Source organism: Sinomonas sp. T428B (assembly GCF_056780155.1).
The window spans coordinates 1,004,807-1,115,923 of the sequence record NZ_JBRAZR010000001.1 but is presented as its reverse complement, the minus strand read 5'-3'; the positions used below and the strand labels follow the sequence as shown (position 1 = coordinate 1,115,923).

Genomic DNA, 111,117 nt, shown 5'->3' with positions numbered 1-111,117 from the left:
CTCGAGAAGGCCCGGGAGTTCGCCCACGCCGAGACGGTCAACTTCGCCGAGCACGGAGACGTCGTGCTCGAGCTCAAGAAGCAGACCGACTACCTCGGGGCGGACGTGGTGATCGACGCCGTCGGGGCCGAGGCGGACGGCAAGGTGCTCCAGCACGTCCTCTCGGCCAAGTTCAAGCTCCAGGGCGGCTCCCCCGTGGCCCTGAACTGGGCCATCGACGCCGTCCGCAAGGGCGGGACGGTCTCGGTGCTCGGGGCGTACGGGCCGATGTACAGCGCGATCCGCTTCGGCGACGCGATGAACAAGGGGCTCACGATCCGCGCCAACCAGTGCCCCGTGAAGCCGCAGTGGCCGCGCCTGTTCGAGCACATCCGCAACGGGTATCTCAAGCCCAGCGAGATCGTCACGCACCGCATCCCGCTCGAGCACATCGCGGAGGGGTACCACGTCTTCTCGGCCAAGCTCGACAACATCATCAAGCCGCTCGTCCTCCCCGACGCGGTCTGAGAGGAGCCCGCGATGCCGTACACGGCCGACATGCACCGCAAGCCGCCGTCGCGCGAGGAGCTGCGGGCGCGCATCCCGGGATGGGGCGCCGACCTGGACCCGAAGGACCGCCCGTCCGTGCCCCGCGAGCGCTACGCCCCCGAGGCGACGGGCGCGCACTGGGACTTCCCCGAGCGGCAGGAGGAGCGGTGGCCGCGCGAGCGGTCCCTCGAGCACAAGTTCCTCACCCCGGTCTTCGGGACCTCCGTTCCCCCGCGGGGGCTCTCGGGGGCGGTGCGCCGGCTCGCCTACCGCCGGTACAGCGAGGGCCAGACCGCGCACTGGCTCCTGCTCATCGCGGCGGACCGCGTCGACGCCTGGGGGTCCCACCTCCGCTCGTTCGCGAGCAGGCGCCCCGACAACCCGGTGACGGAGACGGGCATCCTCGGCGAGGCGGGGCACCACCCGGTGGCCTCCCGCGTCGGGCGGAAACGGGCGGACCTCAGGCACCAGTGGCTCGACCCGATCATCGTCGCCGGCCCCTGGGTCGCGGCCCCGGCGGCCGCCGTCCTCGGCGTCCGGATGCTCCTGCGGGCGTTCCGCAGGGCCTAGGCGATCCATCCACTCCAGCGAATTGAGAGGTCACCTCATGGGATTCACGCTCAGCCACGCCGTCCTGCGCCTCGCGACGGGGGCCTACATCCTCAATTCGGGGGTGTCCAAGCTCCACCTCGACACGGAGGGCGCCACGGCACTCCAGAACATGACCGCCAACGCCATCCCGCAGGCCAAGCAGCTCCCGCCCGAGACCTTCGGCAAGGCGGTCGCGGCGGCGGAGATCGGCCTCGGCGCCGCCCTCCTGGCACCCTTCATCCCCACGAAGCTCGCGGCCTTCGCGCTCACGGCCTTCTCCGGCGGCCTCCTCGCGGTGTACGCCAAGACGCCGGGATTCACGCAGGCCGATGGCGTCCGGCCCACGTCCGCGGGGACCACGATGGCCAAGGACGTCTGGCTCGGCGCGATCGGCCTCGCGCTCCTGCTCGACCGCAAGCACAGGAAGGCCAGGCCCGCGAAGGCGCGCTGAGCCCCCGAAACGGGGGGCGGGAGGGGACTAGAGTCTTTGGCATGAGCACCTCGACCGCGCTGCCCACGGGCGACGCCATCGTGCAGAACCTCCCCTGGCGCTGGGGCGTCCAGGGCCGGATCTTCCTGATCGGCGGGCTCGGGTTCATGTTCGACGCGTGGGACGTGACGCTCAACGGTGTGCTCATCCCGCTGCTCTCGGCGCACTGGGGGCTCGAGCCGGCGCAGGCCGCGTGGATCGGCACGTCGAACCTCATCGGCATGGCCGTGGGCGCGTTCATGTGGGGCACGATCGCGGACCGGATCGGCCGCAAGGTCGCCTTCACGGCGACCCTGCTCGTTTTCTCCATCTTCACCGTCGCCGGCGCCGTGAGCCCGGACATCGTGTGGTTCTGCCTGTTCCGCTTCCTCGCCGGGTTCGGGCTCGGCGGCTGCGTGCCCGTGGACTACGCGCTCGTCGGGGAGTTCACGCCGCGCAGGCAGCGCGGGCGCGTGCTCACCGCGATGGACGGCTGGTGGCCCGTCGGCGCCGCGCTCTGCGGCTTCGTCTCGGCGTGGCTCGTCGGGGCCTTCTCCGACTGGCGGCTCCCGCTGCTCGTCATGGTTCTCCCCGCGCTGCTCGTGTTCTGGGTGCGCCGGGGCGTGCCCGAGTCCCCGCTCTTCCTCATCCACCAGGGCCGCTCGGAGCAGGCCCGGGCCGTGATCGACGAGCTGGTACGCCGCACGGGCGCGGACCCCGTCCCCTACCGCCTGCCCGCCCCGCACGACGCGCCGCGGCTCTCTGCCGGCAGCTGGGGCGGCCAGCTCGCGAGCGTGTGGCGCTTCAACTGGCGGATCACGGGGGCCGCGTGGGCGCTGTTCTTCAGCATCCTCATGGTCTACTACCTCGCCCTGACGTGGATGCCGCGGATCCTCATCGGCGCCGGCTTCGCCGAGTACCGCGCCTTCCTCACGACGGCGGGCATGGCCGCCGTGGGCCTGCTCGGGGTCGTCGTGGCGGCCCTGCTCGTCGAGCGGCTCGGGCGCAAGGCCGTCCTCGCCGTGTCCGCCCCGCTCTCCGCCCTCAGCCTCGTCGTCGTGTCCTGGGTCGTGGACGTCCCGGAGGCGGCCGTGGGGTGGCTGCTCGTGTACGGCTTCCTCGTCCAGGTCGCGATCCCGGTCCTGTACGCCTATGTCTCGGAGCTCTACCCCACGGAGCTGCGCGGCTCGGGGTTCGGCTGGGCCTCGACGTTCTCGCGGATCGGCGCCGGCTTCGGCCCGCTCGTCTTCGCGGCCTGGCTGTGGCCTGGCCTCGGCCTCGCGGCCTCCTTCGCCCTCGCCGCCGGGCTCGTGGTCCTCGCCGTCCTCTGGATGGGCGCCTCGGCGCCCGAGACGCGGCAGCGCTCGCTCGGCTAGCGGCTGTGGTTTGGCCAGTGGGACCCGGGGTAGTCCCACAGCGTCGGTCCAGAAGGGGGCCGCCGGCAGGGCGACGCCCACGAGCGGACGCCGCCTCCACTGCCGATGCAGGCGACAAACTTGAGGAGCAAGCATGGCTAGTGTGCAGGAATCAATCGATGTTTCTGTCCCCGTGACCACGGCCTACAACCAGTGGACCCAGTTCGAGTCTTTCCCGGAGTTCATGGGCGGTGTCGAGTCCGTGGTCCAGCAGGACGATACGCACCTGCACTGGACCACGAAGGTCGGGGGCCAGACACGGGAGTTCGACACCGTGATCACCGAGCAGCACCCCGACGAGCGGATTGCGTGGAAGAGCCTCGAGGGCCCGGAGCACGCCGGCGTCGTGACCTTCCACCGGCTCTCCGACACGGAGTCCCGCGTGTCCGTGGACTTCCAGTGGGACCCGGACACTGCGGCCGAGAAGGTCGGCGCCTTCTTCGGCGCGGACACCGTCCAGGTGAAGGCAGACCTGAAGAAGTTCAAGGAGTTCGTCGAGAAGCACGGCGCGACCGGCGCGTGGCGCGGGGAGGTCAACCCGCCGCCGCAGACCGGCTCGACGTTCTAGAGGTTCCCGCCGCCGGTGCCCGGCGGGACGACGCACGACGGCGCGTGCCCACCCGGGTGCGCGCCGTCGTCGTGCGCGGTCCAGCCGAAGCGACGGACCCTGGCACCCGGAGGGTCAGAGGGCGGCGGGGGCCGCGATCTGTCCGGCCGCGAGGCGGCGCAGGACGTCGATGAGCAGCCGCCGCTCGACGACCTTGATCCGCTCGTGGAGGGACTCCTCGTCCTCGCCGTCGGCGATCGCGAGCGCCTCCTGGGCGATGATGGGGCCGGTGTCGACGCCGGCGTCCGCCCAGTGCACGGTGCAGCCGGTGACCTTGACGCCGTAGGCGAGGGCGTCACGGACGCCGTGCGCGCCCGGGAATGCCGGCAGCAGGGCCGGGTGCGTGTTGAGGTACCTCCCGCCGAAGCGCTCGATGAAGCCCGCGCTGACGATCCGCATGAAGCCCGAGGACAGCACCAGGTCCGGCGAGTACTCCGCGATGCGGTCCGCGAGCGCGGCGTCCCACTCCGCCCGGGTCTCGAAGGAGTTGAAGTTCACGACGAAGGTCTCGAACCCGGCCTCGGCCGCGCGCTCGATCCCGTAGGTCCCCTCGCGGTCCGCGCCCACGGCGGCGATCTCCACCCCGGCCAGCTCCCCCGACGTGACGGCGTCGATGACCGCCTGGAGGTTGGAGCCGGTGCCGGAGACGAGGACCACGATGCGCATGGACCAACCTTACCGGGGGCCGGATGCCGCCCCGCGTGTGCTCGGGTGCGGCCCGGGTGCCCGCGTAGGCTGGGGCTCATGACCCCCGAGGACGCCGCCCTGGACCGCACCAAGCTCTACTTCCGCGTCTCCGCGGTGGGGCTCGTGCTCGCGTGGCTCGTGGCGTCCCGCGGCGTCGCGTGGGCGTGGGCGGCCGGGCTGCTCGCGCTCCTGGGGCTCGTGCTCGGCGTCATCGTCGTCGTGCGGGTGGCCCGGTTCCGGCAGCCGCGCCTGCTCTCCATCGGGGCCGTCTCGGGCATGGCCGTGGGGGTCCTCCTCGTGCTGTACGCGGCGGCCGCGCTCGTCTTCGCCCCGCAGGTGGCGGCGTTCGAGGAGTGCGCGCGGCACGCCATCACCGAGACGGCCAAGGCCAAGTGCCAGGCCGAGCTCCAGGACGCGCTCCTGGGCGGGTAGGGGCGTACCCCGTGCCCGCCGCAGTTCCCCAGCTTTAGGCCTCAAGTCCTACAGGCAGCGAGCCCGCGACGCGTCATTCCGGGGCACCGTCTCGAATCATGGGGAGGTTGGGCGGAAAGGCTGGGGAGGTTCGGCGCCGGATGGTTCACGTCTCCTAGGACACTCGTGCCGGAGCCTGCTCGGCACGCTCCGTCCGCCGGTGCTCGATCCACGGGCCGAGCGCGTAGCCGATGCAGGCCCCGACGGCGGCCTCGGCGCCTACCCACACGAGCATCCAGAGCGGGTCCACGCCGAGCTGTGTGAAGCGGCCGAGCGCCGCGGAGCCGCCCGTGACCCACGCGAGCCCGGCGGCGAGCGCCCCCGCGACGGCGCCGACGAGCGAGCCGAGGAAGAGGGCCGAGACGGGCGCGGTGAACCAGCGGGCCCGGACCTTGATAGAGAGCCACTCGTCGAAGTGGTCCTCGCCCTCCCGCACGAACCACCAGCCGCCCATCGTGCCCGCGATGACGGGCAGCGCGAGCGCGGCCGGCCCCAGGAGCAGCTCGCCCGCGGGGACGGCGGAGAGCACAGGGATCGGCGGGAGCGGGCCCACCGCGGTGACGAGGGATCCCGCCGTCGAGCCCGCACCGAGCGTGACGCCGGCCCCGGACGCCCAGCCGAGCGTCCACACGAGGAGGTTCGGCGCGTAGCCCAGCTGCGCGACCGTGAGGGCGGCCCCGCCGACGGCGCCGGCCTCGAGAGCCTCGTACACCGTCACGATCTCGGCCCAGTGCACGGCGAGGTCGGCGACGAGGAGCGCGCCCGAGAGCGCGAGCGCGCACAGGAGAGCGACGAAGCCCGCGCGGAGCACGGCCCACAGATAGCTCCCCGTCCAGCGCGAGTACTGGCCCGTCCGCGCGATCCAGTCGACGGCGTCCACACCGATGAGCCGCGTCCACGCCCCGGCCTCGCGCCGCGCCCCGACCACGAGGCCGAGGCCCACGGGGACGAGCGGGATGAGCGAGCCGGCCGCGACGCCGACGGCCACCTCGGCCGTGCGGCAGACGAAGGCGGTGGCGAGGCCGAAGGCGGCGTACGCGGCGCCCGCCCCCAGCAGGGCCTGCCACAGGTTGTCGGCGTAGGAGGCGCGGGCGAGCCGCCGGCCCGCCCGCCACGCGAGCAGGAAGGGGATGAGCGTGAGGCCGAGCGGGATGAACGAGAGCACCCCCGTCGAGGCGGCGCCGCCCGCTGCGCCGGCGCCCCCGGCCGTCGTCGTCAGCGTCAGCGGCACGCCGTGGACAAGGAGCCACGCCTGCCCGCCAAGCCGCGCGACCGCCTCCGGCTCCCAGGGCCCGAGCCCGCCCGTGGCCCACACGGCGACGATCGGGACGAGGGCGAGGGCCGCGGAGATGAGGACGGCCTGGACGGACTCGACCGCGCCCTGGAGCCACAGCGGCATGGGCAGGCCGCGGAGGCCAGACTGGTCGGCGCGCAGTTTCATCGCCCTCCACTGTGCCACGGAGGGACCGACGGGTGGCTCAGGCGCACCGGGGCCCGGGCGCGCGGGAAGCAGGCACACGACGGCGACCACTCGCCGTCGTGCGCCCGGGCTCACCCCCGCGCCCCTCAGCTCAGCCGGAGCCGGTCCTCGGCGCTGAACGGGCGGATCTCGTCCGTGCGGCCGTCGCGGAGCTTCGCGACCCAGGCCGGGTCGCTCAGAAGCACGCGGCCGGCGGCGACGAGGTCGAACTCCCCGCGGCCGAACTGCTCGAGCAGCGTCTCGAGCCCGCGCACGTTTGAACGGCCGCCCTCCTGCCAGGTCACCTCGAAGGCGTTGTCGAGGCCGACCGAGCCGACCGTGATGACGGGCAGGCCCGTGAGCTTCTTGGTCCAGCCGGCCAGGCCCAGACGCGAATCCGCCGTTCCTCCTGCTCCCCCGGCCTCGGGGAAGGCCGGGTCCCAGTGGCGGCGCGTGGACGGGTGGAAGGCGCTCACCCCGGCGGCCGCGAGCGCGCCGAGGATCGTGCCGAGCTCCTCGGGGGTCTCGGCAATGCGGGCGCCGTAGTCGCCGGACTTCCACTGGGAGAAGCGGAAGATCACCGGGAAGTCGGGGCCGACGGCGGCGCGCACCGCCTCGACGACCTCGACGGGGAAGCGCAGCCGCGCCTCGAGCGAGCCGCCGTAGGCGTCCTCGCGCCGGTTGGTGCCCGCCCAGAGGAACTGGTCGAGGAGGTAGCCGTGCGCGCCGTGGAGCTCGACGGCGTCGAACCCGACCTCCTTGGCGGCGGCCGCGGCGCGGGCGAAGTCGTCGCGGATGCGCGCGAGCTCGTCGCGCGTGGCGGCGCGGCCCACGGGCTTGCCCGACGGGGAGATGCCGGACGGGCTCAGCGTGGGCAGGCCCGGGTTGAGCTCGGGGTGGTCCCCGCGGGCGGCGCCGAGGTGCCACAGCTGCGGGGCGATCTTCCCGCCGGCCGCGTGCACGGCCTCGACGAGCGTCTTCCAGGCGGCGAGCGGCTCGTCGCCGAAGAGGCGGGGCACGCGGGTGCTCGGGCCGGAGTCCTCCGAGACGTAGACGCCCTCGGTGATGAGGAGGCCGACGCCGGCGGCGCCGCGCCGCGCGTAGTAGGAGACGACGTCGTCCGTCACCACCCCGCCGGGAGAGAACTCGCGCGTCATGGGGGCCATCACGAACCGGCTCGCGAGCCGGACGGGGCCGAGGTCGAAGGGCGTGAAGAGCTCGGAGAGGGCCGCGGCGGGGGCGGCCTGCGCGGGGGCGTTCTCGATCGTCATGGTCACGGCAACCAGCCCGCAGCCGCCCGGATTCCCGCACCACTCCCACAGTGACGCACCTCACTACCGGACGTAGAATACAGGTGTTGATGCTGCGGCCTCCACCGGCCCCACGCCATCGAGCCACGGGCCGGCGCGCATGCGACACCAGCGCCCGCGCGGCGCCTGCCGCGCGGGCAGTTGCGAGGGTCGGAGGAGACATGACCACTGCCGCTGGGCATGCACACGGCGTCCACTTCGGGCGCAGGGATGTCCAGAATGTCGCCATGGGTGCGGGTGCCATCTTGATGCTCGTCGGCGTCCTCGGGTTCATCCCCGGGATCACGATGAACTATGGAGACCTGAGGTTCCTCGGGCCCGATTCGCACGCCATGTTCCTGGCCCTGTTCCAGGTCTCCATGCTGCTGAACATCGTGCAGCTGGTCATCGGCGCCGTGGGCCTGACGATGGCGCGCACGTTCTCGGGCGCCCGCAGCTTCCTGCTGTGGTTCGGCGTCCTGTACGTCGTCTTCGCCATCTACGGGTTCGCCGTCGGCACCGCCAGCCCGGCGAACATCCTCTCCTTCAACATGCCCGACAACTGGGCGCACGCCATCCTCGGCCTCGTCATGATGGCCTGCAGCTGGCTGTTCACCCGGCACGTGGCCGCTGACGAAACAGGAGGCACGGAAGGGATGCGACGCGGCTGACCAAGCCGCACAGGACGACGGCGCGGGCCGACTCGGCGGGGCCCGCGCCGCCCCATGTCCGGGCCCGGCAGCCCTCCCGCCGAACCCCTGCCCGTTCACCTAGGCTTCCCCGACACGTCACGCCCGCTCTGCCAGCCGGTCAGGCGGCGGCGGGACCGTGGACAGCGTGAGGATCGCGATTGTCGCAGAGTCATTCCTGCCGCAGATGAACGGGGTCACCCACTCGATCCTGCGGGTCCTGGACCACCTGCAGGAGCGCGGCGACGACGTCCTCGTCCTGGCCCCCTCCGGCGAGGGCGCGAGCGCCGTCTTCCCGCTCCCCGAGACCGTCTCCGGCGCCCGGGTCGTGCGGATGCCCGCGCTTCCCGTCGCCGGGTACCCGAACGTCCGCGTCGCCTTCGGCATGGTCCCGAAGGTCAAGCGCATGCTCCGGGCGTTCGCGCCCGACGTCGTGCATCTCGCCTCCCCGTTCGAGCTCGGCTGGCGCGGGGTCCGCGCCGCGCACCAGCTCGGCCTGCCGACCGTCGCCGTCTACCAGACCGAGGTGCCCGGGTACGCCGCCCGGTACGGGGTGCCGTTCCTCGAGAACTGGGCGTGGCAGCGCGTCGAGGCGATCCACCTGCTCGCGGACCGCACGCTCGCGCCGTCGACCTTCGCCCTGAACCAGCTGCGCGGCCGCGGCATCCTCGACGCCGAGCTCTGGCGCCGCGGCGTGGACACCGTCCGCTTCCACCCGGCGAAGCGCGACGCCGCGTGGCGGGCGGCCGTCGGCGGACAGCGCGAGGACGGCCGGGCCGTGAAGATCATCGGCTACGTGGGCCGGCTCGCGGCGGAGAAGCAGGTCGAGGACCTGCGCGCGCTTGCCGACCTGCCCGGGACCCGGCTCGTCGTCGTCGGCGACGGGCCCCTGCGCCCGCAGCTCGAGGCGCAGCTGCCCCGGGCGCACTTCACGGGGTTCCAGGGCGGGGAGGACCTCGCGCGCATCGTGGCGAGCTTCGACCTGTTCGTCCACCCGGGCGAGTTCGAGACGTTCTGCCAGACGATCCAGGAGGCCATGGCCTCCGGCGTGCCCGTCGTCGCGACCGGCCGCGGCGGGCCGCTCGACCTCGTCGAGAACTCCAAGACCGGCTGGCTGTACACGCCCGGGGACCTGGAGCAGATGCGCTCCTACGCCAAGGACCTGCTCGGCGACGACGCCAAGCGGGCGGCGTTCGCCGAGGCCGCGCACCGCAGCGTGCAGGGGCGGTCGTGGCGCTCCATCAGCGCCCAGCTCGTCACGCACTACGAGGACGTCATCGCCCGGCGGCCCGCGGCGGTCGCCAGCTCATGAACGCGAAAGGAACCCTATGAAGATCTCCGTCATCGGCTGCGGCTACCTCGGCGCGGTTCACGCCGCCACGCTCGCCTCGATGGGCCACGACGTCGTGGGCATCGATACCGATGCGGACAAGGTGGGGCACCTCGCGCGCGGCTTCGCGCCGTTCTTCGAGCCGGGGCTCGAGGAGCTGCTGGCCGAGGGCCGCGAGACGGGACGTCTCGTCTTCGGCACGGACATGGACCTCGTGGCGGACGCCGACGTGCACTTCCTCTGCGTCGGGACCCCGCAGGCCAAGACGAGCGATCTGGCCGACCTGAGCTACCTCGAGTCCGCGACGCGGGCGGTGGCGGCGCGCGCGAAGGCGGGCTCCGCCGTCGTCGGCAAGTCCACGGTGCCGGTGGGCACTGTGGCACGAGTGCGCGAGTGGCTCGGCGGAGCCGACGTCGCGCTCGCGTGGAACCCCGAGTTCCTGCGGCAGGGCACGGCGGTGAAGGACTCGCTCGTGCCGGACCGGCTCGTCTACGGGGTCGAGGGCGCCGACGGCGGCGGGCCGGCCGCCGGCCACGGCACCGTGCGCACGCTCGACGAGGTCTACGCGCCGCTGCTGCACGCGGGGGTGCCGCGGATCGTGTGCAGCTTCGCGACGGCGGAGCTGATCAAGTCGGCGGCGAACGCGTACCTGGCCACGAAGCTCTCCTACATCAACGCGATGGCGGAGCTGTGCGACGCCGCGGGGGCCGACGTCACGCAGCTCGCGGCCGCTATGGGCCTGGACCCGCGGATCGGGCAGCGCTACCTCGCGGCCGGGCTCGGGTTCGGCGGCGGGTGCCTGCCCAAGGACATCCGCTCGTTCCGGGCGCAGGCGCGCGAGCTGGCCGTGGACTCCGTGGACGCGTGGATGGGGCTCGTGGACTCGATCAACGTGGGCCAGCGCGGGCGGGTCGCGGCGATGGCGGCGGAGCTGTGCGGCGGGGACGTGGCGGGGCGCCGCGTCACCGTGCTCGGCGCGGCCTTCAAGCCGGACACCGACGACATCCGTGACTCCCCCGCGCTCGACGTGGCCGTGCGGCTCGCGGGGGCTGGCGCGCATGTCACCGTGACCGACCCGAAGGCGATCAACCACGCCTGGATGCGGTTCCCGCAGGTGCAGTTCGAATCCTCGGTGACCGCCGCCGCAGACGGTGCCGAGCTGGTCCTGCTGCTGACCGAGTGGCCCCAGTTCCGGGCCCTCGACCCGCACGAGTTCGCGCGCCTGGTGCAGCGGCCGGTGATCGTGGACGCGCGGAACGTGCTCGACGCCGAGGCCTGGCGGGCGGCCGGGTGGACGGTGTGGGGCCTCGGCACGGGCGACGCCGCGCGGGCCAGCAGGGCAGCGAGCCCGTCGGAGTCGCGCCGCGTCTGACCCTCCCAGGATGCGGGGTCACCTCCCAACGTTGCGGGGTCACCTCCCAACGTTGCGGGGTCACCTCCCTGTGTTGCGGGGTCACCTCCCAACGTTGCGGGGTCATCTCCCTGGTTGCGGGGTCACCTCCCACCGTTGCGCGGTCACTTCCCAGCGTTGCGCGGTCACCTCCCTGTTGCGGGGTCACTCGCCGCGCCCAGGAGCGTCCAACTGTAACCTGTGGATAACTCCCGACAGGGCTCGTCACACCCTTGTAGACTGCTGAAAGCTCAGGTCGCCGGGCTGGCGGCACACCAACGACCTCGGGGGATGTCAATGGCGCCTCGTCGCTCGCTCCTGTCCGTTCTCGCGCTGGCATCCGCGCTCGCCCTCTCCGCATGCGGCGGGAGCGCTCAGCCAAACGCCTCTGGGACCCCAAGTGCCACAGAAACTGCTAGCCCGACTCCGACGGTCGACACACGCCCCACTCCTGCTAGCTCTACTGGGCCCGGCCGGAACATTCCTAAGCCGGAGCTTCCGGAGGCGGCGAAGCAAAACACGGGGGAGGGCTTCGAGGCATTCACGCAGTACTGGTTCGATACCATTACCTATGCACTGGAAACGGGCGATACAGCGCCGCTGAAGGCGTCCTCCACCGAGGAGTGCAAAATGTGCAATTCCTTCATGGACGAAGCCAACAGGGACTTTAGCAAGGGCTCGTGGAACGTGGGACCGAAATGGAAGGTCGTTTCATTCCGGCCGCACATGACGCTTGATCCGCTCGGACAGGTCGTCGGCTATTTCCAGCTGGAGGAGTCCCCTTCGGCGAAATACACCAAGGACGGCACCGCAGTTCTTAATGGCGAGGGAAGGCCCGCCCAGGGCGCCGAGGCCATCTATGCCAAGTTCGAGAGAGGGCAGTGGTTGGTGTCGGAGGCCGGAGGGGCATGAGACGAGCCACGCTCAGTCTGAGTCTTGCGCTTGTTACCGTCGGCCTTACGGCAAGTCCAGCATTCGCTACAGTTTCGCGTTGGGACGATGAAAAAGTAGAAGTACATGCCGGCACGAGTGGTAAAGCCGTGTTTGAGTTCCCAGCTGTCGAAGGTGTTGCCGAAGTCTTCATTTACTCCTACAAACTCGCCTGCGCGCCGGGCGATCCGGAGCATCTCGATGAAGGCCTCTGTGGCCGGATGAACGGCTCGTGCAGAGCAGAACCAGGCGGCAGGCTCGTGCACTGGGAGCGGCAAGATACACGCACCCCTGGTGCGGCATGGGAGCGGGTCGGAACAAGCTGCATGTACGCCGGCAAGCCACCTGAACGTCCCGGCGACGTGGTCATCGCCGTGACCGAGAAGCAGCTGCGGGAGCTTCCCATAGCCGCTCCAGCACTGGGCTCCCAGCCGGGGCGTCACACCCTGAAGGGTGCGGAGACGAACATCTACGCCGAACCAGCCGACCAGTCGTTCACCATCGACATCCTCGGCAGGCGGGTTGACGTGAGAGTCAAGCCGAGCGAATACCGCTGGGACTATGGGGACGGAACCACGCTTGTGACTGCCGCTCCTGGAGGTCCGATCCCCGAGAGCCGCTGGGGCGAGAAGACGGTCACAAGCCACGTCTACCGGCAGACGGGCGATTTCGCCGTGAACCTCACTACGGTCTTCACCGGCGAGTTCTCGGTCGACGGCGGGCCCTACCAGCCGATCGCTGGCAACGCACCCATCCCCAGCACTCCGCGGACACTCAGCGTCTGGCGATCCGAGGTCAAGCTCTACGCCGACGACTGCGACGTCAACCCTCAAGGCGCCGGCTGCCAGTAGCCTCTACTGCCGGCCCCGGGCGAGGACTGTCGGACCCCCATGGGACGATGAATCCATGACAACCTTCCCCCTCCCCCGCGGGGCCGGCTTCGGAGAGCACTCCGAGCTGCCCATCGTGGACACGACGGGGATGGTCACCAGGATCGGCCCGGCAGCCATGGCCAGGGCGCACAACTACGCCCGCGGCGGCCACGTCCTGTCGTTCACCTACGACCCGGGGGCCGCGGAGATCGTCGGTTTCGTCCAGGGCGGCGACGCCGAGCCCTACGAGGCGTGCGCCTACCTCAAGCGCACGCGGACAGGCTTCACCTACGCCGGCAGCTGGTGCACGTGCCCCATCGGCGCCGACTGCAAGCACGTAGGCGCCCTCGTCATTGCCTCCAACACCGCGAGCCTGCGGGGCATGGCTGCAGCGTCCACGCCGGAGGCGCCCCCGGCCCCCGAGCCCGCCTGGAAGTCCGAGCTCCGCCGCATCATCGACCCCGGGAGTCGGCAGGCCCGCTCTGGCCGGGCCCAGCGGCTTGGCCTGCAGTTCGAGCTCCGGGACCTCGACGCGGACCTCGGCAAGCGGTTCGGCAGGCCCCTCGCCGAGCGGTACCGGCAGGGCAGCAAGCTCGGCATGCGGCCCGTCGTGCACAACCCCACCACGGACAACTGGATCAAGAGCAACCTCACCTGGAGCACGTTCGGGCGCCAGGACCTCTATGGCGACTACCTCGAGTCCCACTTCGCATGCTTCCGCGAGATCCAGGCCCTGCGCCTCGGCACGGAATCCGGGTACTGGAACGGCAACGACCCGTGGATGTACCTCGATGACTTCGCCAGCCCACTCCTCTGGACCCTCCTCGATGCCGCCGGCCACCTCGGCGTCGAGTTCGTCGGCACCCGCAAGGGCATGGTCGTGGGCTTTGGCGACGGCCCCGCGAGCGTGACGCTCGAGGCGCTCCCCACGGACGACGGCGGGCTCCGCCTCAAACCGGTCCTCGCCATGGGCGGATCTCCGGTCGCGGCCACAGCGGCGGGCACGATCGGCGACCACGGCGCCTACGCCGTCGTGCGCGGCGGAAGCGAAGACCACATCTTCCTCGCCCCGAGCGAGTCCCGGCTCGGCGACCGCGAGCGCGCCCTGCTCGCAACGCCGCAGGGGATCGAGATCCCGGCCGCGGACCGAGACGCCTTCATCGCCGAGTTCTACCCGGACCTGGCCCGCTCGGTCGTCCTCACCGCGGGCGACGACGCCGTGGACCTCCCGCCCATCGATCCGCCGCTGCTCGTGCTCACCGCGAGCTTCGAGCCCGACGACGTGCTGCGCCTCGCCTGGCACTGGGAGTACCGGACGGGCGACGCCGTGCGGCGGCTCGCGCTCGTGGCGTCGCCGGACGACGGCGCCCGCCGCGACGAGCCCGCGGAGGAGGCGGCGATCGGGAGGGTGCAGGGCGTCCTCGCCGACAGCCCGCTGCGCGGGAAGCCGCTCGGACCGGCGCGGCTCGAGGACCTCGACACCGCGGACTTCGCCGAGCGCGTCCTCCCCGCCCTGCGCGGGCTCGAGGGCGTCGACGTCCGCATCGAGGGCAACCAACCGGACTACCGCCGCCTCGAGGGGTCGCCGCAGCTCGTCGTCAGCACGGTCGAGAGCGAGAAACGCGATTGGTTCGACCTCGGCCTCATGGTCACGATCGCCGGCCGGTCGATCCCCTTCCAGGACATCTTCACCGCTCTGGCCCGGGGCCGGGACAAGGTCTTGATGCCGGACAAGACATGGTTCCGCATCGACACCCCGGAGATCCAGCGCCTGCGCCGGCTCATCGACGAGTCCCACGAGCTGCGCGAATGGCGTGCCGAGAGCACCTCGAAGAAGCCGCCGCGGCTGAGCCTCTACCAGGCCGGGCTCTGGGACGAGATCGCCGAGCTCGCCGGCGAGACCGCCGAGACGCCCCGCTGGAAGCAGGCCGTCCAGGGGCTCCTCGACCCGCACGCCCTCGACCCCGTCGCCCTCCCCGCTGGCCTCAACGCCGAGCTGCGCCCCTACCAGGACGAGGGCTTCCAGTGGCTCGCCTTCCTGCACCGCCACGGGCTCGGCGGCGTGCTCGCCGACGACATGGGCCTCGGCAAGACGCTGCAGACGCTCGCGCTGATCCTGCACGCCCGCGAGGCCGCGCCGGCCCCCGGAACGCCCACGGCCCCGTTCCTCGTCGTCGCCCCGACCTCCGTCGTGCCCAACTGGGCGGCGGAGACCGCTCGGTTCGCGCCGGGGCTGACGGCGATCGCTCTCACGGACACGCAGGGCAAGTCCGGCACACCGCTCGCGGAGGCCGCGGCGGGGGCGGACATCGTCATCACGAGCTACGCCCTCTTCCGCCTCGACTACGAGGCCTACGCCGACCTTGACTGGGCCGGCCTCATCATGGACGAGGCCCAGTTCCTCAAGAACCGGGCCACGAAGGCGCACCAGTGCGCCCGCGACCTCGCTGCGCCCTTCAAGCTCGCCCTCACCGGCACGCCCCTCGAGAACAACCTCATGGAGCTCTGGAGCCTCTTCGCGATCGTCGCCCCCGGGCTCTTCCCCGCCGCGCACCACTTCGCCCAGGACTTCGCCAAGCCGATCGAGAAGAACGGCGACGCCAAGCGCCTCGCGCGGCTGCGCCGCCGCGTCCGGCCGCTCATGCTGCGCCGCACCAAGGAGGCCGTCGCGACCGAGCTCCCCGAGAAGCTCGAGCAGCGCCTCGACGTCGACCTCGACCCGCGGCACCGCAAGCTCTACCAGCAGTACCTCCAGCGCGAGCGGGAGAAGGTCCTCGGCCTCGTCGAGGACCTCGACCGGAACCGCTTCATCGTCTTCCGCTCGCTCACGCTCCTGCGGCTCATGGCCCTTGACCCCGCCCTCGTCGACGAGGCGCACGACGGCGTGTCCCCGGCGAAGCTCGACGCGCTCCTCGAGCAGCTCGACGACGTCGTCGCCGAGGGGCACCGGGCGCTCGTGTTCAGCCAGTTCACGTCCTTCCTCAAGAAGGCCGCGGCCCGGCTCGACGCCGAGGGGATCGCCTACGAGTACCTCGACGGCACGACCCGCCGCCGCGGAGAGACCGTGGCCCGGTTCAAGGAGGGCGAGGCCCCGGTCTTCCTCATCTCGCTCAAGGCGGGCGGTTTCGGCCTCAACCTGACCGAGGCGGACTACTGCTTCCTCCTCGACCCATGGTGGAACCCTGCCGCTGAGGCCCAGGCCGTGGACCGGGTCCACCGCATCGGCCAGACCCGCCGGGTGATGACCTACCGGCTCGTGGCCAAGGGCACGATCGAAGAGAAGGTCATGGACCTCAAGGAGAAGAAGGCGGCCCTGTTCTCCTCGGTCATGGACGACGACGCGATGTTCGCCTCGAGCCTCACGGCCGACGACGTGCGCGGCCTGCTCGCGTAGGCCGGCACGCGGGCCCCCGTTCGGTTTGCGGCCTCGGCCGGGCTCCCCTAGCGTAGGTCAAGGTTTGGTAACGAACCGCCCTGCCCCGGGCCCGAGCCCGGGGGTGTGACAACAGCTGCCGCGGCCACGCGCCGTCGGCCGTATATGCCGGGTGCTGCCGTCCACCGTTCGCCGCCGTCTGAGCAGACACCATGACCTGACCTCGAGACGTCAGGGGCCGGCGGCGCACGAGGACCTCTGGGGACAGACGAGTGCCGGTGGAGCCCCGAGCATGAGACACACACCATGACGAAGAACTCCATCAGCACCGCCGCAGGCCGTTCGCTCGCCCTCGCCGCCGCCTCCGGGATGGCCATCGGGGCCGCCGCCCTCGGAGCGCCCGCGGCCAACGCCGCCGACGGCTCCACGTGGGACGCCCTGGCCCAGTGCGAGTCCGGCGGGAACTGGTCCACCAACACGGGCAACGGCTACTACGGCGGCCTCCAGTTCTCGGCGAGCACCTGGTCCGCCTACGGCGGCACCGGCCTCGCCTCGGACGCCTCCCGCGAGCAGCAGATCGCCGTCGCCGAGAAGGTCCTCGCGGGCCAGGGCTGGGGCGCCTGGCCGTCCTGCGCCTCGCAGCTGGGCCTCTCGGGCACCGCCGGCGCCGCGAGCGCCGGCACGCAGGTCCAGACCGCGCCGGTCCAGCCGCAGGCCGCCCCCGTCCGGGAGATCCCGGTGCAGCCGGCGCCGGTCCAGCAGGCGCCGGTCCAGCAGGCCCCGGCACAGGGACGCCACGCCGCGCACGTCCCGCTCAGCGGCGAGACGTACACGGTCGAGGCCGGGGACACCCTGAGCACGATCGTCGAGAAGCTCGGCATCGCCGGCGGGTGGGAGACCCTCGCCGACGCCAACGCGGGCGCCGTGACCGACCCCGACCTGATCTTCGAGGGCCAGGTCCTCCAGCTCCCGGCCCAGTAGCCCGGACCCAGGACCAGGGACCATGACGGCAAGCCCCCGGCCCCACCGGCCGGGGGCTTGCCGTGCGCTGGGTAGGGAACCCGCAGCCAGTCGCTCAAGCCCGCGCCCAAGGACTGCCCGAAGCTTCCCCAAGACTTCCACGTAGCGGAAACAAATTTCCCTATTGCAGATGGGATGCGCGGCAGGTACATTTGGGATACCAGAACGCGAGATCCGGGTCACACCGCTCCGAGACTCGCACCACAGCGGCTCCCCCGGCCGCGCTGCTGAGCCTCACAGCGACAACAGGCAAACAGGCACAGCGGATCACCCGAGAATGGCCCAGTGGGCCACGTCCCCCGATCCGAGAGAGAACCCATGAACAGCACCAAGGACACCGTCGTCCCGCCGCTGGACAGCGCCGGCATCATCGCCGGCGAGCACGCGCCGTCGTCCCTCCCCGACAGCGTGAGCGCCCGCCTCTACAACAAGGACCTCGCCCCCACGCAGCGAGCCGGCCGCAAGTGGACCGCCTACAGCATCTTCACCCTCTGGGCCAACGACGTGCACAGCCTCGGCAACTACGCCTTCGCGATCGGCCTCTTCGCCCTCGGCCTCGGCGGCTGGCAGGTCCTCGCGGCGCTCGGCGTCGGCGCGGCCCTCCTGTTCGCCCTCCTGAACCTCTCCGGCTTCATGGGCCAGAAGACGGGCGTCCCGTTCCCGGTCATGAGCCGCATCGCCTTCGGCATCCACGGCGCGCAGATCGCCGCGGTGCTGCGCGGCGGCGTCGCGATCGCGTGGTTCGGCATCCAGACCTACCTGGCCTCCGTGGTCCTGCGCGTCCTCATCCTCGCCGTCGCCCCGGGCCTCGCCCCGCTCGACGAGGGCTCGATCCTCGGCCTCTCCCCGCTGGGCTGGGCGGCGTTCGTCGCCCTGTGGATCGTCCAGGTCGTCATCGTCTCCTACGGCATGGAGATGATCCGCAAGTACGAGGCCTTCGCCGGCCCCGTCATCCTCGTCACGATGCTCGCCCTCGCCGTCTGGATGTTCGCCCAGGCCGGCTTCGAGATCGCGTGGAGCACCGACAAGAGCCTCACCGGCGGGGACATGTGGCTCCAGATCCTCGGCGGCGGCGCCCTCTGGGTCTCGATCTACGGCACCTTCGTCCTGAACTTCTGCGACTTCACCCGCTCCGCCAAGTCCAAGGGCGCGATCGTCAAGGGCAACTTCTGGGGCATCCCGATCAACATGCTCCTCTTCGGCGCCATCACCGTGGTCCTCGCCGGCGCCCAGTTCAAGATCAACGGCCAGATCATCACGAGCCCCTCCGACATCGTCGCGGAGATCCCCAACACGCTCCTGCTCGCCGGCGCCTCCGCCGCGCTGCTGATCCTGACCATCGCCGTGAACCTCATGGCCAACTTCGTCGCCCCGACGTACGCGCTGACCAACCTGTTCCCGAGGCGCCTCGACTTCCGCAAGGCCGCGATCCTCTCGGCCGTGATCGGCCTCGTGATCCTGCCCTGGAACCTCTACAACAACCCGGTCGTGATCGTGTACTTCCTCGGGGGCCTCGGCGCCCTCCTCGGCCCGCTGTTCGGCGTCATCATGGCCGACTACTGGCTCATCCGCCGCGGCAAGGTCGACGTCCCGGCCCTCTACACCGAGGACCGCACGGGCCCCTACCACTACACGAAGGGCGTCAACCCGCGGGCCGTTGCGGCGCTCGTCCCCGCTGCGGCAGTCGCGATCGCGATCGCCTTCATCCCGGCCCTCGGCGCGCTGAGCTCCTTCTCGTGGTTCTTCGGCGCGGGCATCGCCGCCGTGAACTACTGGTTCATCGCCGACCGGAAGCGCACCTTCGCGGACGCCGACGGCGAGGCCATCGCCGTCCCGAGCGTCCACTAGACGCGCACGACGGCGGCCGGCCGGCTCACAGCCCCGGCCCGCCGCCGTCGTCCGCACCACTCCCCGCACCGGCCGCCCGCCGCGCCCGAGCCCGAGCCCGAAGCAAGGAACACCCATGCGCATCCTCGTCGCCAACGTCAACACGACCCAGTCCATGACCGACTCCATCGCCGAGGCCGCCCGCGCCGCCGCCTCGCCCGGCACCGAGATCGTGGGCATCACGCCGCGCTTCGGGGCCGACTCGTGCGAGGGCAACTTCGAGTCCTACCTCGCCGCGATCGCCGTCATGGACGCCGTGACCCGCTACGAGGGCGAGTTCGACGCCGTCGTCCAGGCCGGCTACGGCGAGCACGGCCGCGAGGGGCTCCAGGAGCTCCTGGACGTTCCGGTCGTGGACATCACCGAGGCCGCCGCCTCGACCGCGATGTACCTCGGGCACAGGTACTCCGTCGTCACGACCCTCGACCGCGCCGTGCCGCTCATCGAGGACCGGCTCAAGCTCGCCGGGCTCGACGCGCGCTGCGCCTCGGTCCGCGCCTCGGGCCTCGGCGTGCTCGAGCTCGAGGAGGACCCGGAGCGGGCGGTCAAGGAGATCGTTGCCCAGGCCGAGCGGGCCGTCGGCGACGACAAGGCCGAGGTCATCGTGCTCGGCTGCGGCGGGATGAGCGGGCTCGACGCGCAGATCCGCGAGCGCTGCGGCGCCCCCGTGGTCGACGGCGTGGCCGCGGCTGTCGCGGTGGCTGAGGGGCTCGTGCGGCTCGGGCTCTCGACGTCCAAGGTGCGCACCTACGCCCGGCCGCGGGAGAAGAAGGTCATCGGCTGGCCGCTCTCGGCGCGGTAGGTTCGGCGGGGGCGCCCGGGACCGACTGGCGCCCTGGCGCCGGCCCTTCGAGCCGCCGTTTGGCACCGGTCTCGTTCCGAGACCGGTGCCTTTCTGCGAGACCGGGGACTTGCCGGCCTGTCTCGCAGGGCAGGACCGGTTTCGGATGAGCCAAGTCCGCGGCGCGGGGGCAGAACTGACCCCGCATCGTTGGAAGGTGACCCCGCATCGTTGGAAGGTGACCCCGCAACCTAGGCCGGCGGATCTCACCCGAGCCGGGCGCGCAGCCCCTCGACGAGCACCGTGAGCCCGAACTCGAACGCGTCCTCGGCGCGCTGGGCGCCGGGCCGGGCGTGGCCGAGTGCCCGCTCGAGCGTGGGGTAGCCCTCCCCCGGCGGCGCCCACACGACGTCGGGCGCCGCGAGGTCCAGCGCCGCCCCGATCGCGAACGAGTCGATGGTCGAGATGGCCGAGAGCACGTCCCGGCCCGTCAGCCCGGCGCGTTCAAGGGTCTGGGCGATCTCCTCGTACATGGCGATCACGAGGTCGTCCTGGACGGTCTGCTGGACGAGGAGCGGGGCGAGCCGCGGGTGCCGCGCGAAGCCGTCGCGGTAGGCGCGCACGAGGGTCCGCAGGGCATCGTCCCACGCGAGGCCCTCTGTAGGCCCACGCGGCGTGTCCTCGATGACGCGCCGGCGCATGAGCTCGATGATCTCCTCGCGCCCGGAGACGTGGTGGTAGATCGAGGACGCGCTCACCCCGAGGCGCTTGGCCAGGCGGGGAAGGCTGAAGTCGCCGTCGGCATCCACGAGCTCGAGGGCCGCGGAGGTGAGCGCCTCGACGGTGATGAGCGGCGCTGAGGGGCGGGCCACGGTGTCACTCCGATCTGTCGTTCTCCAGCACCCTATCCCGGCCAGAGCCGGCTGGATCCGAGAACCGGCTAGGGGGCAAAGCTCGATTCATCAGCCGCATAGCGTGCAGTGAAGAAGAAACCCAGAAGGCTCGATCCTCGGACGCCCACGGAGCGATTGGCATGATGGCCTGGTGATGACTCACGAGCTGACCAGAACTCTCCGCTGGCAAGGCCGCACCGTGTCCTGGGATCGCTTCGGACAGGGCCCGGCTCTCGTCCTCCTGCACGGCACGCCCTGGTCATCGGCACTGTGGCGCCCGGTCGCCGATGCCCTCGCCCACCGCTTCACCGTTTACCTCTGGGACATGCCAGGCTACGGCGCGTCGTCCAAGGATCCAGAACACGCCGTCGACCTCGGCGCTCAGGGCGAGCTGTTCGCGCACCTTCTCTGTGAATGGCAGCTCGAGCGGCCCCACGTCATCGCGCACGACTTCGGCGGCGCCGTCGCCCTCCGTGCTCGGCTGCTCCATGGGGCACGGTACTCCTCCCTTTGCCTCGTCGACGTCGTGGCCCTTGCCCCATGGGGCTCATCCTTCTTCACCCTCGTCAAGCAGCATGCAGACGTCTTCGCGCAGCTCCCATCGGCAATCCATCGCGGTTCCGTTGAGGCGTACATCCGCGGAGCGAGTCACCGCGGGCTGCGGGAGGACGACCTCGCGATGCTCGTCGAGCCCTGGACAGGAGACGAGGGGCAAGCCGCTTTTTACCGGCAGATCGCCCAGGCGGACGAGCGCTTCACCGATGAGGTCAAGCCCCTGTATGGAAAGATCGACGAGCCGACCCACATCGTGTGGGGCACCGACGACACCTGGATTCCCGTCGACCGCGCGCACCGCCTCCAAGCACTGATCCCCCACGCCACACTTGGACTCATTCCGGATGCGGGCCACCTCATTCACCTCGACGCTCCGGTCCAGCTCACCGCGGAGCTCGTGCGCTGGACCGAGTCCGTCCGTTAGACCGCGCGGAACACCCCTACGACACACCCCCCTTGTGCTCCGGGCCACACTCGCGCATACTAAACCGAAAGGCTTTCGATTTAGCCCTGAGACTCCTCACCCCCAAGGACCTCCCATGACAGACCTCCAGACGCCCCCAGCGGGACAGTCCGCCGCGCCGGCCGCCGGCTCGCCGTCCGGGCTCAAGCGCAACGCCGTCGGCACCTTCGGCATCACCTTCCTCGTCATCTCCGCAGCAGCGCCGCTGACGGTCATGGCGGGCGTCGCGCCGATCGCGATCGCAACCGGCGGCATCGGCGCCCCGGCCGCGTACCTCGGCGCCGGCGTCGTGCTCCTGCTCTTCGCCGTGGGCTTCATGGCGATGACCCGGCACGCCCGCGCCGCGGGCGGCTTCTACACCTACATCACGCTCTCGCTCGGGAAGACGGCAGGGCTCGCCGCAGCCGTGCTCGCCGTCGTCTCCTACAACTGCCTCCAGATCGGCGTCTACGGGCTCTTCGCCGTCCAGACGCAGGCCACGCTCGCGGTCCTGTTCGGCCTCGACGTGCCCTGGCCCGCGATCGCGCTCGCCGCCGTCGGGGCCGTGTGGGCCCTCGGCCACCGCGGGCTCGACGTCGGGGCGAAGGTGCTCGGCGTCCTGCTCATCGCCGAGACGGCGATCCTCGCCGTCATGGGCGCCGGCATCCTCTCGCGCGGCGGTGCGGCCGGGATCAGTGCAGCCAGCTTCGCCCCCGAGGCCGTCCTGAGCCCCGGCGTCCTCGCCATCCTCGGCATCTGCTTCGCCGCGTTCATGGGCTTCGAGTCCACGGTCCTCTACCGCGGCGAGGCCAAGGACGCCGACCGCTCGGTCCCGCGCGCCACGTTCATCGCCGTGGGCTTCATGGCCGTGTTCTACGCCTTCATCGTCTGGGCCGTCCTCCAGGCCTACTCCGACCCCGTGGCCTCCGCAGGCGAGCTGCGCGAGGCGATGTTCTTCGCCACGATCGCCGAGTACGTGGGCCCGTGGGCCGAGGTCGCGATGTACGTCCTCATCGTCACGAGCGTCTACGCCTCGCAGCTCGCGTTCCACAACGCGATCAACCGCTACACCTACATGCTCGCCCGCGACGGCGTGCTGCCCGGTTGGCTCGCCGCGACGCACCCGAAGCACCGCTCGCCGCACCGGGCCGGGGCCGTGCAGATGCTGCTCGCCGCGGCCGTCATCGGCGTGTGCGCGCTGCTCGGCGCGGACCCGTACGAGCAGCTGCTCATCTGGGTCAACACGCCCGGCATCTTCGGGATCGTGGGCCTGCAGGGCCTCGTGGCCGTCGCCGCGCTGCGGTACTTCCGCCGCCATCCCGAGGCCGTGCGCAGCCGGCTCACCGTCTCGGCGACCGCCGCCGGCGCCGTCCTGCTCTTCGCCGCCGTGATGCTCATCGGCGTCAACATCGAGCTGCTGACCTTCGCCGACCCCCTGACCAACGCCATCCTCATGGCCATTGGGCCCTGCGTCTTCGCCGCGGGCCTCGCCCTGGCCCTGTGGCTGCGCCGCGCCCGACCGTCCGCCTACGACCGCATTGGAAGCACCGAGACCCATGACGCCTGAGCTCATCCTTTCTGCCCGCACCATCCACACCCTCGACCCGGACGGCCCCGCCGAGGTCCAGGCCGTCGCCGTCGCGGGCGGGCGTATCGTCGCCGTCGGCACGCACGACGACGCGGCTTCCTGGGCGGGGCCCGGCACCGCGGCCGTGGACCTGGGCGAGGCGACGGTCGTGCCGGGCCTGGTCGACGCGCACGCGCACCCCGTGTTCGGGCTCGACATCACCGCCGGCGCGGACCTCAGCTCCGCGCGCACGCTCGGGGAGGTGCGCGCGGCCCTCGCCGCCGAGGCCGCGGCGACCGCTTCTTCCGGCGCGGGCGCCGAAGGCTGGGTCCGGGCCTGGGGCCTGGACCCCAACGCCCTCGGCGGGCAGCCGGCCGCGGCCGCGGCGTTCGAGGACGTCCTCGGCGGGCGGCCCGCGCTCGTGCGCCTCTTCGACGGGCACTCGGCGATCGCGAGCCACCGCGCCCTTGAGATGGCCGGCGTCGACGGGCCGCGCGAGTTCACCGGCGGCTCGGCGGTCGCGTGCGGGCCGGACGGGCGGCCCACCGGGCTCCTGCTCGAGTTCGAGGCCATCGAGCTCGTGGTCCGGCACCTGCCGCCCGAGGGGTTCGAGGAGCGGAAGGCGCGGCTCGGCGGCGTCCTGCGCGGCTTCGCCGAGGCCGGGCTCACTGGCGTGCACGTCATGGACCACGCCGAGGAGTCCGCGGCGCTGTACCGGGCCCTCGAGGACGAGGGCGAGCTGCCGGTGCGGCTGCGCTGCGCGCCGTGGTGCCAGCCCGGCACCGGGCCCGCCGAGTGGGCGGAGCTCGCGGCGCTGGTCGGGACCGGCGGCCGGCGCTGGGGCGTGGGCGGGATCAAGCTCTTCGTCGACGGCACGGTGGACAACGGCACGGCGTGGCTGCACGAGCCGGACCTCTTCGGCGAGTCCACGCGGCCGTACTGGCCGGACCCGGCCGAGTACGCGCGGGCTATCGCGTTCTTCGCCGAGCGCGGCATCCCGACCGCGACCCACGCGATCGGCGACGCCGGCGCGGGCCACGTCGTCGACGCGCTCCTGGCCCTCGACCCCGAGGTCCGCGGCCGCGCCGTGCACCGGATCGAGCACCTCGAGACGCTGCCGGACGACGTCGTCGCGCGCCTGGCCGCCTCCGGCGCTGCGGCGTCGATGCAGCCCACGCACTGCACGCACTACTCGCGCGCGGACCAGAGCGACAACTGGAGCACGCGGCTCGGCCCGGTCCGGGCCGGGCGGGCGTGGCGCTGCCGGGACGTCCGCGAGCGCGGCGTCGTGCTGGCACTCGGCTCCGACTGGCCGATCGCGCCCTACCCGCCGCTCGCCGTCATGGCGGACGCGCAGCTGCGCCGCACGGCTGGCACCGCGGAAGATCCAATCCTGCCCGGCCAGGCCCTCACGGCCCGGCAGGCGCTCGAGGGATACACGTCCCACGCGGCCCGGGCGGTCGGGGCCTTCGCCGGGCAGGGGTCGGTGACGGTCGGCAAGCTCGCGGACTTCACCGTCCTCGAGGCGGACCCGCTCGCCGCCGACCCGGATGAGCTAGCCGCCTCTGCCGTGCTCGGCACGGTCGTCGGCGGACAGCTGACAGGGCTGCTCGCGCGGGTCTGAGTGACCCCGCAACGCAGGAAGGTGACCCCGCAACGCAGGAAGGTGACCCCGCATCGCAGGAAGGTGACCCCGCATCTGGTCCAGATGCGGGGTCACCTCCCAAGGATGCGGGGTCACCTCCCAAGGATGCGGGGTCACCTCTCAAGGATGCGGGGTCACTCGCCAGGACCGTCGGGAGGGGCGCGCGGCTTAGGCTGGGCCCATGGCTGCACCTGAGCGGACGCGCGTGGCGGTGGTGGGCGGCGGGCCCGCGGGCATGGTCCTGGGGCTGCTGCTCGCGCGGGGCGGGATCGACGTCGTCGTGCTCGAGAAGCACGCCGACTTCCTCCGGGACTTCCGCGGCGACACCGTCCATGCCTCCACCCTCGCGCTGCTCGACGAGCTGGGCCTCGCAACGGCGTTCGGCCGGCTGCCGGCCAGGCTGCTCGACCGGGCCGAGATCCAGCTCGACGCCGGCACCGCCCGCCTGACGAACCTCGGCGCCTCCATCCCCGGGCGGCACCGCGGGATCGCGCTCGTGCCGCAGTGGGACTTCCTCGAGATGCTCGCCACTGCGGCCGAGGCGGAGCCGTGCTTCACGCTCGTCCGCTCGGCCGAGGCGGTGGGCCTGGCGCACGACGGCGGGAGGGTCGCCGGGGTGCGCTGGCGGGAGTACCCGTCAGCGGGACAGCGGCCGGCCGAGGTCCGCACCCTCGCCGCGGACCTCGTCGTCGCGTGCGACGGGCGCGGGTCCGTGCTGCGGGATCAGGCGGGCCTCGTGCCCCGGCGGTTCGGCGGGACGATGGACGTGTGGTGGTTCCGGCTCCCGCGCCGCGAGGGGGACCCGGCCGGCGGGATCGGGCGGCTGTCGAGCGGGTCGTTCCTCATCAGGATCGACCGGGGCGACTACTGGCAGTGCGGCTACGTCATCCCCAAGGGCGCCGACGCCGAGCTGCGGGCCGAGGGCATCGAGACCTTCCGCGAGCGCGTCGCCCGGCTCGCCCCGGAGCTCGAGGACCGGCTCGACGAGGGGCCCCGATCGATGGACGACGTCAAGCTCCTCGACGTGCGCATCGAGCGCCTCCCCCGCTGGCACCGGGACGGCCTCCTGTTCCTCGGCGACGCCGCGCACCCAATGTCCCCCGTGGGCGGCGTCGGGATCAACCTCGCGATCCAGGACGCCGTCGCGGCGGCGCGGATCGTCGGCGCGCGGATGCGCCGCGAGACGGGGCCGGTCCCGGAGGCGGTGCTCGCCGCGGTGCAGCGGCGGCGGTGGTGGCCCACGGCCCTCCTGCAGGGGTTCCAGCGCTCGGCCTACGGGCTCGTGATGCGCAGGGCGCTGAGGAAGGGCCCGGCCCGGCCAGGGGCTCGCCGGATGCCGCTCCCGCTGCGGCTCCTCACCCGGTTCCCGGCGCTGCAGCGCTTCCCCGCGTACTTCGTCGGGATCGGGCCCCGCCCGGAGCACGCGCCGGACTGGGCCCGGCGGCCCGAGCCCACCTGAGCCGCCCGATGAGGCCAGGCGGTGACGCACGACGGCGGCGCACCCGCGCGGGGTGCGCCGCCGCCGTCGTGCGCTGGGCGCTGCTTCAGGGCCCCGGGGCCCCCCAGCCGCCCCGGGCCCTACGCGACTCGCTGGCTCGATTCGTCGTCGACGAACCCAGGCAGGCGGGCGCTCAGGAAGTGCTCGAGCAGGGCGCGCGCGGGGTCCAGGGGATGGGCCGCCATCTTGCCCGAGAGGGCGTCCCGGGTGGCGTCGTCGAGGTTCTGGTCGTCGAGGACTTCACGCATGATGTCCCGGGCCTGCTCCCGCACGATCGCGGCGGAGAGTGCGCGGAACTGCCGGTCCTCATTCTGGGCGTTCAAGTCCATGGGCACGAAGCTAAAGGTAGACAGATGGGTCTGTCTACACGTCGAAGGAGATCCTTTCCGGTCCACGTGATACTGCTGGGGCTGATGGGGTAAGGATCGAATATGGTCTCGCGCGACGCAGCCGACGGAACAGCCCACGCCTCCGAATCCCCGCGCGCCCGCCGCCGACGGGATGGGCCGCGCGAGCGGATCCTCGACACGTCCTTCGAGCTCTTCTCCCGGCGTGGCATCCGAGATGTTGGGGTGGACGAGCTCATCGAGCGCTCGGGCGTGGCCCGGGCGACGTTCTACCGTCAGTTCCGCTCCAAGGACGAGCTCGCCCTCGCCTATCTCGAGCGCTGGTACCAGGCGCGCAGCGCCGCGATCGACGCCGCGATCGCCCGCCACGACGGCACGGGCGAGGAAGCGCTCCTGGCGATCTTCGACGTCTTCAACGACTGGTTCCAGCAGGGGGCGGCGGAGGTGAGCTCGTTCCTGCACGTCATGATCGAGATGGGCCCCGAGCATCCGCTCGGGAAGGCGAGCATCGAGTACCTGGCCCGCACTCGGGAGCAGATGGCGGATCTGGCCCGTTCGGCCGGGCTCCCGAACCCGGAGGACTTCGCGTGGTCCTGCCACATCCTCATCAAGGGCGCGATCGTCGCAGCCGCCGAGGGCGACGTGCGCGCTGGCGAGCGATCGCGCGAGATGGCCGCGATGCTCATCGAGCACCACCGGGCCGCCGCGCGCTGAGGCGCAGGGCCGGGCCTCGGCCTCTGGAGCGCGCCGGGCCGTGAGCACACAATGGGGGCAGGCGCTGCGGTCGGTCCGCGGCGGCGTGGGCCAGAGGAGGTCCGGCATGTACTGGAACGGCGAGATGTACGGCTGGTGGACCGTGCTCATGACCCTGGGCTTCGTGCTCTTCTGGGCGGCGGTGATCACGCTGATCGTCCTCCTCGCGCGCCACCTCCGCGCGAGCCGGCCGCCGGCCGGGCAGCGCTGGGCCGGCCCAGGGCAGCAGGGCTGGGGCCAGGCGCCGCAGCAGGGCTGGGCTCCCCCGCCGCCCTCGACGCCGCCGGGGCAGCACGCGCCGCACGCCGCCGTACGGGCCGAGGACGTCCTTGCCGAGCGGTTCGCCCGCGGAGAGATCGACGAGGCCGAGTACCGGGCCCGGCTCGACGTGCTGCGCGGGCACCGGGGAGGGCAGGGCGCCTGACGCCTCCCCTATGAGGCAGGTGACGCCGCGCGGGGCAGGCGTTCCCGCCTGCCCCGCGCGACCCACACGAAAATCAGAACCCGAAGGCCAGAACCCCACGGCTCAGAACGCCCAGGGCATCGCGTCGTGGTGGAAGTCCTGGAATTTGCCGAACTTCCCCGAGTTGAACGCAAGCGGGTCGCCGTCCCGGTACCGGCACCCGGTCACCTGGCCGAAGAAGACCTGGTGGTCGCCGATGTCGTAGTGGTGCACAACCTTGCACTCGGCCTGGGACAGCGCGCCGGCGACGACGGGCAGGCCGCCCTCGGTCTCGTCGAACTGCCCCTCGCCGAAGCGCGCTCCGCCGCGGACGGCGAACTGCCGGGCGACGGCCTCCTGCCGCTCCCCCAGGATCGAGATCGCGAACCGCCCGCTCGCGAGCAGCGCGTCCCCCGTCCGGGTGTTGAAGTTGAGCGAGACCATAAGGATCGGCGGCTTGAGGCTGATCGACGTGAGCGAGTTGATCGTCATGCCGTGCTGCTCGCCCTCGTGCTCGGTCGTGACGACGGCGACGCCAGTGAGGAAGCGGCCCATGGTGCGCCGCATCATCATCTCGTCCGGCTCGGTGAAGAGCTTGAGGGCAGTCATGACACTGGGCCTTCGTTCTGGTAGTAGCGGACCTCGAACATCTTCGCGCCCTCCTCGGAGATCCAGGGGCCGTGCTCCATGCCCGGCGGGCGGGTGGCCCAGTCCCCGGCCCGGAAGGTCTTCCCCAGGCGCTGGTCCACGAAGGAGCCCTCGAAGATGAAGACCTCCTCCCAGAAGTCGTGCTTGAGGGACCCGTTGGGGGACGTGTCCGTCCCGGGCTCGAACTTGAGGATGCGCGTGACGGCGTCGCTCGCGTCGTCGCGGGCGAGGATCGCCTCCGAGAGGCCCTCGATGTGCGGCGTGCACGGCGCGAAGGGCACGGAGGTGACGGGCGTGAACTCGACTTCGGGCTTGGCCATGGCTACTTCCCCTCGTCCTTGCTGCCGCCCACGCCGTAGCCGGCGAGGAACTCGTCGAGCTCGGCGACCTGGGCGTCGTAGTTGTAGTTGCGGTACGTGTAGGCCCCGCGGACCACGAAGGGCGCGCCGGCGTAGAAGAGCTCGTACTGCTGGTGCCGGCCGGCGAACTCCGAGCCGATGACGTCCCAGGCCAGCTTGAAGAGCTTGACGCGGTCCTCGCTGCTCACGCCGGGCGAGTGGATGTAGCGGTCGATGTCCGGGCGGGTGACCGGGCTCAGCATGTCCACCTCCCCCGAGGGCAGCTGGAGCACGCCGCCGCCGACGAGGTCGCGGAGGATGTTGATCACGCGCGGATAGGTCTCGGACTGCAGGCCCATCGCACCGTAGAGGGCGCGCTTGCCCGGGACCATCATCCCGGCACCGTCCTCCTCGGCCATGTACTCGGCGGCGAGCAGGGCGGACTCGACGGAGGAGACGATCGCGGCGAGCTCGCCGAGCTTCTCCTGGACGCCGGGGATCTTTTCGGTGCCGTTGACCTGGGTGACCTTGCGCGCGACGGCGGCGATGAACTGGAGCTTGACCGTGAAACGGGTCTGGGCCTGCCAGTTGCCGAGGGCGTGCGCGCCGGTGTCGAAGAACTGCCTCCGCAGCCGGTCGACGTCGCGGTCGATGAAGACGCGGTCCCACGGGACGAGCACGTCGTCGAACACGACGAGCGCGTCGGGCTCGTCGTAGCGCGTGGTGAGCGGGTAGTCGAACTCGCTCGTCGCCGCGGGGGCGAAGGGGCGGCGGCAGAGCAGCTTGAGGCCCTCGGTCGCGACCGGGAGGGCGAAGCTGATGGCGAAGTCGACGTCGTCCGGGCCGAGCGGCTTGATGCACGTGACGAAGACCTCGTCCGCGATCGCGCCGCCGGTGGCGAGCATCTGCGAGCCGCGCACGATCAGCCCCTCCTCGGTCTCGCGCACGACGCCGACCTGGAGGTAGTCGCCCTCCCAGCCGGACGCGGTGGTCGCCCGGGAGATCTGCGGCGGGATGATCGCGTAGGAGACGTAGAGGCTCTCGCGCAGGATGCGCTCGTAGTAGCGGCGCAGGTTGCCGGCGAAGTCGTGCTCCTCGTGCTCGAACACCTCCGGGTGCGCGGCGAAGGCGGCGAAGAAGGTGCCGACGTGGTCGGGGCTGCGGCCCACCCAGCCGTGCGTGTACTTGGCCCACTTCTCGACGGCGAGGCGGCGCAGGCGCAGCTCCTCGGCGTTGCGCGGGATGCTGAACACGCGGTTGGCGGTGCCGCCGATCTCGGGGGCCTCGTACTGCATGCCGTTGGCCGGGTCCGCGGCGATGTCGTAGAGCTCGGCGATGGTCTTGGCCACGTGGGCGAACGCCGGGTGCTCGAGGACGTTCTCGACGGCCTTCCCGTCGATCAGGACGGTGCGCCCGTCGTTGAGGGTCTTCAGGTACTCTTCTCCGGTCCTCATCACTTCTGTCCCTTCTTGATGCTGTAAGTGTGGTCGATGGTTGCCCCGCTGGGGAGCGTGAGCTGCACGCGCCAGTCGGCGCAGTCCCTGAACTCGCCGTCGAGCAGGGGAAGCGTCCCGCCGAGGCACACGAAGTCCTCGTCCTCACCGATACCCGTGCGCTCGGTCAGGAGACGCACGACGTCGGCCGGGGTGCGGAGGTTGTTCAGCGTCCCCTCCTGGTAGAGGGTCCCGTCCGCCCACGAGCGGGCGGTGCACTGGTCGAGGGAGAGCGTCGCGATGTCCTCGACCGCCACGACCGTGGCCGCGACCGGCTTGGGGCACGCGCGCTTGGAGGCGCCGATGTCCACGGTCTCGAGGTCCCGGTCCGTGTGGTCGGAGCCGACACCGAGGTAGTAGCGCCCCTTGTGGCGCACGTAGAGGGGCTCGACCTCGCCGCTCGTGAGGCCGCCCTCGACCTCGAGCACCGGGTCCGAGGTGAAGGAGGCCGGCTCAACGGGGTAGAACATCGGGACCTCGGGCGGGGGCGCGACGCCGATCGCGGCGAGCTCGTCGATGTGGTGCTGCACGGCCTTCGGGTCGCGGCCGGTGTAGCCGGCGACGATGGCGCGGAAGCCGGTGAGGGTGATGCTCTCGCCCGTGCCGCCGACGGCGAAGGTCAGGGCGGTGGTGGTTTTCGTGTCGGCTTCTTTCATGGTCACTCCTAGCGGGACAGGGTCGTGTAGTCGGCCAGCCGGTCGGCGATGACCGGGAATTCCTTGCGGACGCGCTGGACCTGGGAGGGATCGAGGGTGACGCGGAGGACCTCCTCGCCGTCGCCGGCCTCGGCGAGGACGGCGCCGGCCGGGTCCACGACGCGGCTGTGGCCGCCGAGCTCGACGCCCTCCTGCACGCCGACGGCGTTGCAGGCCAGGACGAAGATCTGGTGCTCGACGGCGCGGGCCTGGGTGAGCAGGCGCCAGTGCTCGCGGCGCACAGCGGGCCACGCGGCGGGGACGACGACGAACTCGACGCCGCGCGCGCTCAGCTCGGACCACAGGCCCGGGAAGCGCAGGTCGTAGCACGTGGTGCCCGCGACCTTGCCGAAGGCGGCCTCCGCGACCGGGAGGGAGTCGCCCGGGGTGAGCAGCTCGGCCTCGCGGGACTGGTAGCCGAAGACGTGCACCTTGCTGTAGCGGTGGATGACCCGGCCACGGCGGTCGAGGAGGATCGACGAGTTCCGCAGCCCGCCGTCGTCGTGCTTCTCGACGATGCTGCCCACGTGCACGTACGCGCCCAGGTCCGCGGCGACCCGCGAGCACATCTGCACGGTGGGGCCGTCGAGGGGCTCGGAGAGCTCGGCGTAGCGCTCGAAGTGGAAGTAGCCGGCGCTCCAGAGCTCGGGGAGGACGATCAGGTCCGCCCCCTCGATGCCGCGCAGCACCTCCTCGGCGCGGGCGATGCGGTCCTCGCGGGTCTCCCCGTCGGGGCTCGCGAGCTGGACGAGTGCAACTTCCATGGTGGGCAGTTCCTTGCTGTTTTTGGGTGTGGAAGGCCGCATCGGCGACCCGCGACGGGTCGGCGGCGTGAGGTTGGTGTGTGGTTCGGGTGGTCTAGCGGGCCGAGTTCGAGGGGCCGCTCAGGGCCTTGAGGGTCGAGCCGAGGTGGCCGCGCATGGCCTCGACGGCACGCTCCGGGTCGCGGGACCGGATGGCCTCGACGATCGCCCGGTGCTCGTCCACGACGTGGTCGCTGCGGCCCTGGCTGTCCATGATGGCCTTGACGCCCATGCGCAGCTGCTTGAAGCGCTGGGAGTCGTAGACGTCCTCGAGGGTGGGGTTCCCGGCGGCGGCGACGATGCACTTGTGGAAGAGGATGTCGCACTCGATGAAGGCCACCGGGTCGCCGAGGCTGTCCTGCTGGTTCTGCAGGAGCTCCTCGAGCTCCGGCCCGGGCTGGCTGCCCGCGGTGACCTTGCGGACGGCCCACTCCTCGATGACCTGGCGGACCTCCATCATGGCCTCGATGTCGCCCTTGCTCAGGGCCGGGACGAACGCGCCCTTGTGCGGGACCCTGCGGAGCAGGCCCGTGGCCTCGAGCCGCAGGAGGGCCTCCCGGACCGGGGTCCGGGAGATCCCGGAGGCCTCGGCGATGGTGTTCTCGCTGAGGAAGGCCTCCTGGTCCCACGGCAGGGAGGAGATCTCCTTGCGCAGCCACTGGTACGCCGCCTCGGGGGCGGTCTGCGCCGGCTTCTGGAAGATGCTCACGTCTGTCAGTCCCTCGTTCGTCCGCGTCACGTCTACTCATTGTCGGTGGCGCCCCTCGCCGTGTCAGGGTCGGGGCGCCACCCGAAGGCTACAGGCCCGGCGTGGCGTCCAGGTCGCTGAGACGGATGTGCTTGGTCTCCTTGGCGAAGGAGACGGACACGATCGAGATCACGCCCATCACCACGAGGTACACGGCGATCGCCATTCCCGTGCCGAAGGCCTGGTAGAGGGCCAGGGCGATGATCGGCGAGAGCGAGCCCGCGATGAGCGAGGCTGCGTTGTACGCCACCGAGGTGCCGCTGTAGCGCACGTCCGTCGGGAAGAGCTCCGAGAAGAACGCCCCGATGACCGAGCTGTAGGCGGCGAAGATCAGCAGGCCGCCCACGGCCGCGAGGATGATGGCCAACGGCTGCCGCGTGTCGAGGAGGGCGAAGAACCCGAAGCCCCAGACGACGGTGGCCACCGAGGCGCCGATCATCATCGGCTTGCGGCCGATCTTGTCCGCGTAGATCGCCAGGAGCGGGATCGCGACGACGGCGACCGCCTGGCCGATCATGACGGCGGTGAGGCCCGTCTGGCGGTCGAGCTTCAGGATCTCGGTCACGTACGTGATGATGAACAGCGAGTAGATGTAGAAGCCCGCGTTCTCGCCCATGCGGCTGCCCGCGGCGATGAGGATCTCGCGCCAGTTGCGGCGGAACAGCAGGCCGAGCGGGAGCTTGACCTCCTTGGCGTGCTCGGCCTCGAGCTTGGCCTGGGAGGCCTTGAACAGCGGGGTCTCCTGCACGTAGAGGCGCAGGATCAGGCCGATGATCACGAGCAGGGCCGAGAGCCCGAAGGCGATCCGCCAGCCCCAGTCGAGGAAGGCCTGCGCGGGCATGGTCGCCGAGAGCACGGCCAGGACGCCGGCGGCCATGAGGTTGCCGGCGGGCGGGCCGACGTTGGGCCACGAGGCCCAGAAGGCGCGCTTGTGGCTGTTGTCGCTGTACTCGGAGACGAGGAGGACGGCGCCGCCCCACTCGCCGCCGAGGGCGAAGCCCTGCACGAGGCGAAGGAAGAGCAGGAGCAGCGGCGCCGCGACGCCGATCACCGCGTACGGCGGGATGAAGGCGATGAGCGTCGTCGCGATGCCCATCAGGAGCAGGGACGCGACGAGCGTCGAGCGGCGGCCGTGCTTGTCGCCGAAGTGTCCGAGGACGACGGCGCCGAGCGGCCGGGCGACGAAGCCCGCCGCGAACGTGCCGAGGGCGAGCATCGTGCCCACGAGCGGATCGGTGGTCGGGAAGAAGAGCTTGTTGAAGACGAGGGCCGCGGCCGTGCCGTAGAGGAAGAAGTCGTACCACTCCACCGCCGTCCCGGCGAGGCTCGACGCCGCGACGGTGGGAAGCGTCGAGTGCTTCTGCACCCGAAGCTCAGCTTTCGTACGTGTCATCAGGATTCCTTGGTTGAAGGAGGGTCGGTGGGGCTTCGTCGCCCCGGTGGCCCCGCTCAGTTGCGCGCGGTTCGCGGGTCCGGCGAGCTCGTTGGCAAGGCGCCGCTGTGCTCTGGTTCACCATCTTAGACAGACTGTATACAACTTGTCTATAGACTGTCTTGAGCCCACTTCCGGCACCCGGCGCCGGACCTCGCCTCCGCCCCTACGAGGGCGTGGACATGTTCGACGGGAACCTCGCCGAGTACGGCGACAAGCCCGAGGAGCTGCGCGGCATCCTCGATCAGGCCGGCGTCTCCGTGGTCAGCGTCTACGCAAGGACCCGTTCGCGTTCCTGCCCCTCGGGCAGGGCGAGCTGGAAGTACATCGAGGAAGGCACCACCTTCATCCCCGAGAGGCCGCTGCACCCTACGGCGAGGGCCTGTGGCCCATCCCCGCCCTGGGCGTCGGCTACCGCGAGACGAAGATCATCGAGGCCTATGACTTCTCTATGCCATCGCCGAGGGAGGCAGCGTGAGCCCGAACTTCGCCGACGATCGGCGCTGGGGGACGCGGCCATTGGGGGCTGCGCCCCCTCCCTGAATCCTCAGGCGCCGCCGTCCCCGGCCCCGTCCCAGTGGCCGGCGGCGCTGTCCGCGAGGCCGGCGAGGGAGGGCCCGTCGTACATGTACTCGTCGAGGTCCTTCCCGTCGGTCAGGACGGTGCGGGCGGACACGTCGGCGTGGACGATGGGCCAGTCGTTCGCCGCCGTGTCGTCCCGCATGGCGTTCTGGCGGGCGTAGTCCTTCGACAGCACCACTCGGTCACCGTGGTTGATCTGCCCCACGCCTGGCGGCAGCGCAAGGTAGATGCGCACCGTGGCGTCCGGGACGTCCCTAACGTGGCGCAGTTGGCGCATCGTCTCGGCGTCGCACTCGCCGTGCCCGAATTCGGCGGGGTGCTCGTAGACGTCGTCGCCGAGGTGCGCGACGAGCTCGGTGAGCGGGAGGGTTTGAGCATGAGGCTCCGGATGGTGGGGGGCGACACCATTGTGCATCCCTCCACAGTACGCGCTGAATGGTAGCCCGAGAGGGCGGAATCCCTCTGACGGACGACGGCGCCCGGCTGCTGCCGCGTGCAGCACGCCGGGCGCCGTGAGTTCTAACAGGCCACCCCGACCGGGGAAGGGAGATCCTCCTACCCCCCACCGCCGGCGGGACGAGCTCAGCCTTCCTGCCCGGCTGCCCCCTGGCCCTGCCGGACCACCGCCCCGTTCTGGACCACGTAGTCCAGGCGCGTGTCGGCGAGCACCGAGAGGTCCAGAGTCGGGTCCTCGCTGGTGATGACGAAGTCGCCGTAGGCTCCCGGCGCGATCACCCCGAGCTGGCCCTCGCGCTGCAGGAGGGCTGCGGCCGTGGTGGTCGCGCTGCGGATGACGTCGATCGCCGGCTGGATCTTGCCTCGGATGGAGAACTCCTTGGCCTGGTGGACCTGCATCCCGCCGAGGAGGTCGGAGCCGAAAGCGAGGTTGATCCCTGCCTCGTGCGCCCTGCCCAGGGCGTCGTACCCGCCGTCGAGCACCGCGGCAACCTTCTCCCAGTTCTCCTGCGACAGGCCGAAGTCACGCCCCTCCCGCTCGAGCGCCCAATACGTCACGAGGTTCATGGTCAGGTAGGCGTCGTACTCCTTGAACAGCTCCAGCGACTCATCGTCCAGGAGATTGCCGTGCTCGATCCCGCGCACGCCGGCGCGCAGGGCGCGGTTGATCGCCCGGCCGGTGTAGGCGTGGGCTGTGACGTACCGGTTGGCAGCGGCGGCCTCCTCGACGACCGCCTCGATCTCGGAGATGGAGTACTGCGTGGAGTCGATGCGGTCGGTCGGGGAGGCGACGCCGCCGCCGGCCATGATCTTGATGTGGTGTGCGCCCTTGCGCAGCTCGTCGCGGGCGGCCTGCCGCACCTGGTCCACCCCGTCGGCGAGGCGGCCGATGTGCGGGCAGCAGTACCCGTCGTCGTGCGAGGCCCTGCCTCGGGACCGCGGGTCGGCGTGGCCACCGGTCTGGGACAGCGCCTTGCCGCCGAAGAACAGCCGGGGCCCGCGCAGCAGGCCCTCGGCCTGGGCGTCGTGCAGACCGAAGTCGGCGCCGGCGACGTCGCGCACGGTCGTGAAGCCGCGGTCCAGCATCTCGCCCATGAGCCTGGCCGTTTTCAGGGCGGCGTAGTTCGGCGACCACTCCCCCAGCTGGCCCAGGTCCGCGGTCGCCGCCGTGACGTGGACGTGGCAGTCGATCAGGCCCGGGAGCACGAACTTGCCGCTCGCGTCGACCACCTCGCCGGAGGCGGCGAGGCCGGCGCCGATCTCGGCGATCACGCCGTCGACGACCTTGATGTCGCCCTCCTTGTAGGCTGCGGCGTCCACGTCGAGGTAGCGGGCGTTCTTGATGAGCAGGTCGTTGGCCACGTGTTACTCCTTTGCTGCTGCCAGGATCGCGGGGGTGCCGCGCCTAGCGATGTCTTGGACGGCGTCGACGTCGTCGTCGCTGTAGGCGCCCTCGGCGTCGAGGACGTTGAGCACGGCGACGGTAGCCCCGTCGACGATCACGGGGGCGTTGATGATCGAGCCGCAGCCGAGGCTGGCGATCAGCTCGGCGTCCTGGAAGATGCGGTCGACGTCGGCCTTGCTCCTGCCGAAGAAGGGCATCTGCTCCACGAGGCTGGTCCGGAGCCAGTCGCCGGCAACCTCGCGGCCGACGTCCTTGCGGCCTCCCACCGGGTATTCCCTGGGGCGGGAGGAGTGGATCCGCTCCATCTCCCGGCCCTCGCGGCGGAAGACGAGGATGGTGAAGAGGCGGAAGCCCACCTCGCGGGCGACGGCTGCCTCGACGGATGGAAGGTCAGCGAGGGACTGGCTGTTCAAGGGATGCCTCCTTGCCGGTGATTTCCTTGGCGGTGATGTCCTCCAGCGAGCGCCCGGCCGTGCGGACGGCGAAGAGGAGGGTGCAGATGACGCCGATCGCCAGGACCGCCGTCGTCATGCCGAAGACTCCGGCGAATCCCCACTGCGTCGCGAAGACGCCGATGATCAGGGGCGCGCTGATCGAGCCGACGCGGCCGAAGGAGGAGCTCAGGCCCACGCCTGTCGCCCGGAGCCAGGTCGGGAAGACCTCGGGGGTGTAGGCGTAGACGCCTGCGTACGTGCCGTTGAGGAAGAACGAGAGGGCGATGCCGGCCATGGTGATCCAGAGCGGGTCGGTCATGGAGCTGAGCCAGAAGGCGCTGACCGCGGAGCCGACGAGGTAGATGGCGATCGTGAACTTCCGGTCCAGCTTCTCGTTCAGCCAGGCAGCGCTGAAGTAGCCGGGGATCTGGGCGAGGTAGATGTAGAGGGAGAAGGTGAAGCTGGTGGTGACGGTGAGCCCCTTGCTGACCAGCAGCGTCGGGATCCAGGAGAAGAAGCCGTAGTAGGAGAAGGTGATGACGAACCAGATCAGCCAGGTGACGGCGGTGATCCGCCACATCTTCGAGCTCCACAGGAACCTCAGCGCCTTGCCCAGGGTGAACTTCACCGGGGCGGGCTCCTCGGCGTGGTGGGGGTCGACGGCGGGCAGCGGCTGGCGGGTAGCGTCGAGGACGCGCTGCTCGAAACGGGCGACGACGTGCTCCGCCTCGGCGGTCTTCCCGATGTTGGCGAGGTAGCGCGGCGACTCCGGCAGCGAGCGCCGCCACCAGAGCAGCATCACGATGGGCAGGAAGGTGAGCACCTGCGCCCAGCGCCAGCCCTCGGGGAAGGCCGGGACGACGAACCGCCCGATCAGCGCCGCCATCACGAAGCCGAAGGAGAAGAAGCCGGCCAGCGCGCCGATGAACCAGCCGCGGCGGTGCCGGGGCACGAACTCGGAGAGGAACGGCGCGATGATCGCGCTCTCGGCGCCCGCCCCGGCTCCCGCGATGATGCGTGCCACGAGGAAGACCTCGAAGTTCCAGGACGCCGCCGCCACGAGGGACGCGACGGCGTAGAGGGCCAGCGCGTACATCATGACCTTCTTGCGGCCCAGCTTGTCGCCGAGGTAGCCGGCGAAGAAGGCCCCGAAGAGGAAGCCGAAGGGGGCGGCGGAGGCGACCATGCCGAGCTGACCCGAGGACAGGCCGAAGACCTCGCGCACGTCCGGCATGAGGAAGGCGACGACGGCGCTGTCCATGCCGTCGAACGTGTAGCCCAGGCCTCCGATGAGGAGGAGGGCGTAGTGCGGCTTGCTGAGCGGCAGCCGGTCTAGCCTCGCAGAAAGGGACACAACTTGCTCCTAGGGGGATACCGTGATCTGGCGGATCATCCGCTTGATGTGACAGCGTAGGCGCAAGAGTTTTTGCAGACAATGCCTACTTGCAAGAAACTTTTCGGGGAGGCGGGCGTGGCCAGTCACGAAACGGTGCCGGAGGCGACCGAGGTCGATTCAGTCGAGGAGTGGCTGCGCTCGCTCCTGCCGGACAAGGCCCTCGGCGGGAGCGCCAACCAGGTGTTCGCCCTCATCGCAAGCCAGCCGGCCAAGGCCGCCTTCGCCCCAGCCGCGGAGCTCGCCGCACTGGCCCAGGCCAGCATCTCGAGCGTCACGAGGATGGCCCAGCGGCTCGGCTACGCCGGATGGCCCGACCTGCAGCGGGACCTTCGGGCCCGCTATCTGGCGCACCTCTCCATGCTCGAGGTGTCGGAGAGCCACCGCACTGCGGACTCCCCCTTCCGCGCCTCGCTCCGCCAGGACGCCGACTCGCTCGCGAGCCTTCTGCGGGGCCTGGACGAGGAGCGCATCGGGCGGATCGCCGCCCTCCTGGCCCGCTCGGAGAACATCTACGTCACCGCCCAGGGGAGCTACGCCGCCGTCGGCCACGCCTTCGTCCACAACATGCAGATCGCCGGCTATCCGGCCAGGGCGCTCCTGGACAACCCGGCCACCCTTGCCAACACCGTCGCCCGGATGATGCCCGGGGACGCGCTCGTGGTCTGCTCCTACTGGCGGCTGTACGACGTCGCCGTCACCGCCGCCACGGAGGCCAAGTCCCGGGGGGCCACGGTCGTGGTGCTGGCCGACAATCTCTCCCTCGCCCTGGAGAAGTCGGCGGACGAGGTGGTCCTGACACCCGCCGAGAGCATCTCCTTCTTCCCGTCGCTCACCGGCGCCATGGCCGTCCAGCAGGGGATCGTGGCGACGCTGGCCACCGTTGATGCCGACCGCACCCGGGAGAGCCTGATGGCCGTGGAGCGCAGCTGGGAGACCTTCAAGCTGCTGCACCGCTCCGCGCCCCGGCACATGACGTAGAGGGTTCCCCCGTGAGGACTGTGGGGATCGACCTCGCGGCGGATCCGAAGAAGACCGCCGCGGCCGTGCTCGAGTGGTCGGCCGGGGAGGCGCGGCTCGCCGAGCTCTCGCTCGGGGTGGCGGACGACGACGTCGTGCGGCTCTTCGGGGAGGCGGACGCCGTGGGCGTCGACTCGCCGCTCGGCTGGCCGCGGCCGTTCCTCGAGTTCCTCGCCGGGCATTTCGGGGCCGACCCCGGGCCGGTGCTCGCGCACGACGGGATCGCCGGCCGGCGCCGGCTCGCGTACCGGGAGTCGGACAGGTTCGTGACCGCGCGGACGGGCCTCATCCCGCTGAGCGTCTCGGCGGACCGGCTCGCGCACCCGGCCATGCGCTTCGCCGTGATCCAGGCCCGGATCGCCCAGCGCTTCGGGGCGCAGCCGCGGGACGGGTCCGGGCGGCTGGTCGAGGTCTACCCCGCGGCATCGCTCAGGGTCTGGGGCCTGCACGCGCGGAAGTACAAGGGCGCGGGGGCCGAGCCGGCGGCCGTGCGGGCCGGGATCGTCGACGGGCTCACGACGGCGGCGCCCTGGCTCGCGCTCGAGGAGCACCGGGCGGCGCTGGCCGCCTCGGACGACCTCTTCGACGCCGTCATCGCGTCGCTCACGGCGAGGGCCGCGGCGGTCGGGGCGACGTGGCGGCCGGCGCCGGAGGTGGCGGAGCTGGCGCGCGAGGAGGGGTGGATCCACCTGCCGAGCGGGCCCCTCGCGGAGCTGGCACCGTGACGCCAGGGTGACCACGCGCCGTCGTGCGCTGGCCTCTGGTCGGCTTCCCGGAACACGCGGCCCCGCCCTCTGGCGACTTCCGCGATCCGGACTGTAGCGTCGCTCCTGCCAGTTCGGATTCGGACGAAGGGGAAGCCATGACCGAAGAGCCGCTGAAGGCGTACAACCTGTTCCTCAAGGTGGCCCGCGAGCGTCAGCCTGTGCCCCTGGGACGCTGCGAGGCCAAGGATCCCCTGGACGGTGAGCGTCTGAGCAATCGGACGATCGCGGGGTACCTGATGGACCATCCGCAAGCGGAGTTCGAGTGGGCCCAGCTGCGAGCGGCCGAGAGCGACAAGCCGGTCATCCACTGGAAGGACGCCCCGGAGCCGCAGCCGCTCCTGCCCTGACGGCGACAACCGGAGCTGGGGCGGTAACGCCCGGGCGACCACGCGCCGTCGTGCGCTAGTCCTCGACCCACTCGAGGAGGTCGCCCGGCTGGCAGCCCAGCACGCGGCACATGGCCTCGAGAGTGCTGAAGCGCACGGCCTTGGCGCGGCCGTTCTTGAGCACCGCGACGTTGGCCGGGGTGAGCCCGACGCGCTCGGCGAACTCCCCCACACTCATCTTGCGCTTGGCGAGCTCGACGTCAATGCGCACCACGATGGGCACTCAGATCACCCCTTCGAGGTCAGTGCGCAGCGCTGTGGCCTGCCTCAGGAGCGCCCGCAGCACGACCATCAGCAGGACCACGACGGCGCCCACGAGCACGATCGCGAACAGGACCATCGGCGTGCCGGGGTCCCGCAGCTCCGGCGTGAAGTAGATGAACGCCGTGACGGTCGCGGCCACGGCCGCGAGGAGCGCCCACGCGCCGGCGAAGGCCCAGACGATGGTGTCGACCCATCTGAGGGAGGCCTCGCTGAAGATGCGGTCCCGCTTGACCATCGTCAGGAGCCGCCACGTGCTCACGACGACGACCTGGAAGCACAGAAGCTCGACGCCCCAGAAGATCGTGAGGGGCCAGCGCAGGAAGGCGACCTCGGGGTTCTCCTCGGCCATGTGCGCGAACTGCCCGGGCAGGGACATGAACTGGAACACGAGCGAGAGCGCGAGGGCGAGGACGAGCAGGATCCTGAGGGCGGCGACCGCCAGACGGGTGAGCATGGATCGAGCCTCGCTTATTATCTATCGAAAATCAATCGAACAGTGAGCCAAAACCTTTCCATTTCGCTGGGATGGGACTACCATTTCTACACCTACCGCCGCAGCTGGGGGCTGTATGAAAGAAGCCCCTTGTGGTCGCCCCCCAGCCCCAGTCCATCAGAACCTCAGATGGCGGCACCCTGCGCGTCTACAGCTACGGCACCGGGCCGGGCGCCGTCCTGGCCGCGGGCAGCCTGACCAGGACTGTCCTGTACAGCAGGTTCGCCAGCAGGCTCTCGACGACGATCCCGGTGCACGTGTATGACCGGCGGGGCCGCGGCGGCTCGAGCCCGCAGCCGGCCAACTACTCCATGGAGACTGAGCTGGACGACCTGAAGGCCGTCCTCGACGCCACGGGAAGCTCGGTCGTCCTCGGCCACAGCTACGGCGGCGGGATAGCCTTGGAGGCTGCGCTGCGCCTGCCGGTGACCCGCGTCGGCGTCTACGATCCCGCCGTCAACATCGAGGGATGCCTGCCTACGCGCATGCTCCCCGAGCTCGTCGATGCGGCTGCCAGGGGCGACCACGTCCGGGCCGTCATGGTCTTCTCCCGGGAGATCGACCCGCGCGTGCAGAGGGTGCCGCTGCCCGACCCGGCCACCCGGCTGGTCCTGTGGGCCGCTTCCCGCCTGACGAGGGACGGACGCGCGTGGAAGGAGATGGTCCCCGCCCTTGCGCACGAGATCGCCCTGCTGGACAGCAGCCGGGCGGCCTCCGACCGGTACCGCGGGATCGCCGTCCCCGTCCTGCTCCTTGCCGGCGCCAACAGTCCCCGGTACTTCCACACGATCGCCTCCAACCTCGCCGCGTCGCTCTCGAGCGGCACCAGCCTGATCGTCCCGCGGGCGGATCACGGCGCCCTGCACCACCCGTCCGAGGTGATCCTGACGCTCTTCCGGCGGTTTCTGGGGCAGGGGGCGTAGGGTCCTGCAGGCTCAGGCCGCCCTCTCGAGGCTGGGTGGGTTCTGACCACATCCGCAAAATCGACGGAGGCATGAGCCGGAGTCTAGGGCTCAGTCCCGATAAACAGTGATCGGGTTCGGAAGTACGACTCCATGCAAGCCAAGAACAAGTAGTTATGGCGTGACCACAAGCAGCCTGGAGGCGCCGTCTTCCTGTCTGATGATTCGAACCCTCACCCCACCCAGGACAAGATCGTGACCGCGGAGGAAGGCGCCATAGCGCCTGAGCCTCTCGTGAGCGGGAAGCGTGCCGAAGTGAGAGGCCGCACCGTGGGAAAAGATGGCTGGCAAGGAGAGACCCGCGAGCATCTCTTCCCGCCGCGCGGCAAGCTTCCCGTCCACTTTGGCGAGCTGGTCGGGGGTGAGCAGCAGCACGAGCGCGAGCACCGCCGCCACTACGACACTGATGCTGTTCACCACCACGGCGAAGGCGAGCACGAGTCCGAGCACGACCAGGAGTGAGCGCCCGCCGACGTTGATGATCCTCGCCACGTTTCGCTGTGTGGTGATTCTGGCGAGCAGCAGACCGTCCTCCGCCATGGCCAGCAGCTGGCCGTCATCGAGCACCGATTCCTTCACGAGCCTGCTTCCATCAGGCAGAACACGGCCCACCTCGCCGAACTGTCGAATTCGCACGCCACACCATCCTTATTCGCGCCTATAGAGATGCTCCCAGAGGCGCTGAAGCCCGGACGCCTTTATCGGCGAATCCTCGGGGAATCCTTGGGGCTGTGCCAACGGCTCAGAGCCACGGGTGGCTGCCGGTTGCGAAACGTCTCGTGGTAGAAAGGCGACATATTTCATCAGCCGCCCGCTGCCAGCGCCGACCCATTGGGGGGACTCCATGATCGACCTCGCCAACGGCTTCAAGCTGCAGCTCTAGGTCGGGCGGTCATGGCACGCTCGCTACCCGAATCCCCCGACTTCGAGGCGGGGCACGAGGCCGAGCGGGCCGTCTGGGAGCGGCTCGTCGAGGCGCTGCCGGACGACGCCGTCGTCTGCCACTCCGTGCAGGTGCGCGACGGCGCCGCCAAGCACGAGATCGACGTACTCGTGCTGTGGCCGCCTGTCGGGATCGCGTGCATCGAGGTCAAGGGCGGTCTCGTGAGCGCCGAGGGCGGGCAGTGGTACCAGTCGGACCGGGGTGGGAAGCACCGGATCAAGAGCCCGGTTGCACAGACGCAGTCGGCGATGCACGGCTTCCGCGGACATGGTGGGCGACCACCTCGGCACCCCGCTCACGAGCCGCATGGTCTACCTCGCCGCCTTCCCCTACACCGACGTCCCGCGCAACTGGGCCATGGCGGGCGTGCCGCGGAGCCTCGTCGTCGACCGCCGGGACCTCGACAGCCCCCTCGATCTCGCCGAGGCCCTGCGAGGCGCCATTCACGCCGAGGCCTCCGGGCACGCCTCGCTGGCCCCCGCTTACGCCGCGCGCCTCGAGCGCTTCGTCGGCGGCTCGCTTGCGGAGGACGACGGCGGGCAGGGGCCGGCGGTGGAGTCCGAGGACGAGCAGGACACGCTCACCGTGCGGCAGTCCGTCCTGCTCAACGCGACCCGGTCCCTCCGGCACGTGCGATTCATCGGCGGCGCCGGCAGCGGGAAGACCTGGCTGGCCGTCGAGAAGGCCAAGCGCCTCTGCCGCCAGGGCCTGCGGGTCGGTCTGTTCTGCTACAACAAGGGGCTCGGCGAGCACCTCGCCCGTCAGACCAAGCGTTGGAAGCACCGGCAGCCGGTCTTCACGGGAGAGTTTCACGAGTATGCCCTGAGCCTCGGGGTGCCCCCGGGCTCCGGGCAGGAGTACTTCGACGTGGACATGCCGAGGCTGCTCGCCGGGATCGGATCCCGTCTGGACCCTTCGGAGAAGCTCGATGCGATCGTCGTCGACGAGGCGCAGGACTTCGCGCCGTCCTGGTGGGAGGCCCTCCTCTCCTGCGTCAGGGACCCGGACACGGCTACGGTGTACGTGTTCATGGACAGCCAGCAGGATGTCTACCGCCGCTGGGACGGCGCCGACGTCGCCCAGTCCGGGGACGCCGTCGTCCGCTTCGCGCCCCTCCACGTCGACGACAACCTCCGCAACACGCGGCGGATCGCCGAGACCTTCCGCAGCTTCGCCGGCGAGCACTTCACGCCGCGCACCGGAACCGGGCTGCCCGTTCGGTTCGTCCAGGCCGCGACCGAGGATGCTTTGGACAGGGCATCCGACTGCGTCGACGCGCTCCTCGAGGAGGGCTGGGCGAACAACCAGATTGCCCTGCTCACGACCCGCCACCGGCACCCGATCCACCAGGAGGCGTTCGACGCCGGCCCGGAGGCGGTCGCCGAGTACTGGCGCGCCTTCCACGACGGCGAAGGCGAGTTCTACGGACACGTCCTCGGCTTCAAGGGGCTCGAGCGGTCGGTCGTGATCCTGTGCGTCGACGGGTTCAAGGAGATGACCCGCGCCGCCGAGCAGCTCTACGTGGGGCTGTCGCGGGCGCGGAGCCTGCTTGTGGTCGTTGGGGACCCGGGGCTCATCCGCGAGGCGGGCGGGGCCGACGTCGCTCGGGCGCTTGCCGCGGCGGAGGTTTGGGAGCCATAGGCCGAAGGAAGCGTGGGCACTCACTGAATCCTCGAGCTGAGCCCGCTATGCAGGCCCGCCTTCGATCTCCCCCTCCGCCCCCTCGTGTACGGACTTCAGCGTCCTCCCCGAGGAGTTGGCCCAATCTGTCCAGCCGTTGCTCGCCCCACCGACGATCACGCCAGAAGCGCCCGACGGCGACGAGAAAACGTAGTCTCGGGTGAACTTCAAGAACTCCCCCTCCCACACGAGCACACCTTCATGGACCAACCGCTTCTGCAAGTCCGCCATTCGTCTTGTGTGCAGCTTGTCCTCAGAGGCCGGTCGCACGGTCGAATCCTTGAACACGGTCATGCCCTCCGCGGTCCACGTACCCATTGCACGGACACCGCCACGGGTTACGTAGTACCGCTCCTGCTGGGGAGTGTGGGTTACGTCCACTGGCTTCTCGAACAGCGAGTACCCGAGCGTGGCCAACAGCACGTCGATGGTCTCGAAGAATTCATCACAGTCGGCCCTGAGCCACTTCGTGATAGGCGTCGTGTGACCAGCCTGGGAGTTGTCGAAGGTGTATCGGCCTGCGGCCTTGGCCCGCTCAATCGCTTTGTGCTCCATGTACTGGATGTGAGTCGCAGTCCAGGTGTTCGTGAGGGAGACGGCGACTACCGCCCGATCCCAGAAGTCCTTATTCTGAGCGTGACTCGCCAGACGACTCCTGATCAGGTCCGACTGGCCGATATAGCAGGCATCTGAGCCCGTCTCATCTTGGCCGAATAGGAAGTACAACGCGGGCTGGCCGGACTCCTGAAACTCCTCTTTGAAGAGACTCAATTCCCTTCGTGGAATCTCAAACACTCGAACGGTGCGGCTCGTTATTTCAGCCTGACGTACGCTCTTCGGGTCTCCGAAGGGCAGGAAGATTTGGATCGTCTGTCCCCGGCTCATGACGCCAGCGTAATCCCCCGCGCCTCAAATCAATCGGCCATCACGCCCTCACAAACCGTTTACTGGCGTCCACACCCACCATCCCAATGTCAGGGAGATGAGTCCCGCGAAAACTGTCGGACCCCTCCCGCACACTCACCATCAGGAGCAGTGCAGCTCCAAGGGACGCAGGAGGGTCACCATGGCCGACGGCTACGAGGGTCTTCGACACGGGCCACAACCAGTGGCAGCCCGTGCGCCAGCACCTCAACCCCCGCCCAAACCGAGAAGGTCCTCAACGCCGTGCGCCGCTTGAAGCCTGCTTCCCTTGAGGAGGCCCGCCTCCTCCTCAGGCACGCGGCCGGGCACCGGATCGAGGCGATATCAGACCTCTACGACGTTGAGCTCCAGCCCGTCATCGAGAGGCTCGGGCGGATGGAGCAGGAGCAGACGAGGACGCACGACCGGGCGGGCAGGCACCGTGCCTGACACCGGCCGAGAACGCCCGGTGCAGACTGCCCTGCCGCCCGACCCTGACAGCGTGGTACAACAGCCTTCTAATTCGTGCATGGGGGAGACGATGATTGTCGAGTTCGGGTGGTTCCTCGACCGGGCGCCGTGGGCCTATTCGCGGCCCGGGCTCAACCGGGTCCGCGTCGGCCGGAAGAACTTCATCGGGCTGCTCCAGACCCGGCTCGGGCTGACGCGGCCGGATATGCCGAACGCCGAGCGCGTGAGCCAGTATCTGCGCCGGCTCGAGCGCCTCGATACGCCTGACGCGTGGTTCCACCGCTCCCTCCGGGCCGACCCGTGGTCCACGGCGCAGGAGCTCCTGGCCGCGCGTGATGACGCCGTCGCGAACGGCTGGGACGGCTCGCTCCCCGAGCCCGTGCAGGGGACGGTCGGCGCCGGGCCGTCGCCTCTACTCCGCACGCTCGCCGCCGCTGAGCGCGCCCCGGGCGAGCTCGCGCCGTCGCTCGCGGACGACGTCGTCGAGCTCCTTGCCGAGCTCGGCTCCTCTCCCCTGCCGCTCGGCATCGACGAGCTGGTCCTCCAGCATCCCGAGGCCACGTTCCCGGAGATCTGGCGGCGGATCATCGGTGCACTGCGCGACCGCGGCGTCCGCGTGAGCGAGGCGCCGCCCTCGGCCCGGAGCCCCGAGATCACCGTCCTCTCGGTGGAAACCGAGTGGGAAGCCGCCGAACATGCGGCCCGCTGGCTCGCCGCGGGGACCAACGATCGGACGGCGGTCGTGTGCTCAGAGCCAACATCCGTCCTCGACCAATACCTCACCCTCCACGGCCAGCCACGCCTCGGCGTCGGCGACCGGTCCCCGTGGCGGGCCCAGGACCAGCTCATTCCCCTGTTCTTCGAGCTCGTCTGGGCACCGGCCAACGTGCACCTGCTCGCAGAGTTCCTCACCCTTCCGGACACGCCCGTCCGCCGCGCGGCGGGCCGGCACCTCCTGCACGCGCTCGCCCAGGAGCCCGGAGTCCACGGCGCCGCATGGGCGGAAGCGACCTCTGCGATCGGCACCGACCCGTCGCTCGGCCCCGATCTAGCCGACGCGCTGGACCGCACCTTCCGCACCCGCCTCCTCAAGGAGGAGGAGCGCCCATCCGGCACCCAGCTCATCGAGGCTACCGCCTGGCTGGCCAGCACGCTCACGACCAGGGCCGCGGTCACGGAACGGCTCCAGCCCACCCTGGCCCAGCTCAAGCGGGTGCTCAACCTCCTGGCCCCCCTCCCCCACGTGTCACGCCGGGACCTGCGCCGCATCATCGCGTCGGTCATGACCCCGCATTCCGAGCCCGTCCTCCCGGCGGAGGCGGCCCCGTGGCTGCGGCTCAATCACCTCGTGGAACTCGGGGAGGACGTCGAGGACGCTCTCTGGTGGAGTTTCCCCTCTGCGTCCACCCCGTCAGTCCGCCGCTGGGACGCGCACGACGCTGCTTCCCTCGCCAAGGTGGGCGTGCACCTGCCCACCCCACAGGAACTCACCGCACTCTCCGTCCGGGAGACCATCGCCGCAGCCGGGCGTTGCAAGCGGCTCCTCGTGGTCCAGACCGCCCAGCGCAACGGCGAGCGCGTGGACGCGAACCCGCTCCTCGAAGCCCTCGTCGCGGCACAGGACCACTCAGTCGAGGAAGGCACGACGCTGGCCGCGCGGATCGCGGAGGCGACCCGCGCACCGTCGTCCCTCACCGGTGAATATGGCGTGTGGCGGCTCGCCGGGCGGGAGACGCGGCTCACCAGGGCCGCGGCCGTGCGGCCGGTACCCCCGGAGCCGGCACTCGAGGTCGGCGCGAACCCCGCGCTGGCTCCGGAGCGGCTCTCCTTCTCCCAGCTCGAGGTGCTGCTGGGCTGCTCGCTCCGCTGGGCGCTCGAGCGCAAGGGCCGGCTCATGGTGCCGGACGCGGCGGACATCCCGGAGGGCGCGCGAATGATCGGCACGTTCGCACACCGGGTGATCGAGCGACTCCACGAGGGCCTGCGTGCCGAACACCGGGCCGTTCCCACGGACGCGCAGATCAGTGCCGCGATCGACGGGCTCCTGCCCGCGACCGCGTCCGAGCTGCTCCTGCCCGGACAGACGGCGCGCCGGCTCACGGTCGTTGCGGCAATCGCCGAGGCCGCACGCGTCTTCTTCACCCGCCTGCAGAGCGGCGGGGTGGCGCTGCAGGAGATGGAGAAGCCGATCCTCAGGGAGCTCCGGCTCGTCACCGAGGACGGCGTCCTGGCCATCCCGGTGTCAGGCAGCGCGGACGCGGTGGGGATCGATTCCGAGGGCCACACCGTGGTCGTCGATCTCAAGTGGTCATCCGGCGGCGGGCATCTGCGCGAGAAGGTGCGCAAGGGCACGGCCCTGCAGCTGGCCCTGTACCAGTGGGCCCTCGGCGAGGGCGAGGCCCCCGCGGACCATCCGACCGCCTACTACTTGCTCAAGCAGCACGACTTCTCCTCCGCGCATCCCCACTTCGGCCCGCGCACCCCGCGGGCCTGGGGCCCTGATGAGCTCTGGCAGCGGGCCGTGCGCTCCGCCGAGCACACCGTGGCGCAGGTCCTTGCCGGGCGAGTCACAGCGGCGAAGCCGTACGCAGATTCGCTCGAGGAACAGGGCGGGGACGGGCCCGCGACGTTCGAGGAGATCGAGACGGCCGTGGGCCGGCTGTACGTCGAGCCGGGGTGCCGGTTCTGCCGGTTCGGCGCCCTGTGCGGCCTGAAGGGGGACTACTCATGAGCATCCACAAGCCCCAGACCGGGCGCGGAGGCGCGGGCGTCCTGGACCGGGACCTCCTGGCCAACGTCACGATGGTCTCGGCGAGCGCCGGGACGGGGAAGACCTACACGCTCACCGAGAAGATCGTGGGCCAGATCGCGGAGGGCGTGCCCCCGGACCAGATCATGGCCACCACGTTCACCACGAAGGCCGCCGGGGAGCTGCGGGAGCGCATCGCGGCGCGGCTGCTCGAATCGGCGTGGGCGTCGTCCGCGTCCCAGGAGCTCGGGGCGAGCCTCATCGGAACGGTGAACAGCGTGTGCGGGCAGCTCCTCGCGGAGTACGCGATCGATGCCGGGCTCTCCCCCGCCCTCGAGGTGATCGGCGAGGACCAGCTGGGCGCGATGTTCGCCCTCGCCACGGACGAGGTGCGCGCCGCATGTGCGGAGACGATGGCGCCGCTCGCGTGGCGCATGGGCACCCACCCGGACCAGGCGGGCGAGTACGGCGTGGAGCCGTGGGATGCGACCGTTCAGCGCGTGGTGACGTATGCCCGCACCAACCTCCTCGACGCCGACGCGGTGCGGCGTTGCGCTGAGGAGTCGTGGGCCGGATACCGGGAGGAGCTGCTCGACGAGCCCGGTGCTGACTGCCGGGAGGAGTGGCTGCGCGAGCTGCGGGCTGGGGCGGCCGAGTTGGAGCTGACCGTGGAGCGCGGCGAATACAGCGACGGCGCCAAAGCCAACCTGGGCACCAAGAAGTTCGAAGCGGAATACCCCAAGACATTGGTGAAGATCGCCAAAGCGCAGGAGATCGAGACAACCCCCTGGGAGGTGTGGCGCGGGTTTGTCGGCTCGCAGCCCGCAGCGCCCCTCAAGAAGATTTTTTGGGGACTTCGCGAGCGGGTCCACGAGGAGCTGCTCTCCAACCCCGCCTTCCACCGGGACGTGGAAGCGTACATCCGCGGGGTGTTCGCCTGCGCGGCGGAGTGCCTCGAGGCGTACGAGGGGTTCAAGCGGGACAACGCGCTCATGGACTTCGTGGAGCAGGAGGCGAAGGTCCTCGATCTGGCCCGGGGCAACGCGGCGTTCCGCGCCGCCTTCGCGGGCCGCATCCGGTTCCTCGTCGTCGACGAGTTCCAGGACACGAGCCCGCTCCAGCTGGCACTCTTCCTCGAGCTGAGCTCGCTCGTCGAACAGGCCGTGTGGGTGGGCGACCCGAAGCAGGCCATCTACGAGTTCCGGGGTACCGACCCGGAGCTCATGGAGGCCGTCATGGCCGCGGTGCCGGCGGAGCGGCACGAACAACTGTCGGAGACGTGGCGGTCGCGGCAGGCCCCGGTGGATCTCTCCAATGCCGTATTCGAGCGGGTCTTCACCAACGGCTCCGCCGGGCACCGCATGACCCGAGAGTCCGTGCACCTGGATCTGCCCGCCGCCAAGGCCGCCGAGTATGGCGAGGACCGCGGGGGCATCGAGGCCTGGACCCGGCCCCAAAGCAAGTCCGAGGACCGGCTCCGCGCGACGGCTGCCGGCGTGAAGGACCTCCTCGCCCGGCGGCCGGACCTGCGCCCGTGCGATGTGGCCGTGCTGGCCAGGACCAACGCCGAGGTCCGGGCCCTCTCGGCGGCCCTCGATGGCCTAGGTGTGCGCGCGAGCCTAGACCCCCGCGCCCTCGGCTCCGTCCGGGAGGTGCAGCTCGTGCGGGCCGGCATGGCCTATGTCGCAGACCGTCTGGACACGGTCGCGCTCGCCGAGCTCGTGGCCCTCCATCCCGGCCACCCCTCGCACAGGACCTGGCAGCGGGAGCTGCTGGCCGCCGTCGTACGCCCCGATCTGGAGAAGGACGCAGAAGGTGCCATAGTGTCTGGGCCGCGGCTCGTGCACGAGGCCTGGCGCAGCGCCCCGCTCGTCGCGGCCCTGGATGCGCTGAGGGAGCAGGCTGTGGCGGCGACGCCGACGGAGGTGCTCGAGGCGGTGAGCGGGGTGCTCGGGCTGCCGTGGCTCATCGCCGGGTGGTCGGCGCCGGAGCGGAGGCTGCGGAACCTGGACGCGTTCCGCGGCGCGGTCCAGCTGTACTACGAGCGGTGCCGGGCGCTGCGGTTCCCGGCGACGCTGCGCGGATTCCTGGGGTTCTTCGCCTCGGACGAGCACGAGTCAGCGGAGAACGCCGGGCCAGACGTGGTGAACGTGCTCACGTACCACAGGGCGAAGGGCCTCGAGTGGCCGGTGGTGGTCATGGAGAGCCTGGACAAGGAGACGAAGGCGCGCCCCTTCGGAACGGGGGTGGAGCAGACGCGGGAGCTCGACCTCGCGGATCCGCTCGCGGACCGGTGGATCCGGCTGTGGCCAAGCCCGTTCCCGTACGGCGGGTCGCCGCTGGACACGCGTGCGCAGGCGAGCGATGCGGCGGCGCGGTTCCTCGAGCGCGAGCAGCGGAACCAGGCGCGGCTCATGTACGTGGGCATGACGCGGGCCGCGGAGACCACCGTCCTGACATCGAAGACCGGCTCGCCGGGGCTCCTCAACGACCTCGGCGTGGAGGGGCTCGTGGCGTGGAAGGCGGGCTCCGGCGAGGTGGTCGTGGGGCGAGAGGATTCGCTGCCGGCGTTAGTCACGGAGCTCGAGCCGCTCGAGGCGACGGCGGACGACGGCGTGTGGGAGCCGAGGTTCGTCGACCCGCCCTTCGCTGGGGCCGCCGTCGAGCGGAAGCCGGCGCGGCTGAAGGCCAGCGCCGCGGACGGGGCGAACGGACTGGTTTCAGCGGAGATCCGCGCCGTCGCTGATCTCGGGAATCCGCTCGCGACCCACGGCTCAGACGATTGGGGCGCCGTGGGCAGCGCCGTGCACGCGTACCTGGGCACGGAGTTCCGCTTTCTCGACACTTCGGGGCGGTCGCGGCTGGCAGAGCGGCTCGTCGTGCGGTGGGGCGTGGGGCAGACGGTCGACGCCGGGCTGCTCACCGCCGCCGGGGAGCGCTTCGAGGCCTGGCTCGACGCCGAGTTTCCGGGCTGGACCCGGCACCGCGAGGCGGCCATCGGTTGGCGGCCCGAGGGCCAGACGATGGAGGGCTGGATCGACCTGCTCCTCGAGGGCCCGGAGGGGTTCGTGCTCGTGGACCACAAGACCTATCCGGGGAAGGACCCGGGGGGGCACATCCGTGCCAAGTACCTCGGCCAGATGGACGCCTACCGGCAGGCCGTCGAGGCCGCGACCGGCAAGCCGGTCCTGCGGGTGCTCATGCACTTGCCGGCGCTGGGACGAGTGTTCGAAGTGGACTCGGTCGCGTGAGGAATCAAGGAGTTCGACTACCCAGCTGTGGCGATACCCCGGCACCCCGACAGTAGGCGTTGGCCACCTAGCGCCCTAGCTCTGAAGAGCCTAGGGTCTTTCATGGAACATTTTGTTGTCGTCCTGAGGAAAGGCGCCTAAAGTGGCAAAATACAAAGTCACCCAGTCGGCCGTCGCACAACTTCTTGAGGATGTCCGACGGGAGCACATTGCGATTCCCGAACTCCAACGCCCTTTCGTCTGGGACAGCATCAAGGTACGGGATCTGATGGATTCCCTCTACAAAGGCTATCCAGTCGGCTATCTCATAACCTGGCAGTCTGTTGGTGCGCATCTCAAAGGCGGACAGGTCGCCGCACATGAGCAGATTCTGATTGACGGCCAGCAGCGCATCACTGCCCTCCGCGCGGCAGTTGCGGGACTCAAAGTCTTGAACAAGCGATACAAATTAATGCGTGTGACTATCGCATTCAATCCAGCCACTGAAGAGTTTGCCACCGTAACGCCCGTCATCGCCAAAAGTCGTATATGGATTCCCGACATTAGTGAACTATTCAATGCAACTTCATCGTTCCGGTTCGTAAAGAACTACCTCGAGGCCAATCCTGAGGCCGACCACGCGATTGTTGAAGACAATATCGCCAGACTTGAAGCGATTAAGAACGCACAGATTGGCATCATCTCACTGAACGACAACCTTGACTTGGAGACTGTAACGGAAATTTTCATCCGAATCAACTCCAAGGGCGTTCCATTGAGCAGCGCTGACTTCGCAATGAGCAAGATCGCGACCTACGGGAACCGTGGTCGGAATCTTCGCAAGTTGATCGACTATTTCTGCCACCTTGCTGTGGCGCCTCATGCATACGAAGACATCAGGGAGAACGACGCTGAATTCGCTCTCACACCGTACCTCAAGGAGATTGCCTGGCTAAGAAACGATGCAGAAGATTTGTACGATCCGACTTATGGGGACATTATCCGCATGGCGGGGCTGCTGGGGTTCAGCCGAGGCAAGGCTTCGTCTATCGTAAGTGAATTATCAGGCCGAGACCCGGATACTCGGAAGGTCGACGAGAGCCGGATACCCCTCGCTTTTGACAGGCTCGAGGCTGCGCTTCTGCAAATCGTGAAGAAGTATCACTTCGAGAACTTTCTTATGATTATCAAATCTGCCGGCTTCATCACGGCAGATATGATCGGCTCAAAAAACGTCCTCAATTTTGCCTATGCCCTCTACCTGAACCTCCGCGCGGACAGCGGCCTTTCCGAAGGGGAACGGAAGCGTATCGTCCGACGCTGGTTTGTCATGTCGATGCTAACAGGCCGACATTCGGGGAGCTTCGAGTCAACGTGGGAGCAAGACATGCGCCGCATCGGAAGCCTCGGGCCGGCGCCATACCTCAAGCAGATCGAGGAGTCCGAACTGACTGACGGCTTCTGGAACGTCGCCCTGCCTGCAGCCCTCGAGACTACAAGTACGGCGAGTCCCTTCTTCCAGTCGTTTCTTGCATCTCAGGTGAAAGAACTCTCTCGAGGATTTCTCTCTAAGAGCATCACGGTGGCTGCTATGCTCAGCAATCTGGCGACATCCACCACATCGTTCCCAAGGACTACCTGCAGAAGAACGGTTACCCCGATCGCGCCGACTATAATCAGGTGGCAAACTTTGCGCTGACGGAGACTTCGATCAACATCAGCATCGGCAATCAACCGCCCACGATATACATGTCGAAGATTCTGGAACAAATTCGCACAGGACATTTGACTATCGGCGAATTGGCCGATGAAACTGACCTGACGAGAAACCTTAACGAGAACGCAATTCCCTCCACTATCGGCGAGGTGACGTCCTATAACTACAGGGAATTCCTTGTTGAACGCAGGATTCTGATGGCCCAGTCGATCCGGCGGTACTTTGACAACCTGTAAGGACGGACCGATCGGAAGCTAGTTAGGATTGACGGCCTGCCTGGAAACAGTGGACTGTCCATCAACGGGGGTTGGCCTAGGTGCCGCATGCTTGCGCGTGCATGGATGGAGGCAACACACGTGTCTGCCCAGCAGCCGCCCGTAGTCCGAGGCCGTGATCTGCCACCGGACTGCAGCAATGTCTACTCGAGCACGACCCATACGACGTCACGACCCCGTAGAGCCCACGCCACAGCCTTAGCCGATGGCCCGGAAATGCCACAGTAGATGTCTGAGAATGCCATGCAAGTCTCCGAGGCTGCCTCTCAGACGCAGTGTTGGAATGCATGCGGCTAGCCCGCCTCAGCTTCGAGAGCCCGCCCTCAACATCGATGGATGCGCACCCATGCGCACGCTCTCCAGCTCGTCGATGCGGCGGTAGCGATTACGTCCGAGCTGTTAGGTCTTCTCCCAAGAGATTGACAGTCGTGCAGAACGTACCGCTTCCCGACCCGGCCACCCGGATGCTCCGGGGGCTGCTTCCCGCCTGACCTGAGCAAGGATGGACGCGCTTGGAAGAAAGTGATCCCCACCCTTAACCAGGAGATCGCCCCGCTGGACAGCAGCTGGCCCGACGCGCACCGCTGCTGCGGCATCGCCCTCCCCCTTCTGCTCTTCGCCGGCGCCACTAGCTTCGGATGCTTCCACACCGTCGCCAGCAAACTCCCGGTATCGCTCTCGAGCGGCACAAGCCTAGTGGTCCACCGAAGTGGCCGCGGCATCCTGCACCACCCGACTCAGACGATCCCCACCCTCTTCTGGCGATTTCTGGGCCAGAGGTGCGAGGTGAATCTGTTTGCGGTCACTGCTGGCGAAACCGGGGGGCTGAACGCAAGCCGTGTGGCCTACGGGACTAGCCGGACGTCAGGGTGGCTGAAACGACGGCACGGCGTTCGGGATGGCCACATGGCCGTCCCCTTGCCAATTAGTAGGTGAGGAGCAGCCTGTCTCGCACCACTTCAGTTTCGAGCGTCTCCCCACCAAGCTGAAAGCGGCGAAGCATAGAGCGTCCGACGGTGACCCCTACCTCAGTGACAAATAGCCCACTGGGGAAATCGTGGAGGATCTCCTTCAAGCCGGATTTCTTCGTTCCATCGATAGACAACGCCACTTGCGCGCCCTTGGCTTTGGCCTTATCAATGGCATCGATGAGGTCATGCAAGTTAAACGCCTGGGCCCCGTAAAGGATGGCTTGGGAGTCCGTATACGGGGGATCGCAGTAAACCATGTCACCTGACTTCACGTCTGTGAAGGAATCACGGAAGTCGAGGGTGCGGAAATGGGTTCCTTGCACCCGGGTAGACCACTCTTCCACGCGCTTCCTAAAGGAATCGGTGGGTACCGGCGTGTGAGCTCCGCAGGGGGTCGACATAGCTCCATCGTGGCGGCGGAAGCGCACCACTCCGCCGTAGCAGGCCCGAGTCAGAAAAACGAAGTCACGTCCATTCGGAGCCTGATTGAAGCTGCGAAGGGCCGACTTGTAGACGTCCTCTTTCGCTTCACCCGCGTCGATGCGGTCGCGATAGATGGCGTAATTGGCGACAAGTTGAGCAGGGTCATCTTCAAGAAGCTGCCAGATCTCCATCAGGGGACGGAGCACGTCGGAGGCGAAGGCCTTCTCAGGTGCTAGCGTGCCTAGCACCCCTCCTGACCCGAGGAATGGCTCGTGATAGGTGCCCCAGAAACTAGGGAAATTGGCAAGGATCTGGGGCGCAAGCCGTTGCTTGTTGCCAATCCACTTCAAGAGCTGCGTCTTGAAGGGAGTTCTGGCGATCCCAACGCCTTCCAGAGGAAGTGTCTCAGTCACGACACGAGACCGTATCCGATTTTCGGATAACACTCAAGTCGTCGCTACCCTCAAGGCGTGTCGCATAACGATGAGCCAGAGTCGCGGGCGCTTGGAGAGGCGGTGCGGCAACTGCGTCTCAGCCGAGGCGTGACCCAACAGGACCTTGCAGCGCGATTAGCAGTGCCTCAGTCATGGATAAGCAACATCGAGAGTGCTCGACGGCGGCTTGGAGTGCTTGAAGCGCTTGACCTTTGCGGGGCCCTGGGTTGCTCCTTTGATCAGCTCCTATCGGAGTACGAACGGAGATGTCGTGAAAGCAGATGACTATTGGCTTGATCAGGACGAGCAGTTCTGGGCCTATGTGCGTGTGTTATCCGAGAAGCGCGGTTACGCCAAGCGCGGTACTGATGCTATTGCCGCCTATTCACTGAGTCAGTGCAAGGAAACACTTCGGGAGCTCGGGCGTGATTCCGCCGTGCTTGAGCACGGCGATTTGGGAGCGCGGCTCGTTGACTACTTCCAGTACCGGGCCTATGAACTCAATGAAGTGGCGCGTCCCAATCTCATGACGGCCGAAATGGCTCAGGAACTCTTCGACTACGTGGTAGAAGAGAACTGTACAGAGGCTACAAACGTGTACGATCGTGCTGGAACGCTGGTTGCCGTCGAGTACGCGGTAAAAGGCGGCATGGCTGTGCGTGTTCCGATGAATAAGCAAACTGGGACAAAACGCGCTCCCGCATTCTTGACTGGACTCGTCAACATTCTCTTCTCACGAGAACTTCAAGGCCAGAGCTTTGAGGACGATCCACGCCGTCTTCCCGTTGTTGACCGCGGCGGAGCGCTGTTTGCTGCAATGTCGAGACGAATGGATGGCGCATATCCTTCGTCGGTGAATCCTCGGGCACTATGGGAAATCAAGGAATACTACTATACGACCACTTTCGGTTCAAAGATCTCAGACGCTGTCTACGTGAGTCAGCTGGATGGGCATGAGAGGCGAGAGATCGTTGAGGTCACTGGGCAACCGCTCGACCTCTACCTATTCGTTGACGCCTACGGCACTTGGTGGTCCAAGGGGAAGGCCTATTTGTGCCGCCTTGTTGACGCAGTCAATAAAGGAGTAGTCGACGAAATTATCGTCGGACAGGAGTGCGTTGATGCCATCCCTAGGCTTGTGGAATCTTGGGAGGCGACCCCTTGAGCGTCAAAAGCGAGCACTATATCGTCCCCTGATCCACCGTCGCGGCTGCCGTGACCTCCCCGATCCTTGCAGCATCAAAACCGAAGATATTCTCGCTCAGGACCACGAAGTACGCGAGCATGCCCTCGGCGAGCGTCCCGACCCCGCCCTCGCGCCCCACCGCGTAGTCGGAGCCGTGCGTGTAGGCGCGCACGGCCTCCCCGATGCCTGCGCTCGACCAGCGCGAACTCGCGCCCCGAAGCGGTCCGGCGGCTGACGAGGGCACGGATGCTGACGAATGGGTGGCGTCTGAGACGGGCGAATCGGTCGGACCGGGAATGGTCATGCCGGCGTTGAGAGCAGCCAGTGCATCCGGTACGTGCCCGCGGAGCGCTCCGGGCCGATGGCCTCGAGGATCCCGTCGCCGAATCGGAGATTGACACACCCTGCGGGACCGGCACGACGCCAAGCTCGGCGCAGCGCTGCACCTGGGCGTCCGTCGCGATCGCGAAGTGCTCGATCCCCGTGCCGCACCGTCCGCGGCGCGATGCGCTGCGCCTCCGCGATGGAGTCAAGGACGTGGTCGAACGCCCCCCCCGATCGCGTGCGTCGCCACAGCCCAGCCGGCGCGGTGGAACGCGATGATCTGCTCGCGCTGCTCCTCGGGCGAGAGCTGCAGGACGCTTAGGTTGTCCGGCTCGCCGCAGTAGCACTCGTGCATGGTCGCGGAGCGGCCGACAAGCGAGCCGTCGGAGATGACCTTGACCGGGCCGAGCCGGAGGCGTCGTCGCCGAGTCCGGCGGGGATGCCCATGTCGAAAGTTCTCACCCCTCGAGGCCGTCGAGGCCGTGCAGCGCGGTGTGGGACGGCATGGCGGGTCATCCGCGGCCGCACGCGCCCGGTCTCGACCGCCACCTGGTACGCGTGCACGTCGGCCCACCGGCGCGTCATCGTGCTGGAGGCGATGACGCCGCTCCATGATGCTCGCGAGGCCGTAAGAGAGCCCGGTCCGAGGCCAGCTCGATCGCCGCGACCGCGCCCTCGACGGTGAGTGAGATTGGCGGACACCTCCCGGGCCGGTTCCATGGTCCGCTCCTGCAGGAGCCCCTCGGCGCGGCCGGCGGCGTCGCGGAACACGCGCCCACCGTCGATGTCCGGGAACCGGCGGTCCGGGAAGCCAGCCAGCTCGGAGGCCCGCGTGTTGGCCACTAACATGTGCGCCGAGACGTGCTCGACGATCGACGGTCGCCCGCCAACGGCCCAGTCGACCCGCCTTGGCGGGCGGGTGCTGCCCGCCCAGGAGGTTCTGGTCGTAGCCGGTGGCCTTGACCCACTCTTCCGCCGGAAGCTTGACGGCGCGCCCCGCGAACCTCGCGTAGACGGGCCCGACCGAGGTCACCCCTCGCAGGTCGACCATCGCGAGCCGGTGGCCCTTGAAGGACAAGTGGTGGTGGGCGTCGTGCAGGCCCGGGATGACGCGTGCGCCGCCGCCGAGATCATGGACCTCGCGCGACTCGATGCCGTCGACGTCGTCGACCGAGAGGATCCGGCCGCAGCCCGCCGTTCGCTGACGGGCAGCTCCCATCACCCCTCCTCAGGAAGGAACGCTTGTGAAGATCGACGCCACCCTGTTCACCAATGGCCGTCTCTGGACGGGCGACGTCGGGCACCCCGAGGCAACGACCCTCGCCCTGCACTGTGCGGCGCCGTCGTCCGGCGCGGCTAAGCGGCAGGATACTCGGGCAACTCCCTACACGGCCCCCCGGGGGCGAAAGTCAACGCGGCGTAGAACGCCGCTGCACCCCCACAGGCGATGAGCGGGCGTCGAGCCGCCGTTAAGCGTCGGGCAGCTGGTACACAAGTGAGACGCCGATGTCCCGCATGGAGACGGGGAACGCCTCGGCGAGGGGGGCGCGAGGAGCGCGTAGGTGGGCCGAGCGGCCGTAGACGTTGAGGGATGCTCGAGGATGAAGTCCGCGGAGGCCCGGACGCGAGGAGCGATATAAACGATGAGCAGCCTCGCACTATCCGAGCCCTACCGTCGATCTTCCCTGACCAGCGGCCGCCCCCATCTGGACCTCCTTGGCGAATCCTCGGTGAATGCTCGGCAGGACCCTACACAATTGTCTGTGAGCCGGGGCTAAGTTCGATATACGCACCGCCGAGAGTGGGGCTGGGCCGCAGCTGCGGGCACGCCTCCCCAGTCATCGCACTTATTGGAGGACCCCAGAATGAACTTCACCCCGCGCGACTCTGCGCCCTTCGCTATTGTCGGCATGGTCTTGGCCTGCATTGTTGGGCCGCTCATTCTCGCCATGACCCTGCCAGGGACTTTCTCCCCTTACAGCGACTCGAGCGCCTTCGTCGGCGTCTTCTTCGGCGCGGTCGCTGCCCTGATCGGATACATCCTGCTCATGGTCGGTGTCAGCCGGGCCCTGAGCACCGTTGACTTCTTGGGCCGGAAGCACGCCCAACTCAATAACAATGCGCCCAAGCAGGATGCGGTGTCCTGACTCAGGTGGCCCTCCCGACGGAGTTCCTGGCCAGCACGGTTTCCCGACCACGGAATGGCATGCGGCAGAGGGATTCCTTTATGGGGACGGGGCATTGTGAACGCTAGAGTCGATTCGACGGAGGGAACCCATGGGGGAAACGGGAGCGCTTGGACCAGGGCTTGGGCCAGGTTGGTATCCAGATCCACGCGATCCTCAAGCAGTTCGCTGGTGGGAGGGATACGAGTGGACCGAACGCGTAGGGATTGTCCACAGCGCCGAGGACGATGTCCTGCGCGGCGTGGGACTCTACGACTACACGACTCCCAGCGATGGCTCATTGGAGTACGGCAAGAAGCTGAAGGAGATCCGGACTCAGGTCAAGCGGATGAACCGTGAACTCACAGCCCTCCAATTCTCTGAAGAGTATGCCTCGTTCACGAACGCTCGGGAGAGGCTTCCGAAGCAGTTCGTGGATGACGTGTCGAAGCTTATCCTGTCCGCATTCAACGTTCACGTGGAGGCAGTGCTCAAGAACCTCCGGTATGGGAACCTCATCTCATCAGGAGACAGGATCAATAGAGTCTTCGCGGACGTCCACAAGGCGGGAATGCCGTTCGGCATCTGGATCTCGAACGAGTACTTCGAGCTCCGCCACCAAGAGTTGCAAACTGCTTGGTGGCACCTCGTCACCAAGAAGCGCGACCGCGACGAAGAACGAAACCGTCGAGCGGAACTCCGGGAAGAGAACCGCGTACAGCAAGAATTGTCCGCTGAGAGGGACCGACTCGAGAAGGAGCTCGAGCACTACCGGAACGCATTTGCTGCGCTCGAAGCGAAGGGCGACGACGAAGGCGCCCTAAGAATGCTCGAGCTCCTGGAAGAGACCGAGCGGAGGATCGCCGATGTCAACTTCCGCGCTGCCAACATCAGGGCCGGATACGTATACGTGATCTCTAACATCGGAACCCTCGGCCCAGACATCGTTAAGGTCGGCATGACACGCCGACTGGACCCCATGGACCGGGTACGGGAGCTCAGCAATGCCTCGGTACCGTTCCGGTACGACGTCCATGCACTCTTCTTCTCCACCGATGCCGTGTCGATCGAGACGATGCTTCATCGCACCTTCGAGGACTGGCGCGTTAACAAGATCAACAGGCGCCGGGAATTCTTCTACGTCAAGCCAAACCAAGTCCTTGAGGTGCTCAAAGAGCACAAGGTGGAACTCGTCGAATGGATTGAGGACCCCGAGGCCACCGAGTTCCGGCTCGGGCAGGGACGAGACGCGCCGGAGCTCATATCGGAAGAATAGGCCTGCCGGCCGAGCGCTGTCGGTTAGGGATCGCTGATTACCCGCCTCTCTGCCAGAGCACCAAGAGCCCGGGCTCAGCAGCTGATCGGGTCATAGTCGTCGCTAGTTCGGTCGACGGATGCGACGGCGAACCCCAAGTGGGGGCATCCTGCGGCCCACCGGCCCGCCGCCGCCCCCGACCGCCACAAGCACGACATCGGCCCGGCCCCTCGCGCCGCCGTCCTGCACGGGCGCCCATGGCTATGTCACGGCTGGTCCGACTTGCCCAATCGAACGGTCGGACCGGCCCTGCCCTCCGCAGCCGGTCTCGGACAAGGGTCGAGGCTCACCGCTCGGGGGGCGCCACAGTTGTGTCGACCCCCAGCGATTCCTCAGGCCGCTATACACTCGACCTCCTGCCGGGCAGCTATAAGCTGGTGGTTGGCGCCGCCTCGAGACGGCCGCTCTGTCCGGACATGCGGCTCATCGTGGAGCCGAGCTCTGCCGCCCGCGCGGATGTCCCTGACACCGGCATCCGCTGACGCCGCAGCTCGTCCCGGGTTCGACCGCATCTGATCCGGAACATCTCAATCCGACAAGCCCCTTCAGGAGCCCCCCTCATTCGCTTAGAGCCCACCCCCGCCGCCGGGGCAGCGCGAACCGGTCGAAGTCCTTCGCGGCGAGCACCGTCGCACCGTTCGCCCGACCCTGCGCCTGCTCGACGAGCGGCCGCACGTCGGTGTACCGCGACGAGAAGTGTGTGAGGACCAGTGTCCGGACGCCCCCCGACCCTGCCAGGGCCCCGGCCTGCCCGGCGGTGAGGTGCCGGTACTGCGCCGCCAGCTCGCCGTCCTCGTCGCTGAAGGTGGACTCGGCGACGAGCAGGTCGACGCCGTCGGCGAGCTCCTCGGCCCCCGGGCAGGGCTCGGTGTCCATCACGAACGCGAAGCTCTGCCCCGGGCGCGGGACGCTGACGTCCTCGAGCCGGACGCCGCGGAGCTCGCCGGTCCGCTGCAGCCGGCCGATGTCGGGGCCCTTGATGCCCGCCACGGCGAGCCGCTCGGGCAGGATCGTCCGGCCGTCCGGCTCGGCGAGGCGGTAGCCGTAGGCCTCGATCCGGTGGCTCAGCTCCCGCACCTCCAGGCCCTTGGCGACGGTCCCGGGGCCCCCGTGCGGGTGGAGCCGCAGGTCGATCCCCGGCGAGGAGACCGACACGAGTGCCCGCACGACGTCGTGCCCGGACTCCGGGTAGTGCAGGTGGACCGGGTGCTCGACTCGGTCCAGGGCCATGCGCGAGAGCACCCCGGGCAGCCCGTAGCAGTGGTCCCCGTGGACGTGGGTGAGGCAGATGCGGGTGATCTGCGAGGCCGAGACCCCCGCGTGGATCATCTGCCGCTGCGTCCCCTCCCCCGGGTCGAACAGCAGGCCCTGCCCGTCCCACAGCAGGAGGTACCCGTTCTGGTTGCGGTCCCGCGTCGGGACCTGCGAGGCCGTGCCGAGGACCACGAGTTCGCGCATGCCGCCCAGTATGCGCCGCAAGGTGGGCATCATGGCTCCAGGCCAACACGCGTCGCAGCGGACGGGATGCGGACAGCTTCTGTCCTAGCTGAGACCTAGGTTGGTGCTGTCCCCGTTGAGACCACGATTGGAGACCCGATGAGCGCCACCGAGATCCGCCCGTTCCGCGTCGACGTCCCACAGGACCGCCTCGACGACCTCGCCGCCCGCCTCGACCGGGCGCTCTGGCCGGACGAGCTCCCCGGGGCCGGAGACGCCTACGGCGTGCCCCGGGACCGCGTGCAGCGCCTCGCCCGGTACTGGCGCGACGACTTCGAATGGCGCGCCTTCGAGGCGCGCCTGAACTCCTTCCCGCAGTTCACCGCCGGGATCGACGGCGAGGACATCCACTTCATCCACGTCCGCTCGCCGCGGCCCGGCGCGTTCCCGCTCATCCTGACGCACGGCTGGCCCGGCTCGATCGTCGAGTACCTCGACGTCATCGGCCCGCTCACCGAGCCGGCCGACCCCGCGGAGCCGGCGTTCGACGTCGTCATCCCCTCCCTGCCCGGGTTCGGCTTCTCGGGGCCCACCCGGAGCACGGGCTGGAACCGCTACCGGACCGCCGCGGCGTGGGTCGAGCTCATGCGCCGGCTCGGCTACGAGCGCTATGGCGCCGTCGGGAACGACGGCGGGTCGCTGGTCTCGCCCGAGATCGGCAGGCTGGACCCCGAGCGCGTCGCCGGCGTCCACGTCACGCAGCTCTTCTCGTTCCCCTCGGGCGACCCGTCCGACTTCGTGGGCCTCTCCGAGGACGACCAGGCTGCCCTGAAGCACCTGCAGTGGTTCTACGAGAACAAGATGGCCTTCAACACCCTCCACAGCCAGCAGCCGCAGACGCTCGCCTACGCGCTGGCGGACTCGCCGGTCGGCCTCCTGGGATGGAACGCGCAGCTGTTCGGCGAGGGGCTCGACGCCGAGTTCATCGTCGCGAACGTCGCCGTCCACTGGCTCACCGGCACAGCGGGGTCCGCGATCCGCTTCTACTACGAGGACGCCCACGCGCAGGAGCACCCGACTGGGCCGACAACGGTGCCCACGGGCCTGGCCATGTTCGCCGGCGACTTCCAGTCGATCCGGAAGTTCGCCGAGCGCGACCACACCAACATCGTGAGCTGGAACCGCTACGACATCCGCAGCGAGGCAGGCGGCCCGAACGACGCCGCCGGGCACTACGCAGCGCACGAGGCACCGGACGTCCTCGTGGGCGACATCCGGCGGTTCTTCTCGCTCCTGACGGGCTAGGACCCCGTTATCGGCCGCGAGGGCCGCCGGAGCGGGGTGCCAGATACTTCTCGAGGACGACCACGACCCTCCCCGTCCGGTCGAGCCTCACTTGGATGGGGCATAGTCCGGGGGCCCGGTTCGGCGGTCCGACGTGGATCACCATGCCGGTGCTACCCGACTCGGCCTGTGCCGGGTAGGCCGTGTTCGCGGGGATGCGCTTGGTGATGGTGACCGGCTGCCCGAACCTGAAGCTCGGCTGACCTTCAGCCCGCGGCGGCGCAGCGGCATCTCGGGAACTGCGCGCGGACGACGACGGCCGGGACCCGGGCGGCCGCTTCCCCTGCGCGGGACTCCCCGCCGCCCGAGGGGTCTGCCCGGGCTCCAGGAGACGGTCCCAGTCGCGATCCCATGCCTCGAGGGCCGCCTTTCGCTGGCGTCGCTTGTCGGCACGGAGCTTGGCGGTCAGTGCGTCCCCTGAGAGAGGAGGCTCCTTCTTCCGCTTCGGTGCCTTGGTCGAGATTGGTCGCAGGGGAAGCTGCGTGCCGCGCAGCCTGGCTGCACGAGTTTCCTCACGGATTGCCCGAATGCCGAACCAGATCGCCACCGCGGCTCCAATGACCAGAGCGATGACCCACCAGTAGTTCACAACCACCGCCACGAAGGCGAGGAGCAGCAGAAGTCCGCACCCGCCTGCGCCGCCACCACCACCGCCGGTGGATGCCAGGAGGACTCCTGTGAGGTCCTCGCCACGATGACGTCTTGTCATGGCGCAAAGGATCCCCCCACCCACTGACAATTCACGGGCCCACTGGACCGGCTGCGTCGAGGCCACTGATCCCTGGAGAAAATCATCCTCGGCTGGACCGCTATCGGATTCTCGGCCCTCTGAACCGCGACCTACATGTTCCTCATGGTCACAGGGATGATGAGCGACAGCAGCTACTCGTACTGACGCACGACGGCGACGCTCACCACGCGAGGTGAGCGTCGCCGTCGTACGTCTGTTCAGGCCGGGAAGTCCCTACTAGCGACCACGTTCTCCCATGCCGCCATTTGTCCCGGCAGACATGACTCCCCGGGAGGAGCGGCTGGACATCACCGACCACTGCGACTGGGCGGACAGCAGCGATGCTGTGCTCAACCACGATCCCACGGAGAACAGCGACAGGGCTGACCCTACCGACCCGACCGACAGGGCCGAGCCGACGGACCCGACGGACAGCACCGAACCCACCGAGCCGATCGACAGCAGCGAGTCCCGCGACCACAGGGAGAGCCTCGACCCCGAGGACTTGCGACGCCTCGAAGGTGTGGATTGTTTGGCCATGAAGCCATCTTGCCCGGCAGCGGCGGGTTGAACCTGAATCACGCCAAGGCCTCCCGAAGATGCTTGCCGTACGGCACGCTAGGGTGCGAAGCCCCGGGCCAACGCGAGCTCGGGCGCGCTGGCGACGGCGGTGACCTTCGAAAGACAAGGGGTTCGCAATGGATGTCCTGGGGATCGGTTGGGCGGGCACCCGCACGGAGCGGCACGACGAGACCGCCGCGTTCTTCCGCGACGTGCTCCAGCTGCCCGTCAGGCGCGCCGAGCCTGACTTCACCGTCTTCGGGCTGCCGGACGGCGGGGCGCTGGAGATCTTCGGCCTGTCCAGCCGCTTCAACCCCCATATGACCCACCCCGTGGTCGGATTCCTCGTGGCCGATCTGGACCAGGCGCACGCCGAGCTCGTTGGCGCAGGGGTTGAGATCGTCCTCCCGATCCAACGCAGCCCGGAGGGCGCGTGGCTGCATTTCCGGGCGCCCGACGGCTTCGTCTACGAGCTCAACGAGAAGCCGGATGGGCGGCACGCCTGATGCGCCTCGCGAAGCGATCGATGCGAGGCTGGGGTAATTCGGCCTGACCACGTCGACCCACGACGACGGCGACGCCCACCACGCGTGGTGACTGTCGCCGTCGTCCGCCTGTTCAAGCCCGAGCACCCCGCCGTGGATCAACTGTGCGAGGCCGTGCCCAGGACCACGAGTTCGCTCCTGCCGAAAACGAGTACAGGGTGGCCGAAATTGAGTAGAAGCGGGTATCGCGGGGAGCCGTGCTTGCCTGAGAGTATCTCCGCAAAGCCCGGGGATTGCCGTGGGGGCGCAGTCATTATGAGCGAGAAGAGGTCGGTTATGCATGACAAACCGTTCTCACCGCAGGGCAAGGCCCGCGTGGCCGTGGTCGCGCCATGAAGCGCGCAGTCTGGGCCCTCGGACTGGTTCTGGCGCTGACCGGGTGCACGGCCGAAGGAGCCCTCCTGACGCCGACCCCGAGCGACGGGGCAACCGCAGCCGACTCGTTTGAGTTCGCCGCCGTCGGGGACATGAACCCGTCAGAGAACACGTCCGCGACGTCCGCGAGCGGCAAGAACGCAGAGAGCATCATCGCTGGTCTGAACGACGGAACGCTGGACAACTTCCTGGCCCTTGGCGACTTCCAGTACGACAAGGGCACCTGTTCGGCGCTCGAGGCCTGGGACACGCTGTGGGGTGCCGCGAAGGCCAAGACCTTCTGGACCGCAGGGCCGAACCACGACGTTCAGCCGGGCAGGAACGACGACCTGGACCGCTTCATGGACGGCCAGTGCGTCAACACCGTCAAGAGCGCGACCAGCACCTACCTCGGCCGCTTCCAGGACGCACTCGAATGGTATTCGTTCGAGAAGGGCAACTGGCACTTCCTCGTGGCGCCCACGGCGACATGGCGCTACGACCCCAACCGGGCGTATGCGATGACCGCCGAGATGGACGCCGATCTCACGGCGGCCAGGGCTGCCGGCAAGCATCTGGCCGTGATCTACCACGACCCGTACTTCACGTCCGACACGTCGAGCCATAAGCGCTTCTCGGAGGCGAAGCCGTGGATCGACGTGTTCTGGGCCAATCGGGTCAAGCTGCTGCTCTCCGGCTCACAGCACAACTATGAGCGGACCTGCCCGGTCGACAACGCCGACCAGTGCGTGCCCGACGGGATGCAGCAGTTCCAGGTGTCCACGGGTGGCATCGGGCTCCGGCCGTTCAAGTCCGACCCCGCCTATGTGCAGAAGAAGTTCAGCGACACCTGGGGCCACCTCCGAATGAGCCTGAAGGCCGACGGATCGTACACCTGGCAATTCGTGCCGGTGTCGGGCGGGATGCAGGCGGACTCGGGGAGCAGGAACTAAGCCCCAGACTGATGGCAAGTCGACGGCGGTCGTCGCCTCACCCCAGGGACCGAGCCGCCGTTTGCACGACGGCGTGCCGACCGCCGTCGTGCGCTCCCTGCCCAAACCCCACCCGAACCTTGCCCCTCCCGGCCCAACTGGGTAAAGGATGGAACATGAGCGAGGACACGGAGATGGTCCAGCGGGGCATCGGCATCCTGACCGCGGCCCTGTCATGGGAGCCCGAGGACCCCGCGGCGACCGCGATGTTCAAGGAGTCGCTGAGGACGCTGGCCAGGATGGACGACGTCGTCTCGGTGTCCTTCACCGGCGGCTCCCCCGAGCAGGCCGCAGTGCTCCGCGAGGTCCTGCCCCAGGTGGTCCGGCAGGTCATCGAGGCCCTCGCGCCGGACTACACGCGCCTGGTCCTCGGCATGACGATCGGCTTCAAGAGCGTCGCCGATGCCTACCGCAGGGACGTCCCGGGCGCCAACGTCGAGTCGATCCTCCAGGCCGCGTCACTGAACCTCGCGGGGGACGACGAGGACGACGACGAGGACGACGAATAGGTAGATCGCCTCCGAGCCCGTAGACTGGAACGACGGCCGACCGCCGGAAGAGCGGTCGCCCTGAGGCCCCGCACAGGGGCCGGCACAGAGTACCTGCAGTTTTCCCCCCAGGTTTTTCTGCCCTGAACGGCAGAGGCATCAGCGGCAGAACAGGCAGCACGGCCCCACCGGCCGCCCGACCGCGAGCACCAGGCGAGTCGCCTCCCGCATCAGCCGCCGCCGAAAACGCAGACTCCCAGCGCATTCTGCGCGCTTCCAGCAATTCCCCTCACCACAGCTGTCCCGTGCCGCGTTCAGCGGCGCAGAACAACGGCCCCGAGAATCGGGACCAATCATCACCAAAGGAAAAAACCCATGGCCACTGGCACCGTTAAATGGTTCAACTCCGAGAAGGGCTTCGGCTTCATCGCCCCCGAGGACGGCTCTGCTGACGTCTTCGCCCACTACAGCGCGATCGCCTCGAGCGGCTACCGCTCGCTCGAAGAGGGCCAGAAGGTCGAGTTCGACGCCGAGCGTGGGCCCAAGGGCCCCCAGGCCTCGAACATCCGCCCGCTCTGAGCGAACTTACCGGGAGGCGGGGTCGCGGCGAGCGACCCTGCCTCCCGGCCCCTCTCATCCCCGACGAGCGCGATCCTGAGCGCCTGACCAGAAAGAAGGTGCTCCGATCGCCACAGCATTAAGCCCCGCCCTCCCCCGCACCCCTCCCCGCGCAGGCCACGCGGGCACGGAGACGTTCCCTCCCTTGACCCAGGCCTACCTGCAGGTCGCCCAGTCCGTCCGCGAAGCCGGGCTGCTGCGCCGCACGCCCTGGTTCTACGCGCTCGTCGGCGTCGGCCTCATCGCCCTCCTCGCCGGCCTGCTGACCGGGTCGATCCTCCTGGGCGACACGTGGTTCCAGCTGCTGATCGCTGCCGGACTGGGGATCCTCTTCACCCAAGTGGCGTTCCTGGCCCACGAGGCGGCGCACCGGCAGATCCTCTCCACCGGCCCGCGGAACGACAGGCTCGCGAGGTTCCTCGGCGCCGTCGTCGGCATGAGCTACTCGTGGTGGGACTCCAAGCACAGCCGCCACCACGCGAACCCCAACCGGGTGGGGCGCGACCCCGACATCGAGGTCGACACCATCTCCTTCATCGAGGAGGACGCCGCCACGGCCCGGGGCCTCCGCGGCGCCATCACCCGCCGCCAGGGCTGGCTGTTCTTCCCGCTGCTGACCCTCGAGGGCCTCAACCTCCACTTCCTGAGCGTCCGGCACCTGGTCTCCCGCGGCCCGGTCAAGGGCCGCTGGACGGAGATCGGCCTGATCGCCCTGCGCTTCGCCCTCGTCCTGGTGCCGCTCTTCTGGCTCCTGCCGCTCGGCATGGCCTTCGCGTTCCTCGGCGTGCAGCTGGCCGTGTTCGGCCTCTACATGGGCGCCACCTTCGCCCCCAACCACAAGGGCATGCCCGTGATCGCACGGGACGCGAGGCTCGACTTCTTCTCCAAGCAGGTCCGCACCTCCCGGAACATCTCCGGCGGATGGTGGGCCACCTGGCTCATGGGCGGCCTGAACTACCAGGTCGAGCACCATCTCTTCCCGAGCATGCCCCGTCCGCACCTGGCCAAGGCGCGCCGGATCGTCCGGGAGCAGTGCCGCAGCCTGGACGTCCCCTACAGCGAGACGGGCCTGTGGCGCTCCTACGGGATCGTCATCTCCTACCTCAACCGGGTCGGGCTCGCCGCCCGGGACCCCTTCGAGTGCCCCATCACCGCCCGGTACCGGTGAGCGAGAGGCCCCCGCCCATGCATCGAGTAGGCCGCACGTATCGCGGTGCCGAACCGCATGCAGGGGGCCTTCCTGCCCGCCTCCCGGCCGATCTGATGGGCGTACTCTGAGTTATGGTCACCAACTACGTCCGCGGCGCCTCCGTCACCTGCTCCGCCTCCCAAGAGGACATCCGGGACATGCTCATCGCCTCGGGGGCCCACGGCCTGCGGTTCGTCTCGGTGCACGGGAACGCGGGGATCACCTTCAGCTCGGCGGATCGCCGGTTCCGCCTGGTCCTGCCGCTGCCCGCGCCGGACCCCCAGAGCCCAGACCCGAACCGTAGTCCCCTGCGGCCGGAGAGCTCCGCCTCGGAGATCAAGGCCGCGCAGGACGCCGCACGCCACCACTGGCGGCAGCTGTCGCTGCTGATCCGGGCCAAGCTCGATGCCGTCGACGCCGGGATCGTCACGTTCGACGAGGAGTTCCTGGCCTACGTGGTCATGCCCAGCGGGGGCACCGTCTTCCAGGCCTCCGCCCGCGGAATCGCGGCGGCCTACGCCAAGGCCCCGAAGGAGTCCACCCATGAATGAACTCGAGGCCTCGCTGGTCCTCAGGGCCGGGGCTGAGCTGCTCTCCGCCGCCTCCGCCGATCCCCGCGCCGAGGAGGGCTATTCCGTGGTGAAACACAACCTCGCGGCCTCGCTCAACCACATCGCGGAGGCGCTCCGGAACTTCGAGGCGGCCTCGCCGGACCGCAACCGCTCCGCCGGCTGGGCCCGTGACCTCCACCGGGTGGCCGACGACCTCAAGGAGACGTAGCAGCGCCACCGCGGACGACGGCGGGTGCGCACCCGCCGTCGTCCTGTCCCCCTACAATGCGGCTACTCGCAGCCGGCACCGGCACGGTCGCAGCAGAAGCTCTCGTCCGGCAGGGCAAAGGGGAAGTTTACCGCGGGAACCATCGCTCACGTACCGAACTATCACTTTAGTAAATAAATTCTTTACCTCCCCATTCGTTGACAAGATTCCCTGTCAACCGTAGCTTTGGAGGTCCGGCGAACGGTCTCCTCCTCGTTTATTTAGAGGTGCGCCACCAAATGGAAGCACTGCTTCCTCAACATTGGAGGTTCCTCTGTGAAACGATTAGCACCGGTAAGCGCGGCTGCATCTGCAGCCCTCCTTGCAGCATTCTGCTCGGCACCCGCTGCCACTGCTGCCCCTCCAAAGGGACCGGACGACCTGAACATTACATTGCCCGCCGGAGTCGGTTGCGACTTTGAGCTGAATATCCTAGGAACTGGTTCCCAGGTGCAAACTAGGGAATTCCATGACAGGGACGGCAACCTGGTCCGACTTATTTCAGCAGGCAAGGGATACACCCTGACGTATACGAACGTGGACACGGGTGAATCCATCACTTTCAAATCCAACGGGAGCATTTCGAACACGACCTTTGATAAGAATACGGGCGTGGCAACTGTCACCGCTACGGGGCACAACGGGCTGATCCTCTTTCCCAGTGACGTACCGGCAGGACCCTCAACAACGCAGTACACCGGGCAGATTGTCTACACCGTGGACTCCTCTGGGGTCTTTACGCTGCAGAGCACCTCCGGCTCGTCTTTCGACGTCTGTGAAGCGCTGAGTTAGAGGACATGGGGCAGGGGCAGCGCATGAAACATGCAGGCCCCTGCCCCACTAGATCCTTGCGCGTCGTTCCCGCGGAGGGCTGGACAGCGGCGCGCCTGCGGCCAACCATGGCCCCATGGCATACGACCTCGAGCTCGCCGCCCGCATCCGCCAGGCCCTGGCCTCGCGCGAGGGCATCGTCGAGAAGCCCATGTTCGGAGGCCTCTCCTTCCTCGTCGGCGGGAACATGGCCGTCGCCGCGAGCGGCCAGGGCGGGATGCTCCTGCGCGCCGACCCCGCGAAGAGCGACGAGCTGACCTCGCACCCCGGCGTCGAGCGCGCCGTGATGCAGGGCCGGGTCATGGACGGCTGGCTGCGCGTGGACGATAGCGCCATCGCCACCGACGAGGACCTCGCCCGGTGGGTGCGGGCCGGCGTCGACTACGCAGCGTCGCTCCCGCCGAAGAAGCGCTGAGGCAGCAGCGTCGCGCACCGTCGTCCCAGCCACCGTTCCCGGCTATCCTCGGGCTCATTCGGGCATCGGAGCTGGCACGTGGAAGGGGCGAGGACATGCAGACGCAATTCCCTCCGGCGCAAGGGCGGACGCCCCAGGGGCAGCCGCAGCGCAGGCTGAGCAGCGCCATGGCGGCCAACATCGCCGTCCTCTCGCTGCTGACGCTGGTCTCGGTCTTCGTGCTCATGTTCGGCGAGTTCGAGGGCAAGATTGTCCGCACGATCAGCACCCTGCTCGTGTGCGGGCTGTTCACGGCGTTCGCGGCGATGGACGCAGCCCGGGACAAACCGCAGCGCCACATGGTGGCCTCCCAGAGCGGGCAGGTCTACATGCTCTGCCTCTGCCTGATCCTGATCTGGGGATCGCTCGCGGCCCCGCGGGCGCGCGGCCTCTTCGACCCCTTCGACGAACTCCAGCTGTTCCTCTTCACCCTGCTGATCGTCGGCATCGTCAGGGGCGCGGTGTTCCTGGTCCAGAAGGCCTCGGACTGGTTCGCCTCGCCCCACCAGCAGCTCGCCCTCGGAACGAAGGCGACGGCGGCCCTCGTGGCGCTGCTGGCCGTCCTGCTCAGCCTGCCCCTGGGGATCGGATACGCCGTCGAGTTCCCGGACACCTACTGGCGCATCACCGTGGCGCTGATCCTGCTGACCGGGCTCGCCATCTCGATCAGCGTGCTGCTGGCATGGTCGTTCCGGGAGCGCCCGACGGCGCGCGGCAGCCGCGACCCGTCCCGGCCTGTCCCGGGGCAGCCCCCGGCCGCCGCCGGCCCCCAGCCTCAGCCCGCCGCGCCGCTCCCCCCGTTGGCTCCGCCCGTCCCCCAGGCGCGCCTCCAGCACTCGATGCCCCGGCAGGAGTATGCGGCCCCTGTGCTCGGCATCCAGCCGTGGCCCGTGTTCCCCGACGGCCGCCCGATCCCGGCCACGCCCAGCGGGCGCCCCGACTTCGCCGCGCTCCAGTACGTGGTCTCGATGTACGTGGAATCCGAGAGGCAGTGGGGCGGCTCCTAGCCTTCGCGAACCACCTCTGCACCCGTCAGGTGCCGGGAGGCCGGTACTTGATCTCGCTGGCCTTCTTCATGGCCTCCATCGCCTCATCGACGCTCAGCAGCACGGTCGTCTCGAACGAGCTCAGCGCACCGCCCCCGCTGATCGCCACGGCAACCGCCGCCATTGACACGTTGTCCGGGGCCTCCCAGAGGTTGTAGCCGTCATGGGTGCCGAAGGCGTACCAGAACCCGTGCAGCTTCCCGCCCACCGACTCGATGTAGGCCTGCGCCGCCTTCCTGCGGTCTTCGGGGTTGTTGGTCAGCCTCGCCCAGGTCTCGGGCGTGTAGCTGAAGCGTGACAGGTACAGCGGCATCGTCTGGCCTCTTCCGTAGTGCCTGCGGGAAGCGCTCCCTGGGCGTGCCTCATCGTGGACCCGAGGACCCTCCGCCACAAGGGTCCGGATGCAGTTTCAAACCCGCCCCGCCGTGCAATGTCTAGGGGTGATGCACCCCACCAGCCTCCTCGGGCGGCTCTTCGCCGGCGGGTTCGCCGCGCTCAAGGCCTTCCGCCCGGACCGGCCCATCCACCCGAAGGGCGTGCTCCTCGCGGGCACGCTCGCGCTCGACGGCGGCGGCTCCGGCGTCGCCCTCCTCGACTCCCCCGGCACTGTCCCCGTCCGGGCGCGGCTGTCCCGCTCGCTCGGGTTCGGCCCGTCGTGGCCGGACGTCATCGGCCTCGCCGTCCGCCTCGAGACGGGCGACGGCATGGCCGACCTCCTGCTCGCGTCGACCGGCTGGCGCGTCCCCGGCAGGTGGGCGCTGACCATGCACCGCACCGCCGGGGCCGCGCGGCTCACCTCGCTCATGCCCTACCGCGGTGCCAGCGGGGCGGTGATCCTCGGGGCGCGGACCGTGGGCCGGGACCCCGGCGCGCCCGGGCGCTTTCAGGCCGACGCGCGGTGGGATCTGGAGCTCTTCTGGGCGACCCCGCGCGGGGACTGGACCCGGTGCGGCTCCCTGCGCCTGGCCCCAGTGCTCGACGACGCCGGCCGCGTCCAGGACACCCCGCTGCGCTTCGACCCCCTCCTGAACGTCCTCCCCGGGGCCGGCACGTACGGGTGGACGCGCCGGCTCAGGGAACACTCATACCGCCTCGCGCGCTCGTAGCGCGTGCCGCCTACGGCCCCGCGACGAGGACGTCGAAGAAGGCCTCCTCGCAGCCGGGGACGTGGGTTCCGGCATGGACCTTGACGAACTTGCTGATGACCTGGCCCGAATTGCTGAAGCCGAAGGCCTCTGCCACGGGCTTGACCTCCTCGTTCATGATGAAGGCGATGGCGCCGGGACCGTCGTTGACCGCGTGGTCGGAGAGCGCCAGGCCGGCGCAGGACGCGTTGGGGCTGGCGATGTCCGCGGCGGCGGGAACAGCGCTGAGCAGCACGAGCGCGGCCGCGCCGGCAGCCGCGCCCAAGATCTTCTGGGCATGCATAGGAACCTCGAGGGCGATCGGATCGGGATGGACTCCGCGGCGGCCGGGGCGCCTCCCCTGCAGCTCGGGACGACCGCGCCACACGCGCCGGCTCTCTGGGCCGACCACGTGGAACTCCCCAGCGACCGTATTGTGCGCCCGCCCGCCCGGCACCGCAATGGGGCATTGGATGGCCCCACAGCTTCGCCCGGCCAGCGGGCGGTGGCACCATGGAGGCACCCGGCCGACGGCGGGCTGGGCCGCCTCGTGAGCCACCGCTAGGAGGACCATGGACCCCGCACCCCAGCAGCTCGACACCGCAGACCTCGATGCCCGCGTGAAGTCGATGTACGAGCTCGTCGCCAACTTCCCCCACCAGGAGTTCCACTTCGAGACCGGCCGCGCCCTGGCCGAGCGCCTCGGCTACCCCGCCGAGGGCCTGGACCGGGTCCCGCCCGAGGCGGTCGAGTCCTTCGCCGGCGTCGGCTACGTCCTGGACCTCGCGGCGCTCCAGCTGGGCGAGCAGGTGCTCGACCTCGGCAGCGGCTCCGGGATGGACAGCTTCCTCGCCGCGCTCGACGTCGGGCCCTCCGGCTCGGTGATCGGCATCGACATGACCCCGGCCCAGGTCGAGAAGGCCAGGCGGCTCACCGAGGACCTCGAAACCCAGGAGATCGGGACCGTCCAGTTCCGCGAGGGCCGGATCGAGGACCCCGACGTCCCCGACGGCTCGTTCGACTGCGTCATCTCCAACGGCGTCTTCAGCCTCGTCCCCGACAAGGCGCGCGCCTTCGCCGCCGCGGCCGCGGCGCTGCGCCCGGGCGGGCGGCTCGCGATCGCGGACATCGTCTCCGGAGTCCAGCTTCCGGACACCGTCACGTGCGATGCGTCCCTCTGGGCCGCGTGCATCGGCGGCGCGATGCAGCAGGACGCCTTCCTCGCGGCCCTCGAGGCCGCAGGCTTCCGGGCCGAGACGGTCCGCGCCAACGAGGCCTACCGCTTCGTCTCGCCCCGCGCGGTCAAGGCCACCTCGAAGTACGGCGTCACGAGCATCAGCGTCCTCGCGGTGCGGACGTAGGGCGCGCCGGGCAAGAGCGCCAGGCTGGGTGGTACTGCCAGTACTCGGTTCAGCAGTGCTCTGGCTGCGCCCGCGGGCGCGCGGTGGACTGCGGGTGACCCACCACTCGCCGAAGGGACCCCGCCGTGCCCAGTGCCTCCCCGGCCCCCACTGCCACCCTGGCCGCCCCGGCCTCAGCCGCCGAGCGCGCCGTCGGCCGGCCGCTCGCCGTCGTGCTCGGCCTGCTCACCGTCTTCGGGCCCATCTCGATGGACCTCTACCTGCCCGTCCTCCCCGCCCTCACGGCCGAGCTGCGCAGCACGACGTCGGTCGCGCAGCTGACCATCACGGCCTGCCTGCTCGGCCTCGCCATCGGCCAGGTCATCGCCGGGCCTGTCTCGGACCGCCACGGGCGCCGGGGCCCGCTGCTGGTCGGCGTCGCGGCCTACATCGTGACCTCCGCGGCCTGCGCCCTGAGCCCGACCGTCGAGGTGCTCATCGCCGCCCGGTTCGTCCAAGGCCTCGCGGGCGCCGTGGGCATCGTGATCGCCCAGGCAGCCGGCCGCGACCTCTACTCGGGCGCCAAGCTCATCCGCTACTACGGCCGGCTCACGGTCCTCGGCGGGCTCGCCGCGATCGTCGGCCCGGTCATCGGCGGCCAGCTCGCCACCGTGACCGACTTCCGCGGGGTCTTCCTCTTCCTCGCCGCGGTGGGCCTGGGCATCCTCGTGGCCTCCCTCGCCGTCTTCCGCGAGACCCTCCCGGGCGATCGGCGCACCGAGGGCGGGCTCGCGCACGCGCTCGACGGGTTCGGCCGGCCGCTGCGGGACCGGGTGTTCCTCGGCGCGGTGCTCATCACCGGGTTCAGCTACTCCGCGATCTTCGCCTACCTGAGCGGCGCCACCTACATCCTCCAGGGCATGTACGGCCTCTCCCCGCAGGGCTACGCGCTGGCCTTCGGCCTGAACTCCCTGGGGTTCGCGATCTGCGGGTTCGCCGCCGGCCGCGCCGCGGAGCGCTGGTCCGAGAGGGGGACGCTCGCCGTCGGCCTCGCGATATCGCTCGCGGGATCCCTCGGCCTCCTCGCGACGGCCCTGCTCCACCTGCCGCTGGCCGCGATCATGGCGTCCCTGCTCGCGATGGTCGGGGGTGTGGCCGTGGCGAGTCCGCCGGCCACCTCGCTCGCCCTCAGGGACTACCCGGACATGGCCGGGACGGCGTCCTCGCTCCTGGGCCTGTCCCGGTTCGCCTTCGGCGGGATCGCGGCGCCGCTCGTCGGGGTCGCCGGCCCGACCGAACCGGTGCCGTTCGGGGTCGTCGCCGTCGCGTCGACCGTCGCGGCCGCCCTGAGCCTGGCCCTGGTAGGCGGACGACGGCGGGCGGTCACCACCCGGTAAGAGCTGTGCCCGACGGCCTTCGAAGTGCTCGTGACGTCATGCAGGCTTGAACCTTCTGGCCAGCGACTCGCGCAAAGACGCCACATCGACGTCACCGGCGTTCTCCTCGACAAGCATCTTGGCCAGACGTTTGGGCCAGAGCACGTCAACGCCGCGAATCGAGAACGCGCCGCCGATCAAGGGCCAATCGGCTTCGATGAAACACAGCGCCCCAGTCACCAGAAGATCGCCGACGACATCGCGAACGACGTCGACCTGCTTGAGCACCCCATCGACCAGCTTCGTGCAATCACGCTGGCCGACCACGAGCTTCTCGTTGCGCGGGCGAAAGACTCCGCCCTCGACCTTCAGCTCAGGCCGTCCCTTATACCGCTTGGCATCGATCACCCAGATTCCACCGCCGGTGATGGCGATATGGTCGATGTTTGCTCTGGACCCGGGGATGCGGCGGTCGTGAAGGAAAGCGAGGCCATCGGCGGCCAACGCATCTAGACGAGCGCCAAGCCGTTCCTCACCAACCGCACCCCGATCCCAAGACTTGGTGTCATGCCGCTCGTCAGACAATGCGACCGCTAGGCCACCCAATCGACCCCACTTCTCGCGGAGCCTCCGCTCGTCCTTCGCCTTGCGGCGCTCATATTCACGCCGCGCCGACGCCCCAGCGACTCCAGACTCAGCAGGCGTCGATTCATCACCAGTTCGATCTCGGGGGATGTCGCTCATGCGCCCCGCGTCTCCACTTTCCTGTACCCCAGCTCATGGAGGGTTTCGCTCACCTTTTCGGCCATCCCCACATCCGGCAATCCTTGCCTGGCATGATGCAGAGCAAGCTTGTACCCGCTGGGGAGGACTGCGGCAACGATCCACTCAGGACTCGTCCAGCGGAAGGTGGACAGACTCCTGTCGCATTGTGGATCAGGAGCTCCATCCGCTCCGCTAGCTCCATCCCCTGCCGGTTCCATGTCTTGTCCCCTCCCGATCCTGGGGTGCGGGCTCAACGCAAGCATCGACTGATGCTCACCCTAGAGGGACTCTTCCAGCGGTGACCAGATGCCACCGGATGCCGATCTGGCTTGTCCAGATGCGGCTCAATGCAGAAGGGAGAAGGATGACACCCCCCACCGACACTTCAAGTGGCAAAGACCGCTAGACACAGCACTCTCTACCGTTCATGTTGATCGCGTTGGCAGAATCGAATCCTCTGCCGCTCGTTCTGCTTCGAGTCAAGGGGATATGAACTTCCTTGCGCCCGGCGCTGGGCGGACGCATGGTCCATCTGGCGCTAGCGCGCTCACCCGGCGGCCGGCAGCGTGAGCCGCAGCCCGCCGTCGTCCGCCCGCTCCACGGAGACCCCGGTGAGGTTGTCCGCCCAGTAGGTCGGCGCGTACTGCGCCGCGCGCCCGCCGATGCCGAGCACCCGCATCCCCGCGGCGAGCCCGGCCGCGATGCCGGCCTCGGAGTCCTCGAGCACGAGGCACTCCCCGGGCTCGACGCCGAGCGCGGCGGCGGCCTTGAGGAAGCCCTCGGGGTCGGGCTTGGACGCGCTGACCATCTCCGCGGTCACGCGCACGTCCGGGTAGGGCAGGCCGGCGGCGCGCATGCGGCGGCGGGCGAGGTCGTCGTCGGCCGAGGTCACGAGCGCGTGCGGCAGGTCCGTGAGCGCGGCGAGGAACGCCGTCGCGCCCGGGATCGGCACGATGCCGCCGACGTCGGTGCGGGACTCGTCGAGCATGCGCGCCTCGTCGGCGAGGTTCTCCTCCATGGGCCGGTCCGGCAGGAGCAGGGACATGCTCAGCCAGCCCTGCCGGCCGTGGATCACCGGCTCGACGACGTCCCACGGCAGCCCCTGCGTCTCGGCCCACTCCGCCCAGATCCGCTCGACGACGGCGTCGGAGTTCACGAGCGTGCCGTCCATGTCCAGCAGCACGGCACGGGCGGAGATCGAAAGAGCGGCCACGGGTCCTCCTCGCACGGGTACGTCCCCCCACGGTACATGGCATAATCCCGGTAGTGGTCCTATCTGGATCGCACCACATTTCGTCCGTGGACGCAGCGAGGGGGCAGCCGGTGGCAGCGACGAGCCGGACCGACGCGCCGGGCATCGCCCCGGCCATCGCCAACACGAGCGTCCCCAAGCACGAGCAGCTGCGCTCGATCATCCTCAAGCTCGCCAAGGAGGAGCTCGAGCCGGGCGCCCGCCTGCCGAGCGAGCGAACCCTCATGGACGCGTACGGCGTCTCCCGCATCACGGTCCGCGCCGCGATCGGCCGGCTCGTCACGGAGGGCCACCTCGTGCGCGTGCCCGGCAAGGGCACCTTCGTCGCCGACGCGACCATCCAGTCCACCCTCCACCTCGCCTCGTTCACCCAGGAGATGGAGGCGCGCGGGCTCAAGGCGAGCACGGTCGTGCTCACCGCTGAGCGCACGACGGCGCCGGAGGACACCGCGGACGCGCTCGGGATCGCGCGGGGCGCCGAGGCGATCCACCTGCGCCGCCTGCGCCTCGCCGACGGACGCCCGGTGAGCGTCGACGACGCGTGGTACCACCCGGTGCACGCCGACGGGCTGCTCGGGATCGACCTCACGGGCTCGGTCTACAGGGCCCTCGCCTCCGACTTCGGGCACCAGATCGACCGGGCGCGGCAGACCGTCCGGGCCGAGGGCGCCCCGGCGGACATCGGCGTACTGCTCGGCACGGGGACGGGCGCGCCGGTCATGTTCTTCGACCGCACGTCCTTCTCGGGGGAGCTGCCGATCGAGCATGCGCGCTCGTGGTATCGCTCAGACCGGTACGCGCTGAGCATGGAGGTCCGGCTCTAGGCTGGGAACCACCGGCCACTGCCGAGCCGCCTCCTCCCCCGCAATTGTCGAGTCGAGGTCGGTGCGAGACGTCCGCACCGACCTCAACCCGACATTTGCGTTGGGGTGGAGCGGTGGCGGCCCCGGACCCTGCCAGTGGATCGATGACGAGCGTCAGGTCACCTGCTCAGTGCCTCCCAGTGCGCGCTCCGCGAGCCGATCCGCGTCCGCAAGCCCGTAGTCCTCGGCGTAGAGCGCCGCGACGAGCGCCTCAAGCGTGAGCGGGGCCTCGGGCGCCTGCGTGGCCATCACGAGCATCGGGGCGTGGCCGGAGCCGTCCATGCGGGGCACGCGGTAGGCCGAGACCGGGAGCTGCTCGAACCCCATCCGCTGCCAGAACCTGATGCGGGCGAGCCGGACGGCCAGCTCGTCCGGGCCGATGCCGGGCTGCTCGGGGGGCTCCACCTCGAGCACCACCGGCCGCTCGAGCCGCGTCCGCAGCTGCACGCGAGCTGCACGACGCCGTCGTCCGCCCCGCGCGCGAGCAGCTCGCCGAAGTCCTCGCGCTCCCACGGGGGGAAGGACCCCTCGTAGATCTGCCTGGCGCGGTCCAGGTCTTCCGGGGTCAGGTGGGCGAGCGGGATGGGGTTTACGGGAGTCCCTCCGCGGGATAACGCGGCTCGAGGGCGCCCTGCGAGGGGGTGATCCAGATGGCGCCGGCGGCCGAGAGCGTTTCGCGGACGGCGCCGCTCGCCCGCGACCAGCCACCCGACGGCTCGCAGACGTGCGGCTCGAGGCCCTGCATCCGGGTGAAAAGGAACGCGGCGACCAGCCCGACGTCGTTCACGACGCGCTCGAAGAAGCCCGGCCCGTAGTGGAGGTCCGGGTCGTACCTGAACTCGGACTCCTCGAGCAGCTGGGCGCTGCCCTCGGGGTCTCCGAAGAGCTCGCCCACGGGGGCGCGCACTCCCCCATGGCTGACGAACTTGTTCCGCACCTCCTTCATCCTGTAGACGAGCTCGAGCACGCCCGGGTCCAGGAGACGCCGGACGCGCAGTGCGTCCCGGACCCGCTTCGAGAGGATGATCTTGTCCACCAGGACGTTCCTCGCCGCGCCGCTGTCGAGGGCGCGCGACCACGCGAGGTGTTTGATGTGCAGCTCGATGACCTTGAAGAACTCGATGATCGCGCTCTCCGGGGCGCCCACGAGCGCAAGCCCGCGCGAGAGGGTGAAGCACGCCTGGACCTGGTACGGGTCGTTGGCCCGGCGCAGCCGCCGCACCGCCTCGGCGACCTCCGGTGACAGTGCGGGGTCGGCGTACTCCTCGGGCGAACGGCGCATGGAGTAGCCGTCGATGCTTTCCGGCGCACGCTCGATCAGCCCCACCCCCTCGTAGACGCCGAGCAGCGCCAGCGCGATGGACAGCTTCTTGAAGGCGCCCTTCCTGTCGAGCTCCTCCGCGGTGCGCAGGACGACGGCGTGGTCCCCCGCGCCGTTCAGGTCCAGCCCGTACACCGGGTAGGCAAGACCCGGCGGGCGGGGAGGCGCCAGCGGGAAGGTGTACGTGAAGCCCATGGATCCATGATGGTCCTCGCCGGCGTCCGCGGCTCGGGCCGGTGCCGCGGCTCAGGTGCTGGCGAGCCTCGCACAGCATTCGCCGGCGGGCTCGGCCTCGACGCGGTGTTCGTGGTCGCCGCAGCCCTCGAGGATCCCCTGCAGGAGCGCGCCGTTGAGCGCGCACACGACGTCGGGGCACTGGCGCGAGAGCCGGTGGAACGGGCAGCTGCCGAGCCGAATCCCGTCCGCCTCGGCGACGGGCTCGTAGCCGATCGACGCGAGGGCGCCCTCGGGGCTGCCGTGCTCGCCGCCCACGCTCCGCCCGCGCGCGAGGGCCGCTGTGCGGATCGTCTCCTCGATGCGGGCGCCTCCGCCCATCGCGCTCTGGGCGGCCTCGGCCAGGATCGAGCCCGCGAGGTCGTAGCTGCGCGGCGGCACCGAGGCGGACACCTCGTTGACCGCAGCCCAGTACACCTTTGACGGCCGCCCGCTGCCGGGGCCCGTCCGCTCGGGCGGCTTCGAGAAGCCGTGCGCCAGCACGCCGTCGTCCACGAGCCTGTCCAGGTGCGCGGAGGCCGCGGCACGGCTCATGCCCGTCGCCTCCGCCGCCTCATCCCGCGTGACCGGCCTGCCGGCCTCGCGGGCGAAGGCGAACAGGGCGCGACGCCGCTCCTCCCCCAGTGCCGCGATGGCCCGCACTGCCTCGTCTCCTGCCATGAAGCCATGGTACGTCCAAAATCGTGGACTGTTGTTTTAGAGAGGCAGTCGTTCTAAAATCCGAGTTACCAGTTATGGACGGAGGTCGAGATGTCAGCAAACCCAGCCAGCCATCCGGGCGCAGGACGGCTCCATAGGCCGGTCGCCGCCAGGGGGACGGGCCTTCTCGCGGCCGCGCGAGGGACCGAGGCCCAGGCCTACACGCTCCTGCGGACCCTGTACGTCGTGGCGCCGATCCTCTTCGGCCTCGACAAGTTCTTCAACCTGCTCACCTATTGGCCCGACTACCTCGCGCCGCTCGCGACGCAGCTCGTCCCCGTCAGCGGGCAGGCCTTCATGTATGCGGTCGGCGTCGTCGAGATCGTCGCGGGCCTGCTCGTCGCGTGGAAGCCGAAGTGGGGCTCGCTCGTCGTGGCCGCGTGGCTCGCAGGGATCATCGTGAACCTGCTGCTGCTGGGCACGGCCTACGACGTCGCCCTGCGCGACTTCGGCCTCCTGGTGGGCGCGCTCGCGCTCAACCGGCTGGCCAGCGCACGGAAGGGCTGAGGGCCCTCCCCGTCGGGACGAAGGGTGCGCAGGAGTCCTCCTGCGCACTCTCCTCATGCCGGCGGTGCGGGTCAGCTGACCGCCCGCGGGGCCGTCGAGGCGCCCTCCTCAAAGGTGCACTTCACGACGCCTTGGGTCATCGGCTCGCCGCGGCCCTCGAGCTGGTCGACGAGCGACTCGACCCCGCGCCGCCCCAGCTCGACGCCGGGCAGGCGCCAGAGCGTGAGGTGCGGGTCGGTCGAGGCAGCCACGTCCGGCGTCGAGGCGAACAGCACCACGGACAGGTCCTCGGGGATCCGCACGCCGTGCCGGCGCAGCCCGCTCACGAACCCGAAGACCGCGCTGTCGTTCATGAGGATGACGGCGGTCGCGTCCGGCGCCGTCGCGAGCAGCTCCTCGGCGGCGCCCTCGCCCGAGATGGGCGAGTCCTGGCACGAGAGGCGCACGGGCGCGAGGCCGCGCCGGGCCATCTCGGCCGCGAACGTCTCCCGCGCCCGCACGAGCGGGCCGTAGCCGGCCAGGGCGAGCTCGGCGCTGCCGTTGTCGAGCAGGCAGATCTTCCGGTGGCCGAGCCCCTCGAGGTAGCCGATCGCGTCGATGAGCGAGTTCTCGAAGTCGACGTCCACGTAGGGCAGCTGCTCGGGGTGCCGCGTGCGGCCGATGAGCGAGAACGGCATGCTAGAGCCCACGAGCTGCTCGACGCGCGGATCGTCCATCTGGACCTCCATGAGCAGGACGCCGTCGATGAGCCCGTTCGCGATGATCTCCTGCACCTGGTCGGCGTCGTTGCTCACGGGCCACAGCACGAGGCTGTGCCCGAGGTCCTTGGCCGCCTGCGCCGCCGACGTGAAGAACTCGACGGCGCTCTCGTGCAGCCGCCGCTGGAGCGCCGGGTACAGGAGCGCGATGATCCGCGTGCGCTTGCTCGCGAGCGCGCGCCCCAGGGCGTTGCGCCGGTAGCCGAGCTCCCGCATCGCGTCCTCGACCCGCTGGCGCGTCGCGGCGCTGACGGGCTTGGTCTCGTTGATGACGAAGGACACGGTCGCGATGGAGACATCAGCGAGCCGCGCCACGTCCCTCATTGTCGGCATGCGTGTCCCTCCCCAGCAGTCTGCAAGAGCGCCCACGAGGGGCGCGTCGGACCCAGCCTACGGCCTCGTCGCGACCGTGGCGGCCCCTCCAGTAAACCGCTTAACTTTTCCCTTGACAAGCGCCACGCACCACCCGCAGAGTGGTTCACGTCACTCGCGGTTAACCGCTTAAACGAGTGGCCCCCTGCCAGCCCTCCACCCGACAGGAGGACGATGACGTCCCAGCCCACCGACCCCTCAACCGAGGCCAGCCTGAAGCCCTTGCGCGTGGCCCTCATCGGCTACTCCTTCATGGGCTCGATCCACGCCCAGGCCTGGACGACAGCCCCGCGCTTCTTCGACCTCGGCGTCGCCCCGACGCTCGCCGCCGTATGCGGCCGGGACGCCGGCGCCGCCGGGAAGTTCGCCGCCAAGTTCGGCATCCCGCGCGTCGAGACCGACTGGCGCACCCTCGTCGAGGACCCTGAGATCGACGCCGTCGACATCTGCACCCCCGGCAACCTGCACGCTCCCATCGCGATCGCGGCCCTCGAGGCCGGCAAGCACGTGCTGTGCGAGAAGCCGCTCGCGAACTCGGTCGAGGAGGCCGAGCGCATGGCCCTCGCCGCCCAGAACGCGAGGGAACGCGGCGCGCTCGCGATGGTCGGCTTCTCCTACCGGCGGACCCCGGCCCTGGCCTACGCCCGCGAGCTCGTGCGGGAGGGCCGCCTCGGCACGATCCGCCATATCCGCGCCCAGTACCTCCAGGACTGGATCGTGGACGCGGACTTCCCGCTCGTCTGGCGGCTCGAGAAGGACAAGGCCGGCTCGGGCGCGCTCGGCGACATCGGCGCGCACATCCTCGACCTCGCCCAGTACGTGAGCGGCCACCGGATCGCCGGCGTGAGCGCCCTGACCGAGACCTTCGTGAAGTCCCGCCCGCTGCCGGCCGCTTCGAGCGGCCTCCAGGCGAGCGGGGCGCACGACGGCGGACGGGGCGCCGTGACGGTCGACGACGCCGCCATCGTCATCGCCCGCACCGACCAAGGCGCGCTCGCGACGTTCGAGGCGACCCGCTTCGCGACCGGCCGCAAGAACGCGATCCGGCTCGAGCTCAACGGCTCGAAGGGCTCGCTCGCCTTCGACTTCGAGAGCCTCAACGAGCTGTGGCTGTACGACGGCGGCGACCCGGCCCCGTCCGCGGGCTTCCGCCGGATCCTCGTCACCGAGCCAGAGCACCCGTACGCGGGCGCGTGGTGGCCAGCCGGGCACGGACTCGGCTACGACCACTGCTTCGTCCACGAGATCGCCGACTTCGCCCGGGCGATCGCCCGCGGCGAGCAGCCCGAGCCCTCGTTCGAGGACGGCTTGCAGATCCAGCGCCTCCTCGAGGCCGTCGAGGCCAGCGCCGCCGGCCGAGCCGAGTGGCGCGAGGTCCCTTCCGGTGACCCAGTCACCGCCGGCGACCCGGCTGCCGTCGGCGCGTAGCCGCCGTCGTCCGCCACACCCACCGTATCCAGACCACCGATCACACCTGCCCACCCGGCGAAGGAGCCCCCATGAAGAAGAAGACGAGCACGCTGCTGGCCCTCGCGGCCCTCGCGCCCCTGGCCCTCACGGCCTGCGGCGGCGGAGGCCAGGCCACCGCGAGCCAGGACGTCAAGGAGCTGACCGTCCTGGACTACTACAACAACGAGCCGGACAAGTCGCACGTCCAGAAGGCCCTCGACCGGTGCGCGGGCCAGCTCGGCGTGACCCTCAAGCGCGAGACCGTCCCGGGCAAGGACCTCATCCAGAAGGTCCTCCAGCGCTCGTCCTCGCGCACCCTCCCGGACGTGCTCATGCTCGACAACCCGGACGTCAAGGAGATCGCCGCGACCGGCGGCCTCTCCCCGCTGGGCGACTACGGCGTGGACACCTCGGGCTTCGCGCAGGGCATGATCGACGCGGCGACCCTCGACGGGAAGGTCTACGGCCTCGCCCCGACCGCCAACACCCTCGGCCTGTTCTACAACAAGGAAATGCTCGCCGCCGCCGGCGTCGAGCCGCCCAAGACCTGGGACGAGCTCAAGGCCGCCGCCGCGAAGCTCACCACCGGGGACCGCTACGGCCTCGCGTTCTCCGCAATCGCGACCTACGAGGGCGCCTGGCAGTTCCTGCCCTTCATGTGGACCAACGGCGGCGACGAGACGGACCTCAAGGGCGCCAAGGTCGCCGAGGCCCTCGCGTTCACCGACGAGCTCGTGGCCTCCGGCTCGGCGTCCAAGTCGGTGGTGAACTGGAGCCAGGCCGATGTCCGCGACCAGTTCGCCGCCGGCAAGGCCGCGATGATGATCAACGGCCCGTGGCAGATCCCGTCCCTCGCCAAGACCCCCGAGGTGAAGTGGGAGGCCGTGCAGGTCCCGGTCAACGAGGCCGGGCAGACACCGGTCGCCCCGCTCGGCGGCGAGGTCTGGACCGTCCCGCAGACCGGCAGCAAGGCCAAGCAGGCCAAGGCCGCCGAGCTCGTCGAGTGCATCTCGAGCGACGAGAACCAGCTCGCCCTGGCCAAGGAGCGCTTCGTCGTCCCGACGAAGACGGCCCTCGGCACCGAGTACGCGAAGGCCGTGCCGGAGATGGCCGCGTTCACCGAGCAGGTGGCCAACGCCCGCTCGCGCACCGGCAAGCTCGGCAAGGACTGGCCCAAGGCCGCGACCGTCATGTACACGGCGATCCAGCTCTCCCTGACCGACCAGGCCACCCCCGAGGAGGCCTTCGCCCGGGCGTCCGCGGGCTGAGGCGCACCATGCCGACACTCGAAGCCCACGTGGCACCGGGCGGGGTCTCGCCCGCCCGGGCCGCGGCCCCGCCCGTGAGGGGCGCACGACGGCGGCGGGCCGGGCGGGAGCGCCTCGTCCAGGCCCTCTTCCTCGCCCCCGCGGGCCTCTACCTCGCGCTGTTCTTCGGCTACCCCGTGGTCAAGAACGTCCTCATGAGCCTGCAGGAGTACACGACCCGGACCTTCTTCACGGGCGAGGCCCCGTGGGTCGGGCTCGCGAACTACGCCACCGCCATCGGCTCGAACCTCTTCGGGCCGGCGATGCTCAACACGGCCCTGTTCACGGTCGGCTCGATCGCGGGGCAGTTCGCGATCGGCCTGGCCCTGGCCTCGTTCTTCCGGAAGCGCTTCCCGCTCAGCGGGTTCCTGCGCTCGATGCTCCTGCTGCCGTGGCTCCTGCCGCTCATCGTCTCGAGCGCCACGTGGCGCTCGATCCTGGACCAGGACAGCGGGGTCCTCAACGGCTTCCTCCGCGGAATCGGGCTCATCTCCGAGCCGATCCCGTGGCTCACGAGCCCCTCGGTGGCGCTCATCGCCGTCGTGCTCGTGAACATCTGGGTGGGCATCCCCTTCAACGTGACCATCCTCTACGGCGGCCTGCAGGAGATCCCCGAGGAGCTCTACGAGGCCGGGGCCATGGACGGCGCGACGGGCTGGAAGGCGTTCTGGCACATCACGTGGCCCAACCTGCGGCCCGTGGTGAGCGTGGTCCTCGTCCTCGGCGTGGTCTACACGCTCAAGGTCCTGGACATCATCCTCGGCCTGACCAACGGCGGGCCCGCCAACGCGACCCAGACCCTCGCCGTGCGCTCGTATCAGGAGTCGTTCGTGAACTTCCAGTTCGGCGTCGGCGCGGCCTTCTCCAACATCCTGATCCTGATCTCGCTCGTGTTCGCGGTGGTCTACCTCCGCCTCAACCGGCGCGCGGTCGACGAGTAGGGGGCCCACCATGACTGCACTGACCAGCACGCCCGGCCGCGCGCCGTCGTCCGCCTCCCCGGCCCCCTCCCCGTCCACGGCGAGAAGGCGCGCCGACCGGCCCAAACTGGGGCACACCGCCGTCGGCATCCTGTTCCTGGCCGTGATGCTGTTCCCGGTCTACTGGATGGTCAACGCGTCCCTCCAGCCCTCGGGCAACACGCTCACCGCTGACTTCCTGCCGCTCAACCCGAGCTTCGAGGGGTACGAGCGGGCGATCGCCCAGCAGGGGCCGAACCTCGTCACGAGCCTGCTCATCTCGCTCGGGACGGTCGCGTTCAGCCTCGCCGTCGCGGCCCCGGCCGCGTACATGCTCGCGCAGATCCGCTCGCGCTGGATCGGCGTCGCGCTGCTCGCGATCCTGATCTCGCAGATGATCCCCGGGATCGTCATCGCGAACGCGCTCTACGCGGCCTACAACGACCTCGGCCTGCTCAACTCGATCCCCGGGCTCATCCTCGCCGACGCGACGCACGCGATCCCGTTCGTCATCCTCATCCTGCGGGCGTTCATGATGCGCATCCCGCCGAGCATCGTCGAGGCCGCGAGGGTCGACGGCGCGGGGCTGGTCCGCGCGTTCGCCTCGATCGTGCTGCCCGTGAGCCGCAACTCGCTCATCACGGCGGGCCTGTTCGCCTTCCTCTTCTCGTGGAGCGACTTCCTCTTCGCGCTCACGCTCACGACGACGGAGGCCGTGCGGCCCGTGACCCTCGGCATCTACACCTACCTCGGCACGCAGGTCTCCAACTGGAGCGCCGTCATGGCCACGGCCGTGCTCTCCTCGCTGCCGGCCATCGTGCTGCTCGTCCTCGCGCAGAAGTACATCGCGGCCGGCGCCACGGGAGGCTCGGTCAAGTGATGCACGACGGCGCCCCCTCACCTCTTCGAACAAAGGAACCTTCCATGACCCAGAACCATGTGCCCCTGCGCGTCACCGTGTGGGGCGAGAACCGCCACGAGCAGGTCCAGCCCCGCGTCGCCGAGATCTACCCGGACGGCATGCACACCACGATCCGGGAGGGCATCGAGGAGAACCTCGGCTCCCGGGCCGTCGTGACCACCGTGACCCTCGACGACCCCGAGCACGGGCTCACCGAGGAGAAGCTGCGCACCACCGACGTCCTCGTCTGGTGGGGGCACGCCGCCCACGCCGAGGTCGCTGACGAGGTGGTCGAGCGGGTGCACCGGCACGTGCTCGCCGGGATGGGCCTCGTGGTGCTGCACTCGGGACACTGGTCCAAGATCTTCGGCAAGCTCATGGGCACCACGTGCACGCTGCGCTGGCGCTCCGAGCGGGACCGCGAGATCGTCTGGACCGTCGACCCGACGCACCCCATCGCCCAGGGCGTGCCGCACCCGTTCATCATTCCCGAGCAGGAGATGTACGGGGAGCACTTCGACATCCCGGCCCCGGACGAGCTCATCTTCCTCAGCACGTTCTCCGGCGGCGAGGTGTTCCGCAGCGGGTGCACGTTCAGGCGCGGCTACGGGAAGATCTTCTACTTCAGCCCCGGCGACCAGGACTACCCGGTGTACTACCACAGGGACGTCCGGCGGGTGATCGCGAACGGGGTCGAGTGGGCGAAGACGCTGCGGCCCGAGCGGACGGACCCCGTGCTGCTGCGGTACGAGACCGAGGACTTCTACACTGGACACGGCTACCAGGGGGCGATGGCGAATTGAGCTTCGCGACTCTCTCCTCCCCCGGGCCCATCCGAGTGGTCCAGGTCGGCGCCGGCGGGATGGGCCGGGCGTGGCTCAGGCTCCTCGGGACGTCCGACGACGTCGAGCTCGTCGGCGTCGTCGACCTCAACCCGGCCGCGGCGCACGCGGCGCTGGCCGACCTCGGGCTCGCTGGGATCCCGGTCGGGACGAGCCTGACCGAGCTGGCCCGCGAGACCCGGCCCGACGCCGTCGTCAACGTGACGATCCCGGCCGCGCACCATCCCGTGAATGTCGAGGCGCACGGGCTCGGCCTGCCGGTGCTGTGCGAGAAGCCCGCGGCCCCGACGGTGGCGGAGGCGCTCTCGCTCGCGGCCGTCGCCGAGGCGAGCGGCCAGCTGCTCATGATCAGCCAGTCGCGGCGATACTTCAACGCGCTCGCGGCGTTCCGGGCGCACGCGCAGCGGCTCGGCGAGATCGGCGTTCTGACCTGCGACTTCTTCAAGGCCCCGCACTTCGGCGGGTTCCGCGAGGAGATGGCGCACGTGCTGCTCGTGGACATGGCGATCCATGCGTTCGACGCCGCGCGGTACGTCCTCGGCCAGGACCCCGTGTCCGTGTACTGCGAGGAGTTCAACCCGGGCTGGAGCTGGTACGCCGACGGCGCGGCCGCGACCGCCGTGTTCGAGATGGCCGGCGGGGCGCGGTTCGCCTACACCGGCAGCTGGTGCGCCGACGGGCTCGAGACCTCGTGGAACGGGTCGTGGCGGGTCAACGGGGCCGGCGGCACGGCGGTGTGGGACGGGGCGTCGGCGCCGGTCGTCGAGTTCGCCGCGGGTGCGGGGCCCGCGGACGACGGCGGGCTGTTGGGTTCGGTGGTCGAGTCGCCGGCCGACGCGCCGGAGGAGATCGCCGGGGCGCTCGCCGAGTTCGTGCACGCGCTGCGCACGGGCGAGACGCCGTCGGGCGAGATCCACGAGAACGTCCTGAGCCTGGCCATGGTCGAGGCCGCCGTCCGGTCCTCGGAGACGGGGCAGCGCGTGCTCATCGCGGACGTCCTCGAGGAGGCCCGGTTGGAGGCGCTCGCGGCGGAGCGGATCCCGGCGGCGCGGGAGATCCTCGCGGTCCAGCCGGCCAGGCCGAGCTGGGCGGCGAAGGCCGCGGTGTCGTAGCAGCGATCCTTGTCTGCCGGCGTAGATGCCCCGATTCTGTTAGTGCGGGGGCCGACGGAGGCGAGGCGGGTGGTCCATGGAACGGAGTCTCAGCCTCGCCGGGGCCACGGTGACAGTCCTGGGCTCGGTGCTCTTCATCGTCGCGGCGTTCCTGCCGATCTCGTTCCGGGTCTTCCCCGAGACGTCTCCGGCCAGGAAGCTGGCGAGCATCGAGGCCGCGCTCGGCCAGTGGCAGGCGGCGCAGGTCCTGTTCGGCGCCGGCGCGGTGGTCACCGTGCTCGGCATCGCCCTCTACGCGATGTCCGTGCGCGGGCAGGCCTTCGCCCCGCTCGTCTGGACGAGCGTGGCCCTGCTGGCTCTGGCAGTCATCCCCTGGCTGTGGCACGTCGCCGCCCGGGCCGCGGATCCTGAGCGGTTCGCCCAGGGCCGGTCCCCCACGTGGGCCTACCTCGCGTCCTTCCTCGTCACGGAAGCGGGCCTTGCCGCCCTCGGCGTGGCGCTGCTGTCCTCGCCGCTTCCGGCCTGGCTCGGCTGGGCCCTCATCGTCTACGTGGCCGTCCTCGCCGTCCTCACCCTGATCTTCCGCGACATGCCCCCGTTCGCGTTCTACCTTGCGACGCTCGTTGTCGGGGTGGTCCTGCTGTTCCGGTCCGGGACGTCGTCCGCCTGATCGGCGCTCGTAGCCTCACGCTTGAGCGGAGTCGAATCCGCGCCAGGTTTCGACTCCGCTCGGCCAGCTACTGCCTCCAGCGGTACCTATCGTCACCGGGCGCCTTGGTGCAGTACACAGCCAGTCCCGTTGAGGTGTAACCAGTGGATCCAGCCAATGATGCCTTGCAGAAGGCTCCCGGCGTCACGCCCGTCGCTGGTGCGGGAGCCGGCGCTGGTGCGGCCGGGGCCGGAGCGGGAGCCACAGGGGCCGGAGCGGGAGCCTCAGGGGCCGGGGCGGGAGCGACGGGGGCGGGAGCCACAGGTGCTGGCACCTGCTGCTGCTGCGATTGCTGAGCAGCCTTCTCTGCCGCCGCCTTTTCAGCGGCGAGATCGGCCTCGAGCCTGTCGGCGTCCGCCTTCTTCATCCAGACGCTCTGCCCCGACCGATTGGTGATGCAGGTCAGGTCTACTCCCGCAAGCGCATACCGCTCGCCCAGGCTCGTGCAGGCGTCTCCATCCTCATGGAGCGGGACGAGCACCGTAGCCGTCGCCGTGGGGCATCCAACACCTGCAGTCTGCGACGCCGTCGAACTAGCGACCGTTGGCCGCGATGATGGGCTCGACGCTGTCGCCTTGACTGTGACGGTGGTCGTCGGCGTGGGCGTCGGGCAGCTCTGCGGCGTCGCCGATGCCGAGGGCGATACGGTTGCCCCCACCTTTCCGGCCGGGTTGGATGGAGCGGTCGCGGCCACCGCAATGGTGGAAGCTACAAAAGTCGCGAAGGCCGCTCCCATGAGCCCGAGCGCGATCCGCTTGCCCGAGTTCCTTCTGAACAGGAGGCGGAACAACCCGAAGGCAAAAACGACGATCGCAGCGAGCCACAGCACGACTGGGGCCATAACAAGCAGGACCACGCCCACAACGACCGCGGCAATAATCATCCATATCCGGCGACGAAAGCCCCTGCTGCCGTCTGCGGTTGGGACCTTGAAAACACTATTCATTTTCGATCTTTCCCCCATGGTGCTGCTGGAGCGCAGCACGAGATGCGAGAAAGATATCGACCGCTGTCAGCCGGGACAAATTCGGTAGCGGGCTTGCCTATTTATGGCGACCCAGGATTCTCGCTTCTGTCCTCATCTGCCGCGACCCCCAGCCCGGCTCAACTCCCGTCGGCGGCCTCCCACGCGTCGACCCCTGCGAGCAGCTCGTCCTGCCGCTCCTGCGGGGCGAAGCTCGCCGTGATCGAGTTGCGGCCGAGCGCCGCCACCTCGCCGCGGGAGAGGCCGAACTGCTCGGCGACCGCCTGGAGGTTCTGGCCAGCATAGCCGCCGAAGTACGCCGGGTCGTCGGAGTTGACGGTCACGTGCAGGCCCGCGCGGAGCATCTCCGGCAGCGGATGCACTGCGAGCGTGTCGACGGCGCGCAGCCGCACGTTGGAGAACGGGCACACCGTGAGCGGGATGCGGTGCGCGACGAGGTGCTTCACGAGCTCTGGGTCCTCGAGCGAGCGGATGCCGTGGTCGATCCGCTCGGCGCCGAGGTCCCGCAGCGCGCCCCAGACGTACTCGGGGCCGCCCTCCTCCCCCGCGTGCGCAACGGCGTGCAGCCCGAGCTCGCGGGCCTCGGCGTAGATCGCGGCGAACTTCCCCGGCGGGTTGCCCACCTCGGCGGAGTCGAGGCCGACGCCGACGATCCCCGCCAGGTCCTTCTTCGCCTCGGCCCACACGGCCTCGGCCGCCTCGACGGGCTCGTCGCGGAGGAAGGAGAGGATGAGCGAGCCCGACACGCCCAGGCGGGCGGCGTCGTCGACCGCGTCCCTCAGCCCGCCCACGACGTCTGCGTACGCCACCCCGCGGGAGGTGTGCGCCTGGGCATCGAAGAACAGCTCGGCGTGCCGGACGCCCTCCGCGGCCGCGCGCTCGAAGTACGCCGCGGCGAGGTCGCGGAAGTCCTCGCGCGTGCGCAGGACGTCCATGCACGCGTAGTAGAGGTCGAGGAACGACTGCAGGTCCGTGAACGAGTACGCCGCCCGCAGCTCCTCGACGGAGCCGAACGGCAGCGTGATGCCGTTGCGGGCGGCGAGCTCGAACGCGAGCTCGGGCTCGAGCGTGCCCTCGATGTGCAGGTGCAGTTCGGCCTTGGGCAGGAGCAGGGCGTCGTCGGTCATGGCCACTACCCTCGCACAGGTCCGGTCCGGCGGCCCGCGGCGCCTCGCGCGCTCAGCCGCCGTTGACCGAGAAGAGCTCCGCCCCGGCCTCGACCGCACCCTCCGCGAGCGGCGTCGTCGTGCCCGGCTTGGTGTCGAGGACGACGACGGGGCTCACCATCGAGTAGCCGGCCGCGAGCGCGGGGGCCGGGTCGACGCGCATGACGACCGCGCCGGCGTCGACCGTGTCCCCCTTCGCGGCGAGCAGCTCGAAGCCCTCGCCCTGGAGCTTCACGGTGTCGATCCCGACGTGCGTGAGCACGCCGCGCCCCGAGGCGTCGACGACGACGAACGCGTGCGGGAGCAGCTTGACGATCTGCCCGGCCACCGGCGAGACAACCTCGAAGGACTCGCCCGCGGGCGGCTCGACGGCGGCGCCGGAGCCGACCATCTCCGCCGAGAAGACGGGGTCGGGGACCTGACCGATGGGGACCGCGGTGCCGGCCATCGGGGCGCGGACGATGAGCGCCTGCGCCATCAGAGGAGGTCCTCGATGTCCTCGGCGAGGGTGTCGGCCTCGGGGCCGACGATGACCTGGACGGCCGAGCCCGCGGCGAGCACGCCGTGCGCTCCGGCGGCCTTGAGCGCGCCCTCGTCCACGAGGGACGCGTCCTTGACCTCGGTCCGCAGGCGCGTGATGCACGCCTCGACCTCGACGATGTTGGCGGCGCCACCGAGGCCGGCGACGATCTTCTCTGCCTTCGACATGGCATGTCCTCTCTGACGGTGCTGCTTCGACCAGCCGGTCCGTGCGACCAGTGTGGAGCGTCCGACCCGTGCGGGCCATCCCTTGACATCGGGTCGTGGGGCCGATCACACTGAACTGGTCATAACCAGACAGTACCGGCTAGGACCGGCACTGCACAAGACCCCCAGACTCCATCCGACCCCCGCAAAGGTGCACCCCATGTCGACTGACACGACGGCCCAGGCGCCGGAGAAGAAGCCCAACGTCGTCTTCTCCACCCTCCAGCGGCTCGGCCGCACACTCATGCTCCCCATCGCGGTCCTGCCCGCGGCCGGCATCCTCCTTCGGCTCGGCCAGGCGGACCTGCTCGGCGCCATCCCGGGCTTCGCCCAAGGCGCCGCAGTCATCTCCGCCGCGGGCAACGCGGTGTTCCAGTGGCTGCCGCTCATCTTCGCCGTCGGCATCGCGATCGGCTGGGCCAAGAAGGCGGACGGCTCCACGGCCCTGGCCGCCGTCGTGGGCTACATGGTGATCGACGGCGTCTTCAAGGCCATGTCCCCCATCGTCCTCGCCGACCAGCTCGACCCGACCGGCAAGCCCGCCGTCATCAACTACGGCGTCCTCGCCGGCATCATCGTGGGCCTGTTCTCCGCGAGCCTGTGGCAGCGGTTCTACCGGACCAAGCTGCCGGACTTCCTCGGCTTCTTCTCCGGCCGCCGCCTCGTCCCGATCCTGACCTCGGTCACAAGCCTCGTCGTCGGCGTCGTCATGTCCCTGCTCTACCCGCTCTTCAACGCCGCGCTCTCGTGGGTCGGCCAGGCCGTGGCCGCGAACGCCGTCGTGGGCGGCGGGGTGTACGGCTTCGCGAACCGCATGCTCATCCCGGCCGGCCTGCACCACATCCTCAACTCCGTGGTCTGGTTCCTCATCGGCGACTTCACCGGCCCCGACGGCCAGCTCGTCCGCGGCGACCTCAACCGCTTCTTCGCCGGCGACCCGAGCGCGGGCCTGTTCATGACCGGCTTCTTCCCGATCATGATGTTCGGCCTCCCTGCCGCGGCGTTCGCGATCTGGCGGCACGCGAAGAAGTCCCAGCGCAAGATCGTCGGCGGCATCATGCTCTCCACCGCCCTCACCGCGTTCCTCACCGGCATCACCGAGCCGCTCGAGTACTCCTTCATGTTCGTCGCGTTCCCGCTCTACGTGGTCCACGCCGTCCTGACCGGCACGTCCCTGGCCCTCGTCAACGCGCTCGACATCCACCACGGCTTCACCTTCTCGGCGGGACTGATCGACTTCGTGCTGAACTTCGGCAAGGCCGAGAACGCGTGGCTCCTGATCCCGATCGGCCTCGGCTACGCGGTCATCTACTACTTCCTCTTCAGCTTCGTCATCAAGCGCTGGAACCTCCGCACCCCCGGCCGCGAGGACGACGAGGTCAGCGTCGAGACCGAGCCCGCGAAGTAGCCCTTCTCCCTCTCTCTCGTCCCGCCCTCCCTCCCTAGCGCACGACGGCGAGCACCCGCCGTCGTGCGCCCCTCACCGCGCGCTTCACGCGCGCCCCCTGACCCAGCACGAGAAAGCAGCCGCATGGAGATCATCGTCCTGCCCGACCCCGACGCCGTGGCCCGCACGGCCGCCGACATCATCGAGGAGCGCCTCCGCCGCGGCCCCGCCGTCCTCGGCCTCGCGACCGGCTCGACCCCGCTCGGGACGTACCGTGAGCTCATCCGGCGGCACCGCGAGGAGGGGCTGAGCTTCGCCGACGCGCAGGGCTTCCCGCTCGACGAGTACGTGGGGCTGCCGGCCACGCACCCGGAGTCGTACCGCTCGGTGATCCGGCGCGAGATCGCGGACCACGTCGACTTCGCCCCCGGGGCCGTGCACGGGCTCGACGGCGAGGCCCCGGACCCGGCCGCGGAGGCCGAGCGGTACGAGCGGGCCATCGCCGAGGCCGGCGGCGTGGACGTGCAGATCCTGGGCATCGGCACAGACGGGCACATCGGGTTCAACGAGCCGATGTCCTCGCTCGCCTCGCGCACGCGGATCAAGACCCTCACGGCGCAGACGCGGCGGGACAACGCGCGCTTCTTCTCGAGTCCGGACAAGGTGCCCGAGCACGTCCTCACGCAGGGCCTCGGGACGATCATGGAGGCCCGTCACGTGATCCTCATCGGGCTCGGGGAGGCCAAGGCGGAGGCGATCGCGGCCGCCGTGGAGGGGCCGGTCGCGGCGCTGTGCCCGGCGTCGGTGCTGCAGCTGCACCCGCACGTCACGGTCCTGGTGGACGAGCCGGCCGCCGCACGGCTCGCGCACACGGCGTACTACCAGCACACGTTCGGCCGGAAGCCGGCGTGGCAGGGGTTCTGAGGGCCTCCGAGGCACAGACGGCACCTGCGAGCATGACGGCGGCGCTCGAGTTCGCGGTCGAGTCCGCGGCCGGGGTGCGTGTCGCCCTGGCCGCCGGCGCGGACCGGGTGGAGCTCTGCTCCGCCCTCGCCGAGACCGGCGGCATCACTCCCAGTGGCGGGATGATCCAGCAGGCCTACGAGCAGGGGCTGCCGGTCCATGTGCTCATCCGGCCCCGGCCCGGCGGCTTCGTCTACACCCGCGAGGAGCTGGACGTCGTCGAACGCGACGTCGTGGCGGCGTTGCGGGCGGGGGCGGCCGGCGTCGTGATCGGCGCCCTGGCGGACGACGGCGGGCCGGATGCTGCGGCGCTCGGCCGGCTTGTCGCCGTCGTCCGTGCTGAGAAGCCAGGCGCGGAGGTGACCTTCCACCGCGCGTTCGACGCCGCGCTGTCCGCGGGGGCGGACCCTGCTGAGGCGCTGGAGCGGCTCGCGCGGGCCGGCGTCGACCGCGTCCTCACCAGCGGCGGGGCGCCGGACTGCGGCCAGGGCCTCGCGGCGCTTCGGCGGCTCGTCGGGCTGGGCCGGCTGCACGCGCCGGGGCTGCAGGTCATGGCCGGAGGCGGGGTCACCGCGGGCCTCGTGCCGGAGCTCGTGGATGCCGGCGTGCATGCCGTGCACGCGTCGGCACGCGGGGCCTCGGGCGTGATCGATCCGGCGGTCGCCGGGGGGATCGCTGCCGCGGTGCACCACGTGCCCGCATCCGGCCGGTAGCCCCGCTGCTCCTACCTCTACGGCACCGTGGTTTCGGAACTGGGGGGCGTGGCGGCCGCATAGGAGACCACGGCGCGTGCTGCGCTCTGGACGGCGGCTCGGGTCTGCGGCTGGGAGACGAGCCACATGGTCATCTCGAGGGACAAGCCCGCGACCGGGCGCCAGCGCCATTCCGGCAGCTGGCGCTCTGCCGTGTGCCGGCTGATGAGCACGGCATCCGCATCCACAGCCTCGGCACTTGCGCGCGCATGCTCGACGAACTGGCCGAACTGCCACATCGGCTGGATTCCGGCGTCGAGTGCGGCGCGCAGAATGCCCTCCTGCTGCGTCGGCACCTGCTCCCTCGAGTGGACGAGTACCCGCAACCCGTCCAGGGCCGCCACCGTCGGCGCCTCCTCGGCATCGAGCCGCGAGCCCGGCCGCACGGCGAGGCCGAATGGCTCGCGGTGGAGGGTCCAGGACGAGTATTCGGTCGGCGGTTGCTGGTGCACGAGCGCGAGGTCCTGCCGCCCCTCGCGCAGCATCCGCAGCTGGACGGAGCTGTTGGCCTCGATGAGCGTCGGCGCGCATGCCGGCGCCCCCTCCTTGAGTTCGCGCACGAGCCCAAGCAGCCAGTCCGGGGGCGTCCCAGGCGGAATCCCGAGCGAGACGACCTCGCGCGCCGGCTGGCCCTCCGCGAGAACCTCGGCGGTCGCCTCCTCGAGGGCGATGATCCTGCGCGCATGGTCCAAGAGAGCGTGCCCCGACGGAGTGAGCGCGACGCCCCGCGCCGTCCTCGTCAGGAGGTCGTGGCCGAGCTGCCGCTCGAGGGCCTGCAGCTGCCGGCTGAGTGATGGCTGGGAGACCAGGAGCCGATCCGCGGCCCGGTTGATCGATCCCTCTTCGGCGATCGCGATGAAGTAGTGCAGCTGCCTCAGTTCCATGCCAACTCCCCTTTCCTATGCATCCAGAGCATAACGGGACTGCCTGAGAAGTCTTGGACGGGTTCCGTGACGGGCGTCTCTAATGGAGGTCTGGGTAGTGAAACCCGCCCAGGTTGGAAGCTCAGACCTAGGAGATCCATGAAGCTTGGCCTCTATTCAGCTTGCACGCCGTCCCTCACCCCAAGGGAGGTGATCGCCGTCGCGGCTGGAGCGGGGTATTCGGGAATCGAATGGCGGATTTCGGACGAGGTCGGCGGCGCCGGGACCCCCGACTTCCTCACGAACAACCGGTGCACGATCCGCCCAGACGAGGCCGAGATCGCCCGCCTCTGCAGAGCCACCCGCGACGCCAGCCTTGAGGTCATCTCGCTCGCGCCGTATATCGAGGCTGGCGACACCGGCGCCGTCAGCCGCATCATGGCCGCCGCGAGCGCGAACGGCGTTCCCGCAGTGCGCTTGCGCGCTCCGTGGATGGGGCCGGAGGGATTCCACCGCCTCTTCGACGATGGCAGGGCCTTCTTCGACCACGTCGCGGCGCTGGCCGAGCGGCATCAGGTCCAGGGCCAGCTCGAGATCCACCAGCGGTCGATCTGCCCGAGCGCCTCCCTCGCGCAGCAGCTCGTCGGCCACCTGCCGCCCGAGCTCGTCGGGGTGATCTACGACGTCGGGAATCTCATCGTCGAGGGCTACGAGGACCACGAGATGGCCCTGCAGATCCTCGGCCCCCGGCTCAGCCACGTGCACATGAAGAATGCCGCGTTCTTCCCCACGCCCGACCGCGGGCCCTGGAGGCACCACTGGACCGAGATCGACAACGGCATCGCCGACGTCGACCGCGTCCTGACCCTGCTGGCGTCCTCCGGCTACACCGGGTGGATCGCTGTCGAAGACTTCAGCACCTCCCGCCCCGACCCAGAGAAGCTCGCCTTCGACGCCGACTACCTGCGCGGGAAGGCCGCCTTCTCCGACCACATCACTCAGGCAGCCTGACACGACCAGCCCAAGGACCTCCATGCTCACCCAGCACCACTCCCCCGTCGCGCTCGTCACCGGGGGCGCCGGGGCCCTCGGCTCCGCGATCGCCCGCAGGTTCGCCGAGAACGGCGACACCGTACTCGTCCTCGACGCCGCCGCGGAGGCCGCAGAGGCGACGGCACGCTCGATCGCCGAGACGACGGGCGCGCGGACCGAGGCGGTCGTCGTCGACCTCGCGGACAACGCCGCGATCCAGCGCGCGATCAGCACCGTCGCCGACCGCTACGGCCGGCTCGACCGCCTCGTCAACAACGCCGCCTACAACCCGAAGTCCGGGCTCGTGGAGACCGACCCGCAGCACTGGGACACCGCGATGGCGGTCAATCTCAAAGCCCCGATGTCCCTGTGCCAGGCCGCCCTGCCGATCTGGCGCAGCACCCGGAGCGGGAGCATCGTCAACATCACCTCCCGCACCTGGCTTGCCGGGGGCCCCACGGCATATGTGACCTCGAAGGCGGGCGTCGTCGGCCTGACCCGGTCGCTCGCCGTCGAGCTCGGACCCCTCGGAGTGACGGCGAACGCCGTCGCCCCCAGCATGGTCGCCACCCCCTTCACACGCGGCGGCCGAAGCGAGGAGGAGTTCGCCGCCCTCACTGAACGCCACACGCGGATGTCGGCCCTCGGCCGGCTGGCGACCGCGGAGGACATCGTCAACGCCGTCGACTTCCTGGCGAGCTGGAGAGCCTCCTTCATCACCGGGGAGGTCCTCCACGTCTGCGGCGGCGCCCAGCTCGCCGCCGCCCCCTGACCCTGCCGTGCCATGCCGTTAGTAGCACCCGCCTTCCGACTCCCCGATCATCGAAGAGGATGACCATGACCCCCACCCAAACAGACAGGACCGACATGACGCCCACGCGGGAGCAGACCAGGATGGCCCGACGGGCCGCCCTGGGCAGCTTCCTGGGCAGCACCGTCGAGTACTACGACTTCTTCGTCTACGGCACCGCAGCCGCGCTTCTGTTCAACAAGCTGTTCTTCCCCTCGGCCGACGGAACCGCCGCCATGCTCGCCTCGCTCGCGACCTTCGGCGCGGCCTACATCGCCCGTCCCGCAGGGGCACTGCTCTTCGGCCACCTCGGCGACCGGATGGGCCGCAAGAACGTCCTCCTCGCGACACTCCTGCTCATGGGCGCATCGACATTCCTCATCGGCCTCCTGCCGACCTTCAGCGCCATCGGGCCGCTGGCGCCGGCGCTCCTCGTCCTCTGCCGCCTCATGCAGGGCATCTCCGCCGGCGGGGAGCAGGTCGGCGCGAGCCTCCTGACCATGGAGCACGCCCCCGCCCAGCGTCGCGGCTTCTACACGAGCTGGCTGCTCAACGGGGCGGCCATGGGCTCGCTCCTGGCCACCGCCGTCTTCATCCCGATCGGCGCCCTGCCGCCCGAGCACCTGGAAACCTGGGGCTGGCGCGTCCCGTTCCTGCTCAGCTTCGTCATGGTGTTCGCGACGCTCATCGTCCGCCGTGGCGTCGACGAGTCGCCCGAGTTCGCCCAGGCCAAGGAGACTCGCCACATCACCAAGCTCCCACTTGCGAGCATCCTCCGGACCCAGTCCCGCGCCGTCGTGACGGTCTTCGTCGCAGCCTTCACGATCGTCATCTCGACCGTCGTCATCGTCTTCGGCCTCTCCTACGCGACGCAGATCCATGGCGTCGACCGGCCAACGATGCTGGCCGCGCTGTCCATCAGCCAGATCGTCGCGCTCATCTTCCACCCGCTCTTCGGATCTCTCGCAGACCGAATCGGCTTCAAGACGGTCTACGTCACCGGCAGTGTCCTGTGCGCAGTGGGCGTCTTTGGATTCCTCGGCGCCATCACGACAGGGAACGCGTTCCTCATCGTTGCGGCGACGATCGTGCTCAAGGGCATCCTCTACGCCGCGCCGAATGCGCTCTGGCCCTCCTTCTTCGCTCAGATGTTCACGCCCGAGGTGCGCTACACCGGCGTCGCCGTAGCAACCCAGCTCAGCTTCCTCCTCACGGGCTTCGCGCCGACGCTCTGCTACGCGCTTCTGGGCGAGAGCGACAACTGGATCCTGACGGCGACGGCTATCGCAGCGACCTGCCTCCTGGCGGCCACCGCCGCCGCCCTCTCCCGAAAGGCGCCCGCCCTCGCCACAGCACGCGTCTAGTGCAAGGAATTCCACCACGACGACGCCCGGCCTCCTCGATCGGAGGCCGGGCGTCCGCTCCTGCTCGGAATGCCGTGCCCGGATCGCCTGGGCGAAGCGTGTCGCACCCGACCCGCCGGGTCCGGAGCGCCATGACGAGCAGGGGCGGACAGGCCCCGCTCGGTCAGCCGCGCCGAATGGCCCGGACGACGGCGTCATGCAGGGTCACGGCGTGCCCGCACTGGTTCGGCGCGGGCGGGCCGCAGGCCGTCGAGTTCATCAGCCTCTTCGGCCCGCGCGGCGAGCGGGTCCACGTCGGCGAGCTCGGCGAGTAGCCAGGCGCGACGCCGGCCCAGCCCTCCGAGGGCATAGCGAATGCCCGGCCTCCGCGCTCGGAGGCCGGGCGTCCGCTCCTGCTCATCATGGGCGGGCGGGGCCCCGTGAGGGCGGCGTGTCGCACCCTGACCCGCCGGGCTCAGCCGCCATGGCGAGCAGGAGCGGACGCCTCAATGCCTCCGAGCGGCCTGAGAGAAGCTCACTCACACGCGATGCCGTCGTTGTCGCGGTCAAGACCCGCACGGTATCCGGGCTGCCCGACGTAGATAGGCGCGGCGCCGGCCGCCCGCGCGGCAGAGCAGTTCTCGTAGTAGGCGCTGCCCTGAGCCGGAGGCTGCTGGACGGCCGGGGGCGGCGCCTGCTGGGCGAGCCTAGCCGCCTCCGCCTCCGCGGCCTTGCGTTGCGCCTCCGCCTCGGCGGCCTGGCGCTGCGCCTCCGCCTCCGCGGCCTTGCGTTGCGCCTCCGCCTCCGCGGCCTTGCGTTGCGCCTCCGCGTCAGCCGCTCGCTGGGCCGTGAGCTGTTCTGCCGCCGCTCGTGCCATCCACACGGCACGACCGGTGGCGGCCTCGATGCAGGTGAGGTCGGCACCGGCCAGGGTGTAGCGGCTGCCGATCGTGTCGCATGCGTCGCCGTCGGCAAACAGCGGCACGATGACAGTCCTGACGGCCGTCGGGCACGCGCCCGTCGGCGCCGGCGTCTTCGTGGCTGTGGGCGAGGCGCCCACCGGCGCCGCCTTGACGGTCTCAGTGACTGTCGGCGTCGGCGATGGACAGCTCGGCGTCGCAGTCGGCGAGGCGGACGCCGACGAGGTCGCCAGCGATGATGTGCTCGATGCGGGAGACGCGCACCCCGTCACCGCCAGCACGGCGACCCCCAGGACAAACGCGGATGGCCGAACGCCCATGGTCATGATGTCTCCTACCCCCCATGGCCTCTCTGGAGCGGAAGGCCCAGTAGCACGGGACTCTAGGGGGCATATCGAGTATCTCGAAAGCCTTTATTAACTCTCGCTTGCGTGACTGATTGGAAGAAGAGCTGTCCACAGGCTTCCGCCAAACCCCGGCCGAGTCGGTCGCCGGCGCCCCTTACCCAGGCGTCAGCGCCCGAGGCTGGCAGGCTCGGTCTGGGCGCCCTCGGTCTCAGCATCCGCCGCCCGCTGGCCCCCGGCCTCAGCCCCAACCCGGGCGGATGCCCGCGCGGCCCTGGCGGCGAGCACGAGGACGGCCAGCCCGGCGAGGGTGATGCCGGCGCCGATCCAGATCAGCGAGGTGTAGCCGAGGCCCGCGCTGATGCCGAGCCCGCCGGCCCACGCACCAAGGGCGCTGCCGAGGTTGAAGGCACCGGTGTTCGCGCCCGAGGCCAGCGTCGGGGCGTGCGAGGCGAAGTGCATGATGCGGGACTGCAGGCCCGGGACCGTCCCGAAGCCGAAGCCGCCCATGAGGAACAGCGCGACGACCGTGGGGGGCTGGCTCCCGGCCGTGGCGGCGAAGAGCACCAGGACGGCGAGCAGGGCAGTGATGAACCCGGCGAGCGTCCGGTCCACGTCCCGGTCCGCGAGCCGCCCGCCGGCCCAGTTCCCCGCGAAGAGCCCGAGGCCGAAGAGCACGAGCAGCCACGGCACGGCAGATGCCTCACTCAGGGTATAGGCGACGTACGTGAAGGCGCCGAACATGCCGCCATAGCCGAGCACGGTGATGGCGAGCGAGAGCCAGACCTGGTCCGAGCGGAAGGCGCCGAGCTCGTGCGCCAGCCCGGGCCCGCCGTCGTGCTCGTGGATGCCGGCGTGCATGCCGTGCACGCGTCGGCACGCGGGGCCTCGGGCGTCATCGATCCGGCCGTCGCGGCGGGGATCCGGGCCGCCCTCGGGGGTTCCTCGCCCAGGCCGCTCCGGCCCGACGCCATCTCGGCTAATGGTGGAAGTACGGGATGATGAGGTACACGCCGAGGAGGACGGCTGCCCCGGAAAGGGTGTAGCACGCCCGGGACGCTGCGGCGAGTGCGCGGCCCCCGTGCTGGCGCGCAGGGTCCCTGCCCTCCGCGCCCAGCCGTACGCCGAGTGCGAAGAGCAGCACCGTGCTCCCGGCGCCGAGGAGGGTCGATGCGCCGACCATGAAGAACGCTCCCCAGGCGTTCATTGGGCGGCTTCCCTCTCGCGTGAGCGCTTGAGGCGCGCTGGGAACCTCACGGCCTCGCCCGCCTCCCGGACCTCGACGACGTTGCGGTGCCCGACGGGCCTGCGGCGGTTCAGCAGGAACATCAAGGTGATGGCCGCGAGAGCGCACACAGCGGCGGTCACGACCCCGGCGGGCCCGAGACCCAACACGATGACGGCGAGCCCACCGACGATCGCAGAGGCTGGGAGCGTGAGGACCCACCCCAAGGTGATGCGCCCGGCGGTGCCCCAATAGATCGAGGTGCCGTGGCGGCCGAGGCCCGAGCCGATGACCGAGCCGCTCGCGACGTGGGTGGTCGAGAGCGCGAAGCCGAGGTGGGAGGAGGCGAGGATGGCCGCGGCCGTGCTCGCCTCCGCCGCGAAGCCCTGGGCCGGCCGGACCTCGGTCAGCCCTGTGCCAACCGTGCGGATGATCCGCCAGCCCCCTGCGTAGGTGCCGAGTGCGATCGCCACCGCGCAGACGGTGATGACCCACCACTGCGGGTCGCTGCCAGGGGCCTGCACGCCGCCGGAGATGAGCACGAGCGTGACGATGCCCATGGTCTTCTGGGCATCATTCGTGCCGTGCGAGAGCGCGACAAGACTTGAGGTGAACAGCTGCCCCACGCGGAAGGCGGCCCGGCCCTGGTGGCGCTTCTGCCCCGTCTGGGCATCGCGGCGCGCCGTGAGCGCGTACGCGAGCCGGGTACAGGCCAACGCCGTGGCGCTCGCGACGAGCGGGGCGGCCACGGCGGGGATGATGACCTTCGAGACGACGGTGGCAAAGTCCACCGAGTTCGGGCCGATGCCCACGACCGCCGCGCCGATGAGGCCCCCGAACAGGGCATGGGACGAGCTCGACGGCATGCCTCGCAGCCACGTGAGCATGTTCCACATGACCGCGCCGATGAGCCCGGCGAAGATGATCTCCGGGGTGATGTGCACGCCGTCGACGCCCTCGCGGATGATCCCGCCCGAGACGGTCTTGGCGACCTCGTTCGAGAGGAACGCGCCCACGAGGTTCAGCAGCGCCGCGAGGGCGACGGCTTTGCGGGGCGTGATCGCGCCGGTGGCGATGGGTGTCGCCATCGCGTTCGCGGTGTCGTGGAAGCCGTTCGTGAAGTCGAAGAAGAGCGCGAGTGCGATGACCAGCGCCATCATGGGGACGATGTCCACCCGGGATCCTCCTCATCCTTCTTCGGACCATGCCCAATGTCCCACGGTCGCTCGCGCACGGCACGCGTACCCGCCACTCGAATCCAGAGCGTCCCACCACCTGCCATCGCGGCCCGAGTACTCACCCATCGAGCAGCCCTTAGCGCACCCTGCCCGCACCGACCTCAGCGCACGACGCCGGCAGGCTCGGTCCGGGCGCTGCCCGCCGCCTGCTCAGCCCCGACCAGGGCGGATGCCCGCGCGGTCCGGGCCGCGATGACGAGGACGGCCAGCCCGGCGAGGGTGATGCCGGCGCCGATCCAGATCGGCGAGGTGTAGCCGAGGCCCGCGCTGATGCCGAGCCCGCCGGCCCATGCGCCGAGGGCGTTGCCGAGGTTGAAGGCGCCGATGTTCGCGCCCGAGGCCAGCGTCGGGGCGTGCGAGGCGAAGTGCATGATGCGGGACTGCAGGCCGGGGACGGTCCCGAAGCCGAAGCCGCCCATGAGGAAGAGCGCGACGATCGTGGCCGGCTGGCTCGCCGCGGTGGCGGCGAAGACGACGAGCACGGCGAGCAGGGCAGCGATGAACCCGGCGAGCGTCCGGTCCACGTCGCGGTCGGCGAGCCGCCCGCCGGCCCAGTTCCCCGCGAAGAGCCCGAGGCCGAAGAGCACGAGCAGCCACGGCACGGCCGATGCGTCGAAGCCGCTGACCTCGGTCAGGGTGTAGGCGATGTACGTGAAGGCGCCGAACATGCCGCCGTAGCCGAGCACGGTCACGGCGAGCGAGAGCCAGACCTGGCCCGAGCGGAAGGCGCCGAGCTCGCGCGCGAGGCCGGGCCCGCCGTCGTGCGCGCGGTCCGCCGGCACGAGAGCGAGGATCCCGACGAGGGCGAGGACGCCGATCGCGACGATGCCCCAGAACGTCGAGCGCCAGCCGAGCTCCTGACCGAGGAAGGTGCCGAAGGGCACGCCCAGGACGTTCGCGGCCGTGAGCCCGGTGAACATGAAGGCGACGGCGCGGGCCTTGCGGGCCGGGTCGACGAGGCCCGCGGCCACGACCGCGCCGATGCCGAAGAATGCGCCGTGGCACAGCGCCGCGACGATCCGCCCGGCGAGCATCGAGCCGTAGTCGAGCGCGAGGGCGGAGAGCGCGTTGCCGGCGATGAAGAGGCCGAGGAGGGCCATGAGCACGGGCTTGCGGGGCCAGCGGGACGTCGCGGCGGTCACGCCGAGCGCGCCGACCACGACGGTGAGGGCGTAGCCCGAGATGAGCCAGCCCGCGGCCGCCTCGTCGACCGCGAAGTCGCGGGCGACGTCGGGCAGCAGGCCCATGATGACGAATTCGGTGAGCCCGATGCCGAACGCACCGAGGGACAGGGCAATGAGGCCGAGTGGCACGAGGGATCTCCTGCTAGACTTGGATTAGTTGCAGACGCGGCATATTGCGCTGCTGGAGTAGATAGTTGCACACGCAAATACTAAGCGCAAGCAACTAATTCGTCAGGAGGTTCACATGGGCATCGCCGACGACGCCGTCGAGGTGCGCGCACAGGGCTGGCGGACGCTCGCTGCGCTGCACGGGCTCATCGAGGCCGCGCTCGAGCGCGCGCTCTCCGCCGAGGCCAAGCTCTCCGTGGTCGAGTACACGGTCCTCGACGCGCTCAGCCGCCAGGACGGCTGGCACATGCGGATGCAGCAGCTCGCCCGCGCGACGGCCCTGAGCCCGAGCGCGACGACGCGCCTCGTCAACCGGCTCGAGGACCGCGGCCTGCTGACGAGGATCCTCTGCGCCGACGACCGGCGCGGCCTCTACACCGAGCTCACGGCCCAGGGGCGCCAGCTCTACGAGAAGGTCCGGCCGGTCCACGACGCCGCGCTCGAGGCCGTCCTGGCAGAGGCGGAGGAGCAGCCCGAGCTCGCGCCGGTCGTCGCGGCCCTCGGCGCGGCGGCGCCGCTCACGCGTGCGGCCCCACGGTGACGGGCCCGATGGTGAGCTCCGCGTCGCCCTCGAGGACCTCGCCCACGCGGGCCGCCTGCTCCTCGAGCTCCCTGCGCTGGGCGGCCGTCAGCCGCCTGAGCGGCTCGACCGTTATCGCGACCCTGCGGCCGGACCGCTGGTGGTGCCACACGCCGGCGACGACGCCGTCGACCAGCAGCACGGGGTAGTTTCCGGCCTGGCCCCCGGAGAGCGCCCGCTCCGAGGCCCGGCCGGGGAACAGCAGGTCCCGCGGCTGGCAGCCGATGGCGTAGGCATCGAAGTACGGCAGGAGCCGGACTCCCCTCGCCAGCGCCTGCGACGGGTGCGCGTCCTCGGCCCTGGCCCACACCGGGGTGCCGTCGAGGCTCACGGGGGCGAGCTCCGCTGACACGGCCTCGAAGTACCCCTTCGCCGCGGGCGGGGGCAAGCCGAGCCAGCGGGCGAAGTCCCCGGGCGTGGCCGGCCCGTAGGCGTGGAGGTAGCGGCGCACGAGTTCGGCCCCGGCCGCTGCGGGGGCCAGGGGCTCCAGGTCCGGGAGGTAGCGGTGCGGGTTGGTGTAGGTGACGGCACGGCCGCGATTCGGGCCGAAGCAGAGCACCCCGCGGGCCGCCGCGGGGTACATGGCCGGCCGCCAGCGCGGCCAGAGCCCCTGCCAGGCGGGCACCACGAGCTCCCCCGCCCAGGCGCCGGCCCGCTCGACGACCGCCTCGGTCAGCTCGTCGAGGGTCAGCTCGGCGTCCCGCAGGGCCTCGCCGACGGCGTCGATGACCTGCTCGGTCTGCTCCCGGGTCATGAGCGCCTCGGGTGGAAGGTGGGTCGGAGGAGTCCAGAGCGCGTCGAGCGCCCCGGCCCACAGCGGCAGGTCCTCGGTGGGCAGCAGGTGCGCCGTGCCGCGCAGGCCGAAGGTCCTGACGAGGGTGTGGTCCCCCTCGAGGGCGGCCTGCACCGCGGAGCGGTTCGTGCCGCGGAGCCTGAGCCCCACGGAGAGCTCGGCGGCGGACATCACCTGGGCGTGCGCCCCGGAGATCGCGCGGACGGCGTCGGCCGGGCTCGCATCCATCCACGGCTCGGCCAGCCCATGCCGCGCCAGCCGCCTGCCGCACACTTCGGCCCAGGAGAGCCTGGCCGCAGGGTCGTCGCCGCTCATCCCACGAGCTCGGTCACGAGCTGCCCGCCGCCGAAGACGCAGATGTCCTTGTCCGCGGGGATGGCCGAGCGGATCTGGGCCAGGAGCTCGCCGAGGTCCACGGAGACGAGGCGGGTGTTGCCCTTGACGGGCAGGGACGCGTCATGGGTCACGACATAGCTGGGGACCGTAGACCCCATCCCGCCGCTGCCCATCTCCCGGTAGGTGTTGGCCCCGATGACGTAGGCGCCGGTCCTGCGCTCGGTCTCCTCGAAGCCGTAGTCCTCGCCCTTGGCCATGGCGTCGTTCAGCCAGGCCAGGTCACCGCTCTTCGAGCGGATGTAGCCGTCCAGGCTCGCGGCCATCCCGGCGAAGACGAGGCCCATGGGAGCAGACGGTAGGCGCGCCCCCCGCCGTCGTCAACGGCTTGGTCGGATCCGCGAACCGCCCGGTTCAGCTCCGCCGGAATGCTGCGACGACGGCGGCGAGATCGTCGGCGCCGTGCCCGGCCTCGAGCGCGTCGGCGTACACGCCCGCGAGCGCCTGCATGAGATCCGGGCGCGCCCCGGCCTCGCCCATGGCCTCGAGGATGAGCCGCGTGTCCTTCGCCGCGCCCTCGAGCGGGAAGCTGGTCGGGTACTCGCCGGCGATCATGGCCCGGCCCTTGACCTGCGCATAGGTGCAGTCGGAGGCGCCGCCGGCGATCGTGTCGAGGAACAGCTGCGGGTCCAGCCCCAGCCGGGACGCCAGGTCGATGGACTGCGCGGCCGCTGCCACGACCGAGACGACCCACGAGTTGGCGACGAGCTTGAGCCGGTGCCCGTCGCCCGGGCGCTCCCCCACCCAGACCGTCCGCGCCGCGACGGCGTCGAAGACGGGCACGACGGCGGGGCGCACCTCCTGCGGCCCGGCCGCGAGGACTGTGAGCTTGCCCTCTTCGGCCGGCTGCTTGGTCCCCATGACGGGTGCGTCGACGAAGCCGACGCCGGCCTGGGCGGCCTGTGCGGCGAGCCGCTCCGTCGCCTCAACCCCGAGGGTCCCGCTCTGGACCCAGACCGCGCCGCCGGACATCGCCGGAAGGGCCTCCTCCATGACGGCGGAGACAGCCGCCTCGTCGAAGAGCATGGTCACGACGACATCCGCGCCGGCGACGGCTGCAGAGGGAGAATCGGCAACGACGGCTCCGTCTGCTGCGAGCGGCTCGGCACGCTCCCGGCTGCGGTTCCAGACCCGCACCTCGATGCCCGTCTTCGCGATATTGCGCGCCATCCCGGCGCCCATGATCCCGGTCCCCAGAACGGCCACGGTCGTCATCATGCGCTTCTCCCTCTAAATGTCAGATGTCTGCAATCTTACACGCTTGGGTGACGGGCTAGCCGGGAGCAGGCCAACGGCAAGAGTCCCGGCGCCGATGGCACCGGGACTCTTGCTCTTCCGGGGGCGCGGGCGGCGCTCCCAGGGTCAGGAGACGTAGAGCGGGACGGGATGGATCTCGTCGGCAGGATGCCCTGTCCGCTCGTGGATCTTCCGCACTGCATCGGCCGACGGCGCCTCCGACAGGCAGAAGACATCGCCTGACTCGGGGTCCGCCCAGGCCATCTTGAAGTTCACCTTCTCGTCGTCCTGGATGGCGAGGTCCGCGTCGTGGGCGTCGCGCAGGCCCTGGGCGGTGATTCCCACCATGTTGTGATGAACGTCCATGAATTCCGGCATGACTACCACCAATGGCACTGGTTACCGATAGGGACGGCGCCAGATTAAGTCCGCCCCGACCGGTGGTCAATGGACGGCGAAGCCCTGATGCGAGGCCCGGCACGCTAGCGTGGGCCGCGGAAACCGAACAGAAGGAGCACGCATGTCCCGCATCGCGATCGTCGGGGGCCACGGCAAGGTGGCCCTCCTCCTCGCTCCCCTCCTCGTCGGCCGGGGCGACGAGGTGACCTCGATCGTCCGCAACCCGGCGCACGTGCCCGAGGTCGAGGCGACGGGCGCCCTGGCGGTGGTCGCCGACGTCGAGCGCCTCGACACGGCCGGGATCGCCGACCTGCTCGCCGGGCACGACGCCGTCGTGTGGTCCGCGGGGGCCGGCGGCGGGAACCCGGAGCGGACCCGGGCCGTGGACCGCGAGGCGGCCATCCGCTCGATGGACGCCGCGGCGGCCGCCGGGGTGCCGCGGTACGTCATGGTCTCCTACCTCGGCGCCCGGCCGGACCACGGCGTCCCCGCGGACAACCCGTTCTTCCACTACGCCGAGGCCAAGGCCGCCGCGGACGAGCACCTGCGCGGCACCGCCCTGGACTGGACGATCCTGGGCCCCTCCACCCTCACGCTCGAGCCCGGCACCGGCCGCATCTCCCTCGCCAACCCCGGGGACACCGGGAGCGTGAGCCGCGAGGACGTCGCCGCCGTGGCCGCCGCGGCCCTGCGCGAGCCGCGCACCGTCCGGCAGTTCGTCGGCTTCGTGCAGGGGCAGACGCCCATCGACGAGGCGCTCGGCGCGCTGTGAGCGCCACCCCCGCCCGCCCCTTCACCGGCCTGAGCGCCTTCCCGCTCACGCCGCTGGACGAGTCCGGCCTCGACGAGCGCGCGTTCGCCGGGATCGTCGAGCGGCTCGCCGCGGCCGGCGTCGACTCGATCGGCGCCCTCGGCTCGACGGGCAGCTACGCGTACCTGGACCGGGAGGAACGACGCCGCGTGCTCGCCCTCGCAGTCCGCCACGCCGCGGGCACGCCGGTCCTCGCGGGCATCGGCGCCCTGCGCACCCGCGACGTCCTGGCCCACGCCGCTGACGCGCAGGAGGCGGGCGTCGCCGCCGTCCTCCTCGCGCCCGTCTCCTACCAGCCGCTCACCCCGGACGAGGTCTTCGGGCTCTACCAGGACGTCACGGCCGCGCTCTCGGTCCCCCTCGTGGTCTACGACAACCCCGCCACGACCCGGTTCGCCTTCACCCACGACCTGCACGCGGCGATCGCGCGCCTGCCGCACGTGGCCTCGATCAAGATCCCGCCCGTGCCGCTCGACCCGGACGCCGCCCGCGAGCGCATCGAGGGCCTGCGCGCCCTCCTGCCCGCGGACGTGGCCCTCGGGATCAGCGGCGACGCCTCGGCGGCGACCGCCCTCGCCGCCGGCTGCGACGCGTGGTACAGCGTCCTCGCCGGCGTCCTGCCCGAGCCCTGCCTCGCGATCGCACACGCGGCGCACGACGGCGGCGCCGCGGCGGCGCTCTCGGCCCGCCTCGAGCCCGTGTGGGCGCTGTTCGCCCGGCACGGGAGCCTGCGCGTCACAGCGGCGATCGCCGAGGAGCTCGGCCTCGCGTCCGGGCCCATCCTGCCGAGGCCGCTGCGCGGGCTGGGCCCCGAGGCCCGGGCGGACGTCCGCGCGGCGCTCGTGCAGACGGGCCTGAGCAGCGGGGTACTGTAGGCCCCACAGGCTTGAGTACCCGGACATTCACAGAGGGAGCGCATCGTGGCAGGACCCATCGTCGTCGGAGTTGACGGCAGCGTGACGGCAGGACGGGCGGCGGAGGCCGCGCGGGACATCGCGGCGGCCCTCGGGGCGCAGCTGCACGTTGTCTCGGCGTTCGAGAGCGACCGCACCGAGGTGCTCGGCAGCGGCAGCGACACGTGGATCGTCTCCGACGCCGATACGGCGCTCGGCATCGCGAAGAACACCGCGGAGAAGATCGGCGCCGAGGGCCTCACGGTGACCCACTCGGCCGCGCGCGGCAAGCCCGCCGAAGCGATCGTGGCCGAGGCGGAGCGGCTGGGGGCGCGCATGATCGTCGTCGGAAACCGTCGGATGCAGGGCATCGGCCGGGTCCTCGGGAGCGTGGCCAACACGGTCGCCCACACGGCGCCCTGCGACGTGTACATCGTCAAGACCGTCGACTGACGCTGGCGTGGCCCCCGCCGCATGCGGCGGGGGCCACGGTGCCCCGCGCTCCCTCCCTGGGTAAACGGCCCGAAACAGTTCAGCCGGGCATGATCTAATGCATGGGTGCCGTGGCCGCG

The 111,117-nt window shown here is 70.0% G+C and carries 114 protein-coding genes and 2 pseudogenes (1 of these 116 running past the window's edge); 71 read left to right on the top strand and 45 right to left on the bottom strand.

The features are described 5' to 3' along the window. The 5 genes from ACUYMY_RS05250 to ACUYMY_RS05230 all read left to right on the top strand — a co-directional run. Positions 1-507 carry the 3' end of a zinc-dependent alcohol dehydrogenase gene (locus tag ACUYMY_RS05250; protein ID WP_481702569.1) on the top strand. Its footprint begins 642 nt before the window's first position, so the window shows 507 of its 1,149 coding nt (coding positions 643-1,149); the start codon falls outside the window, past its left edge; its stop codon occupies positions 505-507. A gap of 12 nt (positions 508-519) precedes the next feature. Next, on the top strand, positions 520-1,098 hold the full coding sequence (locus ACUYMY_RS05245) for a hypothetical protein (RefSeq protein ID WP_481702568.1): 579 nt from the start codon (positions 520-522) through the stop codon (positions 1,096-1,098). 37 nt (positions 1,099-1,135) lie between these two features. Beyond that, complete coding sequence (locus ACUYMY_RS05240; RefSeq protein ID WP_481702567.1) at positions 1,136-1,570, top strand: DoxX family protein; 435 nt, start codon at positions 1,136-1,138, stop codon at positions 1,568-1,570. A gap of 41 nt (positions 1,571-1,611) precedes the next feature. Continuing rightward, the gene (locus tag ACUYMY_RS05235) at positions 1,612-2,964 is read left to right on the top strand and encodes an MFS transporter (protein WP_481702566.1); all 1,353 of its coding nucleotides are present in this window, start codon (positions 1,612-1,614) and stop codon (positions 2,962-2,964) included. A 133-nt stretch (positions 2,965-3,097) separates the two neighbouring features. After that, entirely contained in the window at positions 3,098-3,571 is a 474-nt protein-coding gene (locus tag ACUYMY_RS05230; protein WP_481702565.1) for an SRPBCC family protein, read from the top strand. A gap of 114 nt (positions 3,572-3,685) precedes the next feature. Here ACUYMY_RS05230 and purN read toward each other — a convergent pair whose 3' ends face one another. After that, a complete protein-coding gene (purN, locus tag ACUYMY_RS05225) occupies positions 3,686-4,276 on the bottom strand; it encodes a phosphoribosylglycinamide formyltransferase (RefSeq protein ID WP_481702564.1) in 591 nt (196 codons plus the stop codon). Positions 4,277-4,354: 78 nt separating this feature from the next. Here purN and ACUYMY_RS05220 point away from each other — a divergent pair, with 78 nt between their 5' ends. Further along, positions 4,355-4,729, top strand: a complete 375-nt coding sequence (locus ACUYMY_RS05220) for a hypothetical protein (protein WP_481702563.1) — start codon at positions 4,355-4,357, stop codon at positions 4,727-4,729. Positions 4,730-4,883: 154 nt separating this feature from the next. Here the strand turns inward: ACUYMY_RS05220 and ACUYMY_RS05215 are convergent, their stop codons facing one another. After that, a complete protein-coding gene (locus ACUYMY_RS05215; RefSeq protein ID WP_481702562.1) occupies positions 4,884-6,209 on the bottom strand; it encodes a cell division protein PerM in 1,326 nt (441 codons plus the stop codon). A 125-nt stretch (positions 6,210-6,334) separates the two neighbouring features. Continuing rightward, positions 6,335-7,498 (bottom strand): NADH:flavin oxidoreductase, encoded by a 1,164-nt coding sequence (locus ACUYMY_RS05210; protein WP_481702561.1) that lies wholly within the window; start codon positions 7,496-7,498, stop codon positions 6,335-6,337. A 200-nt stretch (positions 7,499-7,698) separates the two neighbouring features. Here ACUYMY_RS05210 and ACUYMY_RS05205 point away from each other — a divergent pair, with 200 nt between their 5' ends. The 9 genes from ACUYMY_RS05205 (at position 7,699) to ACUYMY_RS05165 (ending at position 19,809) form a co-directional block, all read left to right on the top strand. After that, complete coding sequence (locus ACUYMY_RS05205) at positions 7,699-8,187, top strand: DUF4383 domain-containing protein (RefSeq protein WP_481702560.1); 489 nt, start codon at positions 7,699-7,701, stop codon at positions 8,185-8,187. 166 nt (positions 8,188-8,353) lie between these two features. Further along, positions 8,354-9,517, top strand: coding sequence for a glycosyltransferase family 4 protein (locus ACUYMY_RS05200; RefSeq protein ID WP_481702559.1), 1,164 nt, complete (start codon positions 8,354-8,356; stop codon positions 9,515-9,517). A 16-nt stretch (positions 9,518-9,533) separates the two neighbouring features. Beyond that, positions 9,534-10,907, top strand: a complete 1,374-nt coding sequence (locus ACUYMY_RS05195) for a UDP-glucose dehydrogenase family protein (RefSeq protein WP_481702558.1) — start codon at positions 9,534-9,536, stop codon at positions 10,905-10,907. 309 nt (positions 10,908-11,216) lie between these two features. Next, on the top strand, positions 11,217-11,837 hold the full coding sequence (locus ACUYMY_RS05190) for a DUF6318 family protein (protein ID WP_481702557.1): 621 nt from the start codon (positions 11,217-11,219) through the stop codon (positions 11,835-11,837). Next, positions 11,834-12,706: a PKD domain-containing protein gene (locus tag ACUYMY_RS05185; protein ID WP_481702556.1), complete on the top strand. Its 873-nt coding sequence runs from the start codon at positions 11,834-11,836 to the stop codon at positions 12,704-12,706. The genes ACUYMY_RS05190 and ACUYMY_RS05185 overlap by 4 nt, the downstream gene beginning before the upstream one ends. 55 nt (positions 12,707-12,761) lie before the next feature. Continuing rightward, positions 12,762-16,121: a DEAD/DEAH box helicase gene (locus ACUYMY_RS05180; protein WP_481702555.1), complete on the top strand. Its 3,360-nt coding sequence runs from the start codon at positions 12,762-12,764 to the stop codon at positions 16,119-16,121. A gap of 285 nt (positions 16,122-16,406) precedes the next feature. Continuing rightward, positions 16,407-17,081, top strand: coding sequence for a transglycosylase family protein (locus ACUYMY_RS05175; protein ID WP_481702554.1), 675 nt, complete (start codon positions 16,407-16,409; stop codon positions 17,079-17,081). A 357-nt stretch (positions 17,082-17,438) separates the two neighbouring features. Next, on the top strand, positions 17,439-18,968 hold the full coding sequence (locus ACUYMY_RS05170; protein ID WP_481702553.1) for an NCS1 family nucleobase:cation symporter-1: 1,530 nt from the start codon (positions 17,439-17,441) through the stop codon (positions 18,966-18,968). Positions 18,969-19,083: 115 nt separating this feature from the next. Continuing rightward, positions 19,084-19,809: an aspartate/glutamate racemase family protein gene (locus ACUYMY_RS05165; protein ID WP_481702552.1), complete on the top strand. Its 726-nt coding sequence runs from the start codon at positions 19,084-19,086 to the stop codon at positions 19,807-19,809. A 245-nt stretch (positions 19,810-20,054) separates the two neighbouring features. Here ACUYMY_RS05165 and ACUYMY_RS05160 read toward each other — a convergent pair whose 3' ends face one another. Beyond that, the gene (locus ACUYMY_RS05160) at positions 20,055-20,660 is read right to left on the bottom strand and encodes a TetR/AcrR family transcriptional regulator (protein ID WP_481702551.1); all 606 of its coding nucleotides are present in this window, start codon (positions 20,658-20,660) and stop codon (positions 20,055-20,057) included. 220 nt (positions 20,661-20,880) lie between these two features. Here ACUYMY_RS05160 and ACUYMY_RS05155 point away from each other — a divergent pair, with 220 nt between their 5' ends. The 4 genes from ACUYMY_RS05155 (at position 20,881) to ACUYMY_RS05140 (ending at position 26,349) form a co-directional block, all read left to right on the top strand. Further along, a complete protein-coding gene (locus tag ACUYMY_RS05155; RefSeq protein ID WP_481702550.1) occupies positions 20,881-21,660 on the top strand; it encodes an alpha/beta fold hydrolase in 780 nt (259 codons plus the stop codon). A 115-nt stretch (positions 21,661-21,775) separates the two neighbouring features. Beyond that, positions 21,776-23,245 carry an APC family permease gene (locus ACUYMY_RS05150; RefSeq protein WP_481702549.1) on the top strand — a complete coding sequence of 490 codons (1,470 nt, stop codon included), beginning with the start codon at positions 21,776-21,778 and terminating at the stop codon, positions 23,243-23,245. Then, positions 23,235-24,869, top strand: coding sequence for an amidohydrolase (locus tag ACUYMY_RS05145; protein WP_481702548.1), 1,635 nt, complete (start codon positions 23,235-23,237; stop codon positions 24,867-24,869). Before ACUYMY_RS05150 ends, ACUYMY_RS05145 begins: the two co-directional genes overlap by 11 nt. Positions 24,870-25,071: 202 nt before the next feature. Then, complete coding sequence (locus tag ACUYMY_RS05140) at positions 25,072-26,349, top strand: FAD-dependent oxidoreductase (protein ID WP_481702547.1); 1,278 nt, start codon at positions 25,072-25,074, stop codon at positions 26,347-26,349. 119 nt (positions 26,350-26,468) lie between these two features. Here the strand turns inward: ACUYMY_RS05140 and ACUYMY_RS05135 are convergent, their stop codons facing one another. Then, positions 26,469-26,717: a hypothetical protein gene (locus tag ACUYMY_RS05135; RefSeq protein ID WP_481702546.1), complete on the bottom strand. Its 249-nt coding sequence runs from the start codon at positions 26,715-26,717 to the stop codon at positions 26,469-26,471. A 102-nt stretch (positions 26,718-26,819) separates the two neighbouring features. Between ACUYMY_RS05135 and ACUYMY_RS05130 the strand changes: the two genes are divergently transcribed. Both ACUYMY_RS05130 and ACUYMY_RS05125 read left to right on the top strand, forming a co-directional pair. After that, a complete protein-coding gene (locus ACUYMY_RS05130; RefSeq protein ID WP_481702545.1) occupies positions 26,820-27,449 on the top strand; it encodes a TetR/AcrR family transcriptional regulator in 630 nt (209 codons plus the stop codon). 40 nt (positions 27,450-27,489) lie between these two features. Continuing rightward, positions 27,490-27,912 (top strand): SHOCT domain-containing protein, encoded by a 423-nt coding sequence (locus ACUYMY_RS05125; RefSeq protein ID WP_481702544.1) that lies wholly within the window; start codon positions 27,490-27,492, stop codon positions 27,910-27,912. Positions 27,913-28,014: 102 nt separating this feature from the next. Here ACUYMY_RS05125 and ACUYMY_RS05120 read toward each other — a convergent pair whose 3' ends face one another. From ACUYMY_RS05120 to ACUYMY_RS05070, 11 genes are all read right to left on the bottom strand, one after another. Next, complete coding sequence (locus ACUYMY_RS05120; RefSeq protein ID WP_481702543.1) at positions 28,015-28,539, bottom strand: flavin reductase family protein; 525 nt, start codon at positions 28,537-28,539, stop codon at positions 28,015-28,017. Continuing rightward, positions 28,536-28,898 carry a cupin domain-containing protein gene (locus tag ACUYMY_RS05115; RefSeq protein ID WP_481702542.1) on the bottom strand — a complete coding sequence of 121 codons (363 nt, stop codon included), beginning with the start codon at positions 28,896-28,898 and terminating at the stop codon, positions 28,536-28,538. The genes ACUYMY_RS05120 and ACUYMY_RS05115 overlap by 4 nt, the downstream gene beginning before the upstream one ends. A gap of 2 nt (positions 28,899-28,900) precedes the next feature. Next, a complete protein-coding gene (locus ACUYMY_RS05110; protein WP_481702541.1) occupies positions 28,901-30,370 on the bottom strand; it encodes a 4-hydroxyphenylacetate 3-hydroxylase family protein in 1,470 nt (489 codons plus the stop codon). Continuing rightward, positions 30,370-31,065, bottom strand: coding sequence for a DUF2848 family protein (locus tag ACUYMY_RS05105; protein ID WP_481702540.1), 696 nt, complete (start codon positions 31,063-31,065; stop codon positions 30,370-30,372). The genes ACUYMY_RS05110 and ACUYMY_RS05105 overlap by 1 nt, the downstream gene beginning before the upstream one ends. Positions 31,066-31,073: 8 nt before the next feature. Continuing rightward, entirely contained in the window at positions 31,074-31,868 is a 795-nt protein-coding gene (locus ACUYMY_RS05100; protein ID WP_481702539.1) for a carbon-nitrogen family hydrolase, read from the bottom strand. A gap of 94 nt (positions 31,869-31,962) precedes the next feature. Beyond that, entirely contained in the window at positions 31,963-32,616 is a 654-nt protein-coding gene (locus tag ACUYMY_RS05095) for a GntR family transcriptional regulator (protein ID WP_481702538.1), read from the bottom strand. Positions 32,617-32,704: 88 nt separating this feature from the next. Continuing rightward, on the bottom strand, positions 32,705-34,048 hold the full coding sequence (locus tag ACUYMY_RS05090) for an MFS transporter (RefSeq protein WP_481702537.1): 1,344 nt from the start codon (positions 34,046-34,048) through the stop codon (positions 32,705-32,707). A gap of 586 nt (positions 34,049-34,634) precedes the next feature. Continuing rightward, the gene (locus tag ACUYMY_RS05085) at positions 34,635-35,084 is read right to left on the bottom strand and encodes a hypothetical protein (protein ID WP_481702536.1); all 450 of its coding nucleotides are present in this window, start codon (positions 35,082-35,084) and stop codon (positions 34,635-34,637) included. 167 nt (positions 35,085-35,251) lie between these two features. Continuing rightward, positions 35,252-36,487 (bottom strand): metal-dependent hydrolase family protein, encoded by a 1,236-nt coding sequence (locus tag ACUYMY_RS05080; protein ID WP_481702535.1) that lies wholly within the window; start codon positions 36,485-36,487, stop codon positions 35,252-35,254. A 3-nt stretch (positions 36,488-36,490) separates the two neighbouring features. Beyond that, positions 36,491-36,943 (bottom strand): GAF domain-containing protein, encoded by a 453-nt coding sequence (locus tag ACUYMY_RS05075; protein WP_481702534.1) that lies wholly within the window; start codon positions 36,941-36,943, stop codon positions 36,491-36,493. Continuing rightward, positions 36,921-38,318: an MFS transporter gene (locus ACUYMY_RS05070; RefSeq protein ID WP_481702533.1), complete on the bottom strand. Its 1,398-nt coding sequence runs from the start codon at positions 38,316-38,318 to the stop codon at positions 36,921-36,923. Before ACUYMY_RS05070 ends, ACUYMY_RS05075 begins: the two co-directional genes overlap by 23 nt. A 117-nt stretch (positions 38,319-38,435) precedes the next feature. Here ACUYMY_RS05070 and ACUYMY_RS05065 point away from each other — a divergent pair, with 117 nt between their 5' ends. From ACUYMY_RS05065 to ACUYMY_RS05055, 3 genes are all read left to right on the top strand, one after another. Further along, positions 38,436-39,338 (top strand): MurR/RpiR family transcriptional regulator, encoded by a 903-nt coding sequence (locus ACUYMY_RS05065; protein ID WP_481702532.1) that lies wholly within the window; start codon positions 38,436-38,438, stop codon positions 39,336-39,338. An 11-nt stretch (positions 39,339-39,349) separates the two neighbouring features. After that, on the top strand, positions 39,350-40,102 hold the full coding sequence (locus ACUYMY_RS05060; protein WP_481702531.1) for a DUF429 domain-containing protein: 753 nt from the start codon (positions 39,350-39,352) through the stop codon (positions 40,100-40,102). Positions 40,103-40,239: 137 nt separating this feature from the next. Continuing rightward, positions 40,240-40,491 (top strand): hypothetical protein, encoded by a 252-nt coding sequence (locus tag ACUYMY_RS05055; protein ID WP_481702530.1) that lies wholly within the window; start codon positions 40,240-40,242, stop codon positions 40,489-40,491. Between the two features lie 55 nt (positions 40,492-40,546). Here the strand turns inward: ACUYMY_RS05055 and ACUYMY_RS05050 are convergent, their stop codons facing one another. After that, positions 40,547-40,753, bottom strand: a complete 207-nt coding sequence (locus tag ACUYMY_RS05050; RefSeq protein WP_088985077.1) for a helix-turn-helix domain-containing protein — start codon at positions 40,751-40,753, stop codon at positions 40,547-40,549. Further along, a complete protein-coding gene (locus ACUYMY_RS05045; protein ID WP_481702529.1) occupies positions 40,754-41,248 on the bottom strand; it encodes a DUF2975 domain-containing protein in 495 nt (164 codons plus the stop codon). 131 nt (positions 41,249-41,379) lie between these two features. Between ACUYMY_RS05045 and ACUYMY_RS05040 the strand changes: the two genes are divergently transcribed. Beyond that, a complete protein-coding gene (locus ACUYMY_RS05040) occupies positions 41,380-42,210 on the top strand; it encodes an alpha/beta fold hydrolase (RefSeq protein ID WP_481702528.1) in 831 nt (276 codons plus the stop codon). Between the two features lie 153 nt (positions 42,211-42,363). Here the strand turns inward: ACUYMY_RS05040 and ACUYMY_RS05035 are convergent, their stop codons facing one another. Then, positions 42,364-42,885: a hypothetical protein gene (locus ACUYMY_RS05035; RefSeq protein WP_481702527.1), complete on the bottom strand. Its 522-nt coding sequence runs from the start codon at positions 42,883-42,885 to the stop codon at positions 42,364-42,366. A gap of 258 nt (positions 42,886-43,143) precedes the next feature. On the opposite strand from ACUYMY_RS05035, the pseudogene ACUYMY_RS05030 reads away from it, so the two are divergent. Beyond that, positions 43,144-43,392, top strand: a pseudogene (locus ACUYMY_RS05030) (nuclease-related domain-containing protein); the annotation flags it as partial. Between the two features lie 67 nt (positions 43,393-43,459). Further along, positions 43,460-44,833 (top strand): DEAD/DEAH box helicase, encoded by a 1,374-nt coding sequence (locus ACUYMY_RS05025; RefSeq protein WP_481702526.1) that lies wholly within the window; start codon positions 43,460-43,462, stop codon positions 44,831-44,833. Positions 44,834-44,878: 45 nt separating this feature from the next. On the opposite strand, the gene ACUYMY_RS05020 is transcribed toward ACUYMY_RS05025, so the two are convergent. Beyond that, on the bottom strand, positions 44,879-45,757 hold the full coding sequence (locus ACUYMY_RS05020; RefSeq protein WP_481702525.1) for a GIY-YIG nuclease family protein: 879 nt from the start codon (positions 45,755-45,757) through the stop codon (positions 44,879-44,881). A 282-nt stretch (positions 45,758-46,039) separates the two neighbouring features. Between ACUYMY_RS05020 and ACUYMY_RS05015 the strand changes: the two genes are divergently transcribed. The 5 genes from ACUYMY_RS05015 to ACUYMY_RS04995 all read left to right on the top strand — a co-directional run bounded on the left by ACUYMY_RS05015 (position 46,040) and on the right by ACUYMY_RS04995 (position 54,178). Beyond that, a complete protein-coding gene (locus ACUYMY_RS05015) occupies positions 46,040-46,225 on the top strand; it encodes a hypothetical protein (RefSeq protein ID WP_481702524.1) in 186 nt (61 codons plus the stop codon). Between the two features lie 79 nt (positions 46,226-46,304). Beyond that, entirely contained in the window at positions 46,305-48,977 is a 2,673-nt protein-coding gene (locus tag ACUYMY_RS05010; RefSeq protein WP_481702523.1) for a PD-(D/E)XK nuclease family protein, read from the top strand. Next, entirely contained in the window at positions 48,974-52,246 is a 3,273-nt protein-coding gene (locus tag ACUYMY_RS05005; protein ID WP_481702522.1) for a UvrD-helicase domain-containing protein, read from the top strand. Before ACUYMY_RS05010 ends, ACUYMY_RS05005 begins: the two co-directional genes overlap by 4 nt. 142 nt (positions 52,247-52,388) lie before the next feature. Next, the gene (locus tag ACUYMY_RS05000) at positions 52,389-53,924 is read left to right on the top strand and encodes a GmrSD restriction endonuclease domain-containing protein (protein WP_481702521.1); all 1,536 of its coding nucleotides are present in this window, start codon (positions 52,389-52,391) and stop codon (positions 53,922-53,924) included. After that, positions 53,906-54,178, top strand: a complete 273-nt coding sequence (locus ACUYMY_RS04995; RefSeq protein WP_481702520.1) for a hypothetical protein — start codon at positions 53,906-53,908, stop codon at positions 54,176-54,178. The genes ACUYMY_RS05000 and ACUYMY_RS04995 overlap by 19 nt, the downstream gene beginning before the upstream one ends. A 964-nt stretch (positions 54,179-55,142) precedes the next feature. On the opposite strand, the gene ACUYMY_RS04990 is transcribed toward ACUYMY_RS04995, so the two are convergent. Beyond that, a complete protein-coding gene (locus ACUYMY_RS04990; RefSeq protein WP_481702519.1) occupies positions 55,143-56,024 on the bottom strand; it encodes a Dam family site-specific DNA-(adenine-N6)-methyltransferase in 882 nt (293 codons plus the stop codon). Between the two features lie 57 nt (positions 56,025-56,081). Between ACUYMY_RS04990 and ACUYMY_RS04985 the strand changes: the two genes are divergently transcribed. Both ACUYMY_RS04985 and ACUYMY_RS04980 read left to right on the top strand, forming a co-directional pair. Continuing rightward, positions 56,082-56,330 (top strand): helix-turn-helix domain-containing protein, encoded by a 249-nt coding sequence (locus ACUYMY_RS04985; RefSeq protein WP_481702518.1) that lies wholly within the window; start codon positions 56,082-56,084, stop codon positions 56,328-56,330. Then, on the top strand, positions 56,317-57,210 hold the full coding sequence (locus tag ACUYMY_RS04980) for a DUF7687 domain-containing protein (protein WP_481702517.1): 894 nt from the start codon (positions 56,317-56,319) through the stop codon (positions 57,208-57,210). The genes ACUYMY_RS04985 and ACUYMY_RS04980 overlap by 14 nt, the downstream gene beginning before the upstream one ends. 16 nt (positions 57,211-57,226) lie before the next feature. Here the strand turns inward: ACUYMY_RS04980 and ACUYMY_RS04975 are convergent, their stop codons facing one another. Both ACUYMY_RS04975 and ACUYMY_RS04970 read right to left on the bottom strand, forming a co-directional pair. After that, positions 57,227-57,634 (bottom strand): amidohydrolase family protein, encoded by a 408-nt coding sequence (locus ACUYMY_RS04975; RefSeq protein ID WP_481702516.1) that lies wholly within the window; start codon positions 57,632-57,634, stop codon positions 57,227-57,229. Between the two features lie 126 nt (positions 57,635-57,760). Beyond that, on the bottom strand, positions 57,761-58,774 hold the full coding sequence (locus tag ACUYMY_RS04970) for an amidohydrolase family protein (RefSeq protein WP_481702515.1): 1,014 nt from the start codon (positions 58,772-58,774) through the stop codon (positions 57,761-57,763). Positions 58,775-59,420: 646 nt separating this feature from the next. Between ACUYMY_RS04970 and ACUYMY_RS04965 the strand changes: the two genes are divergently transcribed. Next, positions 59,421-59,702: a hypothetical protein gene (locus ACUYMY_RS04965; RefSeq protein ID WP_481702514.1), complete on the top strand. Its 282-nt coding sequence runs from the start codon at positions 59,421-59,423 to the stop codon at positions 59,700-59,702. 130 nt (positions 59,703-59,832) lie between these two features. Further along, on the top strand, positions 59,833-60,996 hold the full coding sequence (locus ACUYMY_RS04960; RefSeq protein ID WP_481702513.1) for an SNIPE associated domain-containing protein: 1,164 nt from the start codon (positions 59,833-59,835) through the stop codon (positions 60,994-60,996). A gap of 597 nt (positions 60,997-61,593) precedes the next feature. On the opposite strand, the gene ACUYMY_RS04955 is transcribed toward ACUYMY_RS04960, so the two are convergent. Then, positions 61,594-62,493, bottom strand: coding sequence for a ribonuclease Z (locus tag ACUYMY_RS04955; protein ID WP_481702512.1), 900 nt, complete (start codon positions 62,491-62,493; stop codon positions 61,594-61,596). Positions 62,494-62,631: 138 nt separating this feature from the next. Between ACUYMY_RS04955 and ACUYMY_RS04950 the strand changes: the two genes are divergently transcribed. The 11 genes from ACUYMY_RS04950 to ACUYMY_RS04900 all read left to right on the top strand — a co-directional run bounded on the left by ACUYMY_RS04950 (position 62,632) and on the right by ACUYMY_RS04900 (position 72,404). Continuing rightward, positions 62,632-63,777: an epoxide hydrolase family protein gene (locus tag ACUYMY_RS04950; RefSeq protein WP_481702511.1), complete on the top strand. Its 1,146-nt coding sequence runs from the start codon at positions 62,632-62,634 to the stop codon at positions 63,775-63,777. A 1,049-nt stretch (positions 63,778-64,826) separates the two neighbouring features. Then, on the top strand, positions 64,827-65,117 hold the full coding sequence (locus ACUYMY_RS04945; RefSeq protein ID WP_481702510.1) for a hypothetical protein: 291 nt from the start codon (positions 64,827-64,829) through the stop codon (positions 65,115-65,117). A 127-nt stretch (positions 65,118-65,244) separates the two neighbouring features. Further along, positions 65,245-65,613 carry a VOC family protein gene (locus tag ACUYMY_RS04940; protein ID WP_481702509.1) on the top strand — a complete coding sequence of 123 codons (369 nt, stop codon included), beginning with the start codon at positions 65,245-65,247 and terminating at the stop codon, positions 65,611-65,613. A gap of 371 nt (positions 65,614-65,984) precedes the next feature. Continuing rightward, complete coding sequence (locus ACUYMY_RS04935; protein WP_481702508.1) at positions 65,985-66,959, top strand: metallophosphoesterase family protein; 975 nt, start codon at positions 65,985-65,987, stop codon at positions 66,957-66,959. 155 nt (positions 66,960-67,114) lie between these two features. Next, on the top strand, positions 67,115-67,507 hold the full coding sequence (locus tag ACUYMY_RS04930) for a hypothetical protein (RefSeq protein WP_481702507.1): 393 nt from the start codon (positions 67,115-67,117) through the stop codon (positions 67,505-67,507). Between the two features lie 354 nt (positions 67,508-67,861). After that, the gene (locus tag ACUYMY_RS04925; RefSeq protein ID WP_481702506.1) at positions 67,862-68,065 is read left to right on the top strand and encodes a cold-shock protein; all 204 of its coding nucleotides are present in this window, start codon (positions 67,862-67,864) and stop codon (positions 68,063-68,065) included. Positions 68,066-68,171: 106 nt separating this feature from the next. Beyond that, the gene (locus ACUYMY_RS04920) at positions 68,172-69,272 is read left to right on the top strand and encodes a fatty acid desaturase family protein (protein ID WP_481704961.1); all 1,101 of its coding nucleotides are present in this window, start codon (positions 68,172-68,174) and stop codon (positions 69,270-69,272) included. A 113-nt stretch (positions 69,273-69,385) separates the two neighbouring features. Then, complete coding sequence (locus ACUYMY_RS04915; protein ID WP_481702505.1) at positions 69,386-69,844, top strand: hypothetical protein; 459 nt, start codon at positions 69,386-69,388, stop codon at positions 69,842-69,844. After that, the gene (locus ACUYMY_RS04910; RefSeq protein WP_481702504.1) at positions 69,837-70,073 is read left to right on the top strand and encodes a hypothetical protein; all 237 of its coding nucleotides are present in this window, start codon (positions 69,837-69,839) and stop codon (positions 70,071-70,073) included. The genes ACUYMY_RS04915 and ACUYMY_RS04910 overlap by 8 nt, the downstream gene beginning before the upstream one ends. Before the next feature lie 946 nt (positions 70,074-71,019). Then, complete coding sequence (locus tag ACUYMY_RS04905) at positions 71,020-71,358, top strand: TfoX/Sxy family protein (protein WP_481702503.1); 339 nt, start codon at positions 71,020-71,022, stop codon at positions 71,356-71,358. Positions 71,359-71,453: 95 nt separating this feature from the next. Next, on the top strand, positions 71,454-72,404 hold the full coding sequence (locus ACUYMY_RS04900; RefSeq protein ID WP_481702502.1) for a hypothetical protein: 951 nt from the start codon (positions 71,454-71,456) through the stop codon (positions 72,402-72,404). Between the two features lie 25 nt (positions 72,405-72,429). On the opposite strand, the gene ACUYMY_RS04895 is transcribed toward ACUYMY_RS04900, so the two are convergent. Next, positions 72,430-72,756, bottom strand: a complete 327-nt coding sequence (locus tag ACUYMY_RS04895; protein ID WP_481702501.1) for a GYD domain-containing protein — start codon at positions 72,754-72,756, stop codon at positions 72,430-72,432. A gap of 130 nt (positions 72,757-72,886) precedes the next feature. Here ACUYMY_RS04895 and ACUYMY_RS04890 point away from each other — a divergent pair, with 130 nt between their 5' ends. Further along, entirely contained in the window at positions 72,887-73,549 is a 663-nt protein-coding gene (locus tag ACUYMY_RS04890) for a hypothetical protein (RefSeq protein ID WP_481702500.1), read from the top strand. Positions 73,550-73,559: 10 nt separating this feature from the next. Here the strand turns inward: ACUYMY_RS04890 and ACUYMY_RS04885 are convergent, their stop codons facing one another. Beyond that, positions 73,560-73,871 (bottom strand): hypothetical protein, encoded by a 312-nt coding sequence (locus tag ACUYMY_RS04885; protein ID WP_481702499.1) that lies wholly within the window; start codon positions 73,869-73,871, stop codon positions 73,560-73,562. Between the two features lie 268 nt (positions 73,872-74,139). On the opposite strand from ACUYMY_RS04885, the gene ACUYMY_RS04880 reads away from it, so the two are divergent. Together ACUYMY_RS04880 and ACUYMY_RS04875 are read left to right on the top strand one after the other, a co-directional pair. After that, positions 74,140-74,928 (top strand): methyltransferase domain-containing protein, encoded by a 789-nt coding sequence (locus tag ACUYMY_RS04880; RefSeq protein ID WP_481702498.1) that lies wholly within the window; start codon positions 74,140-74,142, stop codon positions 74,926-74,928. A 125-nt stretch (positions 74,929-75,053) separates the two neighbouring features. Next, complete coding sequence (locus tag ACUYMY_RS04875; protein WP_481702497.1) at positions 75,054-76,304, top strand: multidrug effflux MFS transporter; 1,251 nt, start codon at positions 75,054-75,056, stop codon at positions 76,302-76,304. A 36-nt stretch (positions 76,305-76,340) separates the two neighbouring features. Here the strand turns inward: ACUYMY_RS04875 and ACUYMY_RS04870 are convergent, their stop codons facing one another. Both ACUYMY_RS04870 and ACUYMY_RS04865 read right to left on the bottom strand, forming a co-directional pair. Then, complete coding sequence (locus tag ACUYMY_RS04870; RefSeq protein ID WP_481702496.1) at positions 76,341-77,027, bottom strand: nuclease-related domain-containing protein; 687 nt, start codon at positions 77,025-77,027, stop codon at positions 76,341-76,343. Between the two features lie 568 nt (positions 77,028-77,595). After that, a complete protein-coding gene (locus ACUYMY_RS04865; RefSeq protein WP_481702495.1) occupies positions 77,596-78,261 on the bottom strand; it encodes an HAD-IA family hydrolase in 666 nt (221 codons plus the stop codon). A gap of 86 nt (positions 78,262-78,347) precedes the next feature. Here ACUYMY_RS04865 and ACUYMY_RS04860 point away from each other — a divergent pair, with 86 nt between their 5' ends. Beyond that, positions 78,348-79,124 carry a GntR family transcriptional regulator gene (locus ACUYMY_RS04860; RefSeq protein WP_481702494.1) on the top strand — a complete coding sequence of 259 codons (777 nt, stop codon included), beginning with the start codon at positions 78,348-78,350 and terminating at the stop codon, positions 79,122-79,124. A gap of 153 nt (positions 79,125-79,277) precedes the next feature. Here the strand turns inward: ACUYMY_RS04860 and ACUYMY_RS04855 are convergent, their stop codons facing one another. The 3 genes from ACUYMY_RS04855 to ACUYMY_RS04845 form a co-directional block, all read right to left on the bottom strand. Continuing rightward, a complete protein-coding gene (locus ACUYMY_RS04855; protein WP_481702493.1) occupies positions 79,278-79,610 on the bottom strand; it encodes a hypothetical protein in 333 nt (110 codons plus the stop codon). 142 nt (positions 79,611-79,752) lie between these two features. After that, positions 79,753-80,679 (bottom strand): hypothetical protein, encoded by a 927-nt coding sequence (locus ACUYMY_RS04850; RefSeq protein WP_481702492.1) that lies wholly within the window; start codon positions 80,677-80,679, stop codon positions 79,753-79,755. A 51-nt stretch (positions 80,680-80,730) separates the two neighbouring features. After that, on the bottom strand, positions 80,731-81,378 hold the full coding sequence (locus ACUYMY_RS04845) for a helix-turn-helix transcriptional regulator (RefSeq protein ID WP_481702491.1): 648 nt from the start codon (positions 81,376-81,378) through the stop codon (positions 80,731-80,733). A 90-nt stretch (positions 81,379-81,468) separates the two neighbouring features. On the opposite strand from ACUYMY_RS04845, the gene ACUYMY_RS04840 reads away from it, so the two are divergent. Further along, positions 81,469-81,924, top strand: coding sequence for a hypothetical protein (locus ACUYMY_RS04840; protein ID WP_481702490.1), 456 nt, complete (start codon positions 81,469-81,471; stop codon positions 81,922-81,924). A gap of 71 nt (positions 81,925-81,995) precedes the next feature. On the opposite strand, the gene ACUYMY_RS04835 is transcribed toward ACUYMY_RS04840, so the two are convergent. Further along, positions 81,996-83,015, bottom strand: coding sequence for a LacI family DNA-binding transcriptional regulator (locus ACUYMY_RS04835; protein WP_481702489.1), 1,020 nt, complete (start codon positions 83,013-83,015; stop codon positions 81,996-81,998). Between the two features lie 213 nt (positions 83,016-83,228). Here ACUYMY_RS04835 and ACUYMY_RS04830 point away from each other — a divergent pair, with 213 nt between their 5' ends. The 8 genes from ACUYMY_RS04830 to ACUYMY_RS04795 all read left to right on the top strand — a co-directional run bounded on the left by ACUYMY_RS04830 (position 83,229) and on the right by ACUYMY_RS04795 (position 91,367). Next, the gene (locus tag ACUYMY_RS04830) at positions 83,229-84,482 is read left to right on the top strand and encodes a Gfo/Idh/MocA family protein (protein WP_481702488.1); all 1,254 of its coding nucleotides are present in this window, start codon (positions 83,229-83,231) and stop codon (positions 84,480-84,482) included. A gap of 71 nt (positions 84,483-84,553) precedes the next feature. After that, on the top strand, positions 84,554-85,771 hold the full coding sequence (locus ACUYMY_RS04825) for a sugar ABC transporter substrate-binding protein (protein WP_481702487.1): 1,218 nt from the start codon (positions 84,554-84,556) through the stop codon (positions 85,769-85,771). A gap of 8 nt (positions 85,772-85,779) precedes the next feature. Further along, complete coding sequence (locus ACUYMY_RS04820; RefSeq protein ID WP_481702486.1) at positions 85,780-86,751, top strand: carbohydrate ABC transporter permease; 972 nt, start codon at positions 85,780-85,782, stop codon at positions 86,749-86,751. A gap of 10 nt (positions 86,752-86,761) precedes the next feature. After that, positions 86,762-87,649, top strand: a complete 888-nt coding sequence (locus tag ACUYMY_RS04815; protein WP_481702485.1) for a carbohydrate ABC transporter permease — start codon at positions 86,762-86,764, stop codon at positions 87,647-87,649. A gap of 44 nt (positions 87,650-87,693) precedes the next feature. Then, positions 87,694-88,473, top strand: a complete 780-nt coding sequence (locus ACUYMY_RS04810) for a ThuA domain-containing protein (protein WP_481702484.1) — start codon at positions 87,694-87,696, stop codon at positions 88,471-88,473. Then, positions 88,470-89,624, top strand: coding sequence for a Gfo/Idh/MocA family protein (locus ACUYMY_RS04805; protein ID WP_481702483.1), 1,155 nt, complete (start codon positions 88,470-88,472; stop codon positions 89,622-89,624). Before ACUYMY_RS04810 ends, ACUYMY_RS04805 begins: the two co-directional genes overlap by 4 nt. 76 nt (positions 89,625-89,700) lie before the next feature. Further along, complete coding sequence (locus ACUYMY_RS04800; protein WP_481702482.1) at positions 89,701-90,294, top strand: hypothetical protein; 594 nt, start codon at positions 89,701-89,703, stop codon at positions 90,292-90,294. A 614-nt stretch (positions 90,295-90,908) separates the two neighbouring features. Next, positions 90,909-91,367 (top strand): hypothetical protein, encoded by a 459-nt coding sequence (locus ACUYMY_RS04795; protein ID WP_481702481.1) that lies wholly within the window; start codon positions 90,909-90,911, stop codon positions 91,365-91,367. Between the two features lie 70 nt (positions 91,368-91,437). Here ACUYMY_RS04795 and ACUYMY_RS04790 read toward each other — a convergent pair whose 3' ends face one another. From ACUYMY_RS04790 to ACUYMY_RS04780, 3 genes are read right to left on the bottom strand one after another with little or no spacing between them, the layout of a single operon-like run. Then, on the bottom strand, positions 91,438-92,445 hold the full coding sequence (locus ACUYMY_RS04790) for an adenosine deaminase (RefSeq protein WP_481702480.1): 1,008 nt from the start codon (positions 92,443-92,445) through the stop codon (positions 91,438-91,440). Between the two features lie 52 nt (positions 92,446-92,497). Further along, the gene (locus ACUYMY_RS04785; protein WP_481702479.1) at positions 92,498-92,962 is read right to left on the bottom strand and encodes a PTS sugar transporter subunit IIA; all 465 of its coding nucleotides are present in this window, start codon (positions 92,960-92,962) and stop codon (positions 92,498-92,500) included. Next, positions 92,962-93,192: a PTS sugar transporter subunit IIB gene (locus tag ACUYMY_RS04780; protein WP_481702478.1), complete on the bottom strand. Its 231-nt coding sequence runs from the start codon at positions 93,190-93,192 to the stop codon at positions 92,962-92,964. The genes ACUYMY_RS04785 and ACUYMY_RS04780 overlap by 1 nt, the downstream gene beginning before the upstream one ends. A 199-nt stretch (positions 93,193-93,391) precedes the next feature. On the opposite strand from ACUYMY_RS04780, the gene ACUYMY_RS04775 reads away from it, so the two are divergent. The 3 genes from ACUYMY_RS04775 to ACUYMY_RS04765 all read left to right on the top strand — a co-directional run bounded on the left by ACUYMY_RS04775 (position 93,392) and on the right by ACUYMY_RS04765 (position 96,294). Then, the gene (locus tag ACUYMY_RS04775) at positions 93,392-94,639 is read left to right on the top strand and encodes a PTS transporter subunit EIIC (protein WP_481702477.1); all 1,248 of its coding nucleotides are present in this window, start codon (positions 93,392-93,394) and stop codon (positions 94,637-94,639) included. A 123-nt stretch (positions 94,640-94,762) separates the two neighbouring features. Then, positions 94,763-95,542 (top strand): glucosamine-6-phosphate deaminase, encoded by a 780-nt coding sequence (gene nagB, locus ACUYMY_RS04770; protein WP_481702476.1) that lies wholly within the window; start codon positions 94,763-94,765, stop codon positions 95,540-95,542. A gap of 32 nt (positions 95,543-95,574) precedes the next feature. Then, complete coding sequence (locus ACUYMY_RS04765) at positions 95,575-96,294, top strand: copper homeostasis protein CutC (RefSeq protein WP_481702475.1); 720 nt, start codon at positions 95,575-95,577, stop codon at positions 96,292-96,294. 17 nt (positions 96,295-96,311) lie between these two features. Here ACUYMY_RS04765 and ACUYMY_RS04760 read toward each other — a convergent pair whose 3' ends face one another. Further along, entirely contained in the window at positions 96,312-97,217 is a 906-nt protein-coding gene (locus ACUYMY_RS04760; protein WP_481702474.1) for a LysR family transcriptional regulator, read from the bottom strand. Positions 97,218-97,355: 138 nt separating this feature from the next. Between ACUYMY_RS04760 and ACUYMY_RS04755 the strand changes: the two genes are divergently transcribed. From ACUYMY_RS04755 to ACUYMY_RS04740, 4 genes are all read left to right on the top strand, one after another. Then, positions 97,356-98,207 carry a sugar phosphate isomerase/epimerase family protein gene (locus ACUYMY_RS04755; protein ID WP_481702473.1) on the top strand — a complete coding sequence of 284 codons (852 nt, stop codon included), beginning with the start codon at positions 97,356-97,358 and terminating at the stop codon, positions 98,205-98,207. A gap of 22 nt (positions 98,208-98,229) precedes the next feature. Further along, positions 98,230-99,000: an SDR family NAD(P)-dependent oxidoreductase gene (locus ACUYMY_RS04750; protein WP_481702472.1), complete on the top strand. Its 771-nt coding sequence runs from the start codon at positions 98,230-98,232 to the stop codon at positions 98,998-99,000. A 65-nt stretch (positions 99,001-99,065) separates the two neighbouring features. Then, the gene (locus ACUYMY_RS04745) at positions 99,066-100,382 is read left to right on the top strand and encodes an MFS transporter (RefSeq protein ID WP_481702471.1); all 1,317 of its coding nucleotides are present in this window, start codon (positions 99,066-99,068) and stop codon (positions 100,380-100,382) included. Positions 100,383-100,558: 176 nt separating this feature from the next. Continuing rightward, on the top strand, positions 100,559-100,696 hold the full coding sequence (locus ACUYMY_RS04740; protein WP_481702470.1) for a hypothetical protein: 138 nt from the start codon (positions 100,559-100,561) through the stop codon (positions 100,694-100,696). 200 nt (positions 100,697-100,896) lie between these two features. Here ACUYMY_RS04740 and ACUYMY_RS04735 read toward each other — a convergent pair whose 3' ends face one another. The 5 genes and pseudogenes from ACUYMY_RS04735 to ACUYMY_RS04715 all read right to left on the bottom strand — a co-directional run bounded on the left by ACUYMY_RS04735 (position 100,897) and on the right by ACUYMY_RS04715 (position 105,401). Then, on the bottom strand, positions 100,897-101,421 hold the full coding sequence (locus ACUYMY_RS04735; protein WP_481702469.1) for an excalibur calcium-binding domain-containing protein: 525 nt from the start codon (positions 101,419-101,421) through the stop codon (positions 100,897-100,899). A 372-nt stretch (positions 101,422-101,793) separates the two neighbouring features. After that, positions 101,794-102,450, bottom strand: a pseudogene (locus ACUYMY_RS04730) (MFS transporter); the annotation flags it as partial. Positions 102,451-102,604: 154 nt separating this feature from the next. Beyond that, a complete protein-coding gene (locus ACUYMY_RS04725; protein ID WP_481702468.1) occupies positions 102,605-102,832 on the bottom strand; it encodes a hypothetical protein in 228 nt (75 codons plus the stop codon). Beyond that, positions 102,829-104,025 (bottom strand): inorganic phosphate transporter, encoded by a 1,197-nt coding sequence (locus ACUYMY_RS04720; protein WP_481702467.1) that lies wholly within the window; start codon positions 104,023-104,025, stop codon positions 102,829-102,831. The genes ACUYMY_RS04725 and ACUYMY_RS04720 overlap by 4 nt, the downstream gene beginning before the upstream one ends. Before the next feature lie 164 nt (positions 104,026-104,189). Further along, positions 104,190-105,401 (bottom strand): MFS transporter, encoded by a 1,212-nt coding sequence (locus tag ACUYMY_RS04715; RefSeq protein WP_481702466.1) that lies wholly within the window; start codon positions 105,399-105,401, stop codon positions 104,190-104,192. Positions 105,402-105,516: 115 nt separating this feature from the next. Between ACUYMY_RS04715 and ACUYMY_RS04710 the strand changes: the two genes are divergently transcribed. Continuing rightward, positions 105,517-105,981 carry a MarR family winged helix-turn-helix transcriptional regulator gene (locus ACUYMY_RS04710; protein WP_481702465.1) on the top strand — a complete coding sequence of 155 codons (465 nt, stop codon included), beginning with the start codon at positions 105,517-105,519 and terminating at the stop codon, positions 105,979-105,981. Here the strand turns inward: ACUYMY_RS04710 and ACUYMY_RS04705 are convergent. From ACUYMY_RS04705 to ACUYMY_RS04690, 4 genes are all read right to left on the bottom strand, one after another. Further along, positions 105,959-107,128, bottom strand: a complete 1,170-nt coding sequence (locus tag ACUYMY_RS04705; RefSeq protein ID WP_481702464.1) for a winged helix DNA-binding domain-containing protein — start codon at positions 107,126-107,128, stop codon at positions 105,959-105,961. The two genes, ACUYMY_RS04710 and ACUYMY_RS04705, sit on opposite strands and share 23 nt — an antisense overlap. Continuing rightward, positions 107,125-107,493 carry a dihydrofolate reductase family protein gene (locus ACUYMY_RS04700; RefSeq protein ID WP_481702463.1) on the bottom strand — a complete coding sequence of 123 codons (369 nt, stop codon included), beginning with the start codon at positions 107,491-107,493 and terminating at the stop codon, positions 107,125-107,127. Before ACUYMY_RS04700 ends, ACUYMY_RS04705 begins: the two co-directional genes overlap by 4 nt. A gap of 67 nt (positions 107,494-107,560) precedes the next feature. Beyond that, positions 107,561-108,424, bottom strand: coding sequence for an NAD(P)-dependent oxidoreductase (locus tag ACUYMY_RS04695; protein WP_481702462.1), 864 nt, complete (start codon positions 108,422-108,424; stop codon positions 107,561-107,563). A 144-nt stretch (positions 108,425-108,568) separates the two neighbouring features. Next, entirely contained in the window at positions 108,569-108,808 is a 240-nt protein-coding gene (locus tag ACUYMY_RS04690; protein WP_481702461.1) for an SCO4226 family nickel-binding protein, read from the bottom strand. Between the two features lie 154 nt (positions 108,809-108,962). On the opposite strand from ACUYMY_RS04690, the gene ACUYMY_RS04685 reads away from it, so the two are divergent. From ACUYMY_RS04685 to ACUYMY_RS04675, 3 genes are read left to right on the top strand one after another with little or no spacing between them, the layout of a single operon-like run. Next, entirely contained in the window at positions 108,963-109,613 is a 651-nt protein-coding gene (locus ACUYMY_RS04685; protein WP_481702460.1) for an SDR family oxidoreductase, read from the top strand. Beyond that, positions 109,610-110,527 (top strand): dihydrodipicolinate synthase family protein, encoded by a 918-nt coding sequence (locus tag ACUYMY_RS04680; protein WP_481702459.1) that lies wholly within the window; start codon positions 109,610-109,612, stop codon positions 110,525-110,527. Before ACUYMY_RS04685 ends, ACUYMY_RS04680 begins: the two co-directional genes overlap by 4 nt. Before the next feature lie 45 nt (positions 110,528-110,572). Next, positions 110,573-110,998 carry a universal stress protein gene (locus ACUYMY_RS04675; protein WP_481702458.1) on the top strand — a complete coding sequence of 142 codons (426 nt, stop codon included), beginning with the start codon at positions 110,573-110,575 and terminating at the stop codon, positions 110,996-110,998. Positions 110,999-111,117 lie beyond the last annotated feature (119 nt).

Bases quoted from the DNA above. Each gene is read 5' to 3' on its own strand.
- purN (WP_481702564.1), bottom strand. From the start codon at position 4,276: ATGCGCATCGTGGTCCTCGTCTCCGGCACCGGCTCCAACCTCCAGGCG.
- ACUYMY_RS04835 (WP_481702489.1), bottom strand. From the start codon at position 83,015: ATGCCGACAATGAGGGACGTGGCGCGGCTCGCTGATGTCTCCATCGCG.
- ACUYMY_RS05100 (WP_481702539.1), bottom strand. From the start codon at position 31,868: ATGGAAGTTGCACTCGTCCAGCTCGCGAGCCCCGACGGGGAGACCCGC.
- ACUYMY_RS05110 (WP_481702541.1), bottom strand. From the start codon at position 30,370: ATGAGGACCGGAGAAGAGTACCTGAAGACCCTCAACGACGGGCGCACC.
- ACUYMY_RS04780 (WP_481702478.1), bottom strand. From the start codon at position 93,192: ATGTCGAAGGCAGAGAAGATCGTCGCCGGCCTCGGTGGCGCCGCCAAC.
- ACUYMY_RS04950 (WP_481702511.1), top strand. From the start codon at position 62,632: ATGAGCGCCACCGAGATCCGCCCGTTCCGCGTCGACGTCCCACAGGAC.
- ACUYMY_RS05165 (WP_481702552.1), top strand. From the start codon at position 19,084: ATGCGCATCCTCGTCGCCAACGTCAACACGACCCAGTCCATGACCGAC.
- ACUYMY_RS05025 (WP_481702526.1), top strand. From the start codon at position 43,460: ATGGTGGGCGACCACCTCGGCACCCCGCTCACGAGCCGCATGGTCTAC.
- ACUYMY_RS04840 (WP_481702490.1), top strand. From the start codon at position 81,469: ATGTCAGCAAACCCAGCCAGCCATCCGGGCGCAGGACGGCTCCATAGG.
- ACUYMY_RS05020 (WP_481702525.1), bottom strand. From the start codon at position 45,757: ATGAGCCGGGGACAGACGATCCAAATCTTCCTGCCCTTCGGAGACCCG.
- ACUYMY_RS05085 (WP_481702536.1), bottom strand. From the start codon at position 35,084: ATGCACAATGGTGTCGCCCCCCACCATCCGGAGCCTCATGCTCAAACC.
- ACUYMY_RS04775 (WP_481702477.1), top strand. From the start codon at position 93,392: ATGTCGACTGACACGACGGCCCAGGCGCCGGAGAAGAAGCCCAACGTC.
- ACUYMY_RS04915 (WP_481702505.1), top strand. From the start codon at position 69,386: ATGGTCACCAACTACGTCCGCGGCGCCTCCGTCACCTGCTCCGCCTCC.
- ACUYMY_RS04760 (WP_481702474.1), bottom strand. From the start codon at position 97,217: ATGGAACTGAGGCAGCTGCACTACTTCATCGCGATCGCCGAAGAGGGA.
- ACUYMY_RS04945 (WP_481702510.1), top strand. From the start codon at position 64,827: ATGACTCCCCGGGAGGAGCGGCTGGACATCACCGACCACTGCGACTGG.
- ACUYMY_RS04940 (WP_481702509.1), top strand. From the start codon at position 65,245: ATGGATGTCCTGGGGATCGGTTGGGCGGGCACCCGCACGGAGCGGCAC.
- ACUYMY_RS04695 (WP_481702462.1), bottom strand. From the start codon at position 108,424: ATGATGACGACCGTGGCCGTTCTGGGGACCGGGATCATGGGCGCCGGG.
- ACUYMY_RS04700 (WP_481702463.1), bottom strand. From the start codon at position 107,493: ATGGGCCTCGTCTTCGCCGGGATGGCCGCGAGCCTGGACGGCTACATC.
- ACUYMY_RS05195 (WP_481702558.1), top strand. From the start codon at position 9,534: ATGAAGATCTCCGTCATCGGCTGCGGCTACCTCGGCGCGGTTCACGCC.
- ACUYMY_RS05105 (WP_481702540.1), bottom strand. From the start codon at position 31,065: ATGAAAGAAGCCGACACGAAAACCACCACCGCCCTGACCTTCGCCGTC.
- ACUYMY_RS04755 (WP_481702473.1), top strand. From the start codon at position 97,356: ATGAAGCTTGGCCTCTATTCAGCTTGCACGCCGTCCCTCACCCCAAGG.
- ACUYMY_RS04725 (WP_481702468.1), bottom strand. From the start codon at position 102,832: ATGAACGCCTGGGGAGCGTTCTTCATGGTCGGCGCATCGACCCTCCTC.
- ACUYMY_RS05205 (WP_481702560.1), top strand. From the start codon at position 7,699: ATGACCACTGCCGCTGGGCATGCACACGGCGTCCACTTCGGGCGCAGG.
- ACUYMY_RS04885 (WP_481702499.1), bottom strand. From the start codon at position 73,871: ATGCATGCCCAGAAGATCTTGGGCGCGGCTGCCGGCGCGGCCGCGCTC.
- nagB (WP_481702476.1), top strand. From the start codon at position 94,763: ATGGAGATCATCGTCCTGCCCGACCCCGACGCCGTGGCCCGCACGGCC.
- ACUYMY_RS05215 (WP_481702562.1), bottom strand. From the start codon at position 6,209: ATGAAACTGCGCGCCGACCAGTCTGGCCTCCGCGGCCTGCCCATGCCG.
- ACUYMY_RS04925 (WP_481702506.1), top strand. From the start codon at position 67,862: ATGGCCACTGGCACCGTTAAATGGTTCAACTCCGAGAAGGGCTTCGGC.
- ACUYMY_RS05240 (WP_481702567.1), top strand. From the start codon at position 1,136: ATGGGATTCACGCTCAGCCACGCCGTCCTGCGCCTCGCGACGGGGGCC.
- ACUYMY_RS05190 (WP_481702557.1), top strand. From the start codon at position 11,217: ATGTCAATGGCGCCTCGTCGCTCGCTCCTGTCCGTTCTCGCGCTGGCA.
- ACUYMY_RS05180 (WP_481702555.1), top strand. From the start codon at position 12,762: ATGACAACCTTCCCCCTCCCCCGCGGGGCCGGCTTCGGAGAGCACTCC.
- ACUYMY_RS04880 (WP_481702498.1), top strand. From the start codon at position 74,140: ATGGACCCCGCACCCCAGCAGCTCGACACCGCAGACCTCGATGCCCGC.
- ACUYMY_RS04970 (WP_481702515.1), bottom strand. From the start codon at position 58,774: ATGGGAGCTGCCCGTCAGCGAACGGCGGGCTGCGGCCGGATCCTCTCG.
- ACUYMY_RS04750 (WP_481702472.1), top strand. From the start codon at position 98,230: ATGCTCACCCAGCACCACTCCCCCGTCGCGCTCGTCACCGGGGGCGCC.
- ACUYMY_RS05130 (WP_481702545.1), top strand. From the start codon at position 26,820: ATGGTCTCGCGCGACGCAGCCGACGGAACAGCCCACGCCTCCGAATCC.
- ACUYMY_RS04820 (WP_481702486.1), top strand. From the start codon at position 85,780: ATGCCGACACTCGAAGCCCACGTGGCACCGGGCGGGGTCTCGCCCGCC.
- ACUYMY_RS04830 (WP_481702488.1), top strand. From the start codon at position 83,229: ATGACGTCCCAGCCCACCGACCCCTCAACCGAGGCCAGCCTGAAGCCC.
- ACUYMY_RS04965 (WP_481702514.1), top strand. From the start codon at position 59,421: ATGAACTTCACCCCGCGCGACTCTGCGCCCTTCGCTATTGTCGGCATG.
- ACUYMY_RS05090 (WP_481702537.1), bottom strand. From the start codon at position 34,048: ATGACACGTACGAAAGCTGAGCTTCGGGTGCAGAAGCACTCGACGCTT.
- ACUYMY_RS04905 (WP_481702503.1), top strand. From the start codon at position 71,020: ATGGCATACGACCTCGAGCTCGCCGCCCGCATCCGCCAGGCCCTGGCC.
- ACUYMY_RS04870 (WP_481702496.1), bottom strand. From the start codon at position 77,027: ATGAGCGACATCCCCCGAGATCGAACTGGTGATGAATCGACGCCTGCT.
- ACUYMY_RS05185 (WP_481702556.1), top strand. From the start codon at position 11,834: ATGAGACGAGCCACGCTCAGTCTGAGTCTTGCGCTTGTTACCGTCGGC.
- ACUYMY_RS04745 (WP_481702471.1), top strand. From the start codon at position 99,066: ATGACCCCCACCCAAACAGACAGGACCGACATGACGCCCACGCGGGAG.
- ACUYMY_RS04910 (WP_481702504.1), top strand. From the start codon at position 69,837: ATGAATGAACTCGAGGCCTCGCTGGTCCTCAGGGCCGGGGCTGAGCTG.
- ACUYMY_RS05175 (WP_481702554.1), top strand. From the start codon at position 16,407: ATGACGAAGAACTCCATCAGCACCGCCGCAGGCCGTTCGCTCGCCCTC.
- ACUYMY_RS04765 (WP_481702475.1), top strand. From the start codon at position 95,575: ATGACGGCGGCGCTCGAGTTCGCGGTCGAGTCCGCGGCCGGGGTGCGT.
- ACUYMY_RS04690 (WP_481702461.1), bottom strand. From the start codon at position 108,808: ATGGACGTTCATCACAACATGGTGGGAATCACCGCCCAGGGCCTGCGC.
- ACUYMY_RS04710 (WP_481702465.1), top strand. From the start codon at position 105,517: ATGGGCATCGCCGACGACGCCGTCGAGGTGCGCGCACAGGGCTGGCGG.
- ACUYMY_RS04815 (WP_481702485.1), top strand. From the start codon at position 86,762: ATGACTGCACTGACCAGCACGCCCGGCCGCGCGCCGTCGTCCGCCTCC.
- ACUYMY_RS04785 (WP_481702479.1), bottom strand. From the start codon at position 92,962: ATGGCGCAGGCGCTCATCGTCCGCGCCCCGATGGCCGGCACCGCGGTC.
- ACUYMY_RS05245 (WP_481702568.1), top strand. From the start codon at position 520: ATGCCGTACACGGCCGACATGCACCGCAAGCCGCCGTCGCGCGAGGAG.
- ACUYMY_RS04935 (WP_481702508.1), top strand. From the start codon at position 65,985: ATGAAGCGCGCAGTCTGGGCCCTCGGACTGGTTCTGGCGCTGACCGGG.
- ACUYMY_RS05140 (WP_481702547.1), top strand. From the start codon at position 25,072: ATGGCTGCACCTGAGCGGACGCGCGTGGCGGTGGTGGGCGGCGGGCCC.
- ACUYMY_RS05010 (WP_481702523.1), top strand. From the start codon at position 46,305: ATGGGGGAGACGATGATTGTCGAGTTCGGGTGGTTCCTCGACCGGGCG.
- ACUYMY_RS04705 (WP_481702464.1), bottom strand. From the start codon at position 107,128: ATGAGCGGCGACGACCCTGCGGCCAGGCTCTCCTGGGCCGAAGTGTGC.
- ACUYMY_RS04845 (WP_481702491.1), bottom strand. From the start codon at position 81,378: ATGGCAGGAGACGAGGCAGTGCGGGCCATCGCGGCACTGGGGGAGGAG.
- ACUYMY_RS05115 (WP_481702542.1), bottom strand. From the start codon at position 28,898: ATGGCCAAGCCCGAAGTCGAGTTCACGCCCGTCACCTCCGTGCCCTTC.
- ACUYMY_RS05235 (WP_481702566.1), top strand. From the start codon at position 1,612: ATGAGCACCTCGACCGCGCTGCCCACGGGCGACGCCATCGTGCAGAAC.
- ACUYMY_RS04810 (WP_481702484.1), top strand. From the start codon at position 87,694: ATGACCCAGAACCATGTGCCCCTGCGCGTCACCGTGTGGGGCGAGAAC.
- ACUYMY_RS04800 (WP_481702482.1), top strand. From the start codon at position 89,701: ATGGAACGGAGTCTCAGCCTCGCCGGGGCCACGGTGACAGTCCTGGGC.
- ACUYMY_RS05230 (WP_481702565.1), top strand. From the start codon at position 3,098: ATGGCTAGTGTGCAGGAATCAATCGATGTTTCTGTCCCCGTGACCACG.
- ACUYMY_RS05145 (WP_481702548.1), top strand. From the start codon at position 23,235: ATGACGCCTGAGCTCATCCTTTCTGCCCGCACCATCCACACCCTCGAC.
- ACUYMY_RS05055 (WP_481702530.1), top strand. From the start codon at position 40,240: ATGACCGAAGAGCCGCTGAAGGCGTACAACCTGTTCCTCAAGGTGGCC.
- ACUYMY_RS04850 (WP_481702492.1), bottom strand. From the start codon at position 80,679: ATGGGCTTCACGTACACCTTCCCGCTGGCGCCTCCCCGCCCGCCGGGT.
- ACUYMY_RS04740 (WP_481702470.1), top strand. From the start codon at position 100,559: ATGGCCCGGACGACGGCGTCATGCAGGGTCACGGCGTGCCCGCACTGG.
- ACUYMY_RS04955 (WP_481702512.1), bottom strand. From the start codon at position 62,493: ATGCGCGAACTCGTGGTCCTCGGCACGGCCTCGCAGGTCCCGACGCGG.
- ACUYMY_RS05120 (WP_481702543.1), bottom strand. From the start codon at position 28,539: ATGACTGCCCTCAAGCTCTTCACCGAGCCGGACGAGATGATGATGCGG.
- ACUYMY_RS04825 (WP_481702487.1), top strand. From the start codon at position 84,554: ATGAAGAAGAAGACGAGCACGCTGCTGGCCCTCGCGGCCCTCGCGCCC.
- ACUYMY_RS05170 (WP_481702553.1), top strand. From the start codon at position 17,439: ATGAACAGCACCAAGGACACCGTCGTCCCGCCGCTGGACAGCGCCGGC.
- ACUYMY_RS05005 (WP_481702522.1), top strand. From the start codon at position 48,974: ATGAGCATCCACAAGCCCCAGACCGGGCGCGGAGGCGCGGGCGTCCTG.
- ACUYMY_RS05135 (WP_481702546.1), bottom strand. From the start codon at position 26,717: ATGGACTTGAACGCCCAGAATGAGGACCGGCAGTTCCGCGCACTCTCC.
- ACUYMY_RS05045 (WP_481702529.1), bottom strand. From the start codon at position 41,248: ATGCTCACCCGTCTGGCGGTCGCCGCCCTCAGGATCCTGCTCGTCCTC.
- ACUYMY_RS04900 (WP_481702502.1), top strand. From the start codon at position 71,454: ATGCAGACGCAATTCCCTCCGGCGCAAGGGCGGACGCCCCAGGGGCAG.
- ACUYMY_RS05210 (WP_481702561.1), bottom strand. From the start codon at position 7,498: ATGACGATCGAGAACGCCCCCGCGCAGGCCGCCCCCGCCGCGGCCCTC.
- ACUYMY_RS05220 (WP_481702563.1), top strand. From the start codon at position 4,355: ATGACCCCCGAGGACGCCGCCCTGGACCGCACCAAGCTCTACTTCCGC.
- ACUYMY_RS04960 (WP_481702513.1), top strand. From the start codon at position 59,833: ATGGGGGAAACGGGAGCGCTTGGACCAGGGCTTGGGCCAGGTTGGTAT.
- ACUYMY_RS04790 (WP_481702480.1), bottom strand. From the start codon at position 92,445: ATGACCGACGACGCCCTGCTCCTGCCCAAGGCCGAACTGCACCTGCAC.
- ACUYMY_RS04685 (WP_481702460.1), top strand. From the start codon at position 108,963: ATGTCCCGCATCGCGATCGTCGGGGGCCACGGCAAGGTGGCCCTCCTC.
- ACUYMY_RS05150 (WP_481702549.1), top strand. From the start codon at position 21,776: ATGACAGACCTCCAGACGCCCCCAGCGGGACAGTCCGCCGCGCCGGCC.
- ACUYMY_RS04890 (WP_481702500.1), top strand. From the start codon at position 72,887: ATGCACCCCACCAGCCTCCTCGGGCGGCTCTTCGCCGGCGGGTTCGCC.
- ACUYMY_RS04930 (WP_481702507.1), top strand. From the start codon at position 67,115: ATGAGCGAGGACACGGAGATGGTCCAGCGGGGCATCGGCATCCTGACC.
- ACUYMY_RS04895 (WP_481702501.1), bottom strand. From the start codon at position 72,756: ATGCCGCTGTACCTGTCACGCTTCAGCTACACGCCCGAGACCTGGGCG.